Genomic DNA, 111,906 nt, shown 5'->3' on the forward strand with positions numbered 1-111,906 from the left:
GAGCGCGGCGCGGGTCGATCCCTGGAAGCGTTTGCGCCCGGTGATCCATCCGTCGAACTGCGACAGGGCCTTCTGCAACGGCCGCGTCTTGCGCAGGTCGCAGCAGCTGTCGGTGTCGCGCAGGTGCAGCGTGTCGTCGGGGTCTTCCTTCGCCAGCTCCAGAGGATTGGCGCGGATGACGCGCAGGTCCTTCAGGTGCAGGCGTTCGGCCAGTTCCCTCTGATAATCCAGCGTTTCCTGGAAAAGCATCTGCGTGTCGATGAACAGAACCGGCGTTCCGGGGTCGACCATGGACACAAGGTGTAGCAGAACGACCGATTCAGCGCCGAAGGAGGAGACGAGTGCGATACGTCCCGCCTCCGGGTCGCGCAGGGCACCCTCCAGCACCGCCGTCGCGCCGTGGTGGCGGTAGCGATCGTTCAGCGCCCGCACCCGGTCGGCCTGTTCGGGCAGGACCGGGGCGGCGAAATCCATTGCGGCTTCAGGCATGGGCCTCGGCCTTCTCTTTTTTCGCCGCCTTGTCCTCGGGGTAGAGGGCGGCCTTGAAGGGATCGGCACCGACGCGACGGTAGGCCATGAGGAAGGTTTCGTCCTCGTCCTCGCGCAGATCGAGGTAGGCGCGCACGATGCGTTCGATGGCGTCGGTGATTTCGTCGTAAGCGAAGCCGGGGCCGGTGCGTTCGCCAAGCGATGCCTCTTCCGTGCCATCGCCGCCGAGGGTGATCTGGTAATTTTCGACCCCCGCCCTGTCGAGCCCGAGAATACCGATATGGCCGACATGGTGGTGCCCGCAGGCGTTGATGCAGCCCGAGATCTTGAGCTTCAGCGGGCCGATGTCGTGTTCCAGCTTCAGGTCCTCGAACCGCTGCGCGATCTCCTGCGCAACGGGGATCGACCGGGCCGTCGCCAGCGCGCAGTAGTCCATGCCCGGGCAGGCGATGATGTCCGAGATCAGGCCGACATTTGCGGTTGCCAGGTCAGCGGCTTTCAGCGCGGCATGGATCGCTGGCAGGTCGGAGCGGTGGACATGCGGCAGGATGACGTTCTGCTCATGGCTGATGCGCAGTTCGTCATGGCCGTACTTTTCGGCCAGATCGGCCAGCAGCCGCATCTGGTCAGAGGTCGCGTCGCCCGGCGTGTCCCCGTGCTTCTTGAGCGAAACGGTGACGATCGCATAGCCCTCCGCCCGGTGCAGGGCGAGGTTGGTGTCGGCCCAGGCGCGGAACACGGGGTCGGCCTTTCGCGCCTCGTCATAGGCGGTGACAGGGGCGTTGCGGAAGGCGGGCGGGGCGAACTGCGCCTCGATCCCGGCCAGCATCTGCTGATCGACACCGGTGAACAGCGGGCGGATCTCGGCAAATCGCGCCTCGACCTTCTCGCGCATGGTGTCGATCCCGTTTTCGTGCACGGTGATCTTGATGCGGGCCTTGTACTTGTTGTCGCGGCGGCCAAGCGTGTTGTAGACGCTGACGATGGCCTCCATGTAGGGCAGCAGGTCCTCTTTGGGCAGGAAATCCCGGATGACCTTGCCAATCATCGGGGTCCGGCCAAGACCGCCGCCGACAAGTACCTCGTAGCCGGGTTCCCCGGCGGCATTGCGGATCATGCGCACGCCGATGTCATGGGCGCGGGTCACGGCGCGGTCGTTCGGCGACCCGGTGACCGCGAACTTGAACTTGCGCGGCAGGAACTGGAATTCGGGGTGATCGGTGGACCACTGGCGCAGCAGTTCTGCCACGGGGCGCGGATCGGCGATCTCGTCCGCCGCGGCCCCGGCGAAGTGGTCGGCTGTCACGTTGCGGATGGTGTTGCCGGAGGTCTGGATGGCGTGAAGCTCCACCTCCGCCAGCGCGTCGAGAATGTCGGGCACGTCCGGCAGCTTGGGCCAGTTGTACTGGATGTTCTGACGGGTGGTGAAATGGCCGTAGCCCTTGTCCCACTTGTCCGCGATCATCGCCAGCTGCCGCATCTGGGCCGACCGCAGGGTGCCGTAGGGAATGGCGACGCGCAGCATGTAGGCGTGCAGTTGCAGGTAAAGGCCGTTCATCAGGCGCAGCGGGCGGAATTCGTCCTCGGTCAGCGATCCGTCGATGCGGCGGGCGACCTGGGCGCGGAACTGGGCGTTGCGCTCGGCCAGGAAGGCGGTGTCAAAGTCGTTGTAGCGGTACATGTGCGGGCTCCTTGGCGGCTGGCTTGGGGCGGTTGTCCCGGATCAGGTCCGGGACAGGTCTTCGACCTGCTTGCCGTGGAAATAGTTGGAGGGGCCGGTGCGCCGGAAATCCTCGCGGAAGTGGGTGGGTTCCGGGCCGTTGTCGCCGGCGACCATGTCGACCAGGTAGGCGCCGACGATCTCGGACTGGCGGCGGGAGGCGTCGAGCAGCCGGACCTCGGCGATGGCCTCATCGGTGATGAGTTCGGCCTCGGAAAGGTTGCGGGTCCAGCGATCGTCCTCGGTCAGATAGACGACGTCGCCCTCAAGCAGGGCGTTGGCGGTGACGACTTTGGGAGTGAAGGTGCGGGGCATCAGGCCTGCTCCTGTCTTGGCATGGCGGGGTCGGCGGGAAGGCCGGGGATCAGGGTCACATCGGGGCCGGCGGCACGGATGGCCGCGGCAAGGGCATCGCTACAGGGCCGACATGACAGATAGAGGACATGGCGCCCCCCGGCGGCCCGCTGCGCAAGAAGCTGCGGAAGCGGCGGCACGGTCGCGGTGTCGTGCAGTGTCAGGATGTCGGCCTCGCGCCGGGCGAGCTCAAGGACGGCGGGCGCAATGGCGGCGTCATGCACCACCACATCAACCTGATCGAGCGCGCGGCGGGTCTTCATCACGAGCAGGTCGGGATCGTCTGACCCGGTCCAGGCGAGCGTGACGCGCGCCCGCGTCCCCTGCCCCGCGAGATGCCGGTCGAGCAGAGCGGAGAGCGCCGTTTCGGGATTGGTCTGCTCCGCATGGGCTTTCGGGCCGGCGCGGTCAAACCAATCCGCCCAGAAGGCGCGGCGGGCCTCGCCATGCGGGAGCGCCTCGGCGCGGGTGCGGAACGCGGCAGCGGCCCTGGCCAGCGGCCCGGTCGAGGCGGGCAACTGTTCCTCGAGCGCCGCCTTGATCCTGCGGGCCAGCACGGGCGCGGCGCCTTCGGTACCGATGGCGACGGTAACGGGCGCGCGATCCACCATGGCGGGCGTGATGAAGGCAGAGGCCGCGAGGTTGTCGACCACGTTGACCAGAACGCCGGCGGCGCGGGCGAAGGCCTCTGTCCGGGCGTCCATCGCGTCGTCCTCGTCCGCCGCATAAACCAGCGTCGCGCCGGTCAGGTCGCCGGGGCGCAGGGCGCGGCGGATCAGCACCAGACGCCGCTGGCGGGCCCAGGTCTCGATCTCGGGCGCGGGGGCGTCGGCGTAGACCTCGATCCGGGCCGGGGTCTTCATCAGCAGCCGCAACTTGGCCAGCGCCGCAGCCCCGCCGCCCGACAGCAGGACACGGGTGCCCGCCATGGAGAGGAAGATCGGAAAGTGCTGCATCTGGCGGGCCTTCTTGCGCAGGATTGACTTCCCTAGAAGATAGAAAATAATTCCCCCTTGGCACCAGTATGCTGCCCGAATAAGGACAGCGTTCCGGACAGGCGGATCAATCGGGTCGGAATCCCGTGAAGCAAAGGGAAATCGGAATGGCGGACCGGATGGACGAACTCGACCGGAAAATCCTTTTGCAGCTGCAGAAGGACACCACCCCGTCGATCGAGGAAATCGCCCGCTCCGTCGGGTCTTCGAAGACGCCGGTCTGGAACCGGATCCGGAAGATGCGCGAGAAGGGAATCATTACGAGGGAGGTGGCGATCCTCGACGCCGACGCGCTTGGGTTCGAGGCCTGTTTCTTCGTTCTGATCCGCACGTCCGAGCATGACGCCGGGTGGCAGAAAGCCTTCCTGAAGGCGCTGCGCGAACGGGCAGAAGTGCAGGAGGCGCATCGGCTGGCGGGCGACATCGACTACATCCTGAAAGTCCGGGTTCCGAATGCGCGCGCCTATGACGTGTTCTACCAGGCTCTGATCTCGGAGGTGAAAATCCACAACGTGACGGCGCTGCTGTCGATGGAGGAGATCAAGTCGACCACGGCTCTGCCGTTGTAGCCCCCCCGACCGCAGCCAGAAAAGCTGACCCTGTGGCGCGGGGCGGGCGTTGGCGCAATGCGGGGCTATTTCACCGGCACCGGCTCCAGCCGGAGGGGACCGCCCGGTTCCTCGCTTCGCGCAGGAGGGCGGTCGGCGGCGATGGCGCGTGGGTCGCCGGGGCGATGGTCGGGCGTTTCACCGGCCGAAAAGACGGCCGCGCCAAGGGCCCTGCGGATCCGCTCCGCGTCCTCGGGTACGCCGGGCGCGGTCTCTGCCGGGCGGGTCGCGTGTCGCATCGGGGCGGGCAGCAGCGTCGCGGCCAGCACGCCGGCGGCCAGCGTCAGCACCATGAGAACCATCCAGTTGCGATCCATCCCGGTCCTCCTGCCGCCGAGGGTCGCGCCCGATTCCGGACACTGCGGGAGGCTAGCGGATTTTCCGGCGGCAGACGAGCTTTCCCCGATTTGCCGCTTGAAAGAAGGCCTTCCCGGCACTAATTTGCACGCTCACGAAACATTGGCCATAAGAGGACCAGAAACATAGCTCGCAGACCCCACAACGCGCCGCCGACCCGCGACACCGGCCCCCGCGTCAACGACCGAATCCGCGCCCCCGAAATCCGGCTGATCGGCGCGGAAGGCGAAAACCTCGGCGTCGTCACGCCCGAACGGGCCATGGAACTGGCCGACCAGGCCGAGCTCGACCTTGTCGAGATTTCCCCGAACGCGACGCCGCCCGTCTGCAAGATCATGGACTTCGGCAAGTTCAAGTATGAACAGCAGAAGCGCGAATCCGAAGCCCGCAAGAACCAGAAGGTCATCGAGGTGAAGGAGGTGAAGTTCCGCCCCAACACCGACACACATGACTATCAGGTCAAGATGCGCTCGGTCGAGAAATTCCTCGGCAATGGCGACAAGGTGAAGGTCACCCTGCGCTTCCGGGGCCGCGAGATGGCCCACCTGAACCTCGGTCGCGAACTGCTTGAACGGGTGGCGGAAGACATCAAGGAAATAGGCAAGGTCGAGAACATGCCGAAGATGGAAGGCCGTCAGATGATCATGATGATCGGGCCGATGTCGAAGTAAACGGCACGGGCTTGTTCAGCCCCGTCTGACACGAGCCGGCCCCTGGGCCGGCTCTTTGCTTTTGCGGGGATCGGTCCACCTGGAGGGGATCACGTCCGCTGGCGCGTCCTCGGCTGCGGGCGGGTCGGAATCTCCTTGAGCAGCCCGCCGACTCCCATTCCCGCAATGTCGTCGGCGGTCACCGCCACCCCGCAGACCACGCGCGACAGAACCCAGTCGGCCCCGTTCAGAGCGGGGGAGCGGGCGCATCCCGGCAGGCCGATCACCGGCCTTTCGCCAAGTGCACCGATGAACAGCAGGTTGCCCGGGTCCACCGGCATGCCGAAACGGTCCACCCTGCCCCCGGCGTCCCGCAGGGCCTCCGGCGCGACATCGTGCGGGTCTGAGGTGGCGGAACCGGTCAGGATCAGCGTCAGGTCCGCCTGTGACGGAGTGGCAAGCGCCTGCCGGATCGCGTCCTGCCGGTGCGCCACGGTCAGGACCTCCTCCAGCGTCAGGCCAAGCGCGTTCAGGCGGGTGCGGATGGCATCCACGCCCTTCTCCCCGGCCCCGCCGGGTATCTCGGTGACGATCAGCTGGGCCGTTTGCAACACCGGTGGCAGCAGGCGGATCGCGGACGCTCCGCTCAGAAGCGCCTCTGCCTGTTCCACGGCCTCGCCGGGAAGGGCGTAGGCGATGATCTTGACGGTCGCGACCATCCCGCCAGGCGTCATCTGCTGGAAGGGCGGAACAGTGGCGAGGGTGAGCATGGGATCGATGCGGTTCAACGTATCCAGCCGGGCGCGGTCCAACATCACAACCCCCGGACCGCGCGCGATCAGGTTGACGCGGCCGGTGAAGGGGGCCGTGACCTCCAGCCCCGCGTCCGACCCCGGAACCAGCGCGGCGGCAATACGCGCGGCGGCCTCGTCCTCGCCGATGTCGCCGGGCTCCGGGCGGGCGACGATGACCTCGGACAGACCGATGGCGCTGAGCGATGCGACATGCGCCGCGTCCAGCCGCTGCCCCTTGCGCAGGCGGCCCTTCTGCAGGGCGACCGAATGGGCCAGCACAGCGCCCTCCGCTTCCGCCAGCGGGACGGGGCCGAATTTCACCTCAGGCTCCCTTGCGCAGGACGCGGGTGATCTCCGCCATCACGGCAACGGCGATCTCGGACGGGGTGGCGGCGCCGATGTCGAGCCCGACCGGGGCGTGGATGCGGGCGATTTCGTCCTCCGTGAACCCCTTCTGCGACAGCCGCTGGACCCGTTTGGCGTGGGTCCGGGTGGAGCCGAGCGCGCCGATGTAGAAGACGCCTGACCGAAGGCCGATCTCGAGCGCCGGGTCGTCGATCTTGGGGTCGTGAGTCAGCAGGACCAGCGCCGTGCGACTGTCGAGCTTGTCGCTTAACACCTCATCCGGATAGGCGTCCATCACCGTGTCGCCCGGAAAACGCGCCTGTGTCGCGAAGGCCGGGCGCGGGTCCACGATCAGCGGGTCGTAGCCCGCCAGCCGGGCGATCGGCGACAGGGCCTGCGCGATATGGACCGCGCCGACGATGGCCATGCGCAAGGGCGGGTTGTGGATGGCTACGAATGTTGCGCCATCCTCGTCAAAGCCGGAGCGGTCCATGCGGAAACGTTCGGGATAAGCCTCTGCCCCGACGACGCGCCGTTCCCAGGTCTTCGTGTCCACGACATAGGCGACGGGGCGACGGGCGGCGCGCGCGGCGACGAGATCGGCGAGAACCGACTCGGGCAGACCATGTTCCGCTCCAATCGGCTGAAGCTTGATGCTGATGGTGCCGCCACAGGCCAGCCCGACAGCAAAGGCGTCGTCGTCGGACACGCCATAGGTCAGCAGGCGGCTCTCTCCGGTTTCCAGCGCCTCGAAAGCCTCGGTCACCACGGCGCCTTCGACACAACCTCCGGAGACGGAGCCGGCCAGGTCACCATCCCCCGACACAGCGAGAACCGCGCCGACGCGGCGGGGGGCGGAGCCCCAGGTCTCCACCACCGTCGCAAGGGCCGCGCCCTTGCCGGCGCGATGCCATTCCAGCGCCTTTTCGAGTGTGCCGTCCATGCCGGGGTCTCCTTCCTGCGCAGACCCGCGGAAGGGCCGCATGGCCCATATGTCGGGTTTCCGTCCGGCGGGTTCAAGGAAATCTTGACCAGTTTGCCCGAGGATGGAGTCGCGGCCCCGGCTTCACCCTTTCCGGAGCATCTTTCCCCAGAGGGGTCGCGCCTAGGCCGGACAGGACCCCCTGCCCGGCCATTTCGCCGCCCTGCGTGACGCGGGGCGGAGGGGGCGGAAGCCTCCGGCGGGGATATTTTCAAAACCAAAGAAGGGCGGACGACTCCACCCTTCTTTGGTTTTGAAAATATCCCGGGGGAGCCCGCAGGGCGGGGGCAGAGCCCCGATCCGGCGCGAGCCGGACCGGAGCGCTGCGGGTCGGGGTCAGCTGTCGGTCAGCAGATCGGTAATGCGGCGCACGGCGGCGCGGCGGTTCTCGCGTTCCGCGCTGGCGGTCCGGACTTTCAGATCGGCCTCGCCGTAGCCCTGCACCACCATGTTTTCCGGCGGCACGTCGAAGTATTCGCTCAGCGCCAGAGCCACGCTTTCCGCGCGCCGGTCCGACAGGGCGAGGTTGTAGCTGGCGGAGCCGACGGCATCGGTGTGGCCCTCGATCAGAAAGACCTCGCGCGGGTTTGCCTCGATCCGTTCGCGCATCAGGGTGCCGAGCGTGGCAAGGTCCTGCGCTTCCTCGGGGCGGATGACGGCGGAACCGGTTTCGAAGTTGATGCTGTCGACGTCGATTTCAGGCACCAGCTGGCGCACCGCATTGATGTTGCGAACCTGGCTGAGCGAGAAGCGGCGGTCGACCTGTTCGGGCAGGCGCGCTTCGAGCGCGGCGCGCAGTTCGTCTTCCTGCGCCTGCTGGAAGTTGATCGAATTGCGCGACTGCGTGACCTGCGGCAGGGTATTCACGTCGACCTGCTGCGCAACCTGCGTGTCGTCGAACAGGATCACGGCGGAGCCATCCGGCAGGATGCGCGTACGACGCAGCACGGTGCCGTCGGCGGCACGGATCGTTTCGATCTGCACGCCGTTCTCGCGGGTTGCCACGGTGCGGGTGGAGCCGTCGCTGAAGGCATAGGTCTTCACGTCGGTGCCCGGCTGGAACATCAGCGTGTCGTCGTTTTTCAGCACCTTGTAGCTGCCGTCCTGCTGCTGCACGACCACCCGGTCACCGGAGTTGGAGACAACCTGGCTGCCGTTCTTCAGCATGGAGCCGACAGCCAACGCACCAAGGCCGATCAGGGCCGCGCGGCCGAATTCGTCGAGCCCGGATTTCTGCTGCGTCTGTGCAGTCGTGGCTGACTCCGCACCGGCTGTCGTCGCGAATTCCTCCGAGGACGACCGCGCGGTGTCTTCGGTCACGGTTTGCTCGACGACCTCCGCGGCTTCGGCGTCGGCCTCGCTGGCGGTGGCGGCCATGCTGGTGGTCTGCGCCTCGGCCGATGCGGCTTCGGTCGCGGCCTGGCGGGCGGCCTTTTCCTCGGCGCTTTCAGAGCTCAGGGCGTCCAGTTTCTTCTGCAGCTCCTGCACCTGGGCTTCGAGCTGGTTCTGGTCGCCCGTCCCGGCCGCGGGGGCGGTTTCGGCAGTTGCGGTGTCCGGCGTCTGGTTACCCGACACCTCCGCCTCGGTCCGCGCGGAGGCCTCGGCTTCGGTCGTGGGCTGCGTCTCGGGCGCGGCTTCGGTCGTGGCCGCACTTTGCGTATCCGTCGAGGCCTCTGCCTGCGGGGCGGGCGCTTCGGCCTGCGCGTCACCCTGGGCCGTGGTTCCGGCGGTGGCCTCCGGTGCCGGTTTCGGCACGGCAGCTTCGCCCTGTTCGCCGCCCTGCGCGGGGGCCTCGGCAGTGGCTTCGGTGTTGGCTTCGGTGTTGGCCTGCGCGTTGGCTTCGGCTTCGTCCGCGCCGGTCAGTTTCTCGATACCGCCGGTCACTGCGCCGACGGCGCGGCCGAGCATGGACTTGTCTTCTGCCGTGGCTTCGGGTGCGGCAGCTTCGGGCGCAACCTGGGCTTCGGCCTGCGCTTCGGGCGCAGCTTCCTGCTGCACAGGGGCTTCGGCCTCAGCTTCCGCGGTCGCGGTGGTCGCAGCCTCTGCCTGGGCCTTCTGGTCCGCCAGCTGCTTGCGCAGGGTGTCGAGTTCGGCCTCGGTCATGCCGGAAGTGTCGACGTTCAGTTCTGCCTCAAGCTCGGCTGCAGTCTGGGCGAGGGCCATGTGGGGCACGGCGAGGCTGAGGCTCAGCACGATGGCTGTGGTCGATTTCAGGAAATTGGGTGTCATAGTCTTGGTCCTTTCCATGCCGCGAACACGCGGGATTGAAAGGGCAACGCCGGGTCGGGCCGGGAAGTTCAATGTTATCGGATAGCGGCCGCGATTTCATGACCTTAGGGCGGCGATCAGGCGGTCCCTCTCGCCCCTGTCGTCGGGGCGGGAGAGGGCGGCGGCAAGGTCTTCGATCGCGGCGACGGAATGCCCGGCGCGGAAGCTGTCGACATGGGGCAGCATGGCAGCGATGCCGCGGGCCCGGGGCGCGAAGCCGTCCCACCTGAGCAGCGGGTTCAGCCAGATCAGGTGGCGGGCGGAGAGTTGGAGGCGCTGCATTTCGTGTGCGAGCGCGCCCGGATCGCCGCGGTCGAGCCCGTCGGTAATCAGCAGCACCACCGCCCCCTGCCCCATGACCCGACGGGACCAGTCGCGGTTGAAGCTGTGCAGGCAGTCGCCGATGCGGGTGCCGCCTTCCCAGTCCTGCGCCTCCGCCCCGGCAGCGGCGAGGGCCTGATCGACATCGCGGGTGCGCAGGTGGCGGGTGATGTTGGTCAGGCGGGTACCGAAGGTGAAGGCATGGACCTTGGCCCATCCCGCGCCCTTTTCGTTAGCGACGGCGTGCAGGAAATGCAGCACCATGCGGGAATATTGCGACATTGAGCCGGAGATGTCGCAGAGCGTGACCAGCGCGGGCCAGCGGTCGCGCGGCTTCGACCGGACGAGCGTGCGGAGGTCGCCGCCCTGGCGCATGGCTGCGCGCAGGGTGCGGGCGGCGTCGATACGCGCGCCGCGGGGGGAGGCCAGGCGGCGACGGGTCTTCAGCGGCTGCACCGGCAGGGTCAGCTTGGCCAGCATGCGTCTGGCGCGGGCGATCTCTTCGGTCGACATCTGTTCGAAGTCGAGCGAGCGGAGGCGCTCCTCCTCGGACATGGTGAGGGAGGCGTCGATTTCGATCCGGGTCTCTTCCTCGGGCGCCTCACGCTCCGGCGCGGGCTGGTCGGCACCGTCGAGCAGAGCCTCGGCGGCGCGCTTCTCTCCGGCTTCGGCGATGCGCTCTTCCTGCACGCCGCGGATGGCGGGCAGCATCATGGACATCATCTGCTCCATGTAACGCGGGTCGCGCCAGTAGAGCCGGAAGAGTTGAGAAAAGACCTGGCGGTGTTCCGGGCGGGAGACGAAGCAGGCGTGCAGGGTCCAGTAGAAGTCGCGTTTTTCCGTAAACCCCGCGGCCTCGACCGCGCGGATGGCGTCGAGCGTGCGGCCGGGGCCTATGGGCAGGCCGGCCTTGCGCAGGGCGCGGGCGAAATGGGTGATGTTGTCGGCGAGCTTCGGATTGTCCGGCAGGTCGAGGTCGGGATATTCAGGCATCGGCGCGCCGCGGGGGATTTTGCATCCCCCGCACCCCCAGCAGAGTATTTGCCGCAAGATGAAGGGTCATGGGTAGCGCGAGATCTCGATCAGGTTTCCGTCGGGGTCGTTGAAGTAGACCGAGGTGAAGGGACCGCGCGCGCCAGTCTTCTCAACCGGACCTTCGGTAATTGCGACGCCGGCGGCGGATAGGCGGGCGACGGTGTCTTCGGGGGCGAGATCGGTCAACAGGCAGAGGTCGCCGCAGCCGATGGCGGCGTGGTTTCGCGTTTCCTGTCCCAGGGACTGGAGGTTGATCTTCTGATCCCCGCATTGGAGCGCGATGCGGCCCTTTCCGAAGCGGACGATGTCGAGACCGAGCACGCGGTTGTAGAAGACGGCGGCGGTTTCGGGGTCGCGCACGGTCAGAACGAGGTGGTCGATGCCGAGGATCATGCGGGAGCCAGGGTGGCGCGGGCCTCGTCCAACAGGCGCTTGGCTTCCGACCCTTCGAGTTTCGCAATATCGTCCTGGTATTTCAGCACCGCACCTAGCGTATCGGCGATGGTCTGAGGCGAAAGCGAAATGACGTCGAGCGCCAGCAGGCATTTCGCCCAGTCGATCGTTTCGGCCACGCCGGGCTTCTTGAACAGGTCCTCTGTACGCAGGCGCTGGACGAAGGCGACGACTTCGCGGGAGAGCGCGGCGGAGGCTTCGGGGGCGCGGGCGGTCAGGATCTCCATCTCGCGGGCGAAGTCGGGGTAGTCGACCCAGTGGTAGAGGCACCGGCGTTTCAGGGCATCGTGCACCTCGCGCGTGCGGTTGGAGGTGACGATGACGATCGGCGGTTCGGGGGCGTGGATAGTGCCGATTTCGGGGATGGTGACCTGGAAGTCGGACAGCGCCTCCAGCAGGAACGCCTCGAAGGGTTCGTCGGTACGGTCGAGTTCGTCGATCAAGAGGACCGGAGGGCCTTCGGGATGGGGCCGCATGGCCTGCAGGAGCGGGCGTTCGGTCAGGTAGCGGTCAGAGAACAGATCGGTCTGCAGCGCATCGCGGTCGGCACTGCCGGCGGCCTCGGCGGTGCGGATGGCAATCATCTGCGCCGGGAAATTCCATTCGTAGACGGCGGACGCGGCATCCAGCCCCTCGTAGCATTGCAGGCGGATCAGGCGCCGGTTCAGCCCGGCGGCGATGGCCTTGGCGATTTCGGTCTTGCCGGTGCCGGGCTCGCCTTCCAGGAACAGCGGCTTTCCGAGGCGCAGCGCCAGGAACACAACCGTCGAAAGGGCGCGTCCGGCGACATAATTCTGCCGCGAGAGCATGGTCTGGACGGCCTCGATGGAACTGGGCTGGGTCATGTGGTCCTCCGCTCCTGCAGGATCTGCACGGGCGGGCGGCGTGGTCAAGGGCGCGAGATGTTGCGCCCCGGCGCGGCGCGGGGCCGAATGATTGACGAGGGGTGAGGCAAGTGCGAAAGTCCTTGCAACGAAACAAGGATGTTCCGGGCCATCGGCCGACCGGGGCGCAGGCGCGGCCGGGCAGGTCGGGTACAGATGCGAATGACCAGACCACGACGGGCGGGGATGCCGCCATGCGCATAACCGCCGTGACATGTGTGAAGAACGAAGGCCCCTTCCTGATCGAATGGGTCGCGTTCAACCGTGTCATCGGGGTGACAGATTTCCTGTTCTATTCCAACGACTGTTCGGACGGCACCGACCGGCTGCTGGATGCGCTGGCGGCTGCGGGGGTGGTGCAGCACCTGCCGAACCCGGCGCAGGGGCGCAACTACCAGATGGAGGCGCTGAAGGACGCGCGCAATCATCCGGTGGTGAGCGAGGCCGACTGGGTCTGGATCGCCGACGTGGACGAATTCCTGAACATCCATGTGGATGACAACACCCTGCCCGCGCTGATCGCGGCCTGCGGCAACCCGCAGACGATTTCGGTGCATTTCCAGTTCTTCGCCAATGCCGGCGTGACGGCGTTCGAGGACCGGCCCGTGATTGCGCAATTCTCTCGCAGCCACAACCCGGACATCTGGTGCGGTGAGCTGGCAATCGAGGTCAAGAGCCTCGTGCGCAAGGACTTTCCGCTGCAATACTATGGCGCGCACCGGCCGTTCTTCCGGGCCAAGCTGGCGCCGAAGAAGCGACCTGCGTGGACGGACGGATCGGGGCGACCTGTGCCGCACAAGTTCCTCGTCGCCGCCAACGACCGGCGTATCCGCAAGTTTCCGGCGCAGGGTGCGCGGCAGTTCGCGACGCTGAACCATTATGCGCTGCGCTCGCTCGACAGCTATCTCGTCAAGAACGACCGGGGGGACGTGAACCGCGAACACCGGGCCTTTGACGACACCTACTGGCGGGAGCGGAACGACATGTCCTGCGAGGACCTGTCGATCCAGCGCTACCTGCCCTCGCTCGCCGCGGAAACCGCGCGGCTGATGGCCCTGCCGGGAGTTGCCGAGCTTCACGAGGAAGCCTGCGCGCGACACCGGGCGCGACGGGACCAGCTGCTGGAACAGGCGGAGTATCAGGCGATGAGGGCACAGCTGATGAAGGCGGGCACGATGTCCCCGGCGGAGGAGGCGCTGCTGGCGGTGCTTGGCCTGCCGCCCCTGCCCTCTCCGTTTGCGGAGGCGGCGGAATGACTCCGCGCCTGCGCGTCGTGAACCTGGGCCTGCCGAAGTCGGGCACCACCACGCTTGGCCGGGCGCTTGGCCGCGCGGGGCTCAAGACAGTGGACAACCGGGTGCATCACGACATGACCGAGAAGGAAGAGATCAACGGCCTCTTTGTCGGGCATCTGATGTACACGGATTACTACACCTCAGGCGATCCGCTGGCCCAGCTTGAGGAGTTCGACGCGTTTGGCGAAATCTCGGTGCTGCAGGACGGCAATTCCTGCTGGCCGCAGATGGATTTCGGGCTGATCGAGGCGATCCGGACGCACCATCCGGGCGTGAAGTTCGTTGCCAGCTGGCGGGACGCGGCGAAGCTGGCGGAGTCGATGAAGAACTGGAAGAACATGGTCGCGCGGCTCAAGCGGAACGTGGTGCCGGGGCTGCCGACCGGGTTCGGCCGGCCCGAGGGTCAGCGCATCCGCTGGATCGAGGCGCATTACGCCTTTCTCGACCGCATCTTTGCCGGGGACCCGACCTATTTGCGGCTGGACATGGCCGCGCCGGACGCGCCGGCCCAGCTTGGCAGGCACATCGGGCGCGACATCCCGTGGTGGGGTCAGGCGAACCGGAACCGCAAGGCGGGTGTCGCGGGTGACGATGCGGAGCCGACGGACGCCGCATGAAGATCCACCTGCATATCGGGCTGGAAGGCTGCGGCACGATCCGCCTGCAAGAGGTGCTGGCCGAAAAGCGGTCGCAGCTTGAGGGCAAGGGCGTGCTGTTCCCGCGCTCGCCCGGTGCGCGCAACCATACGCGACTGTTCATGGCGGCAAGCGCGCCGGAACAGGTGGATCCGCTGCGGCACAGCCGGGGGTTTGCCGATCCGGCGGCCCAGGCGGCGCTGCGCGATCAGCTGGCGGACGGGCTGGCGAAGGAGGTCGCGAAGGCGAAGCCCGATGTACTGATCCTTTCGGCGGCGCAGTTGGCCTCGGGGCTTGCCACGCGGGCGGAGCTTGAGGGGCTGCGCGATCTGCTGGCCCCGCTTGGCGGCGAGGTCACAGTGACCGCGCATGTGGACGAACCGGCGCGGGTACTGGCGCGGGCCTATGCCGAACAGGTGATGGAGGGGCGCGCGCGCGGGCTGGACCTTGAACTGAAGGCGACGCGGGCGAAGGACTGGTGGCGGGCCTGCCTGTCGGCCACACCGGACCCTGCTCCGGAAAAGGGGTTGTTCCTCAGGACGCAGGCCCCGGCCTTCTGGCTCGACTATCCCGCGCTGGTGGCGCATTGGGACGCTGTTTTCGGTGCCGGATCGACGCGGCTGCGCAGCTATGATCCGCAGGCTTGGGCGCGCGAGGACTTTACGGGTGAGCTGCAGGCCGCCTTCGACATCCGCGACCAGATCGGCAAGGCGCAGCCGTGGGAGCCGCCCGAGGAGCCCTCGGCCGAGTGGCTGGCGCGGGCGCGGCAGATGAACGCGCTTCTGGTGCGGCTGCTGGCGCGCGGAGAGCTGGCGATGCCGCGTCAACTCTGGAAGAAGTTCCTGGACGAGCTGAAGGTGGACGGCCCGCCGGTCGATCCGGCCTCGCTTTTCGCGGTGTCGGCGCATTTCGCGGCGCGAAACCGGGCGCTTTGCGATGCGCATCCGGCGCTCAGCCCCGAACTGATGCATCCGGCCGCACCGGCAGAACCGTGGCGCGAACCGCCGCCCCGCATGGGCTTCCGCGCCTCGCAATACCTTCTCGCCTGGCTCTGGCGGATCGAGCGCGCGACGGCGGAGCAGGCAAAGGCACAACAGGCGCCGGAGTCCGAAGTCGCCCCTGCCCAGGAAGTCGCGGACGGGATCACGCCGGAGGCGCGCAGGGTCATGTCTCCGCAGGCGGTAGAGAAGTTCCGGTCGCTGCAGGGGTCGTCGTTCAAGCCGCACAACCGGATCGGGCGGGTGAACGAGGAAGAGCTGGCCGAAGCCTTCGCCGCAGTCCCGCCACGCGAACTGCCCAAGGGCAGCAGCGGCCGCGTCATCGTGGGCTGCATGAAGAACGAGGCGCCCTACATCGTCGAATGGATCGCCTATCACCGCGCCGTCGGTTTCGACACCTTCCTGATCTACACCAACAACTGCACCGACGGGACGGACGACATCCTCAAGCGGCTCGACGCCATGGGGATCGTGCATCACCGGGACAATGACGGCTGGACGGGGAACTCTCCGCAGCAGTTCGCCCTGGACGCGGCGCTCGAGGAACCGGTGCTGCAACAGGCGGAATGGATCGCGCATATCGACGTGGACGAATTCGTCAACATCCGCTGCGGCAACGGCACACTGGACGATTTCTTTGCGCTGGTCCCGCAGGCGACCAACGTGGCGATGACCTGGCGGCTGTTCGGCCATGGCGGGGTCACGGCGCTGGCCGACCGGCCCGTGATCGAACAGTTCACGCAATGCGCACCGAAATACTGCCCCAAGCCGCATACGGTCTGGGGTTTCAAGACCATGTTCCGCAACATCGGGGCCTATTCCAAGCTGTCCTGCCACCGACCCAACAAGCTGGAAGAGGACCGCGCGGGCGATGTCGTCTGGGTCAACGGCAACGGCATGGTGACGACGAAGGAAATGATCAAGAACGGCTGGCGTAGTTCCAAACGCTCCATCGGATATGATCTGATCCAGTTGAACCACTACGCCCTGCGCTCTGCCGACAGTTACCTGGTGAAACGTCAGCGCGGCCGGGCGCTGCATGTCGATCGCTCCATCGGGCTGAACTACTGGATCCGGATGGACTGGTGCGACCACACCGACGTCACAATCCACCGCAACCTGCCCCGCCTGCGGGCAGAGATGGCGCGGCTGATGGCCGATCCGGAGCTCAAGCGCCTGCATGATGCGGGTTTCGCCTGGCACAGGGCCAAGGCGGAGGAGCTGCACAACACCCCGGAATTCCAGGAGCTTTACGATCAGGCCCTGTCGATCCGGCTGAATGAAACCGAACGCGTCGCCTATGCGCTGGCGCAGGACCTGGAGAGCTGAGCGTGAAATCCGCCTTCCCCGATCATTCCGAACAGTTCCCCGGATCCTCCGACCCGGACCTGCGCGCGCGGCTTGCCAAGGCCGGGCGGCCCAGCCACATCACCAGTTTCGGCGTGACCTTCCCGACCGACCTTCCGCCGATGATCCCGCGCATCCGCCGCGTGCTGGCCGCGAACGAATACGAGGAGAAGGAGACCAAGGCCGCACTGCGTGTCGTGCGGCGCGGCGACAAGGTGGTCGAGCTTGGGGCGGGCATGGGCTACATGTCCTCCATCGTCGCGGTGAACTGCGCGCCGTCAGAGGTGCATGCGTTCGAGGCCAACCCCGGCCTGATCCCCTGCATCCGCCGCGTGCATTCGGAAAACGGCATCGGCAATGCCACGGTGCACCATGCGCTGCTTGGCGATGCGGCGGGGGAAGCGACCTTCTACGTGCGCAAGATCTTTGTCGCCTCCTCCCTCCTGCCCGAGCCCGCGGACGACGTGACCCACACCGCCACCGTGCCCGTCCTGCCCGCGCGCGAGACTATCGCGAAGATCGACCCCGACATCCTGATCTGCGACATCGAGGGGGCGGAGCTGGACGTTCTGCCCATGCTCGACCTGTCGCGGCTCCGCGGGGCGATCGTCGAACTGCATCCGCAGTACATCGGGCTCAAGGGCGTTCAGGTGGTCTTCGACGCGATGAACGCGGCGGGGCTGGTCTACAATCCGAAGCGGTCGATCTCAAAGGTCGTCACCTTCTCCCGGCCCGAGTGAATGCGCTGCCTTGCCGTTCTGACGGTGCGCAACGAGGGCGCCTTCCTGCTGGAATGGCTGGCTCATCACCGCGCCTGCGGATTCACCGATTTCCTCGTCTTCTCAAACGACTGTCAGGACGGCACCGACCGGATGCTCGACAGACTGGAGGAGATGGGTGAGCTGACCCATGTCCGCAATGACGGCCCCTATGATCAGGGCGGAATCCAGTTCACTGCCTACAAGACCGCCGACCAGATGGACATCGTGCAACAGGCCGACTGGATCGCCACGCTCGACGTCGACGAGTTCGTCAACATTCATGCCGGGGACCATACCGTCCCTGCGCTGCTGGCCGCGCTGCCGGAGGCCGACGCGATCACCCTGACGTGGCGGCTGTTCGGCTGCGGCGGCGTCGCGCAATATGTCGACGCGCCGGTGACGCAGGTCTTCACCAGGGCCGCGCCGGCGGTGATGTACTGGCCCTGGCGCTCGGCCATGTTCAAGACGCTCTACCGAAACGACGGAACCTACGGAAAGCTTGGCGTGCACCGCCCCCGCTCTCCCGATCCGGCCCGCGTCGGACAGGCGCGCTGGTTCGATGGCGAGGGGCGGGAACTGGACGACAAGTTCCGCACGCAGCGCATCTTCTCGAACTACGGGCGGTCCAATTATGCGCTCGTGCAGCTGAACCACTACCCGCTTGGCGCGATGGAGAGTTACGTGCTCAAGGCCGACCGGGGGCGCGCGGTGCATTCGGACCACATGCTGGGCGTCGACTACTGGGTGGAGAGGAACTTCGTGCAGGAAGAGGACCGGTCCATCGCCGCCCTCGCCCCGCAGATGAGCGAACGGCTGGCCGCCTACAAGGCCGATACACAGCTTGGCGCACTGCATGACGCCTCCGTGGCATGGCGCAAGACGCGCTTCGACGCGCTGATGCTGCAGGAACCTTTCCGCGCGCTGTTCGGCCGGCTGCTGATGACGCCCCCGACCCGCGCCGTGCCACTGAACGAGGCGCGGTTCCTCGTGCGCTACGCCACCCGCGCCCGCGAGGCAGGGGAGCAGGGCGAAGGCTGAGGCACGCCCCGCGACGGACGTGAAGAACGGACACGGGAAATTGCCCGCTGACGCGGCGGATTGCGGGGATCTTCCGGGCAAAGGTGTTAAGATCCGGCGAAGACTCACCCCGACTCGCGGACCACATGTACAGGGACACCCCATGGACGGCACTTTTCCCCGCAACGACCTCTCCGGACTGGCCAAGCCGGAATGGACCCGGCGCGTGATGGAGCAGGCCGATCTCGAGGGCGCGTCGGACCGGCTTGGCCGGTCGCATTTCGCCGCCTTCATCAAGTCCGGCCCGGTGTTGCTGGTCAGCTTCGAAACCGTGCAGGGGATGCGCGGGCTGACGGACTCCGCGCAGCCGCTTGGATGGCACCTGTCGCGCAAGCTGGGCTGGTCGCACCTTCTGCTGGCCTCGGACGGCGACACCTGGTTCCGGGCGGAGGAGGTCTATGCCTATTTCGACCAGCTGATCGACGAGGGCTTCTTCGAGGAATTCGAAACCGTCCTGTTCTATGGCGCGGGACCCTGCGGCTACGCGGCGGCGGCCTTCTCCGTCGCTGCGCCGGGCAGCACCGTCGTGGCGATCCAGCCGCAGGCCACGCTCGACCCGGATGTCACCGAGTGGGACGACCGCTTCACCCATATGCGGCGCACCGACTTCACCAGCCGCTTCGGTTTCGCACCCGACATGATCGACGCGGCGGCGCAGGTTTTCGTGGTTTACGATCCGCTGGAGTCGCATGACGCGATGCATGCGGCGCTGTTCACCCGGCCGAACGTCACCAAGCTGAGGATGCGCAACATGGGCGAGGCGTTGCAAAGCCACCTGCTGTTCATGAAGCGCCTGTTCCCGATGCTGCACGCCGCAGCCGAGGGGCGACTGACCCCGCAGTATTTCGCGACGCTGTTCCGCGCCCGGCGCAACCACCTGCCCTATCTTCGCCGCCTGCTGACCCGGCTGGAAAACTCGGACCGGCCGGGCCTGACCGCAATGCTCTGCCGCAACGTGACCGCGCGCTACCCGGCACCGCGCTTTGCCCGCAGGCTCAAGGCGCTGGAAAACCCGGAAGAGTAAGCCTGCCCCTTCCCTAAGGGCGCGCAACGGGGTAATCGCGGGGACATGACCCAGAGCCTCACGATCCGCCGCCCCGACGACTGGCACCTGCACCTGCGCGACGGTGCCATGATGCAGGCCGTGCTTCCCGAAACCGCCCGGCATTTTGCCCGCGCCATCGTGATGCCCAACCTCGTGCCGCCGGTGGTGACCGCCGCGCAGGCCGCCGCCTACCGCGACCGGATCCTCTCTGCCCTGCCCGAGGACATGGCCTTCCGGCCGCTGATGACGCTCTACATGACCGAGGACACGGATCCTGCGGATGTTGCTCGCGCCCACGCCGACGGAATCGCCACGGCGGTGAAGCTCTACCCGGCGGGGGCAACGACAAACTCCGCTTCCGGCGTGCGCGACTTCGACAAGGTCCGCGCCGTGCTGGAGAAGATGGCGGAGATCGGCATGCCGCTCTGCATGCACGGAGAGGTCACCACCCACGACGTCGACATCTTCGACCGGGAGGCGGTGTTCATCGAGACGGTTCTCGACCCGCTCCGCCGCGCCACGCCGGGGCTGCGCGTCGTGATGGAGCATATCACCACCGCGCAGGCCGCCGACTACGTCCGCGCGAACGACACCGGCCTCGGCGCCACGATCACCACGCATCACCTGATCATCAACCGCAACCACATCCTCGTCGGCGGGATCAAACCGCACTACTACTGCCTACCCGTCGCCAAGCGGGAGGAGCACCGCAAGGCACTTGTCACCGCCGCCACCTCGGGCGACGCACGTTTCTTCCTGGGCACCGACTCGGCTCCGCATCCGGATCACCTCAAGGAACATGCCTGCGGCTGTGCGGGCTGTTTCACCGCCACCAACACCATGCCCCTGCTTGCCCATGTGTTCGAGGCGGAGGGCGCGCTGGACCGGCTCGAAGCCTTCGCCTCCCTCAACGGCCCCGGTTTCTACGGCCTGCCGGTGAATGACACGACCCTGACGCTCACCAAATCCGATACACCAACAGCCTTCCCCGAGAAGATCGGCAGCGAGGCCGGACCTGTCACCGTTTTCGACCCCGGCTTCCCGGTCTACTGGTCCGTCTGACTTCATCTTGCCCGAAATATCCCCGCCGGAGGCATCGACACCGGCCAACCTGCGAAAGGCCAGATCATGATCCCCTCCAGCTATCCGCCCGCCGACGAAATTGCCCGCCTGAGCGCGGCGATGCTGCTGGACATCGGGGCCGTTCACTTCAACTCCCGCGAGCCCTACATCTACGCCTCCGGTCTGCCGGGGCCGACCTATATCGACTGCCGCAAGCTGATCTCCTATCCGCGCATCCGCTCCACCCTGATGGATTTCCTCACCGCGACGGTCATGCGCAACGCGGGGCTGGAGGCCTTCGACAACATCGCGGGTGGCGAAACGGCAGGCATTCCCTTTGCCGCGCTGGTGGCCGAACGCATGGCCCTGCCAATGACCTATGTGCGCAAGAAGCCCAAGGGCTACGGGCGCAACGCGCGGATCGAGGGGCAGATGACCGAGGGCCAGCGCGTGCTGCTGGTCGAGGATCTGACGACCGACGGGGGCTCCAAGATCTCTTTCGTCGATGCGATCCGCGAGACAGGGGCAAGCTGCGCGCATACGGCGGTCATCTTCTACTATGGCATCTTCCCGGAAACCGAGAAGACGCTCGGCGACCATGGTGTCAGCCTTCACCACCTCTGTACCTGGTGGGACGTTCTGGAGGAAGCGCGACGGCGGCAGGCCTTCGACGCGGAAACGCTTGGGGAGGTCGAATCCTTCCTGCGTGCGCCCCGTGCCTGGCAGGAGGCGCGCAAGGACGCCTGACGATTCGCCCGAAGGTTGGTGCCGCCCGAACGGCCGCTCCGGAAGCGCGCGGGAATTGTTTAACGGCACCTATCCGAATGGAGAGTTTGAGGGATTTTCGGCAGCAGACCGCTTTGCCTCGCGCCGCCAGTCCAATTGGCGCGGAAAGCGGCATCCCGCCGCCAGATCGGGGAAAACGCAGGACATACGCCACCAGATGTGGTAGGGTGGAGGTATACCAGCCTTATCCACAGGTTATACAATTTGCGTCGGAACACACCCGCCGGTATCTCAACTTCTTACCAGGCGGTTAACGGTTCGGCGGACAGACTTGGGGCTGATCGGACAGGGGCCGCCCGGAATGGGGACAGGCAAGGGAACGGGAGTCCGGGTGCGTCGTGAGACGCGCCCCTCTCTCCCGACCAGACAATTCGGGGGCACGCGCAGTCAATGAACGATCTGACCTATTTCAACGCCAGCGGAAAGCCGGCGCCGGATGTGGCACAGGCGGACACCATGCCGCATTCGATCGAGGCGGAGCAGCAGCTTCTGGGTGCGCTGCTGACCAACAACGATGTCTATGACCGCATCGCCAGCCTGATCGGGGCCGAACATTTCTACGAACCCGTGCATGGCCGGATCTTCGAGGTGGCCGCGGCGCGCATCTCGAAAAACGCACTGGCGACGCCGGTGACGCTGAAGGCGTTTCTGGAAGATGACGAGGGGCTGAAGGAACTGGGCGGGCCGGGCTATCTGGCGCGGCTCGCCGGGGCCGCCATCGCCGCCTACGCGGTGCGCGACTATGCCCAGATGATTCACGACCTGGCGATCCGGCGCGAACTGATCCTTCTGGGCCAGGACATCGCCGCCGAAGCGGCGCGGATGGATGTGAAGAACGAACCGAAGGAACAGATCGTCCAGGCGGAGCAAAAGCTATACAAGCTTTCTGAAACCGGGACGTCGGAATCCGGCTTCCAGTCCTTCCTGTCGGCGGTGACAGAGGCGGTGAATGTCGCCAATGCCGCCTACCAACGCGAGGGCGGGCTGGCCGGTGTGTCCACCGGGCTGATCGACATGGACAAGAAACTGGGCGGCCTGCACAAGTCCGACCTTCTGATCCTTGCCGGGCGGCCTTCCATGGGCAAGACCTCACTTGCGACCAACATCGCCTTCAACGTCGCCAAGGCGTACCGGCGCGGGCGGATGCCCGACGGGACCGAGGGCGCGATCGAAGGCGGCGTGGTCGGGTTCTTCTCTCTCGAAATGAGCGCGGAGCAGCTGGCGGCGCGGGTTCTGGCCGAAGCGTCCGAGATTTCGTCCCACAAGATCCGCCAGGGCGACATGACGGAGACGGAGTTCCGCCGCTTTGTCGAGGCCGCGAAGACGCTGGAGGCCTGCCCGCTGTTCATCGACGACACGCCCTCGATCCCGATTGCGCAACTCGCGGCGCGGGCTCGGCGGCTGAAGCGGGTGCACGGGCTCGACCTGCTGATCGTCGACTACCTGCAGCTAGTGCGCGGCACGGCGGAGAACCGGGTGAACGAGATCGCGGAGATCTCCATGGGGCTCAAGGCCATCGCCAAGGAACTGAACATTCCGGTCATCGCCCTGTCGCAGCTGTCGCGTCAGGTGGAAAGCCGCGACGACAAGCGGCCGCAGCTGTCGGACCTGCGGGAATCGGGTTCCATCGAGCAGGACGCGGACTGCGTCATGTTCGTGTTCCGCGAAGAATATTACGTGGAACGGGAAAAGCCCTCGGACGACCGGCTGGACGAGATGGCCACCTGGCAGGACCGCATGGCGGCGCTGCACGGCAAGGCCGAAGTCATCATCGGCAAGCAGCGTCACGGCCCGATCGGCACGGTCGAACTGAGCTTCGAGAGCGAATTTACCCGCTTCGGCAACCTCGTGAAGCCCTGGCAGCAGGGCGGCGGCGAGGGGTATTGAACGCGCGGATCGAACGGATCCGGCCCGAAACGCGTCGTCTGCTGGATCATGTCGCGGCGGAGGTGTTCGACGGGCCGATCCTTCCAGCACGCCTGGATGCGTTGCTCGCGACGGGCACACATGTCCTTCTGGCGGCGATGGAGGGGCCGGTCTGCGTGGGTCAGTGCCTCGGTATGGTGACTCACAATCCGGACGCGGCGCCAGGCCTGTATATCGACAACCTCGGCGTGGCACCGTCGCACCGGCGGCAGGGGATCGGGCGGGCCCTGATCGAAGCGATGCTGGAGCAGGCGCGATCCGAGGGGTGTGACTGGGTCTGGCTCGCCGCCGATCCGGACAGCGACACCGCACTGCCGTTCTACCGGGCACTCGGGTTCACGTTCCAGAGCACTGAGTTCTGCGAGGTTGCTATTTAAGTGGGTGGTGGGCTGAAATCCCACCCTATGTAGATGGCTGCCCCGCCGTGCGGCGGGTTTCAAACCCACCACCGATGCGCCCGCCCTGCCTGCCCGTTCCCGCGCCACATGCCGTTCACAGTCGCGTGCGGTGGCAATCGCGACTCGACAGGTCGCCTGACATGGCGCGACACTGGCACATGCTCCGCATCGCCAGCCTCCTCGGCCTTCTGGCCCTCGCGTCGCCCGCCCTCGCGGAGATGGAGCCCTACGATCCGAATTCCGTCGAGGTGGATGTCGAGCTGCTGCTGCTCGTCGACGTCTCTCGTTCGATGACGCCGAACGAACTGGAGATCCAGCGCCGCGGCTATGCCGAAGCGCTGGTGTCGTCCGAGGTTCTCAAGGCCATCAATTCCGGGATGCTGGGCCATGTTGCGGTGGCTTATGTGGAATGGGCGGGGGTCTATTCGCAGCGCGTGGTGCAGGACTGGGCGATCATCCGGACGCAGGAGGACGCGGATGCTTTTGCCGCCGCGATCTCGGCCCATCTGTCGCCGGGGATGCGGCGGACCTCCATCTCTTCGGCGCTGCGGTCGGGGGCGGCGTATTTCCGTGACAACGGGTTCACGGGGCTGCGTCGGGTCATCGATATCTCGGGCGACGGGCCGAACAACGACGGCGGGCCGGTGCTGGCCGCGCGGGATGACGTGATCGCCGAGGGGATCACGATCAACGGCCTGCCGCTGATGACCCGCGAAGGCATGGGCGGAATGTGGACCATCGAGGCGCTGGACCAGTATTACACCGACTGCGTGGTCGGGGGGCCGGGACATTTCGTGGTGCCTGTGCTCGACTGGTCGGAGTTCGCGGCGGCGGTTCGGAAAAAGCTGGTGCTGGAGATCGCCGGACCGGTGCCGGAACCCGAGCCGGGCCCGATGATCGATCTGGTGCCCGAGGCTCGGGTCGTGCCGGCGCAGGGGACTTCGGACTGTCTGGTCGGTGAGAAGATCTGGGAGCGGTACCGGGACAATTGGGAACCGTAGACCTCATCACAAGAGCGAGCAATGCGAGCGCCGTCCCCCGGGGGGCGCCTCGACCTCAGAACGGACGATCATTGGTGTCGTGGTAGCGGCGACCTCAGCGGTCTGTGCAGATTCCGACGAAGCGCCGCCCGTCGCACCTGAGGTGCGCCGAACTTTCGAACGGAGCCTCGACTCCGGCATGATGCGTGCGGGACCCGCCTGCCTCTCGCGCATCGTCCTCAAAGGTCCGTCTCTCCGCCAATAACCCCCGCGGATGGTTCTGGGATGGCTTTGGGTAGCCAGATGCGCCGTGCATGGGCGGCAGGTATCAGGCCGGTGCCGATGATCAGCGAACCTCCCCTCCCTAGCCTACCGTCCCAATTCCGCTTGCACGCCCCCTGCCCTCCGGTCAAAAGACACCCATGAGTACCGCACGTATGACCGTTGACCTCGATGCGCTTGTTTCCAACTGGCGCTCGCTCGATTCCGCTTCCTCCGACACGACCGAAACCGGCGCCGTCGTGAAGGCCAACGGCTACGGGCTGGGTGTGCAGCCGGTGGTGCGGGCGCTTGCGAAGGCGGGAGTGAAACGCTTCTTCGTCGCCGCGGCGGAAGAAGGCGCGGCAGTGCGCGAGACGCTCGGGCCGAATGTGGAAATCAACGTCTTCTCCGGCCACATGCGGGGCGACACGGACATGATCGGGGATCTGAACCTGATCCCGATGATCAATTCCACCGATCAGCTTCTGCGGCATGTGGAGGCGCTGCCGGGCCACGGGTTCGGCATCCAGCTGGACACCGGCATGAACCGGCTTGGGCTTGAGCCGGAGGAATGGCTGTCGATCCGCGATTTCGCGCTGGACCTCGACCCGACGCTGATCATGTCGCACCTGGCCTGCGCCGACGAACCCGACCATCCGATGAACCTGCACCAGCTGGCCCTGTTCACCGACCTGACCGAAGGGGTCGGCGTGCCGCGTTCGCTGGCGGCTACGGGGGGCATCCTTCTGGGGCCGGAATTCCATTTCGATGTGACCCGCCCCGGCGTCGGCCTCTACGGCGGGCTGCCCTTCGCCGAAGCCTCGCCGGTCGTGCGGCTGGACCTGCCGGTGATCCAGGTGCGCGAGATCGCTGCGGGCGAAACGGTCGGATACGGCAACACCTGGACGGCGGACGAGCCTGCGGTGATCGCCACTGTCGCTGCTGGTTACGCTGACGGGATCCACCGGATCATGGGGCCAAAGACCGTGCTGTTTTCCGGCGACACCCCCTGCCCGGTGCGCGGCCGCATCTCCATGGACATGATCGGGGTCGAGATCACGCATCTGGACGAGGTGCCGCAGGGTCTGACGATCCTTGGCCCGCAGCAGGGTGTGGACGTGCTGGCCGATAATGCCGGGACCATCGGGTACGAGATCCTGACCTCTCTCGGCGGGCGGACGGCGCGCCGGTACAAGGGGGGCTGAGCCCTTGCTGCGTGTCCTGGGCGGCATCGGGGCGCAGGTGCTTGCCATTCTGGCCGCCGTCGGACGGGTGGCCATCTATGCCGGAGACACACTGCGGCATCTGGTGACGCCGCCGTTCTATGGCCGGGAGTTCCTGAACGCGCTGTTGCAGATCGGCTGGCTTTCCCTGCCGGTCGTCGGGCTGACGGCGGTGTTTACCGGGGGCGCGCTGGCCTTGCAGATCTACGCGGGCGGATCGCGCTTCGACGCGGCGGCGGTCGTGCCGCAGATCGTCGCCATCGGCATGGTGCGCGAACTCGGCCCCGTGCTGGTCGGGCTGATGATCGCCGCGCGGGTGACATCCTCCATCGCCGCCGAAATCGCGACGATGAAGGTGACGGAGCAGATCGACGCGCTGGTGACGCTCTCCACCCATCCGATGAAGTACCTCACGGTGCCGCGGGTGTTGGCGGGGCTGGTGACGGTGCCGCTGCTGGTCGGGGTCGGCGACGTGATCGGCATCTTCGGCGGCTATCAGGTGGCGGTCCGGTCGCTTGGCTTCAACGCGGCGACCTACCTCCAGAACACGGTGGATTTCCTTGAACCGCTGGACGTGATCTCTTCGCTGGTGAAGGGCGCGGCCTTTGGCGTAATCGCGACGCTCATGGGCTGCTATTCCGGCATGAACTCGGGACGCGGGGCGCAGGGGGTCGGGGCGGCGACGAAATCCTCGGTCGAGGCGGCGTCGGTGCTGATCCTCGCCGCCAACTTCCTGCTGACGGGGGTGTTCTTCTCGGCATGATCCGCTTCGACGATGTCCACAAGGCCTTCGGGTCCAACCACGTTCTGCGGGGCGTGACGCTGGACGTGCCGAAGGGCGAGTCGATGGTCATCATCGGCGGGTCGGGTACGGGCAAGTCGGTGGCGCTGAAATGCGTGCTGGGGCTTGTGGTGCCGGATTCCGGCGTGATCCTGGTGGACGGGAAACCGGCGGGCGCGGGCGACCGGGAGGCGTTCCTCGCGCGGTTCGGCATGCTGTTCCAGGGGGGCGCGCTGTTTGACTCCCTGCCCGTCTGGCAGAACGTGGCCTTCCGGCTGATGCGCGGGGCGCTGAAGCGTCCGGCGGCAGAAGCGAAGGAGATCGCCATCGAGAAACTCCGCCGCGTCGGGCTGAGCCCCGATGTCGCCGACCGGCTTCCGGCGGAGTTGTCCGGGGGCATGCAGAAACGCGTCGGGCTGGCCCGGGCGATTGCGGCGGAGCCCGAGATCATCTTCTTCGACGAACCGACGACGGGGCTCGACCCCATCATGGCGGGGGTCATCAACGATCTGATCCGCGAGATCGTGGTCGAGATGGGGGCGACGGCGATGACCATCACCCATGACATGAGCTCCGTCCGGGCGATTGCCGACCGGGTGGCGATGCTGCACGGCGGGGTGATCCGCTGGACCGGGCCGGTGGCGGAGATGGACGGGTCGGGCGATCCCTATGTGGATCAGTTCATCCATGGGCGGGCCGAGGGGCCGATTGCGGCGGTGCGGTAGGGACGCTGGTGGTGGGAGGTCCTCCGGTCGAGCCGGAGGATGACCGGCACGCCCGTCGACCGCGCGCGCGTCATCCTCGGGCTTGACCCGAGGATCTCCCGGTCGTCGCGCCGCGCCCCCTCACCCTGACCCTCTCCCCCGGGGGGAGAGGGAAACGGTGCCGGGACCGGGCGGGGTCCGCGTCATCGTGGCCCCCTCCCCGGCCTCCCCCTTCAGGGGAGGGAATCGCGGCAGTGCTGGCGGAGTGGGTCTGCACTCCCCATCTGTCGATGAACCAGACCGGACACAGACATGCGCCTGCCCCTGATCCTCAACCTCTCGCTGCTGATCCTCTTTCCGGTTGCGTGGGCCGCGCCGCTGGTGCGGGCGGGGCTGCTGCCGCTGTTCGGGCTGAAGGAGATCTCCGTCCTCTCCGGCTTCGCCTCCCTCTGGGACAGCGACAAGGCGCTGGCCCTGATCGTCGCGCTTTTCGCGCTGGTCGCTCCGATGGCGAAGACCCTCGCGCTAGCCCTCGTTCAACTGGGACGCGCGCCGACGGGATGGCTCGCCCTGCTCGGCTGGCTTGGCCGGCTGGCGATGGCGGACGTGTTCCTCATCGCGCTCTACGTGACACTGGCCAAGGGGATGGGCGTCGGACGGGTGGAAACGGCCTGGGGCCTGTACCTGTTCACCGGCTGCGTCCTCGCCTCGCTCGGCCTGTCGCTGTGGGAGAAGCGGCGATTGACCGGCGGGGCGGGCTGAGGCACAGATGTAGTATGGCCAAACCCCAGATCTCCTATACCTGCCAGTCCTGTGGTGCCCATTTCACCAAATGGTCCGGTCAGTGCGACTCCTGCGGGGAGTGGAACACGATTGTGGAGGAGGCCCCGCTGTCCCCCGGTCCCGGCAAGGCGCTGAAGGGCGCAAGGGGGCGCAAGCTGGCGCTGACCGACCTGTCGACGAAGGAAGCGCCGCCGCCGCGCAGCGCCTCGGGGATGGAGGAACTGGACCGGGTGCTCGGCGGCGGGCTGGTCCCGGCCTCGGCCATTCTGGTTGGCGGCGATCCCGGGATCGGAAAGTCGACGCTGCTGTTGCAGGCGGCGGCGCGGTTTGCCTCCAACGGGCTGAAAACCTTCTATATATCTGGCGAGGAAGCCTCCGCCCAGGTACGGCTTCGCGCGGCGCGCCTTGGCCTGACGGATGCGCCGGTCCAGCTGGCGACGGAGACCTCGCTTCGCGACATCATGACGACGCTGGACGAGGAGCGGCCCGATCTGGTGGTGATCGATTCGATCCAGACCATGTGGTCGGACAATGTGGAGGCCGCGCCCGGCTCCGTCTCTCAGGTGCGCGCGACGGCGCAGGAGCTGACGACCTTCGCCAAGCGGCGCGGCGCGGCGGTGATCCTGGTGGGGCACGTTACCAAGGAAGGTCAGATCGCCGGCCCGCGCGTGGTCGAGCACATGGTCGACACGGTGCTTTATTTCGAGGGCGAGCGGGGCCACCAGTTCCGCATCCTGCGTTCGGTCAAGAACCGCTTTGGTCCGGCGGATGAAATCGGGGTGTTCGAGATGACCGGCGGCGGGCTGGCCGAGGTCACGAACCCTTCGGCGCTCTTCCTGTCCGAACGCGGCAAGCCCGCGCCGGGATCGGTGGTCTTCGCGGGAATCGAGGGCACGCGGCCGGTGCTGGTCGAATTTCAGGCGCTGGTCGCCCCGACCCCGCACAGCCAGCCGCGCCGGACAGTCGTGGGCTGGGACGGCGGACGGCTGGCGATGATCCTCGCGGTGCTGGAATCGCGCTGCGGCATCCCCTTCACCGGGCTGGACGTCTATCTGAACGTGGCCGGGGGTCTGAAGGTCGGGGAACCGGCGGCGGACCTTGCCGTTGCGGCCGCGATCCTGTCTGCGCGGGAAGACGTGGCGCTTCCCGCCGACTGCGTGGTTTTTGGAGAGATTTCGCTCTCCGGTGCCCTGCGCCCCGTCGGTCAGACGGAAAACAGGTTGAAAGAAGCCGCAAAACTTGGTTTCTCCTCCGCCATAGCTCCGGCGGGCGGCAAGATCTCCGGTCGAGAGGGGATGAGCCTGCGCGAAATGGCCGACTTGACGGCCGTGGTGGGCGAGGTATTCGGCGCGGGATAGCGCTTCGGAAGGACGGGCAGATGGAAGGTTTCACGGTCATCGACGCGGTTGTCGCGGTTGTCGTCGTGCTGTCGGCACTGCTGGCCTATTCGCGCGGCCTCGTGCGCGAGGCGCTGGCCATCGGCGGCTGGATCGCCGCCGGCATCCTCGCCTTCCTCTTCGCGCCGCAGGTGCAGCCGCTCGTGAAGGAGGTGCCGTTCATCGGCCCGTTCATCTCGGACAACTGCGAACTGGCGATGATTACCGCCTTCGCCGCTGTCTTTGCCGTGGTGCTGCTGGTGGCGTCGCTGTTCACGCCGCTGTTCTCCTCGGTCATCCAGCGCTCGGCCATCGGGGGGCTCGACCAGGCGCTCGGCTTCCTGTTCGGGGTCGCACGGGGGCTCTTGCTCGTTGCGATCGCCTTCTTCGTCTACAACACGATCTTCGCGGCACAGCAGACGGCGGTTGTCGACAACTCCCGCTCCGCGCAGGTGTTCGGTCAGCTGACCGGCAAGATCGAACAGGAAAATCCGGAACAGGCGCTTGGCTGGGTCACCCAGCAATACGAGCAGCTGATCGGCACCTGTTCGCAATAATCGGGCAGTCCGATCACGTTTGCTCCGCCCGGCTCAGGGCTTTGTGATCCTTTCGTGACACCGCCCGGTTAACGCCTTATGAGGGTCCGCAGGATGCCTACGGATTCGGAGCACGCCTTGTCCTGCCAGACCCCCTCCTCCCGCCCCGCCGCTGCCGCGGTGCAAAAGGATTTGCCCCAGCTTCCCTGGGATGACGACAAGCTGAAAGAGGAATGCGGGATATTCGGCGTCTTCGGCGTCACGGATGCCGCCAGCTTTGTCGCGCTTGGCCTGCACGCGCTGCAGCACCGCGGGCAGGAGGCCGGCGGGATCGTCTGCCATGACCCCGAACACGGGTTCAACTCCACCCGCCGCTTCGGACTGGTGCGCGACAACTTCACCTCGCAGTCGGTGATCGACGGGCTGCCTGGGCCTATCTCCATCGGGCATGTGCGTTATTCCACCGCAGGATCGAAGGGCGCGACGCAGATCCGCGACGTGCAGCCCTTCTTCGGCGAATTCGCCATGGGCGGGGCGGCGATTGCGCACAACGGCAATATCACCAATGCCGATGCGCTGCGCCGCGAACTGATCGAACGCGGGTCGATCTTCCAGTCCAACTCCGACAGCGAATGCATCATCCACCTGATGGCGCGGTCCCTGCAGAAGGGAATCCCGGAACGGATGGAGGACGCGCTGCGCCGGGTCGAGGGCGCATTTTCCGTCGTTGCGATGACCGACACGCAGCTGATCGGCGTACGCGATCCGCTCGGCGTGCGCCCGCTTGTGCTGGGCAAGGTGGCCGATGGCTGGGCGCTGAGTTCGGAGACCTGCGCGCTCGATATCATCGGCGCGGAATTCGTGCGCGAGATCGAGCCGGGCGAGATGGTCGTCATCACCGAAAAGGGGCTGGAGTCGCGCTTCCCCTTCCGCCGCAAGTCGCCGCGCTTCTGCATCTTCGAACATGTCTATTTCTCCCGTCCCGACTCGCTGATCGGTGGCCGCTCGGTCTACGAAACCCGCCGCCAGATCGGTGTGGAACTGGCCCGCGAAGCGCCGATGGACGCCGACCTCGTCTGCCCGGTGCCCGACAGCGGGACCCCGGCGGCGATCGGCTATTCGCAGGAATCGGGCATTCCCTATGCCATGGGGATCATCCGCAACCAGTACATGGGCCGGACCTTCATCGAACCGACCGAACAGATCCGCAACATGGGCGTGCGGCTGAAGCTGAACGTCAACCGGGCCCTGATCCAGGGCAAGCGGGTGATCCTGGTGGACGACTCCGTGGTGCGGGGCACGACCTCTCGCAAGATCAAGGAGATGATCCTCGACGCCGGCGCGGCCGAGGTGCATTTCCGCATCGCCTCCCCGCCGACGGCCTGGCCCTGTTTCTACGGGGTGGATACGCCGAACCGGGAAAAGCTGCTGGCCGCGACCATGTCCGAGGACGAGATGCGCGACCATCTGGGCGTCGACAGTCTCAAGTTCATCTCGCTGGACGGGCTCTACCGCGCGGTCGGCGCGGTGGAGGGACGCAACGACAAGTGCCCGCAGTATTGCGACGCGTGCTTCTCGGGCGAATATCCGGTGGCGCCCTCGGACATGATCGAAAAGGGTTTCGAACTGAAAGCGGCGGAATAGCGTCCGCAAGAGCCCCGCGCTTCACAGCTTCGGGATCGGCTCGCAGTTGCCATCGTGTTCGGCCGTCCTGAGCACGACCCGGCCGATGCCGTTGCGTCAGCCGGCGCCCTGCTTTCCATTGGCTGCGTCGTGCCTCATTGCCCCTCTTCCGCGCCCCTCGGGGCGTCAGGCAGAAGGACATGGGGCCGGAATGGCAGGAACACCGGGAAAGGTCGCCGAACTGGCGACAGAAGAAAACGCGCTCGACCTCGGCGGGGTCGCGTTGCTTGGCACGATGGTGGACGGGGCGCGGCGGAGCGCTTTGCTGAGGCTCGCCGGCGGGTCGGTGCAGAAGGTCGCGCCGGGGGACCGGATCGGGCTGGTGAAGGTGCAGGCGATCGGCGAAGGCGTGGTCGTCATCAGCGGGTTCGGCGGGACGGAAACGCTGCGGATGCCCGAGGGCTGAGGCCCGCGCGCACGGCTCCATCTTGACGGGTTGCGGCAAAGGCGGCACACCCGCCGCCATGACTGACCAGATTGCCATCATCACCGGCGCGTCGCGGGGCCTCGGGGCCGCGCTCGCCAGGGCGCTCGCGCCGACTCACCACATCGTTGCCGTCGCCCGCACGGTCGGCGCGCTCGAGGAACTGGACGACGCGATCCGCGCGGCCGGAGGGGCGGCGACGCTGGCCCCGATGGACGTCACCAAGGCGGATGCCATGGCGCAGCTGTGCCGGTCGGTGCATGACAGATGGGGCGGCGCCGCGCTCTGGCTGCACACGGCGGTTCATGCCGCACCGCTGTCGCCGGTGGCGCATATCGACAGCCGGGACTGGGCAAAGTCAGTCGAGGTCAACGTCACCGCCATGGGTCACCTGATCCCCTATTTCGCCGCGCTTCTGGGCAACGACGGTCAGGCGGTGTTCTTCGACGACCCGGCCGCGCAGTCCAAGTTCCACGGCGCCTACGGGGCCACAAAGACCGCGCAGATCACCTTGGCACGCACCTTTGCCACCGAGAACACCAAGACCGGGCCGAAGGTGCATGTGCTGACGCCCGCACCGATGCCGACGGCCACCCGCGCGCGGTTCCACCCTGGAGAGGACCGCTCCGCCCTTGCCCACCCCGACGCCGAGGCCGCACGGCTTCTGGCTCTCATCATGTGACATCATGGCAGACGACCCCGCAGGCTACATCGCCGAACAGTCCGAAACACAGGCCAGGGCGCTGAAGGCGCTGCGGAAGTTCCTTGCCGCACGGATCGCCCATGCCGGGATCGCGGTGGAGGAGGTGATGTCCTACGGCATGCCGGGATACCGCATCCTTTCGGGGCGCGGACAGGGGAAGATGCTGCTTGGCTATGCCGGGTGGAAGGGGCATCTGGCGATCTATCCGCATTCGGGATCGGTTCTGGGCAAGATGGCCAAGGAGACGCGCGGGATGAGCCAGACCAAGAGCGCGCTGCACATCGGTGTCGGGACCCTGCCGGACGAGAAGGTCGTGGACCGGATGATCCACCTGCGGCTGGACGAACTGCACTGACCTGAGCGCTGTACGGGGCCTGCGCCATGCGGCTTCCTTTGGTCTCAGCTATCCCTGCACTCCGTCATCCTCGGACTTGATCCGAGGGTCTCCCCGGCAAGAAATCCTCTGATCAAGTCCGAAGATGACGGCGTGCGGGATTGGGGGTCGTTCTGCCCAGTTCTCATGGATACCGCAGTGTGCCGGGCTGGAAGCCCGGCCTGCGCGTCCGGCAACCGTGGCCCGTAGGCCGGACTTCCGGCCCGGCTCGCTCCCCGTACCAATTTCGTCGCCACTTCACCGCACGCAACCTCGCCCCTCGGTGCCTTCCGCAACGCTCTCCGCCTTTCCCCCGCCTTGCCCGTCCGGTCCCCCGGCGCTATGCAGGGAAAAACGGGCAGGACGGGGCGGATCATGCGTATTCTCATCACCAACGACGACGGCATCAACGCGCCCGGCCTGAAGGTGATGGAGGCCATCGCCGCCGACATCGCCGGCCCGGGCGGAGAGGTCTGGATCGTCGCCCCCGCCTTCGAACAGTCGGGCGTGGGGCACATGATTTCCTACACCCATCCCTTCATGATCTCCGAAATGGGCGAGCGCCGGTTTGCGGCCGAAGGATCCCCCGCCGACTGCGTCATGGCGGGGCTGCACGAGGTGCTGGCCGGGAAACAGGTCGACCTGGTGCTTTCAGGGGTGAACCGGGGCAACAACTCTGCCGAGAACGCGCTTTATTCCGGCACGCTTGGCGGCGCGATGGAAGGGGCGTTGCAGGGCATTCCGGCGTTCGCGCTGTCGCAATACCTCGGCCCCGACAACTTCCGCATTCCGGAGGCATTCGACTGCGCCGCGACCCACGGTGCATCTGTCATCCGCAAGGTGCTGGACACGGGGCTGGCGGACGACGCGCCCTACCGGCTGTTCTACAACATCAATTTTCCGCCCTGCCCCGCCGATGCGGTGAAGGGCATGAAGGTCGCGCCGCAGGGCATCCGGCCTGACACGACCTTTTCGGTGGAGCCGCATGAATCCCCCTCCGGCCGCCGCTTCCTGTGGAGCCGGGGCACCGACCAGCGGAAGCCTTCCGCGCCGGGCACGGATGCGGCGGCGAACCTCGACAACTACGTCTCCGTCACGCCGATGCGGGCGGACCTGACGGCGCATGACATGCTGGAGGCCCTCAAGGTCATCGAATGAGCGACGACGCCGACCTCGCCGAACGCAAGATGCAGTTTCTGTTCGCCCTGCGCTCGCGCGGGGTGACGGACCGGCGCACGCTGGCGGCGATGGAGGCCGTGGACCGGGGCGATTTCGTGCGCGGCCTGTTCGCTGAACGCGCGTATGAGGACATGCCGCTGCCGATTGCCTGCGGGCAGACGATCTCCCAGCCCTCCATCGTCGGGCTGATGACGCAGGCACTTGACGTGGACCCGCGCCACCGGGTGCTGGAGGTCGGGACCGGATCGGGTTACCAGGCGGCGGTGCTGGCGCATATGGCGCGGCGCGTCTACACCATCGACCGGCACCAGCGGCTGGTAAAGGACGCGCAGGCGCTGTTCGAACGCATGGGGCTGGGCAACATCACCACCTTCGTCGCCGACGGCAGCCACGGGCTGGCCGATCAGGCGCCGTTTGATCGTATCATCGTGACCGCCGCGGCAGAGGATGCGCCGGGGCCGCTCTTGGCTCAGTTGAAGATTGGCGGTATCATGGTATTGCCCGTCGGACAGTCGGATACGGTGCAGAGCCTGATCCGGGTCAGGCGGGAAGAGACGGGCTACGACTACGAGGAACTTCGCCCGGTGCGTTTCGTGCCGCTGGTGGAGGGGATCGGAAAGGACGACTGAGGCGCCGCGGGCGCCGGACGGGTAGACGAGACCCCGGTCAACGGGGTGCAGCGAGGGATCGACAGATGCAGGACATGGCAGCGAAACGCGGTGCCGGGACGGGCAGCGGCCGGGCGTCTCTGGTGCGGGGGCTTCTTGCGGGCACGGCGGTGCTGGCACTGGCGGCATGCGAAAACGGCATGGACCTAGACCTGCGCGGCGGGCTTGGCGGGTTCTCCACGACCGAGGCGGCGCGCACCGCAACGCTGGACCGGCCGCAGCCGGACGACCGCGGCGTGATCTCCTATCCGAATTACCAGGTGGCCGTCGCGCGGCGGGGCGACACTGTCAGCAGCGTCGCCAGCCGTGTCGGGGTCGCCGCACCCGACCTGGCGTCCTACAACGGACTGCGCGTAGACGACGGGCTGCGCCAGGGCGAGGTTCTGGCGCTGCCGCAGCGGGTGGCCGAACCCTCCCCCGCCACGGGCGCGTCCGGGGTCGGGCCGATCGTGGCACCGGGGGCGGTCGACATCGGCTCCATGGCCGGAGCCGCGATCGACCGCGCCGGCGACCAGCGGGTCGAGGTGACCACCCTGCCCCCCGCCGCCAACCAGCTGCGCGGGCCGGAGCCGGTGCGCCACCAGGTCGTGCGCGGAGAGACCGCCTATACCGTCGCGCGTCTCTACGGTGTGTCGGTCAAGTCGCTGGCGGACTGGAACGGTCTGGACAGCAACTACACCATCCGCGAGGGCCAGTTCCTGCTGATCCCGGTGGCCGAACAGGCGGCCGCCGTTGCCCCCGCAACCACCACCAATCCGCCGGGCGTGGGCACGCCGACCCCGGTGCCGCCCAGCTCCGGCTCTCCGCTTCCGGCAGAGAAGACGGAGCCGGTGAAACCGGCCGCCGCCGCAACCGCCAAGGCGGAGGAGAAACCGACCGTAGCGCCCGACCTCGGCAAGCAGCAGACCGCCGCCCCGAAGACCACCGCGATGGATTACCCCGTTAAGGGCCGCATCATCCGCGAGTACGCCAAGGGCCGGAACGACGGGATCGACATCGCCGCCGATCCCGGCACGGCCGTGCGCGCGGCGCAGGGCGGCACCGTGGCCGCGCTGACGTCGAATTCGGACAACGTGAAGGTGATCGTGGTGCGGCACGAGAACAAGCTGCTGACGGTCTATTCCAACGTCGACCGGATTGCCGTCAAGGAAGGCCAGTCGGTCACCCGCGGTCAGAAGCTGGCGGAGATCCGGTCGGGTGAATCGCCCTACGTGCATTTCGAAGTTCGCAAGGGGCTCGAGGCGACTGATCCCATGGGATACCTGAACTGAGGATATCCGTATGCGGACGTCATCCCCGGACTTGATCCGGAGGTTTCGGTGGCATGGCATCCTCCGGTGAGGCCGAAGGATGACTATGGTACGGGGTGACGGGAGATCCTCCGGTCAAGCCGGAGGATGACGGCTGCGTGGGATGAAGCGTAAGTGTCAGGCGGCTCCGGGTGAGAGCAGCCAGAGCGCGGTGCCACCATTCACGATCAACCCAGCCCCAACCGTACCCCGCAGGAAATGTGCCAAGCCAACGGCCGGCAGCACTGCCAAAAGCATCCCGCGAAAGGTCGATACTCCCGGCAAAGAGACTGTCAGCCGATCCGGACCCCGTGCCGCCCCGCCAGATCGGTAAAGAACTGCCAGGCGACACGGCCCGAGCGGGAGCCACGCGTGGCCTGCCACTCGATCGCCTCGGCCCGGAGCGTTTCGGGATCGACGGCCAGGCCATGGGCGGCGCAGTATCCGTCGATCATGGCGAGGTAGTCGTCCTGGTCGCAGGGGTGGAACCCGAGCCAGAGCCCGAAGCGGTCGGAGAGGGAGACCTTCTCCTCGACCGCCTCGCCGGGATTGATCGCGGTGGAGCGTTCGTTGTCGATCATGTCGCGCGGCATCAGGTGGCGGCGGTTCGACGTGGCGTAGAAAAGCACGTTGTCCGGGCGTCCGGAGATGCCGCCGTCGAGCACGGCCTTCAGGGATTTGTAGTGCTGGTCGTCGTGGCTGAAGGACAGGTCGTCACAGAACAGAAGGAAGCGGTGGTCGGTGGTGCCGAGCAGCTGGAGCAGGCGCTGAACGGTCGGCAGGTCCTCCCGCTGAAGCTCGACGATCTTGAGCGGCAGGCCGCGGGTCAGGATGTCGGCGTGGATCGCCTTGACGAGGCTCGACTTGCCCATCCCCCGCGCGCCCCAGAGCAGGGCGTTGTTGGCCGGGTACCCCTCGGCGAAGCGCAACGTGTTGGCGAGCAGGGTCTCGCGCGACCGGTCGATGCCGACCAGCAGATCCAGCGCCACGCGGGAGACCTTCGCAACGGGTTCCAGCCGCTCCGGGCCGGTGTGCCATATGAAAGCATCCGCAGCATCGAAGTCGGGCGCGGAGAGAGGAGCCGGGGCCATGCGTTCCAGGGCCTCGGCGATGCGGGTCAGGGTCTCTTCTGTCATCCTGTCAGTCTTTGGTGGTGTCTGTGGGCAGGTCGGCCGCGTCGGCCAGATCGGCGTCCGCTTCGTCCTCGTCGTCGTAGTAGCCTTCGGCGCGGAGCTTTTCCTCGCGCTTGGTTTCGACCCGGCGGACGAGGAAAATGGAGATCTCGTAAAGCCCGTAAACCACGGTGAACAGGATCACCTGCGTAATGACATCCGGCGGGGTCACGACGGCGGCCAGCACGAGGATGCCGACGACGGCATACTTGCGCACCGTACGCAGCCCGTCGGACGACACCAGCCCGGCCTTGCCCATGAGGGTCAGAAGGACCGGCAGCTGGAAGCAGAGCCCGAAGGCGACGATGAACTTGATGGTCAGCGACAGGTATTCCTGCGCGGAGCCCTGAAAGGCGATGCCGGCGATGCCGTTGTCGGCGTCACCGTCGCCCAGCACCGACCCCGGCTGCTGGAAGCCAAGGAAGAAGTCGAAGGCCATGGGCGTGACGACGTAATAAGCAAAGGACGCGCCGATGAAAAACATCACCGGGGAGGAGACCAGGAAAGGCAGGAATGCCCCCTTCTCGCTGCGGTAGAGCCCCGGCGCCACGAAACGCCACATCTGGAACGCGATGTAGGGGAAGGACAGGCAGAGCCCGCCAAGCAGCGATATCGAGATCGCGACGAAGAAGCCTTCCTGCAGCTTGATAAGGATCAGGCCGCAGTCCCCGGTCTGGCCACGCGCCGCCATGGCATCGCAGAGCGGCTGCGTCAGGAAATTGAAGATCGGGTTCCACACGGTGAAGCAGATCACCATGCCGATGATGAAGGCGACGGCGGAATGGATCAGCCGGGTGCGCAGTTCGGCCAGATGCTCGATCAGCGGGGCGGAGCTGTCGTCGATCTCGTCCTGGGGCGCGGCGGTCATGCCTTGCCCCCGGTGGATTTGGGCTGTGAGGGTTTGGGCCGGGCCGCCGGACGCGGCTTGGCCGGGACCTTGGCCTTGGCATCCGTCTTGCCATCAGTCTTGGCGGCCGGTTTCGCGGTGGTCTTGGGTGCAGCGGTTTTGGCAGCGGCCGTCTTGGACTTGGCAGCCGGTTTCTTAGCGGCGGGCGTCTTTGCTGCGGCGGTCTTGGCTTCGGCCTTCTGTGCCGGGGTCGCCGCTTCGGCCTTGACCGGTGTGGCAGGATCAGCAGGGGCCTTGGCGGCGGCCTCTTCAGCCGCTTTCGCCGCTGCTTCCGCATCCAGTCGGTTCTGGGCGCGGTCGGCGGTGGCGGCGTGGATCTTCTTGGCGGCCTCGGCGCGTTCGGCGGCCAGCTTGCCGGTGTGGCTGTCCGGGTCCCACTTGGCGAAGTCGGTCGCATCCTTGACCTTGTCCAGCCCGTATTTCGCCGGGTTGGACAGGCCACGCAGGGTTTCGGACGCTTCTTTCACGCCGGCCTGGTCGGCGGCGTCCTCCATTGCGCGGGAAAACTCCCGCGCCATGCCGCGCGCCTTGCCCATGAACCGGCCCATGTTGCGGAAAAGGACCGGCAGGTCCTTTGGGCCGACCACGATCAGGGCGACGACGCCGATGAGCAGCAGCTCGGTCCAGCCCATTCCGAACATGTTGGGGTCAGGCCTTGTCTTTTTCTTCCGGCGTCACGTCGCGCGCGCCTTCGGCATGGGCGTCGTCCAGTTCCTTCTGGCCGTCGGTGACGCCCCGTTTGAACGCGGTGATGCCCTTGCCGACCTCGCCCATGAGCGAGGAGATCTTGCCGCGTCCGAACAGGACCAGCACGACCACGGCGATCAGCAGGAGGCCAGGAAGGCCGATATTGTTGAGCATAGTCTTCTCTCCCCTGGCGCCGGGCTTGTTCGTCCCGCCCGGCTCGAAAGTCCAGACGTATCTAATGGGTCGGGGCCGGAAGGGGAAGGTGCAATCCTTGGATTGTGAGAGAAATTGCCTGTGCGGGAGGAGTCAGCGGCGAAGCGTCGCGGGCGCGGAGACGCCCTCGGTTCGGCGGGGTGTCATCCTCGGACCAGATCCGAGGATCTCCCCGGCCAGAGCTCCTCGGATCTGGTCCGTGGGTGGCGGACAGCCGGGTGACGACTTGGGATCAGCCTATCCTCTACCCCGCCGCCGGAAAGACAAAGCATCTGTCGCGCCGGATCGTCAGCCAGAGCGGCTTGCCCGGTTTCGGCAGGAAAACATTCGGCACCGTCGCCTTGATAAGCGATCCGTCGTGGTCCATCCGGAACTCCACAAGGCTTTCGTTGCCCATGAAGCGCGCACGCACCACGACGCCGCGCGCCGGAGTGCCGTCCTGCACCGTGGCGAGGGGGCCCGAGCCGTTGCGGTCGAAGTCGATCTTCAGATGCTGCGGGCGTATCACGATGTCCACCGCCTGCCCGTCCGCGACACCGGGAGCGAGGAACTGGCCGAAGGGCGTTTCAGTCAGCGCCCCCTGAACGGTTCCGCGTATCACGTTGACATCGCTGAAGAAGGCGACGGCTTCGCGGTCCACCGGGGCATTGTAGATGTTGTAGGGCGCGCCCTGCTGCACGATCTTGCCGTCCCGCATCAGGGCGATGTCGTCGGCCATGCGCATGGCCTCGTCGGGTTCATGGGTCACCAGCAGGACGGCGGTGCCTGAATCCTTGAGCACCGCCAGAGTGGTGTCGCGAATTTCGTCCCGCAGGCGGTTGTCGAGGCCGGAGAAGGGTTCGTCCATCAGCATGATGCGCGGACCCGGTGCCAGGGCCCGGGCCAGGGCGACGCGCTGCTGTTCCCCGCCCGACAACTCATGCGGCCAGGCGTCGATGAAGCGGCGCAGGTTGACACGGTCGAGCATGGTTTCCACCCGCGCCCTCCGCTCCGCCGCCGGGCCGGTCAGTCCGAAGGCGACGTTGTCGGCGACCGACAGGTGCGGAAACAAAGCGAAGTCCTGGAACATCAGACCGATACGGCGGTGTTCGGCGGGGACATGGGTGTGGCTGTCACAGATCACGGCACCGTCGACGAGGATCTCTCCGGCGTCCTGGTTTTCGACCCCGGCAATCATGCGCAGCGTCGTGGATTTGCCACAGCCGGAGGGGCCGAGAAGGCAGGTCACCTGCCCCGGCAGGATCGACAGCGACACGTGATCCACCACCGCGCGGCCCTCGAACCGGCGCGTCAGGTTGCGGATTTCCAGCCTTGGGGTCTGCCCGGTCACGCTCTGCCTTCCTCCCCGAGGGAAACGCTCGGGTTTCGACAGGAGTTATCCCCGGGACGCGCCGGACGCAACCGCGCCGGCGATCAGCAGGTCAGGCGATCAGGTCAAAGGCCGCCTCGGCCCGGATTTCTCCGTTGACCTGAACCAATAGGCGATGCGGGCCGGGATGCAGGCGGAAGGTCGTCGCGTCGCCCTTCAGCGGGTGTCGCTTGGACAGGCGGAGCGGCTTGCCCGGCGGGATTTCGGCCTGCTTCAGCTTGAACACCTTGCGCCCGGGGCGGCCCGACGGGCGGTGGAATTCGATGATGTAGTCGACCAGAACGGGCTGCGCGCCCTCGGCGCGAAGGTCGAGGTCGAAGGTCAGCGCGTCACCAACCGCGACCTTCGCGGCGGCCAGCGTGACATCGACCGCCACCCCTTTGCCGGAGCCGTACCCGAGCAGGGCCAGCGCCTGCGGATCGCCCGCCTTGACGAGGCCGCGGAGGGCATGGCGCGTCATCCAGTCCAGTTCCGCCGGGTCCTGTGCCCCGCCCTGCCACGCCCGAAGGCGGTCAAGCACCGTCGCGGCGTCCTTCTTGGCGATGTCGTTGAGGTGGTTGGCGACGGAGCGGGTGACAAACCGCGTCGGATCGGCGTGCAGGCGGTCCAGCAGCGGCATCGCACGCCCCGGATCGGTGGCGATGCCGACACCCCAGGGCAGCTTGGGCCGCGTGCCTTCGCTGACCAGACGGCGGACGTGATAGCTGGGGTGCCCGGCCCAGTCCGACAGGCGGTCATAGGTCTCGTCCGGCCAGCGGTTCAGGAAATGGCGGATCGCGTATTCCATCGAAAACCGCTGCGTTACCGCCTCGATCAGGTCCAGTGCGCGGTCACGGTGAGCCTCCAGTCCGGCGATCACGGCATAGTCGCCAAGCGGGCAAAAGATGAAGTCGCCGAAATCGTCGTCCCTGAGGGCCGGGTCGAGCGGAGGCGGCAGGGCGGCCTCGATCAGGTCGGCGGCGGCCGGGAAATCGTCGGGCAATGCAGGGCCCAGGCAGTCCGCGATCCAGGCGATGCGCTGCTTCAGCTCGAGTTCGGGGAAGCGGGACAGCACGCGGGATTCAAACCCGGGATCGAAATCCGGATCGGCCGCACGAAAGAGGCCGGCGAGGTAGCCGACCTTTTCCGCGTTAAACAACTGGTCCTTGAGCGAATAGCCCTGTGCCATCGGCCCCGTCTCAGGTGGTGGAGTTGAACGCCCCGCCGTCCAGCAGGATGTTCTGACCGACCATGAACCCGGCATGTGTCGAACACATGAAAGCACAGGTCGCGCCAAATTCCGAGGCAAGCCCGATGCGCCCCGTGGGGTTGGCACCGTCGCGGGCCTTGGTCGCCTGTTCCACCGTGATGCCCTCGCGCTTGGCGGCGGCTTCTGCCAGCGAAACGGCGCGGTCGGTGTCGTGCAGCCCCGGGAGCAGGTTGTTGATCGTCACGCCGTGCTTTGCCACCTGCCGGGCGGTGCCCGCGACATAGCCGGTCAGCCCGGCGCGTGCCGAATTCGACAGGCCAAGCTGCGCGATCGGAGAGCGGACGGAGGCGGAAGTGATATTGACCACCCGGCCCCAGCCCTTTTCGATCATTCCCGGAAGAAGCGCTTTCATCAGCGCGATCGGGGTCAGCATGTTGGCGTCGAGCGCCTTAATGAAATCCTCGCGCTCCCAGTCCGTCCAGAAACCCGGGGGCGGGCCGCCCGCGTTGTTGACAAGAATATCCACCGTTCCGGCGGCGTCGAGCACCTTCGCGCGCCCCTCCTCCGTCGTGATGTCGGCGTCCACGGCGGTCACGTTGACGTTATGGCGGCTGCGGATGTCCTCTGCCGTCTTTTCCAGCGCCTCCGCCCCGCGGGCGTTCAGCACAAGGTCAACGCCGGCCTCGGCCAGCGCCATCGCGCAGCCCCTGCCCAGCCCCTTCGACGACGCGCAGACCACTGCGCGCTTGCCTGCGATACCCAGGTCCATGTACTCTCCCTTCCGGGCCGGGGGGCCCGTTATCTGTCTGTTTGCAATCGGATGTTATCCTGATTGCCTGTGAACACCGCAACAATGACGGCAAATGACCCGGTACCCGCCCGGATGCCGCCACAATCGACGCCTAGACCTCTTTGTGCCGGAGCCATCCGGCGGAGGAAAGGTGCAAAGAGTCATGATATCCGCCATCGCCAAGCCTGCAGCCTCGATCCCGGTGTTCCGCGCCAGGGATCTGACCTGCGTGCACGGCGCGAACGAAGGCGATGAACTGACCTTTGCGGACGAACTGATGCTCGACGATACCTACTGGTTCGCGGACCACGCACGCCAGACCCGGCTCGGGCTGGAAAGCGCGGATAACGGCGACATCTCCATCGGTGAGGACACCGGCGCGGGAACCCCCGGCGCCTCCGTCCACCTCGATTCCTGCCTGACCTTCATGTCGCCCGACGGCACCACCACCGAGATTCTCGTGTTGGTAGAGGTCGACATGTTCGGCGACGCGGCCAATGTCTACGCCCTGCCGCTGGCCCCGCTTGTCGCGCGCACCGACTACACGCTGGTCGGGGTCGATACGGAAACCGCCTCGCGCAAGTTCGCCGAGGTCGCCTGCGTGTCCTTCACCCGCGGCACCCGTATCACGCTGGCCTCGGGGGCACAGAAGACAATCGAATCGCTGAAGGTTGGCGACCGCGTCCTGACCCGCGACAACGGGGTACAGGCGGTGCGCTGGATCGGTCATTCCACCGTGCGCGCCGTCGGGGACTTCGCCCCGATCGTGATCCGCGCCGGCGCTTTGAACAACGACCGCGACCTTGTCGTCAGCCCCGACCACCGGCTGTTCATCTACCAGCGCGAGGACGCCATCGGCGCAGGCCGACGCGAGGTTCTGGTCAAGGCCCGTCATCTGGTAAACGGTGGCTCCGTCGTGCAGCAGGACGGCGGGTTCGTAGAATACTTCCAGCTGCTCTTTGACGGGCATGAAATCATCTATGCCGAAGGAATCGCAGCGGAAACCCTGCTGGTCGACACCCGGACCCGCGCCGCGCTGCCGCCCGAACTCGACGAGGTACTGGCGCGCGCCCTGCCCGGCCACTCCGACCGCGCGCACCTGAACTACGAGGTGCAGCAGACCCTGCTCGACAAGCCCGACGCGGCCGATCTGCTGCGCGCCGCCTCCGGCCGCCCCGGTACGCGCTAGAGGCGCGCCGATTGACGGCTCCGGCCGGCCGTGCCTAACCTCCGGCAGTTCCGGAGGTTCGCGAATGTTCCGTTCCATCTGTCTGCTCTCGCTGCTCGCCCCGCCCGCGCTGGCGGAGGTCATCGTACGTACAGACGCCCCCGCGCCGGTGACCGCCGTGCTTCAGGCGCAGGCCGACGCCAATGGCGAAAGCTTCGAGGGGGCCTATGGCTGGGAACTCGACCTTGAAGGGGACGGTACGACGGAATGGCTGGTGCAGGGCATCTATCCGTTCACCGGCGGCAACTCCTTCTACGTGCGCACCTATCTCTTCGACGGCGCGGACACCGGATTTGGTGCGCATCAGGACATCGGCATGGACCGGTCGCTGAAACGGGTGGAGCGGGAGGGGCGGATGATATCCCTCGTCATCTACGAAATGCTGGCCAACGACGCCCGCTGCTGTCCGAGCGGGGAGAGCGTGCGCCTGCTGGAGATCGGCAACTAGCCCGGCTTGCCGTTTCTTGCCGGGCTGTTATATCCGCGCCATGCTGGACACGCCCACCAACCGCCCCGACCTGCCGCCGGAAATCGCCCGGCGCCGTACCTTCGCGATCATCTCGCATCCCGATGCGGGCAAGACGACGCTGACGGAAAAGTTCCTGCTGTTCGGCGGCGCGATCCAGATGGCCGGACAGGTGCGCGCCAAGGGCGAGGCGCGACGCACGCGGTCCGACTTCATGCAGATGGAGAAGGACCGGGGCATTTCCGTCTCCGCCTCTGCAATGTCCTTCGATTACAAGACGTTCCGGTTCAATCTTGTCGATACGCCCGGCCACTCGGATTTCTCCGAGGACACGTACCGGACCCTCACCGCCGTCGACGCCGCCGTGATGGTGATCGACGGGGCCAAGGGGGTGGAGAGCCAGACCCGGAAACTGTTCGAAGTCTGCCGCCTGCGCGACCTGCCGATCCTGACATTCTGCAACAAGATGGACCGGGAAAGTCGGGATACTTTCGACATTATTGACGAAATACAGGAAAACCTTGCGATCGACGTGACTCCGGCCTCCTGGCCAATCGGTGTCGGGTCGGATTTCATTGGCTGCTACGACATCCTGCGCGACCGGCTGGAGCTGATGGACCGGAAGGACCGCAACCGTGTGTCCGAAACGGTAGAGATCAATGGCCTGGACGATCCGAAGCTGGCGGAGCACGTTCCAGCCGCGCTGCTCGACAAGCTGCGTGAGGAGCTGGAGATGGCGAAGGAGCTGCTGCCCACGCTCGACCCGCAGGCGGTACTCGAAGGGCATATGACGCCGATCTGGTTCGGCTCTGCCATCAACTCCTTCGGGGTCAAGGAACTGATGGAGGGTATCTCGAAATACGGGCCCGAGCCGCAGGTGCAGTCGGCCGAACCGCGGCAGATCTCTCCGGAAGAAACCAAGGTTTCCGGCTTTGTTTTCAAGGTACAAGCCAACATGGACCCGAAACACCGGGACCGCGTGGCATTCGTCCGCCTCGCCTCCGGACACTTTGAGCGCGGGATGAAATTGACGCATGTGCGCAGCAAGAAGCCCATGGCGATTTCCAACCCCGTGCTGTTCCTCGCCGCCGACCGTGAACTGGCCGAGGAAGCCTGGGCCGGTGACATCATCGGCATCCCGAACCACGGCCAGCTGCGCATCGGCGACACGCTGACGGAGGGCGAGGCGCTGCGCGTGACCGGCATTCCGTCCTTCGCGCCTGAGCTGCTGCAATCGGTGCGTGCGGGGGACCCGATGAAGGCGAAGCACCTCGAGAAAGCGCTGATGCAGTTCGCGGAGGAAGGCGCGGCCAAGGTCTTCAAGCCCTCCTTCGGCTCCGGCTTTATCGTCGGCGTCGTTGGTGCGCTGCAGTTCGAGGTTCTCGGCAGCCGGATCGAGCTGGAATACGGCCTGCCGGTGCGGTTCGAGACGTCGCAGTTTACCTCTGCGAGATGGGTAAAGGGAGAGCGGCAAGCTGTTGATAAGTTTGTGAATGCAAACAAACAGCATATCGCCACCGATCATGACGGCGACGTCGTTTACCTGACGCGTCTGCAATGGGACATCGACCGCGTCGAAAGAGATTACCCGGACGTGAAGCTGACCGCGACCAAGGAAATGATGGTCTGACGGGGCTGCGGCTCTCTTGCCAGACCTGCGTGATGCGGCCAGTCTGCGGGGATGGTTCATATCGTAACGTCAAATTCCTACCTGCCCGGGAAACCTGTGGATAACAATAGGTACCGTCCGGGAGTCAGGGGCTTGGAACTTGACGTTGACGTCAGGGGACTGTGCCTCGCATGACGACCTGGGGGATTGTCAGCACGATCAAGGCGCCCCTGCGCGCAGTGCTCGACTTTGCCGCGTGGCACCTCGAACTCGGCGCGCATCGCCTTTACCTGCATCTCGACGAACCGGATGACGCGACCTTTGCGGTGCTCAAGTCCCATCCCCGGATCCGCCCTGTGGTCACGGACGACGCCTATTGGATCAAATCCGGCCGCCCCCGTCCCCGCAAGCACCAGCCGCGCCAGACCTACAACGCCTCTCTCACCTATGCGAAGCGGGCGGATGTCGATTGGTTGGGGCATCTGGATGCCGATGAATTCCTTGTGCTTTCCGGTCGTCTTTCCGACCATCTTGCGGTGCTGCCAAGCGGTTGCCACGTCGCGCGCATCCGCCCGATGGAGGCGCTGGCCGACGCGAAGGGTCCCCTTTTGCCGTTCAAGACGCTGGTGCTGAATCGGGCGGAGCGGCGCAGACTCGCGCAAGAGGTCTGGCCGACCTATGGCCCCTATCTCAACGGCGGATTCCTGAGCCATGTGGCGGGGAAGATATTCGTTCGCACCGGCCTGCGGGACGCCGACTTCCGGATACACAATTTCTACACCGGAGGTGTGGAGAACCCGGGGGCGGAGGAACTCGACACGGTTAACCTCGCGCATCTGCACGCAAAGTCCTGGGAACAATGGCTCGCAAGCTACCGATATCGCCACGAAAACGGGTCCTACCGTGCGGAGCTGAAACCGGAGCGGCCGCGCGACAAGGGCGGATTAACGCTTAACGAGCTGTTCGCCACGATCGAGGCGGAGGGGGGCGAAACGGCGCTGATGACGTTCTTCGATGAGGTCTGTGCAGCAACACCCGATCACCTTTCGCGCCTGTCTCGCGCGGAGCTGCTGCGCGAGGTTTCCCTGCCGCTCGATGCCGTAAGGGAAAAACACTTTCCCGGATTTGTCTGACACTTAAGCCGTTACAGATTTGACGAAACAGGATTTTTCCGTTATCTCCGCGTCAGTTGGGCCAGTCTGATCACTCTCAGTGCCATCCGGGCAACCGGCCCTCCCTGCTGCGCGGGCCAAGACGTGTCCGCAACTGACGGATACGCATGACAAAATTTACCGATCTGAACCTGGACCCGAAGGTCCTGAAAGCCATTTCCGAGGCCGGCTACGAATCGCCCACGCCGATCCAGGCCGGGGCGATCCCCCCCGCGCTGGAGGGCCGCGACGTCCTGGGCATCGCCCAGACCGGCACCGGCAAGACGGCGAGTTTCACGCTGCCGATGATCACGCTGCTGGCCAAGGGCCGGGCGCGGGCACGGATGCCACGGAGCCTCGTGCTCTGCCCGACGCGGGAACTGGCGGCACAAGTTGCCGAGAACTTCGACACTTACACGAAGCACTTGAAGCTTACCAAAGCGTTGCTGATTGGTGGGGTGTCGTTCAAGGAACAGGACCAACTCATCGACCGTGGGGTCGACGTCCTGATCGCGACGCCGGGTCGCCTGCTTGACCATTTCGAACGGGGCAAGCTTCTGCTGACCGGCGTGCAGATCATGGTGGTGGACGAAGCCGACCGCATGCTGGACATGGGCTTTATCCCTGATATCGAACGCATTTTCTCTCTCACCCCGTTTACGCGCCAGACGCTGTTCTTTTCGGCCACCATGGCGCCGGAGATCGAGCGGATTACCAATACCTTCCTTTCCGCCCCTGCCCGCATCGAAGTGGCACGGCAGGCGACGACCTCCGAGACGATCGAGCAGGGCGTGGTCATGTTCAAGGGCTCCCGCAAGGATCGCGAGGGGACGGAGAAGCGTAAACTGCTGCGCGATCTGATCGAGGCAGAGGGCGCCGACTGCCGCAACGCGATCATCTTCTGCAACCGCAAGACCGATGTGGACGTGACCGCGACCTCGCTGAAGAAATACGGCTATGACGCCGCGCCGATCCATGGGGATCTTGACCAGTCGCAACGGATGAAGACGCTCGAGGGCTTTCGTGACGGCACACTGCGTTTCCTCGTCGCGTCAGACGTGGCGGCGCGCGGGCTCGATATTCCGAACGTGAGCCACGTGTTCAACTTCGACGTGCCATCCCATGCCGAGGACTATGTGCACCGGATCGGCCGCACCGGGCGGGCCGGACGCAAGGGCAAGACGATCATGATCTGCGTGCCCCGCGACGAGAAGAACCTCGCCGATATCGAGGCGCTGGTCGAAAAGGCGATCCCCCGGATGGATCTGCCTGACGGTTACGGCGCTTCTCCGGAAGCCGCTGAAACAGCGGAGGAAAAGCCGGCGCGTTCCCGTAGCCGGTCGCGGAGCCGGTCGCGCGGGGAGGAACGGAAGACGGAAGAGACCGTCGCCGAACCCGAAGTCGCAGCAGAATCCCCGGTGGAAGAGGAACGCCCCGCACGCCGGGAGCGGAATCAGGACCGTGAGCGGGACAACCGCCGCCGCGATCGCAAAGACGACAACAAGGTCGTGGGCATGGGCGATCACATGCCCAGCTTCATCGCGCTGAGCTTCGAGGAACGCCGCGCGGGCTGAAACGCGTCAGTTAAGGATGATAACGCCCCGGAGTCCGGGGCGTTTTTCTTTTGGCAGGACTGGTGATCGAGAAATAAATCTTGGGGTTCAGGTCAGCCGGCTGACCACCACCGTGACCTCGGGCTTCTTGCCGATCTCGTCCTGCGCAGACTGACGGACGACACGGCGCAGGGCCTCTTCGATCTTCTCGTCGTCAGACAGCGTCTTCTGTCCCGCGCGGTTCAGGAACTGGCTCAGGTCTTCCTCCAGCACCTCCTGGAGCGCGGCACGGGAGCGTCCGACCTCGGGCAGGCCCATGATGTCGCACCACGGGTCTCCGAGCGGTTCGTCCTCTTCGTCCAGCACGACGGTCACGGTGACATGGCCGTTCAGGGCCATCCGGATGCGGTCGCGGACGATGCCGTCCAACGCACCGATCTGCACCGATCCGTCGAGGTAAGTCCTTCCGGTTTCGACATATTCCACGACTTCCGGCGCATTGCCCGACAGCGAAACCATGGTTCCGTTGACTGCCAGCACGCCCCTGCGCCGCTTTTCTTCGGCCAGCTTGGTGTGCTCACGCAGGTGGCGGTGTTCGCCGTGCATCGGAACGACGATCTGCGGGTTCACGATGTCATGCATCCGCTCGAGGTCCGGGCGGTTGGCGTGACCCGAAACGTGGTAGAGGCCATCGTTGTCGTCCACCACGTCCACGCCCATCTCGGAGAAGGAGTTGATGATGTGGATCACGCCCTTCTCGTTGCCCGGGATCGTCTTGGAGGAGAAGAGGAAGGTGTCCCCCTCCTTCATCGACAGCCCCATATGCTTGCCCCGCGCCAATTGGGCGGAGGCCGCGCGGCGTTCGCCCTGGCTGCCGGTCACGATCAGCATGAGGTTTTCACGCGGAATGTCCTTGGCGTCCTCGGGCGGGACGACGGGCGGGAAACTGGAGAGCACGCCGGTCTTGATCGACGCCTCGATCATCCGACGCATGGCCCGACCAAGCAGGACGATGGAGCGCCCCGCCGCCTCGCCCGCATCGGCGAGGGTCTTCACGCGTGCGACGTTCGACGCAAAGGTCGTAGCCACGAACATGCCGGAGGACTGGTTTACCAGGCGCGTGATCTCGGGCCCGACGACGGCCTCGGACCGGCCGGGGTGTTTCGAGAAGACGTTGGTGGAATCGCAGACCAGCGCGCGCACACCGGGGGCGGCGACCTCGCGCCAGAGGTCTTCGTCAAACGCCTCGCCGACCAGCGGGGTGGCGTCGAGCTTGAAGTCGCCGGTGTGGATCACCCGGCCTTCGGGGCTGTCGATGACCAGTGCGGAACTTTCCGGAATCGAATGGGAAATCGGCAGAAAGCCTACGCGGAACGGTCCGGCCATGACCTGTTCGGTCCAGGGCGAGACGACCGTGACCGCGCTGTCTCCGACCCCGTATTCCGCCAGCTTGCCGCGTGCGATATTGGCGGTGAACGCGCGGGCATAGACCTTGGGCATCCCGAGCCGTTCGTAGAGGTGACCGATCGCGCCGACGTGGTCCTCGTGGGCGTGAGTGATGAAGACCGCTTCCAGCTGTTCTTTCCGCTCCTCCAGCCAGGAGATGTCGGCGAAGATCAGGTCGACGCCGGGCGTCGTGTCCATGTCCGGAAAGGCGACACCGATGTCGACGAGGATCAGCCTCTCCTCCCCTGGCTTCCCATATCCGTAGACATAGGCGTTCATGCCGATTTCCCCGGCACCGCCGAGGGGGAGATAGATCAGCCGGTCTGTGGTCATACGTTGCCCTGCTCTCGGTTGTAATCGTAAATGATCCTGAGCCCGTGGATTGTCAGGAATTCATCAAATTCATCGTAGAGCGTATCGCCCTGCGCGAAGAGCGGTGCAAGGCCTCCGGTCGAAATAACCTTCATCGGGCGGTCATATTCGCCTTTGATCCGCGCGGTGATTTCCCGGACCAGCCCGACATAGCCCCAGAAGACCCCGGCCTGCATGCAGGCGACGGTGTTGGTGCCGATGACCTTCTGCGGCTTGGTCACGTCGACATGGGGCAGTGCGGCGGCGGCCTCGTGCAGGGCCTGGAGCGACAGGTTCACGCCGGGCGCGATGACCCCGCCGACATAGGCGCCGTCATCGGCCACCACGTCGAAGGTGGTGGCGGTGCCGAAGTCGACCACGATCAGGTTACCGCCGTAGCGGTCGAAGCCGCCGACTGCGTTGACCAGCCGGTCGGGGCCGACAACGGTGCCTTCGTCCACGCGAGGGGCGCGGGGCAGCAGGCATTCGGGCTTGCCGACAACCAGCGGGCGGCAGTTGAAATACCGGTCGGCCAGGACGCGCAGGTTGAAGACGACGCGCGGCACGGTGGTGGAGATGATGACCGCGTCGATGTCCAGCGGGATCCGGTGGTGCTCGAGCAGGGTGGAGAGCCAGACATAGTACTGGTCCGCGGTGCGCTGATGTTCGGTTGAGGTCCGCAGGGTGCAGAGGAACTTCTCTCCGTCATGGATGGAGAAGACGGTGTTGGTATTGCCGCAGTCGATGGCGAGGAGCATGTTGGCCTCCCTCAGGGGTCAGGTCTGGAAATAGATGTCGGCGGCGGCGATGGCCTGCCGGCCCTTGTCGGTGGTCAGGATCAACTGGCCGGTGTCGTCGAGCGTGTCGAAGGTGCCTGTCGTCTCGCTCGTCCCGGTGCGGGCGGTGATCGTCTGGCCAAGGTGCGCGGCGCGGTTCAGCCATTCGGTCCGGATCGGGGCGAAGCCGTAGGTGGTCAGTTGGGTTTCATATCGCGCGAAGGCGGGGGCGAGCAGGTCGAGGAAATCTTCGGGCGCCGGGCTGGCCCCGGCTTCGGTCAGGGCGACGGGGCGGAGGGCGCGCTCCTCTACTTCTCCGGGTGCGGGGGCGCTGGCGAGGTTCACGCCAATGCCGATGGAGGCGCCGGCCACCCTGCCCCCTATCTGGAGCGTTTCCAGCAGGATACCGGCCAGCTTGCCGCCGTTCAGCAGCACGTCGTTCGGCCACTTGAGGCTCAGCCCCTCCGTCCGGCCCGTGGCGGCCACCACCGCGTCATAGAGCGCGAGCGCAGTGGTGAAGCTGCGCAGGGCGATCCGGTCAGGGGTGTCGTCGGTCGGCAGGACCAGCGTCGCGGCGAAATTGCCCGGCGGCATGGACCACGCCCGGCCACGGCGGCCCCGCGCGGCGGTCTGGTGCAGGGCGAGGATCCAGAGCGGACGGGTGACACCCCCGGCGAAGCGGCGCTGCGCCTCGCTCAGGGTGCTGTCGGTTTCCGCCAGGATGATCTTGTCATGACCGGCGGGCCAGGACGGACCCGCGTCCATGGATCAGTTCACCAAAGACGCCGCTGCCGCCTGCGCCATGCCGTCCACGCCGAACAGGTTCACGATGCCCAGCACCATGACGGCGGCAGAGCCCATGAGCAGCGCCCAGAGCACCGGGGATTTGCCGGAGTCGACCTGCGCGCCCTCGGCCCCGAAGTACATGAAGAAGACGATGCGCAGGTAGTAATAGGCCCCGATGGCCGATGCGACGGCCGACAGCGCGACCAGCCAGACCAGCTCGGCGGCGACACCGGCCTGCCAGACGCCCAGTTTCGCGAAGAAGCCCAGCATCGGCGGCACCCCGGCGAGTGAGAAGAGCAGCACCAGCATCGCCAACGCGCGCGCCGGTTCGGCACGGGCGTAGAGGTTGAGCGAGGCGATGTCGGTCACCGGCTCTCCGTCTCGCTGCATCGAAAGGATGAAGGCGAAGGTGCCGACGTTCATCGTGACGTAGATGGCGAGGTAGGTCAGCATGGCCGACACGCCCTGTTCGGTGCCCGACGCGAGACCGATCAGCGCGTAGCCCATGTGCGCGATCGAGGAATAGGCCATCAGCCGCTTGATGTTGGTCTGGCCGATCGCCGCAATGGCGCCAAGGAACATCGACAGGACCGAGAGGAGCGCCACGATCTGCTGCCAGTCACCCGCGATGCCGCCGAATGCGTCGTACATCACGCGGGCAAACATCCCCATGGCCGCGACCTTGGGGGCGGTGGCGAAGAAGGCGGTGATCGGGGTCGGTGCGCCCTCATAGACGTCCGGGGTCCACATATGGAAGGGAACGGCCGAGACCTTGAACGCCAGGCCCGCGAGCATGAAGACGACGCCAAGCAGCAGGCCGAGCGGCGCCGGGCCCTCCCCGGAGGCCGCGATGATGCCGGAGAACAGCGTCGTGCCGGTGAAGCCGTAGACCAGCGACGCACCGTAGAGCAGCATGCCCGAGGACAGCGCACCCAGGACGAAGTACTTCAGCCCGGCCTCGGTGGAGCGCACGGAGTCGCGGCGCAGGGAGGCGACGACGTAGAGCGCGAGCGACTGGAGTTCGAGCCCCATGTAAAGCGTCATCAGGTCCCCGGCAGAGACCATGACCATCATGCCGACCGCCGACAGGGCGACCAGAACCGGGTATTCGAAGCGCAGGATGCCGCGCCGCTCCATGTACTCCTGCCCCATGACCAGCACGGCGGCGGCGGAGACCAGCAGCGTGACCTTGGCGAAGCGGGCGAAGGCGTCATCGACGAACATGCCGCCGAAGGCCGGGGTGGTCCCCTCTCCGGTCGAGGCGATCCATAGGGCGAGCAGTGCCATGACCGCCGCGGTGACCCAGGTCAGCATCGGGGCCAGCTTGTCCTTGCCGGTATAGACCGCGCCGACCAGCGCCAGCATGGCAAAGACGGACAGCAGGATTTCCGGGAGGATGGTGTTCAGATCGGCCGACATCGGCGGTCCCCCTTAGTGCGACGCGGCGGCGACCTGCGGATCGCCCAGGCGGTCCGCGGCGGCCAGCGCCGTATTGTGATCGGCGATCAGCGCCTCGACAGAGGGGCCGGTCACGTCGGTAACGAGGCTCGGGTAGACGCCGAGCAGCAGGGTCATGACGACGAGCGGGGCGAAGATCCACTTCTCGCGCGCGGTCATGTCGGTGATGGCCTTCAGGCTCTCCTTGATGAGATCGCCCATGACCACCCGCCGGTAGAGGTAGAGCGCATAGGCCGCCGACAGGATCACGCCCGAGGTCGCGACAAGCGCCACCCAGGTGTTGACCTGGAAGATGCCCATGAGCGTCAGGAATTCCCCGACAAACCCGGAGGTTCCCGGCAGGCCGACGTTCGCCATGGTGAAGAGCATGAACAGCATCGCATAGGCGGGCATCCGGTTCACGAGGCCGCCGTAGGCGTCGATCTCGCGCGTGTGCATCCGGTCGTAGATCACCCCGACGCAGAGGAAGAGCGCGCCAGAGATGAACCCGTGGGAGATCATCTGGAAGATCGCCCCGTCCACGCCCTGCTGGTTCATCGCGAAGATCCCCATGGTCACGTAGCCCATGTGGGCGACGGAGGAATAGGCGATCAGCTTCTTCATGTCCTCCTGCACCAGCGCGACGAGGGAGGTGTAGACGATGGCGATGGCCGACATCCACAGCACCAGCGGCGTCATCACGTCCGAGCCCACGGGGAACATCGGCAGAGAGAAACGCAGGAAGCCGTAGCCGCCCATCTTCAGCAGGATCGCCGCCAGCACCACGGACCCGGCAGTCGGGGCCTGAACGTGCGCGTCCGGCAACCAGGTGTGCACCGGCCACATCGGCATCTTCACCGCGAAGGAGGCGAAGAAGGCGATGAACATCAGCGTCTGCATCCCGCCGATGATCTGCACGCCGAGGATCGAGAAGGTCTCGGACGCGAAGTCATGCGCCATCAGGGTCGGGATGTCGGTGGTGCCCGCGTCGGCATACATGGCGACCATGGCCACCAGCATCAGGACGGAGCCGAGGAAGGTGTAGAGGAAGAACTTGAACGATGCGTAGATGCGGTTCGCGCCGCCCCAGATGCCGATGATGAGGAACATCGGGATCAGCCCGGCCTCGAAGAACAGGTAGAAGAGCACGAGGTCCAGCGCCATGAACACGCCGAGCATCAGCGTCTCGAGCAGCAGGAAGGCGATCATGTATTCCTTGACCCGCGTCTCCACGCCCCAGGACGCGGCGATGGTCAGCGGCATCATGAAGGTGGTCAGCAGCACGAAAAGGACAGAGACCCCGTCGACCCCCATCTTGTACTTCAGCCCCATGAGCCAGTCGCGTTCCTCGACGAACTGGAAGCCGGTGTTGCCGGAGTCGAAGCCCGTCAGGATGAACAGCGAGACGAGGAAGGTCAGCGTCGTCGCGATCAGCGCCACCCACTTTGCATTGCGCTGGCCTGCGGCGTCCTCCCCCCTCAGGAAGATGGCGAGGATCAGGGCCGCAATCGCCGGAAGGAAGGTGACGATCGAGAGAAGGTTGCTCATTATTCCGCCCCTCCGGTCATCGTCATCCAGGTGACGAGCACCGCGATGCCGATCACCATGGCAAATGCGTAGGTGAAGATGTAGCCGGACTGGGCCTTGCCCGCGAGCCGGGTGAAGAAGGGGATGATCCCCATGGCCAGCCCGTTGATGCCGCCGTCGATGGTGCCCTGATCGCCGCGTTTCCAGAGGTTGCGGCCGATCCAGAAGGCCGGGCGGACGAAGATGAAATCGTAGATCTCGTCAAAGTACCACTTGTTCAGGAGGAACAGGTACAACGGCCGGTTCGCCTCGGCCACGCGGGCGGGCATGGCGGGGTTGAGGATGTAGAACCAGAGCGCGGTGACGAAACCGATCAGCATCGCGACGAAGGGGGACACCTTGACCCAGGTCGGGGCATGGTGTGCCTCGTCCATCACGTGGTTTTCCGGGGCCATGAAGATCGCGCCCTGCGGGGCCATCCCGGTATGCGCGTCGCCGTGTGCCGTGGCCGTGCCATGAAAGGCCGCTGCGCCGGCATCGCTGCCGTGGCTGCCGTCGGTCACGGTATCCTCCATCAGCGCTTCGACCGCGCCGTGTCCATCGCCTTCGGCCGCCGCTTCGGTTGCCGCGACGACGCCTTCGCCGTGGTCGCCGTCCGCCGCCTCGTGGTGCGCCGGGATGCCGAAGAAGGCATTGACGCGGTTGTGGTCTCCGAAGAATGACCCGTACCAGATCATTCCGGCAAACACCGCTCCAAGTGCCAGCACGCCAAGCGGGATCAGCATGACGGGCGGGCTTTCATGGGCGTGGTCGTGGGTGTGCTTGTCGCCTCGCGCCTCCCCGTAGAAGGTCAGGAAGATCAGCCGCCAGGAGTAGAAGGAGGTGAACAGCGCCGCGATTACCAGCATCCAGAAGCCGTAGCCGCCCATGGTGCCGGCCCATGCGGATTCGATGATCGCGTCCTTGGACAGGAACCCGGCAAAGCCGATATGGGTCAGCGGGATGCCGACGCCGGTGATGGCCAGCGTGCCGATCATCATGGCCCAGAAGGTCATGGGGATCTTCTTCCGAAGGCCGCCGTAGTTCCGCATATCCTGTTCGTGGTGCATGGCGTGGATCACCGACCCGGCGCCGAGGAACAGCATCGCCTTGAAGAAGGCGTGCGTGAACAGGTGGAACATGGCCGCCGAATAGACCCCGACCCCGGCGGCGACGAACATGTAGCCAAGCTGGGAACAGGTGGAATAGGCGATCACGCGCTTGATGTCGTTCTGGACGAGACCGACGGTCGCCGCGAAGAAGGCGGTGGAGGCACCGATGAAGACGATGATGGACTTCGCATCCGGCGCATATTCGACCAGCGGGGACATGCGGCAGATCATGAAGACCCCCGCCGTCACCATGGTCGCCGCGTGGATCAGCGCCGACACAGGGGTCGGGCCTTCCATCGCGTCCGGAAGCCAGGTGTGCAGCAGCAGTTGCGCCGACTTGCCCATGGCCCCTATGAAAAGCAGCAGCACCAGGATCTCGGTCGCGTCGAAGGACCACGACAGGAACTGCAGGTTCATGCCCGCCAGCCGCGACGCATCTGCGAAGATGTCGTCCAGAATGATGCTGTCGGTCATGTAGTAGAGCCCGAAGATGCCGAGCGCGAAGCCGAAGTCGCCGACCCGGTTGACCACGAAGGCCTTCATGGCGGCGGCGTTGGCCGAGGGCTTGCGGTAGTAGAAGCCGATCAGCAGGTAGGAGGCGACGCCCACCCCTTCCCAGCCGAAGAACATCTGGACGAGGTTGTCCGAGGTCACCAGCATCAGCATGGCGAAAGTGAAGAACGACAGGTAGGCGAAGAAGCGGGCGCGGTAGCTCTCCTCTCCCTCCTTGAAGTTGTCGTCATGGGCCATGTAGCCGAAGCTGTAGAGGTGGACGAGCGCGGAGACCGTCGTGACCACGATCAGCATGGTCGAGGTCAGCCGGTCCAGCCGGATCCCCCAGGAGGTCGAGAGCGACCCGGATTCGATCCAGCGCAGCAGTTCGATGTGCTGTACGGTGTCCGGGGTGGTGAGGAATGTCACCCAGCTCAGGAAGCAGGACAGGAACAGCAGCCCGGTCGTGACCCACTGTGCCCCGCGGATTGAGATGAGACGCCAGCCGAAGCCCGCGATGATCGCGCCGAGCAGAGGTCCGAAGAGAATGATCTGGAGCATCGGTTCAGCCTTTCTTCACGGGTCGGCCCGTTGCATTGGTCTTGGCTCTTTCCGCGCCGGCGCTGTCAGGGTGGAACAGCGCGCAGCCGCAGAAGGGGTTGTAGCGGTTGCGTGACTTCATCTGCGCAATCCGTCCCGCGACATCCGTCGTCGTCTCGTAGCCATGGGAGGCCGCACGGGACTGCAGGCGGGGCACGGTGTCGGTCTTGCGCAGCTGCAGTTTGCCGCGCGGCGCATAGAGGTCCTTGATCTCGCGGTTGTTCGATCCGCCGAAGCTGACCGGCGGATTGCCCTCCGGCGCCTCGATCATCAGGGTTTCCGTCGTGTTGCAGTCGACGACCATCAGGGTCTGGTAGATGCCGCAGGCCTGGTAGACCGTGACGACCTGGCCGAGCAGCCCGTTGCCGATGGCCTGCGCACGCGACGCGGAAATCGTCTGGCCGGGAAATTCGTCCGCATCGGTAAAGCTGCAGTCGGCCGCGACCCGGATAGGGCCGTCCCGCCACTTCGGGTCGTACAGCGGGGCATCGCAGGCCTGCGCGGGCGCGGCCAATGCCGCCGCGGCCAGCATGGGGGCCATCAGGGGCGCATATGTCTGCGCGTGCCGCATCCTCAGCCCTTCATCACGTTGACGTCTTCGACCGCGATGGTGCCGCGGTTGCGGAAGAAGCAGACGAGGATGGCGAGACCGATCGCAGCCTCCGCGGCGGCGACGGTCAGCACGAAGAGGGTGAAGACCTGTCCCGCCAGATCCCCGAGGAAAGAGGAGAAAGCGACCAGGTTGATGTTCACCGCGAGAAGCATCAGCTCGATGCTCATCAGCAGGATGATGATGTTCTTCCGGTTCAGGAAAAGCCCGAAGATGCCGATGACGAAAAGCGTCGCCGCCACCGTCAGATAGTGTTCGATCCCGATCATCCCATGTCCCTCCGGGCGTTGCCCGTCTGTCTTCGTCTCGTCGGCCTTTGCGGCCTTGGTGTCCGTCGGCCGTGGCGGCCAATCGGTCTGTTCAGCCCAGGGGGCCCTTGCGTCGCAGCAGACCAATCCGGGTCAGCTGGTATTCCGTCCATCCGCGCGTGCGTTCCGGCAGCAGCGTCAGGATCTGCCGGATTGCCCAGGCCCCGGCGATGATCTTCACCACCCAGAAGGCGCCATAGGCAACCAGTCCGGCGGGCGAGAAGAGAAAGGCGAAAAAGTCGCTCATGCCCCGCCCCTACCCGAAGATGCCGATCAGGCCCGCGGTCACGACGCCCGCGGTGAGGATCAGCGGCGACACGACCCCCCGGAACCCCATGCGGCGTTCGACCATCATGGCGGCGGGAATGACCCCGCTGATGGAGACTGCGATCCAGCTTGCTATCGGCATCACAGCCCCTGCCCCGGCTTGACGTCCTTCAGTTCCATCGCCTTGGCCGGGTCGCGCCACATCTGGGCAAGCACGTTTTGTCGCTTGACGTCGGTGCGGTGGCGCAGGGTCAGCACGATGGCCCCGATCATCGCAACCAGCAGGACAAGGCCCGCCAGCTGGAACAGCAGGAAGTAACGGTCGTAGATCAGCAGGCCGAGCCCGCCGGTATTGGTCCCCTCGGGCATGACCGCAAGGCGGTTGCCCTCGGCCATTTCCGACGCCTCCCAGGACCCGTAGGCGAGGCCGAACTGCATCAGCAGGATCACCCCGATCAGCAGGGCCAGCGGCATGTACTTCGCCATTTCGGCCTTCAGCGCGGAGAAGTCGATGTCGAGCATCATCACCACGAAGAGGAACAGCACCGCCACCGCGCCGACGTAGACGATGATGAGCAGCATCGCGACGAATTCCGCCCCAAGCAGGACAAACAGCCCGGCGGAGGAGAGGAAGGCCAGGATCAGCCAGAGCACCGAATGCACCGGGTTGCGGCTGACCACGGTGAAGAGCCCGCCCACGAGGGTCGAGACGGCGAACAGGTAGAAGGCCAGGGCTGTGACGGTCATTCCTCTTCTTCTCCTTTGGACGCGGCGTCGTGATCCTTCATCACGTCGTTCGCGATTTCTCCGGCGCGGGTCATGGCCGGGATACCGGCAAACATTGACATCTGCGCGATGCATTCGCCGATTTCCTGCTTTTTCGCGCCCGCTTCCAGCAGGTGGCGGACGGTCATGCGGATCTGCGCCTCGGCCTGCGCGCCCTGCATGGTCAGCCCGGCAAGGGTCAGGAACAGGCGGGTCTTAGCATCCAGCCCGTCCTTGTTGACCGCGTTGCCAAAGGCCATTTCCATCCACTCCTTGGGCATCGTCGGCCAGAGGCTGTCGAACCCCTTGGGCGTGAAGGTTTCCAGCGCGGGGTTCATGGCTTTCACCATCTCCTGCGCCTGCGCCATCATCAGTTCGAACGGAGTCTTTGCGTCGCTCATGCGGCGTACCCTCCGCTCTGCCGGGTTCCTTCCAGGATGCTGACGACGTAGAAGGCCTGCCCCTCGACGCCGGAGGGCATCAGCGACACCAGACCCTGAACCGCGCCGTGGTCGCCGATCGCCGGAATGCCGACCGCTTCGTTGTCGCCGACCGGAACGGTTTCGAAATAGCGGGCAAGTAAGGTCAAAGCCTCTTGCGCCCAGTCAGCGGGGACACGGCCATGGAGTGCAAGCTCGTACCTTTGGCCTTCCCTGCTTCGTGCGCGCTCGGTCCGGTCGCAGAGTTCGGTGGTGACAAAGCTCTGCCCGTCCACCGTCTCGACCATCGAAACGGGACCGCCGGCATCGTAGCCGACGATGCCCATGGTCGTCACAGGTTTCAGACGGCCCAGGCGCAGCTGGAATTCGCGGAACATCTCGGGCCGCACGACCTCCGGCACCGGTTCGGCCAGGGCCGCGCCGGGATCCGGAAGCTTCGGGCCCGGTCCGCCGGTGAGGCGGGATATCCAGCCGGAAAGGCTCATCGGTAGGGTGCGTCCAGTTCGAGGTTGCGGGCGATCTCGGCTTCCCATCTCTCGCCGTTGGCGAGCAGCTTGGCCTTGTCGTAGAAAAGTTCCTCGCGCGTTTCGGTCGCGAATTCGAAGTTCGGCCCCTCGACGATGGCATCGACCGGGCAGGCCTCCTGACAGAAGCCGCAGTAGATGCACTTGGTCATGTCGATGTCGTAGCGCGTGGTGCGGCGGGAGCCGTCCTCGCGCGGTTCGGCGTCGATGGTGATGGCCTGCGCGGGGCAGATCGCCTCGCAAAGCTTGCAGGCGATGCAGCGCTCTTCCCCGTTCGGATAGCGGCGCAGGGCGTGCTCACCGCGGAAGCGCGGGGAGAGCGGGCCCTTTTCGTGCGGATAGTTCACGGTAGCCTTGGGCTTGAAGAAGTACTTCATGCCCATCTTGAACCCCTGCCAGACATCCATCAGCAGGAAGTACTTCGCGGCGCGGGTATAGTCGATCTGGGTCATATCAGCCTCCGATCATCCAGCGGGCATACGCCCCGCCGAAGAGTTCGAATTTCGCAAGGAAGGCAACGATCACCACCCAGACGAGCGACAGCGGCAGGAACACCTTCCAGCCGATCCGCATCAGCTGGTCGTAGCGGTAGCGCGGCACCACGGCCTTTGTCAGGGCGAAGACGAAGAACACGACGACGATCTTCAGCAGGAACCACAGGAACCCGTCTGGCAGGCCCGGGATCGGGGACAGCCAGCCGCCGAAGAACAGCAGCGCGGTCAGGGCGCACATCAGCACGATGGCAAAATATTCGCCGATCATGAACAGCAGGAAGGGGGTGGAGGAGTATTCCACCTGATAGCCCGCGACGAGTTCGGATTCCGCTTCCGGCAGGTCGAAGGGCGGGCGGTTGGTTTCCGCCATGGCCGAGATCAGGAAGAGGAAGAGCATCGGGAAATGCGGCAGCCAGTACCAGGAGAAGATGCCGAAGCGTCCGTCCTGCGCCATGACGATGTCGCCGAAGTTCATCGAGCCGGTGGTGATGATCACCCCGATGATGATGAGGCCGAGCGAGACCTCGTAGGAGATCATCTGCGCGGCGGACCGCAGCGAACCAAGGAACGGGTATTTGGAGTTCGACGCCCAGCCCCCCATGATCACGCCATAGACCTCGAGCGAGGAGATCGCCATGACGTAGAGGATCGCCACGTTGATGTCCGACACGACCCAGGTCGGGTTGAACGGGATCACCGCCCAGGCGATCAGGGCCAGCGTGAAGGACAGCATCGGGGCGAGGAAGAAGACGAACTTGTCCGCGCCTGCCGGTACGATGACCTCTTTGGTGATGTACTTGCCGAAGTCGGCGAAGGACTGGAGCAGACCGAAGGCCCCGACCACGTTCGGCCCCTTGCGCAGCTGCACGGCGGCCCAGATCTTGCGGTCGGCGTAAAGCAGGAATGCCAGCGCGATCAAGAGCGGGACCACCAGCAGCAGGACCTGACCGAGTGTCAGGAGCAGGATGCCTAGGGGGTGAGTGGTAAAGAAGTCAGCCATTGGTCCTCACACCGTGGGTATTCCGTTGATCTTGCAGTTCTCCACCGTCACTTCGGCGTCGATCGTGCGAAATCCGGCGGGGATGGCCGCCGAGATGGTATAAATCGCATCTGCCTGCCAGAGGCCAGAGACTTCGGCAGTTTTTGTGCGCAAATGCCGCGCGAATCCAAAGCCCCGGATCAGCGTGTACTGCGCCGCGGCGCATTCGGCATAGTCGGTCACGTCATCAGGCGAGGTCGCGCCGCGCATCTTGACGTGAAAGGCGACCAGATCGTTGTCCAGCAGCCGTGTCTCGATGCCCTCGTAACTTGCCGTGGCCGGAGGGGCGGTGCGCAGCGGCGCGGCGCGCGTGACCTCCTGTCCCGCGGTGCAGGCGGCCAGCAGGCCCGCCGTTGTTATGAGGGCGAAACGGATCACTCAGCCGCGACCTTCGGAGCGTTGCGGGCCGCCACGTTGGCGGAGAGTTCCGCCATGATGGAGGAGGCGCGGGCGATCGGGTTGGTCAGGTAGTGATCCTTCACCGCCGGGGCGAAGGTCGCGTCGCCGAGGCTCGCGGCAGGCATCGGTGTCCAGTCGTTTTCCGCGACCTTGTCGATGCCCTTGAGGTGCGGAACAGCCTTGATGAGCGCGGTGCGCAGCTGCGCGAGGCTGTCGTAGGGCAGCGCCTCTCCGGTCTCGGCGGACAGGGCGCGCAGGATGGCCCAGTTCTCCTTCGCCTCGCCAGGGGCGAAACCGGCGCGCAGGGCAAGCTGCGGGCGACCCTCGGTGTTCACGAACAGGCCGTTTTCTTCGGTATAGGCGGCACCCGGCAGGATGATGTCGGCGCGATGCGCGCCGCGGTCGCCGTGGCTGCCCTGGTAGATCACCGTCGCGCCGGCGGCGATTTCGACCTCGTCGGCGCCGAGGTTGTAGATGACCTCTGCCCCTTCGATGGCGGCCTTCATCCCGCCCTCGGTCACGGCGCCTACATCCATCGCGCCGACGCGGGAGGCGGCGGTGTGCAGCACCAGCAGCTTGGCCTGACGGGCGGCGGCGATTTCCATGGCGGCGGCCAGAACGGCCTCGCCGTCGGCTTCGCGGATGGCGCCCTGCCCGACGATGACCACGCCGCGTTCGCCTTCGCCGACAGGTTCCGATTTCGCAACCTTGACGTGCTCGGACAGAGCCTTGCGGTCGCTGCCGAAGTGGTGGGTGTCATAGGTCAGGTCAGCCGCCTCGCCGATCACCCCGACAGTTGCGCCGTTCAGCCAGGCCTTGCGGATGCGGGCGTTCAGCACGGGCGCTTCGGCGCGGGGATTGGTGCCGATCAGCAGGATGCCGTTGGCGGCGTCGATATCCTCGATCCGTGCGGTGCCGACATAGGCGGAGCGATTGCCAATTGGCAATTTCGCGCCGTCAGTGCGGCATTCGACAGTGCCGCCAAGGCCTTCGACCAGCTGTTTCAGCGCAAAGGCGGCTTCCACGGGGGCGAGATCGCCGATCAGGCCCGCAACCTTCTTGCCCTTCATCGCCTCGGCAGCCTTGCCCAGAGCTTCCGGCCAGGTGGCGGGGCGCAGCTTGCCGTTCTCACGAACGTAAGGTTTATCAAGCCGTTGGCGGCGTAGGCCGTCCCAGACGAAACGGGTCTTGTCGGAGATCCACTCCTCGTTCACGCCGTCATGGTTGCGGGGCAGGATGCGCATGACCTCGCGACCCTTGGTGTCCACGCGAATGTTGGAGCCGAGCGCGTCCATCACATCGATGGTTTCCGTCTTGGTCAGTTCCCAGGGACGCGCGGTGAAGGCATAGGGCTTGGAGACCAGCGCACCGACCGGGCAGAGGTCGATGATGTTGCCCTGCAGTTCGGAATCGAGCGTCTGGTTGAGGTAGGAGGTGATCTCCGCATCCTCGCCGCGCCCGGTCTGGCCCATCTGGGTGATGCCCGCGACCTCGGTCGTGAAACGCACGCAGCGGGTGCATGAGATGCAGCGCGTCATGTGGGTTTCGACCAGCGGACCGAGGTTCAGGTCATCGGACGCCCGCTTGGGTTCGCGGTAGCGCGAGAAGTCGACGCCATAGGCCATCGCCTGGTCCTGCAGGTCGCATTCCCCGCCCTGATCGCAGATCGGGCAGTCGAGCGGGTGGTTGATGAGCAGGAACTCCATCACCCCCTCGCGGGCCTTCTTCACCATCGGGCTGTTGGTCTTGATGACCGGCGGCGCGCCCTCGGGGCCGGGGCGCAGGTCGCGCACCTGCATGGCGCAGGAGGCGGCGGGCTTCGGCGGGCCGCCGACGACCTCCACCAGGCACATGCGGCAGTTGCCGGCGATGGAGAGCCGTTCGTGATAGCAGAAGCGCGGCACCTCGATCCCCGCCTGTTCGCAGGCCTGGATCAGGGTGAGCTTGGGATCGACCTCGATCTCCTGATCGTCGATGATGATCTTGCGCAGGTCAGACATGGTCTCTCGCTCTTCGTCGCTCTGCCGGGGGTCCGGCGCTTGTCTCGGGCCCCGGCGCGTGGCGCGCACCGGGGCTGAATTGGTCTACTTCAGGAAGGATCCGATCTGGCTGGAGGCGGCCATTTCCATCCGTCCCAGCTTGCACAGGTCTTCCTTCTTCTTCGGATCCAGCCCCTTGTCACGCATGTAGGCTTCGCCCCTCGCGCGCATCCGGGCCTTTTCCGCGTCGCTCTTGCGGTAGGCGTCGATCTCGGCCTCGGTATAGCCCATGGACTTCGCCTGCCCGGCGAGGTCCCAGAGAAAGGCCAGCCCCTTCACGGTGCGCGGCCTGATGTCGTTGCAATTGTCGCTGATCTCGATCGCCATCGCGACGGCGAACATCTGGTTGTCAATCGCGGCGACCTCGCGCAGCGGCGTCTTGGCGGCGCTGGCGGTCGCGGTCAGGGACAGGATCAGGCCAAGCAGGGTGGCGGTGGTCTTCAGGCGCATGCGGGTCTCCCGTTCTTGCGGCGCGGGCGGGCCACGGCGGCCTGCCCATCTGCGCCGCAGATGGGTCCGGAGGGGCTTGTCATGCAATAACATGCCTCCGCAATCGGTTGATATGAGGCAAATCCGCTCATTCCGACGCGCTCCGGGCTGCGAACAGGGTTACCATCCGGCACACTCCCCCCGCACGACGAGATCGCCGTTCACCAGCGGCAGCAGCGCGTCCTCGGTATCGAGGTCCGTCGCCAGGGTATGATCGGACCGTCCGAACTGGCGGATGCAGTATTCGTTGGCGCGGTGACGGGCGGCTTCGCGGGCTCCGGCGAGGCTCTTGCCGGCGTCGTTGACCTGCACGGCGAACTGCGCGCGGTCTGCCTTGTCGCCCGATGCCTTGGACCGGAACACCTGCCCGTCGAACACCATGCGCTGCCCCCAGAGCCGCTGCTTGCCGGGCCCCCGATTGCAGGCCGACAGCACGGTAAGCGCGACAAGGGCAAGGATCAGGGCGCGAGTCATGCCGCATCTCCGAAGTCATGGGCGGCACGGGCCGCGATGTGGGTTCGGGCAAACGTCGTCACGGGAACACTCAAAGGCAGACTCACTGGCACACCCCCAGAAGCGTCCAGGCGCCCTTGTAGAGATAGCCGGTGCCCTTGTGGTCGTTCGGCTTGGTGCCCGGCAGGTTGCGGGCCAGCGCCGTGGCTTTGGCGGTGGTCCAGCCGGGGCGGTCGACACAGCCCTGATTGGCGGCGGCGACGGCCAGCGGATGATCCGCGCGGGTCATCGGCGTGCCGTCGGCGCGGGAGATCTGGATGGCCGGGATGCCGCCCTCCTCCATCGTGAAGGGCACGGAATCGTTCGGGCCGAAGACCCAGGCATCGGCCTCACGCCCCGGAGGCGCGGCGAGCGGCAGGAAGGTCGCGTTGTAGGACGTCCCCTGCACCGCCACCAGCGTGTTGCCGCCAACCCGGTTGACCCAGCTGTCCCGGACGGAACTGGGCGAACAGGCGGACAGCAGCGCCAGCGCGGTCAGGATATGCGCGAAACGGATCAAGGCTTACTCCGCCGCCAGAACGGCCGTGCCGCCCCGCTTGATCTTGATGCGGTCCTCGATCACGTCGCGGAAGTTTCGGATCAGGCCCTGGATCGGCCAGGCGGCCGCGTCGCCGAGGGCGCAGATCGTGTGGCCTTCGACCTGCTTGGTAACGTCGAAGAGCATGTCGATTTCCTCGACCGCGGCCTCGCCTTTCACCAGGCGTTCCATCACCCGCATCATCCAGCCGGTGCCTTCGCGGCAGGGGGTGCACTGGCCGCAGCTCTCGTGCTTGTAGAACTTCGCCAGCCGCCAGATCGCCTTGATGATGTCGGTCTGCTTGTCCATCACGATCACCGCCGCCGTACCGAGGCCGGAGCCCAGTTCGCCGCGCAGGTAGTCGAAGTCCATGATGGCGTCCTTCATCTTTTCCCCGCGCACGCAGGGGACTGAGGAACCGCCGGGGATCACGGCCAGCAGGTTGTCCCAGCCGCCGCGGATGCCGCCGCAATGCTTTTCGATCAGCTCTTCGAACGTGATCGACATGGCCTCTTCCACCACGCAGGGGTTGTTGACGTGGCCTGAGACCGCGAACAGCTTGGTGCCCGCGTTGTTCGCCCGCCCGAAGGAGGAGAACCACTCAGGCCCGCGCCGCAGGATCGTGGGGGCGACGGCGATGGATTCGACATTGTTCACCGTGGTCGGGCAGCCGTAAAGGCCAGCGCCGGCCGGGAACGGCGGCTTCATCCGGGGCATGCCCTTGCGGCCTTCGAGCGATTCCAGCAGGGCGGTTTCCTCACCGCAGATATAGGCCCCTGCCCCGTGGTGCAGGTAGAGGTCGAAGTCCCAGCCCGACTTGGCGGCATTCGGGCCCAGAAGACCGGCGTCGTAGCATTCGTCGATGGCGGCCTGCAGGGCCTCGCGCTCGCGGATATATTCGCCGCGGATGTAGATGTAGCAGGCGTGGGCATTCATCGCGAAGGACGCGATCAGGCAGCCTTCGATCAGCGTGTGCGGATCGTGGCGCATGATCTCCCGGTCCTTGCAGGTGCCGGGTTCGGATTCGTCGGCGTTGACCACCAGATAGGCGGGGCGGCCGTCACTTTCCTTGGGCATGAAGGACCACTTGAGCCCCGTCGGAAAGCCCGCGCCGCCGCGGCCGCGCAGACCGGAGGCCTTCATCTGCTCCACGATCCAGTCGCGGCCCTTGGCGATGATACCGGCCGTGCCGTCCCAGTGACCACGGGCCTGCGCGCCCTTCAGCGTGCGGTCGTGCATCCCGTAGATGTTGGTGAAGATGCGGTCCTGATCCTTGAGCATGCTCTACCCTTCTTGGTCCCGGCTCTGCTGACGCGCGCGCCAGACCTGCGTGGCTACGACCAGCGCCCAGACAAAGGCGGCGATGGCCATGAAATCAATGAGGAAGGCGTAACGCAGCGGCATGTCCAGCGCGGAGCGCAGGGCCTGCCCGCCGATCCAGAGCACCATGGCCCCGGCAACGACAAGCGCCAGCATCCGGCCCTTCCTCGCGATTGCGTCGTCCTGTTTCGTCATCCCCGGTCTCAGTCAACGTTCCTCAGTACACGCCGCCCTTGTCGACGCGCTTGGAAAACTCCGTATCGCCGCCAGTGGCCAGCGTGGCAGCCTGGTCGATCCAGCTGTCGCGGGTCGCGCGGCCCTTGAACCCCTTCAGGTTCTGGTCGACCCAGGCGATTTCATCCGCGCTCCACCCGGCGATCTGGTCGAAATGGTAAAAGCCCATCTCGTTCAGCATGATCTCCAGCTTCGGCCCGACGCCCTTGATCTTCTTGAGGTCGTCGGCCCCGCCGTCCCGCGGCGCCGTCAGGCCGGAAGGGCGGGTGCCCTCGCCCGCATCGGCCCCGGCGAGGGGGGCGGCGACGTTGGCAGTGTTGGTGGCGTTTTCGTCGGCAATCGGCGCGGCGGGTTCGGTGACGGTTTCCGTCGCAGGTGCCGCCGGGGCCGGCGCCACAGCGACCGGTTCGGCGGCGGGCGCGTCGGTGGCGGCGGTGCCGGTCACCGGGGCCGCTGCAGGCGCAGGGGCTGCGGTTGCCGCACCGGCGTTGGCCGGGCGATCGGCTTCGGCTGTTGCGGGCGTCGTGGCGGCGGCACCTGCCATGGGCGCGGCGACCGGCGCGGGGCTCGCACCCGGTGCGGGGGCGGCAGGCGGTGCGGCGACAGCATCGGGCGACTGCGACGATCCGGCGGGGGCGGAGGCAGACAGGTCATCCGCCTTGCAGACATAGGTGACCAGCAGCCAGCCCAGCACAACAGCCGCGACCGCACCGATCACGAAGCCCCAGAAGCCTCCGATGATGCCCAGCCACAGGATCAGCCCCGCTATTGCAGCGGCGATCCAGCAGAACAGCTTGCAGTTCCCGGTCATGGTCCTTGTCCCCCTAAACGTCGGTCATCACTTGTAAACGTCGCCTTTTTCCACGCGACTTGCAAATTCGGTCATCCCGCCACCGGCGAGGATCTTTGCCTGGTCGATCCAGTTGTCACGGCTGGCGCGGCCCTTGAAGCCGTTCAGATGCTGGTCGATCCACGCCAGTTCGTCCCCGCCCCACATCGCGATCTGCGCGAAATGGTAGATGCCGAGGTCGTGGCACATCTCTTCCAGCGCCGGGCCGATCCCCTTGATGAGCTTCAGGTTGTCGGGCTGGTCGTCCAGCGCGCCTTTCAGGGCGCGGGGCTGGGTGCCTTCACCCGTCGACGCGGTGACGGAAGCCGGGCCTTCGGCTGCCCTGACGGCCTGCGCCATAGCGTCGTCAGAGGGTTTTTCGGCATAGCCGCCCTTGGACTTGCGGGCAGGTTTCGCGGCGGGTTTCGCCGCCTTCGGCGATACAGGATCATCGGTGCCGTCGGCCCCTGCCCCGGCGGGTTCGTCCTTGGAGCGCGGCTTCGCATCGGAGGTCGCCCTGGCCTCCTGCACCGACACGCCGGTCTTGTCGGCGGGCTCACCCTTCGCGGGTTTCGGTTCGGTGGCCTTGGCCTTCTTCGCCGCAACCGCCTCGCTCACCTTGGAGGAACCGGAGGCGCCGGATTTCGACGGCTTGCCCTTGTTCTGCCACGGGGTGAGCAACGGCACCTCGGTCCCGTCGATGCGCTTCACCGTGTCGCCGATGTCGGTCGCCAGCGCGACGGAGGCGTTGTACTGCGTCCGGCCGCTGTCATATTCCGTCAGCGAGGTCAGGCCCTTGAGCGGTTCGGCGGCATAGCGGCCGTTCTGCGGGCCGGGCACAGGGACCTCGCCCTTGCCAAGCTGGGTCAGGATCTCGCGCAGACGGTCGGCGGTGAGGTCCTCGTAATAATCCTTGCCGATCTGGGCCATGGGCGCGTTGGCGCAGGCGCCGAGGCATTCGACCTCTTCCCAGGAGAACTTGCCGTCTTCGGAGAGCGCATGCGCCTTGGGCGCGATCATCTCCTGGCAGACGCCGATCAGGTCCTCTGCCCCGCAGATCATGCAGGAGGTGGTGCCGCAGATCTGGATATGCGCGACCGAGCCGACCGGCTGCAGTTGGAACATGAAGTAGAACGTTGCGACTTCGAGAGCGCGGATATAGGCCATGTCCAGCATCGCCGCGATATGTTCGATCGCGGGGCGGGTCAGCCAGCCTTCCTGTTCCTGCGCACGCCACAGCAGCGGGATGATGGCCGAGGCCTGACGCCCCTCGGGATACTTGGTGATCTGCGCTTCGGCCCAGGTCTGGTTGGCGGGCGTGAAGGCAAAGCTTTCGGGTTGCTCTTTGTGCAGTCGGCGCAGCATCAGGCACAGGCCCCCGTCTTGAGTTGCACGGAGCCGTCCTCAAGCTTCACGGCCTGCTTGTTGGCCAGCTTGTATGTTGTCATCTCCAGCACCTGTTCGCGGGTCATGCCGGTCTGGATCTCGATCGGCAGGTAATCCTTCTCGCTGCGCAGGTTGCACCCGACGGAGGCGACGGCGGCGTCATAGGCGGTGACCGCGTCGGCGGGCGCGCCCTGGGGCGGCATGGCGCAGGCGCTCAGCGCGGCAAGGGCCACGGCTGCGGTTAGGATGTTCGACGCACGCTTCATCGGCGCTTTCTCCAGTTTCCGTCCGGCGGTCGGTCCGCCGGGTCTTGATTTCAACAGCCGGCGAGACCGACCAGAGTGACATGCCCGCCCGCGTCGTTCGACCTGACCTTGCCCTCGGTAAAGAGCTGGAGCAGGTCGTAATCCCCGGCGCGTTCGGTGCCGCCGTGATCGGCATAGATCCGGTCCCACTGGGCGGCGGAGACGGTGCATCCGCTTTCGGCCACGGTCTTGACCGTGCCGTGAAGCGCGCTCGACTTCGGCTGCTTCGACAGCCAGTCGGCCTGCGCGATGCCCGGCACGATCAGGAGGGCTGCGGTCAACAGGCTTCTCACCGGTCGATTTCCCCGAACACGATGTCGAGCGTGCCGATGATCGCGGCGACGTCGGCCAACTGGTGGCCGCTGGCGATGTGATCGATGGCGGCAAGGTGCGGATAACCCGGCGCGCGCAGCTTGGCGCGGTAGGGTTTGTTGGAGCCGTCCGAAACGATGTAGACGCCGAATTCACCCTTGGGGGCCTCAACACAGGCATAGACCTGACCGGCGGGCACCTTAAAGCCCTCGGTATAAAGCTTGAAGTGGTGGATCAGCGCCTCCATCGAGGTCTTCATCTCACCGCGTTTCGGCGGGGTAATCTTGCCACGGGCAAGGATATCCCCCTGCCCTTCCGGCGCGCGCAATTTCTCAAGGCATTGCAGGATGATGGCGGTCGACTGGCGCATCTCCTCCACGCGGCAGAGGTAACGGTCGTAGCAGTCGCCGTTCTTGCCCACGGGGATCTGGAAGTCGAACTCGTCGTAGCATTCGTAGGGCTGGGCACGGCGCAGGTCCCATGCGAAGCCCGATCCGCGCACCATCACGCCCGAGAAGCCGTAGTTCTGGATGTCTTCCTCGGTCACGATGCCGATGTCGACGTTGCGCTGCTTGAAGATGCGGTTTTCCGTCAGCAGGTTGCCCAGGTCATCGATGAAGGACAGGAAGCGGCCGGTCCATTCCTCGATATCGTCAAGCAGCTTGGGCGTCAGGTCCTGATGCACGCCGCCGGGGCGGAAATAGGCCGCGTGAAGCCGCGCGCCGCAGGCCCGTTCGTAGAAGATCATCAGTTCTTCGCGATGCTCGAACCCCCAGAGCGGAGGGGTCAGCGCGCCGACGTCCATCGCCTGCGTTGTGACGTTCATCAGGTGGTTCAGGATGCGCCCGATTTCCGAAAAGAGCACCCGGATCAGCGAGGCGCGGCGCGGCACGGGCGTGCCGGTCAGCTTTTCGATGGCGAGACACCAGGCATGTTCCTGGTTCATCGGCGCCACGTAATCGAGCCGGTCGAGATAAGGCAGATTCTGGAGGTAGGTCCGGCTCTCCATCAGCTTTTCGGTGCCGCGGTGGAGCAGGCCGACATGGGGGTCGCAGCGCTCCACCACCTCGCCGTCAAGCTCCAGCACCAGGCGGAGCACGCCGTGCGCCGCAGGGTGCTGCGGGCCGAAGTTGATGTTGAAGTTGCGGATCTTCTGCTCGCCCGTCTGGGCGTCGCCGAACTGGTTCGTGCCGTCCATCATTTCTGGGCTTCCTTCTTCTCATCCCCCGGAAGCACGTATTTCGCGCCTTCCCAGGGGGACATGAAATCGAACTGGCGGTATTCCTGCACCAGCTTCACGGGTTCGTAGACGACGCGCTTGGCGGCCTCGTCATAGCGGACCTCGGTGTATCCGGTGGTCGGGAAATCCTTGCGCAGCGGGTAGCCCCGGAAGCCGTAGTCGGTCAGCAGGCGGCGCAGGTCGGGGTGGCCCGAGAAGATGATGCCGAACATGTCGAACACCTCCCGCTCGAACCAGTTCGCGCTCGGGTGGACGTCGGTGATGGTGGGGACCAGTTCGTCCTCGCGGACCGAGACGCGCAGGCGGATGCGCTGGTTCTGGTACATCGACAGGAAGTGGTAGATCACGTCGAACCGCTTGGCCCGGTCGGGATAGTCCACCGCCGTGATGTCGACGAGGGTGGAGAAGCGGCAGGCGGAGTCGGTGCGCAGGAATTCGACGAAGGCAGAGATGTTGGCGGGGGTGACATCCACCGTCAGCTCTCCGAGCGTGATCTCGTAGCCCAGTACGCAGTCCGGTCGTTTCAGTTCGATATGGGCGCCAAGTTCGTCCATGTGCCGTTACCTCGTGATCGTGCCGGTGCGGCGGATTTTCCGGGCGAGCTGCATGATACCATACAGCAGCGCCTCGGCCGTCGGGGGGCAGCCGGGGACGTAGATGTCGACCGGGACGATCCGGTCGCAGCCACGGACCACGGAATAGCTGTAGTGATAGTAGCCGCCGCCGTTGGCGCAGGAGCCCATGGAGATCACGTAGCGCGGTTCCGGCATCTGGTCGTAGACCTTGCGCAGCGCGGGGGCCATCTTGTTGGTCAGCGTGCCGGCGACGATCATCACGTCGGACTGGCGCGGGGAGGCGCGCGGTGCGATCCCGAAGCGTTCGGCGTCGTAGCGCGGCATGGAGGTGTGCATCATCTCCACCGCGCAGCAGGCGAGCCCGAAGGTCATCCAGTGAAGCGAGCCGGTGCGCGCCCAGTTGATGAGATCTTCGGTCGAGGTCAGCAGGAAGCCCTTGTCCTGGAGTTCGCGGTTCAGGGCCTGCGTCGCATGTTCCTTGTCGCCGCCTGCGGTGTTCGCGCCATAGGGCGCCAGCGCGGAGGGGCCGGACTTGATGCGGTCGGACTGGAGCCCGTCACCCTGCACCTCGGTCACGCGCGGCTGATCGTTCACTGCCATTCCAGCGCCCCTTTCTTCCATTCGTAGGCGAAGCCGATCGTCAGCACCGCAAGGAAGACCATCATCGACCAGAAGCCGACCATGGAGATGTCCTTGAAGGCCACCGCCCAGGGGAAGAGCATCGCGATTTCCAGGTCGAAGATGATGAACAGGATCGAGACGAGGTAGAAGCGCACGTCGAACTTCATCCGGGCATCGTCGAAGGCGTTGAACCCGCATTCATAGGCCGACACCTTCTCCGGGTCCGGGTTGCGGACCGCGATGACGAGGGCGGCGACGATGAAAACAAGGCCCAGTCCGATACCGACGGCAAGGAAAACGAGGATGGGAAGGTATTCCCTGAGCATCACTTCCACGCGGGTGGCTCCTTTCCAGTGGGCGGGACAGGCCGCGGGCGGCGCTGTCACAGGCTGTGAGCGGTTTACTCTCCGCCCATGTCAGGGTCAACCGAAGGCAGACAATTTCACCATTCCCGATGCTGCGGATGCGCGTTTGCGGCCCGGTGGCTTCCTCGTTTAGATTCAAGGGGGTAAACGAAGCGTTACCCAAGTGAAAGACTCAGGAATTACCGCGCTGCAGCATCCGTGCCGCAGGGGTCAGGACTGCCACGACGGCTTGGCCTTGTCGAAGAAGGCGGCGATGCCCTCGGGGGCCTCCGTGCCCTCCCAGCAGGCGGCCAGTTCGCCGATGGAATGGCGGATGATCTCCTCCGTGATCGGCGGTCCGAGATGGCGCAGCAAGGCCTTGGCGCGGGCCACGGCAGCGGGCGCGGTCTGAAGATAGGGGGCGACCTCGGCCTCCACCGCCGCGTCCAGGTCGTCGGGATCCACGGCGCGGGACAGCAGGCCCAACTCCACCGCCTCAGGGCCCTTGAAGGGGCGGCCGGACATGAAGACGCGGCGGGCGTTGGCCTCTCCCATCCTTGCCGCGACGTAAGGGCCGATAGTGGCGGGGATCAGGCCAAGCCGGGTCTCCGTCAGGGCCATGGTGACGGCGGTCGTGCCGATGGCGGAATCGCAGACGGCGGCCATGCCGACCCCGCCGCCGAAGGCATTGCCCTGTACCCGGCCGATCAGCGGCTTGGGCATCAGGTTCAGCGCCTGAAGCATGTAGGCCAGCGCCCCCGCCTGCTCCATCCGCGCGGCGGGCGTCGCGTCGAACTGATCCCGCATCCAGCCAAGATCGCCGCCGGCGCAGAAGCTGCGCCCTTTTGCCGCGAGGATGACGACGCGCACCGCCGGGTCCGAGCCGAGCGCTTCGGCGGCGGCGTGAATCTCTCCGATCATCCGCGCGTTCAGCGCGTTGTGCTTGTCCGACCGGTCGAGCCAGAGCGTCGCGACACCACGGTCATCGGTTTCGATCGAAACGGTTTCGTAGGTCATGGGGTGTCCTTTCCGGTTGGAAGACGGGTATGGGCGGCTCGTCTGCAGCGCATGTTTCAGTGGCGAGGCCGGTGCCGGGCTGAAGCCCGGCCTGCGGCGAAATCCTCCGTCCGGACCCGCGGGCCGGGCTTCAGCCCGGCGCTCCCCGCATCGCCCGTGCCATTGCGCTGGCCTCGACCAGCACCTCCCGGTCCAGCCCGGTCTCGAGTCCAAGCGACACCAGCCGATCATGCACCGCCTCCGTCGCCACGTTCCCGGCGGCCCCCGGCGCGTAGGGGCATCCGCCCAGACCGCCGACCGCCGCGTCGAAGACCTTGATGCCAAGGGCGATCGAGGCCTCGATATTGTCCAGCGCCCGGCCCGAGGTGTCGTGATAGTGACCGGCCAGCCGCCCGGCGGGAACCTCCTCCAGCACCGCCTCCAACATGGCGGTGATGCTCTCGGGCGTGGCCTGGCCGATGGTGTCGCCAAGCGAGATCTCGTAGCACCCCATGTCCCGGAGCGCCGCCGCCACCCGTGCCACCGCCCCCGGAGGCGTCCGCCCGTCATAGGGGCAGTCGGTCACGCAGGAGATATAGCCGCGCACCGGCAGCCCCTCCTGCATCGCGGCCTCGGCCACCGGGGCAAAGCGTTCCAGGCTTTCCGCGATGGACGCGTTGATATTGGCCCTGGAGAACCCTTCGGAGGCGGAGCCAAAGATCGCCACCTCGTCCGCGCCCGCCTTCACGGCATCCTCGAACCCGCGCATGTTCGGGGTCAGCGCGGCAAAGCGCACGCCCCTGGGCCGCGCGATGCCGGCCAGAACCTCTCCCGAACCGGCCATCTGCGGGACCCATTTCGGGCTGACAAAGCTGGCACATTCGATCCGGCGGAACCCGGCGCGCGACAGGGTGTCGGTCAGCGCGATCTTCTCCGACACCGGTATGTCGCGCTTTTCGTTCTGCAGGCCGTCGCGGGGTCCGACCTCGAATATCTCCACGTAGTCGGCCACTCAGCCCTCCCATGCCGGGTAGAAGTCCCTGTCGTAAATCCCCTGCCCCGGCTCAGGAATGGACTGACGGAAGGCGTCGCGCGCGGTGATCCGGTCATACCATTTCCGCGTCTCGGGAAAGTCGTCGAGCGTGGCGAAGAAACGGGACAGGTAGACCGCCTGGCCAACCGCGATGTCGGCGGCGGAGAAGCCCGAGGTCAACAGGTGGTCGCGGTTCTCCACCGGCGTGGAAAGACGCCCCTCGATCGCGGCGTAGCATTTCTTCAGCCGCGCGGCCTCCAGCTTCATCACGACGGGCGAGCGCATGGAATCGTCGCGCAGGGCGATGTGCTGCTGCGTGAGCGCGGCGGAATGCTGGGTGATCGTTTCGGCAAAGTGCAGCCAGACCAGCCAGTCGGGGCGGTCCGGATCGCCGGGCAGACGACCCAGCCCCCTCTGCGGGAAGCGTTCGCAGAGGATTTCGAGGATCGCGCCGGATTCGAAATAGGTCTCTCCGTCCATCTCGACCGAGGGCACGCGCCCGGCCGGGGACACCGACAGATATTCCGGCGATCTCAGCGACTTGTCGAAGGCGTGGGGCACGACGGTGAAGGGTTCGCCCAGTTCGTGCAGCAGCCAGAGCACGCGCATCGACCGGGTCTGGTGACAGTGGTGCAGGACGATCATGCGCCGACCTCGTAGAAATCCCTGGCGGGCAGGTTCGACGGGCCGTCCAGCGCCTTGGCGGCCCTGTGCCCGGGCCGCGCCGCCATGCGGTCGAGATAGGCGAGGATGTTCGGAAAGCGGTCGAACCGGACATAGCGCTGCGACGAGGTCAGCGTGAAGCCCATCATCGTGTCCGCGGCAGAAAACCCGCCCGCCAGCATGTAATCCTGCCGGCCAAGCAGCGCCTCGATCGGGGCGATGGCGCCCTGCAGGCGGCGGGCATCCAGCTTGCAGACGGTGTCGGACCGGTCCTCGGGATTGCGCAGGAAGATCCACTGCAGGTTCAGCCCGCCGATCAGGTGCCCGATGGTTTCGGCGTAGTGCATCATTTCCAGGAAAGGGATCCGCTCCGGATGCCCCGGCGCCCGCCCGAATCCGAATTCGGGCCGCGTCTCGCATAGGTATTCGGTGATCGCGCCGCTCTCGTAGATCACCTCTCCGTCGATCTCCAGCGCCGGGATCCGGCCCGCAGGGGACTTGGCCAGGAAGTCCGGGTGGCGGAGAGACCCGTCCTGGATCGCGTAGGTCCTGATCTCGGGCGTGATGCCCATTTCCTGAAGCAGCCAGAGAATGCGGAAGGACCGCGCTCCTGGTACATGGTGAAGTATTGTCGTCATTCCTCGTCCTCCAGGCGGATCAGTGGCGCACCGGCCTCCACCTGGGCACCTTCCTCCACCAGAACCTCGGCCACAACCCCGTCACGTGGGGCGAGCAGGGCATGTTCCATCTTCATCGCCTCCAGCACCGCCAGGCGCATGCCCGCCGTGACCTCCTGCCCGGCTTTTGCGCTCAGGACCTTCACCAGTCCGGGCATGGGCGCCTCGATCAGGTTGCCCCCTGCCCCGGCGGCGGCGGCGCGGTCGATCGGGTCAACAAGGTCAAAGGCCTGCCCGTAGCCCGCGAAGACCGTGATCCGGTTGCCGGTCCGATGGTGGGCGGGCGCGGCGCGATCGTTCAGCCGCCAGACCGTGTCAAAGACGGCCACGACCGTTTCGCCCGAGGGCAGCGTGATCTCGTGCCGCCGCCCGGAGTGGGAGGCGACGCGGATCGCAATCTCCGCCCCGTCGCGGGTCAGAACCAGCCGGCGCACCTGCACCCCCCAGAGGCTGAAGCCCGTGAGCGCGTCCGGAACGCCGTCCAGCCCAAGCGCCACCATCGCGGCCCAGGCCACAACCTCCGCCGCCGGCTCGGGTGCGGCGGCCAGCGTGTCGATGTCGCGGCCGATCAGTCCGGTATCCACATCGCCCGCGCCAAAGCCCGGATGACCGGCCAGCGCCCCGAGGAAGGCAAGGTTCGTCACCGTCCCCGCCACCTGCGTCGCATCCAGCGCGGCGGAGAGCTTCTTCAGCGCGATCTCCCGCGTCGCCCCGTGGGTGATGATCTTGGCGACCATCGGGTCATAGAACGGGCTGATGACGTCGCCGGAGCGCACGCCGGTATCCGCCCGCGCGCCCTCCGGGAAAGCCAGGTGAGACAGGCGTCCCGTGGCGGGCAGGAAGCCGGCGGGCACATCTTCGGCATAGAGCCGCGCCTCGAAGGCATGGCCGGTGATGGTCAGGTCCTCCTGCCGCGCGGGCAACGGCTCCCCGGAGGCAACACGCAGCTGCCATTCCACCAGATCGACGCCTGTGATCGCCTCCGTCACCGGGTGTTCGACCTGCAGGCGGGTGTTCATCTCCATGAACCAGAAGCCGTCCGGCCGCAGGCCTTGCGATCCGTCGACGATGAACTCGATCGTGCCCGCCCCGCTGTAACCGATGGCCTCCGCCGCCCGGACCGCCGCCGCGCCCATGGCGGCGCGCATCTCTTCTGTCATGCCGGGTGCCGGGGCTTCCTCGATCACCTTCTGGTGGCGGCGCTGCAGCGAACAGTCCCGTTCGAACAGGTGCACGGCGCGGGTGCCGTCGCCAAAGACCTGCACCTCGATATGGCGCGGCTTCTCGACGAATTTCTCCACCAGCACGTCCGGGTTGCCGAAAGCGGTCTTCGCCTCCCCCCGCGCACTTGCCAGCGCATCGGCGAAATCGCCGGGCCGCTCCACCAGCCGCATCCCCTTGCCGCCACCACCGGCGACGGCCTTGATAAGAACGGGATAACCGATCTCCTCCGCCGCCTTCACCAGCACCGCATCCGACTGGTCCGACCCGTGATAGCCCGGCACCACCGGCACCCCGGCCTTCTCCATCAGCGCCTTGGCCGCGTCCTTCAGGCCCATGGCCCGGATCGCCTTCGCGCTTGGTCCGATGAAGGTCAGACCGGCGGCCTCCACCGCCTCCACGAAACCGGGATTTTCGGACAGGAAGCCGTAGCCGGGATGAATGCCCTGTGCGCCCGTCTCCTTCGCGGCGGCGATGATGACATCGCCCTTCAGATAGCTCTCCGCCGGGGCGGAGCCGCCGATATGCACCGCCTCGTCCGCCAGCGCGACATGGCGCGCACCCGCGTCGGCATCGGAATAGACGGCCACCGTCTTCACGCCCATGGCGCGGGCGCTTTCGATCACGCGGCAGGCGATCTCGCCCCGGTTGGCGATCAGTATCTTGTCGAACATGGGGTCCTCCCTCGTGTCGGCGCGGTCATTGGTTCATCTTGCCGCAAATATCCTGGGGGTCCGGGGGTGAAACCCCCGGCACCGGTCACATCCGGAACACGCCGAACTTCGTTTCCTCGACCGGCGCGTTCAGCGCGGCGGACAGGCTCAGCGCCAGGACCTCGCGCGTGCGGCGCGGATCGACGATGCCGTCGTCCCAGAGCCGGGCAGAGGCATAGAGCGGGTGCGACTGGCGCTCGAACATCTCGATTGTGGGGCGCTTGAACTCCGCCTCCTCCTCCGTCGACCACGATCCGCCGGAGCGTTCGATCCCGTCGCGCTTGACTGTCGCCAGAACGCCCGCCGCCTGCTCGCCGCCCATGACGGAGATGCGGGAATTCGGCCAGGTCCAGAGGAACCGCGGCTGGTAGGCCCGCCCGGCCATGCCGTAGTTGCCCGCCCCGAAAGAGCCGCCGACCAGCATGGTGATCTTGGGCACCTTCGTCGTCGCCACCGCCGTCACCAGTTTGGCGCCATGGCGTGCGATGCCCTCGTTCTCGTACTTCCGTCCGACCATGAAGCCGGTGATATTCTGCAGGAAAACCAGTGGGATATTGCGCTGAGAGCAGAGCTCCACGAAATGCGCGCCCTTCTGCGCGGCCTCTGAGAAAAGCACGCCATTGTTGGCGATGATCCCGACCGGCAGACCCATGACATGGGCGAAGCCGGTGACCAGCGTCTCGCCGAACCGCGGCTTGAATTCGTCAAAGCGGGATCCGTCGACCACGCGGGCGATGACCTCGCGGATGTCGTAGGGGGTGCGCAGGTCGGCGGGAACGACGCCGATGATCTCTTCCGGGTCATAGGCGGGCGGGTCGGTGTCGCGCAGGCCGGGCTTGGGTCCGGCAGCGCCCAGGGACCCCACGGCCCGCCGCGCCAGTGCCAGCGCATGCGCGTCGTCCTCTGCCAGGTAGTCAGCCACGCCGGACAGGCGCGTATGTACGTCACCACCGCCAAGGTCCTCTGCCGAAACGATTTCCCCGGTCGCGGCCTTCACCAGCGGGGGCCCGGCGAGGAAGATCGTGCCCTGTTCCTTAACGATGATCGTCACGTCCGACATGGCGGGCACATAGGCCCCCCCGGCGGTGCAGGAACCCATGACCACGGCGATCTGGGGAATGCCCTTCGCGCTCATGTTCGCCTGATTGTAGAAGATGCGGCCGAAGTGGTCGCGGTCGGGGAAGACCTCATCCTGGTTGGGCAGGTTCGCGCCGCCGGAGTCGACGAGGTAGAGGCAGGGGAGATGGTTCTCCTCCGCGATCTCCTGCGCGCGCAGGTGTTTCTTGACCGTCATCGGGTAATAGGTGCCGCCCTTCACGGTGGCGTCGTTGCAGACCACCATGACCTCGCGTCCCATGACGCGACCGATACCGGTGATGAGTCCGGCGCAGGGGGCGGCATCGTCATACATGTCGTGCGCGGCGGTCGCCGACAGTTCAAGGAAAGGTGAGCCCGGGTCCAGCAGCCCCGCAACCCGTTCCCGCGGCAGCATTTTCCCGCGCGAGACGTGACGGTCGCGCGCCTTGTCGCCGCCCCCCGCCGCTGCGGCCTCGGCTGCGGCGCGGATGGTGTCGAGCGCGGCCAGATGGCCGTCGCGGTTCCGGTGGAAGTCTTCCGACGTGGCAATGGCTTGCGAGACGAGTTTCATGCGCGGGTCTCCTCAATTGCGCGGGCCTTCAGTTCCTTGCGGATCACCTTGCCAGTGACGGTCATCGGCAGGGCGTCGACAAAGCTGACCTCGCGCGGGTAATTGTGGCCGGACAGGCGGGATTTGACATAGTTAACAATGTCTTGCTCCGTGTCGCGCGATGGATCAACGCCTTGCTTCAACACGATGTAGGCCTTGACGATTTCGGTTCTTAACGGGTCCGGCTTGCCGACGACTCCGGCGGTTGCGACGGCGGGGTGGGTAAGCAGGCAGTCCTCCACCTCTCCCGGTCCGATGCGATATCCGGCAGAGGTGATGACGTCATCCTCCCGCCCGACGAAGCGGAGGAAGCCGTCCTCGATCACGCCGCGGTCGCCGGTCAGCATCCAGTCGCCGCGGAATTTTTGCGCCGTGGCTTCGGGTTTTTCCCAATATTCCAGCATCATGGAGGCAGAGCCGCGTTTTACTGCGACGTCGCCTTCACCCTCGCAGGGTTCGCCGTCTGCGTCGATCACCGCGACCTCATGGCCCGGTGCGGGACGGCCCGCGCAGCCCGGGCGCGCATCGAAAAGTGCGGCGCAGGACGACACGGTCATGTTGCATTCGGTCTGGCCGTAGAATTCGTTGATCGTGACGCCAAGCGCCTCGCGGCCCCAGGCCAGCATCTCGGCCCCAAGCGGTTCGCCGCCGGACGCGACGGAGCGCAGACCGGGGATCACGGCCCCTTCGGCCCTGAGCATGCGCAGCGCGGTCGGAGGGAAGAAAACGTTGCGAATTCCGCAAGTTGCGATCAGATCCCGGCAGGCGGCGACGGAGAACTTCGGCATCCGCGCCGCCACAACGGGCACGCCAAGCGCCAGCCCCGGCATCAGGACGTCGAACAACCCGCCGATCCAGGCCCAGTCGGCCGGCGTCCACAGCACGTCGCCCGGCTGGCCGAGGAAATCGTGGGACAGCTCCACTCCGGGCAGATGGCCGGTCAGGACGCGGTGCGCGTGCAGCGCGCCCTTTGGCTTGCCCGTGGTGCCGGAGGTGTAGATCAGCACGGCGGGGTCAGAACTGACCAGATTGACGGATCCGGTCATCTGGTCAGGAACGCCGTTCTCGGGCACCAGGGACGGCGAGCCGATGGCGGAGAGCATCGTCGCCCCCTCGGCGTCCGCGACCGACAGGATCAGGCCGGAGTCGCCGACGCGGGATTTCAGCGCCTCCTCCCGGAACAGCTTGAACAGGGGGACGGAGATCGCGCCGAGTTTCCAGATCGCGATATGGGCGGCCGCGCACCACGGGTCCTGCGATCGGAGCACACCGACCCGGTCGCCCTTCTTCACGCCCCGGTCGGCCAGCGCGGTGGCAAGCGACTCCGCCATCGCGCGGAGAGCGGCGTAGGAGACGTCGCGGCGCACCGGGCTGGTCATGTCGATGATCGCGGTGCGGGCAGGTTCGCGCGCGGCCCAGTCGTCACAGACCTGGGTCGCCATGTTGAGGCGATCCGGGATGTCCCAGGTGAAGGTGTCCGGGAAGGGCTGCATGAGGGGTTTCATGACGCCAGCATCCCGATGGTGCGGCAGGCGGGTGAGGGGCCGGCGGCAACGCCCGCCCCCCGGTCGCAGACGAACCGGAAAGACCGGTCGGCCGGAATCAGACGCGGCGGCGACGCCGTGCCAGGCCGATCCCGCCCAGGGCTCCGGCCAGCAGCAGCGAGGCCGCGGGCAGCGGCACGGCGCCATCCGGCGTGGTGACCAGCGCGGTCACGTAACCGGCGTTGTTGCCGTAGTCCCGGTCGAAGATGAAAAGCAGCAGTTCCCCTGGCGTCGCAGCCGTGAAGGTGCCGCCGGCCGCAACCTTGAAGTAGTCGGCGCTGCCGGCGATCTTGCCGACCAGCGTCCCGAACAGCAGGGTTCCGGGAATCCCGGCCAGGGTGTCGGCCCCGTAGGCAGAGGTCCCCTCCGGACCGAAGAAGAAGGCGCTTTCCAGCGACCATGAGCCGGAGGCCGTGATGGAAAACTCCTCCCCTGCGGTCAGGAAGATGCCGGTGCTGCCGCCAAAGGCGCTGGCGGCTGCCCCGGTGCCATTGGTGCTGTCCTCCCGGGCAAAGACGTCGATTGTCACGGTTCCCGCCTGAGCGGCGCCGCTCAGGCAGAGGGCGGTGAGCGCGCCCGTCAGAAGTCCTTTCAACATAATTTTCTCCAGAAAAACACGCATCTCCCGTGGGAATGCGCGATTCCAAATTATCATGGGATAATTCGAAAACAATCCGGATCATCAGCGGTTGCCCATGCTGGCCATCAGTTCCCGCCCGATCAGCATGCGGCGGATTTCCGAGGTGCCGGCGCCGATCTCCATCAGCTTGGCATCGCGGAAGATGCGGCCGACGGGATTGTCGTTGAGGTACCCCGCCCCGCCGAGCGCCTGTACAGCCTGATGCGCCACGACCATCGCCTCTTCGGAGGCGTAGAGCACGCAGGCGGCGGCATCCTGGCGGGTGACCTGACCGCGGTCGCAGGCCTTCGCAACCTCGTAGACGTAGGCGCGGGCGGAATTCATCTTGGTGTACATGTCGGCAATCTTCCCCTGCATCAGCTGGAAGTTCCCGATCGGCTGACCGAACTGCTTGCGTTCGGCCATGTAGGGCATGACCTCGTCCAGGCAGGCGGCCATGATGCCGGTGCCGATGCCCGAGAGCACGACGCGTTCGTAGTCGAGACCGGACATGAGGACAGCGACGCCCCTGCCCTCCTCTCCCAGCACGTTCTCGAAGGGGACCTCGACATCCTCGAACACCAGTTCGGCGGTGTTGGATCCGCGCATGCCGAGCTTGTCGAAATGCGGCGAGGTGGAGAAACCCGTCATGGATTTCTCGATGATGAAGGCGGTGATGCCCTTCGATCCGGCCTCCGGGTCGGTCTTGGCGTAGACGACCAGCGTGTCGGCGTCGGGCCCGTTGGTGATCCAGTACTTGTTGCCGTTCAGCCGGTAGTGATCGTTGCGCTTTTCCGCGCGCAGCTTCATCGACACAACGTCGGACCCGGCAGAGGGTTCGGACATGGCGAGCGCGCCGACATGGTCACCCGAAACGAGGCCGGGGAGGTATTTCGCCTTCTGCTCGTCGGTCCCGTTCAGCTTGATCTGGTTGACGCAGAGGTTGGAATGCGCGCCGTAGGAAAGCGAGACGGAGGCCGAGGCGCGGGCGATCTCCTCGACCACGATGACATGGGCAAGGTAGGACATGCCGACGCCGCCGAACTCCTCGGGCACGGTGATGCCAAGCAGACCGAGGTCGCCCATCTCTTTCCAGAGCGCATGCGGGAAGGTGTTGGTGCGGTCGATCTCTGCCGCCTGCGGCTTGATCCGCTCCTGCGCGAAGCGGTGGACCATGTCGCGCAGGGCGTTCACGTCCTCCCCCAGATCGAAGGTCATGGATGCGGTGAACATGCGGTCTCCTCCCCGTTTATTGAACACCCGTTCATATCTCAATCACAACCCGCTGCGCTGGTCAACAGGCGGGAACCGCCGGGCGGGGGTGAGGCGTTGGATCGACAAGGGGCCGGCGGACGGCCCGCATTGAAAGGAGACAACCATGAAAGATCATGTCAACGACCTCACCGGGACCTTCTGGGACCGCGCCGAGGACCTGAAGACGGTCATGCTCGAGATCGACGGTCGCGCGGTGCCGATGTCGCCCTATGCCGACAAGGACGAACGGGTGATCTGGTTCATCACCGCCGAGGGAACGGAGGCCTACGAGGCCGCCAAGGGATCGGGCCGCGTGCGGCTGATCGTGTCGGACATGAAGGCGAAGCTTTTCGCGGATGTGCACGGCAGCCTGACGGCGGCGGACAATCCGGACAAGCTGGACGAGCTGTGGTCGCCGGTCGCGGCGGCGTGGTTCGAGGACGGGCGCGAGGACGATGACGTCCGCCTGCTGGCCTTCCGTCCGGTGGAAGCAGAAGTCTGGGCCACGGACGGTGCGGCCGGGTTCCTGTACGAGATCGCCAAGGCGAACCTGACGGAGGAGAAGCCGGACATGGGCGACCATGGCCGGGTGACGTTCTGATCCGCAGAGTTTCAGATGAGGGTGACGCGCAGTCGCCTCGCGGCGGCCCTCTCCCCCATTGGGGAGAGGGTTTTGTTTTGCGCGGGGGGAGGTGTGGACCCCCTCCCCGGCCCTCCCCCTGTCCGGGGGAGGGGGTGGCGTTGTGCGGGGATGCGGGGCGTCATCCTCGGGCTTGATCCGGGGAGCTTTGGTCACGGGGCGAGTGGGGCGTCACGGAGATCCTCCGGTCATGCCTGAGGATGACGACAGGCGACAAAGGATGACGAAAAGCAGTGGCCGGTTTAGGCCCCTGCCCCGCCGGCCTGCCAGACCGCGCCGACCTCGGCCCGGATGATGCGGGCGAGCATCGCGCAGTCGTCGAGCGAGAACGTCAGGGGCAGGCGCATGTCGACGATGGCCTTCAGGATGCGGTCGGATTTCGGGAGCCGGTCGGACGGGGCATAGCGCCAGCTGTCGTATCGTGAGGTGAACCCCGTGGGCTCCGCCCCGCCGAACCATTTGAGCTCCACCCCGCGGGCGGCGCAGCGGCGCAGCACCTCATTCACCGCGCGGTCCGACCAGTCGAGCAGCAGGACCTGGATGGAGGAGCCGACATAATGCTCCTGCTCGGGCCGTTCGATCACCGTCAGGCCCGGCGTGCCGCGCAGCCCGGCCTCGACGACCCGGTAGCGGTCGTTCCAGCGGGCGCACTGGTCCTTCAGGCGGCGCAGCTGCGGGCGGAGGATCGCGGCGCGCAGGTTGTCCATGCGGCCCGAGACGTTCGGGGTGCCGTATTTCACCTTTTCAAACACCTCCGGTCCCGGAGCGGCGAGGTGGCGGCCATAGAGCATGTAGCTGCCCGACAGGATCACCGCGCGGGCCATGAGGTCGGGATCGCGGGTGGTCAGGAAACCGCCCTCGCCAGAGTTCATGTGCTTGTAGGTCTGGGTCGAATAGCAGGCGGCGATGCCGTGATTGCCTGAGTTGATGCCGTTCCAGGCGCCACCCATGGTGTGCGCGCAGTCCTCGATCACGCGGATGCCGGCGGCGTCGCAGATTTCCATCAGCCGGTCCATGTCGCAGATATGCCCGCGCATGTGGCTGAGCAGCAGGACGGACGCGTTGCCCTGCCCCGCAAGTTCCGCAAGGTGGTCGAGGTCGATGACGAGGTCTTCGGTCACGCCGACATAGACAGGCACCGCACCGAGCGAGGCGATGGCGCCAGGGACGGGGGCGAGCGTGAAGGCATTGGTCAGGACCGGATCGCCGGGCCCGACGCCAACCGCACGCAGCGCGGTGGCAATGGCGGAACCGCCGGAGGAGGTGGCGAGCGCGAAAGGAACGTCCATGGCAGCGGCGAATTCCTGTTCGAGCAGGGAGACCTCGGCGGTTTCGCCCTCCACCACGTTATAGCGGTGCAGGCGGCCGGAACGGAGGACCCGCAGGGCGGCCTCGATCGCGTCCTCGGGGATCGGTTCCTGCTGCGTGAACGCGCCTTTGAACGTTTCGGACATGCGCGCCTCCTCCCGGTTGCCGGCTCTACCCGACAGTGGCGGGACCGGGCGGTGGCGTCAATGTGGTGCTCCGCGCCCGGACGGAGAGGAACAGCAGGAGCGCGGCGGCGAAGATCACGGAGGCCACGAAGAACGGTGCGCCGGGGGATGGCGACGCGGCCTCCGGACGGACGAACCAGCCGAAGATCTGGGTGAAGAAGATCGCGGCCAGCAGCATCGCGACATTGGCGAGGCTTGAGATGCCGCCCTGCAGTTCGCCCTGCGCGTCATCGGGAACCTCTTTCGTCATCAGGGCGGTCAGGCAGGGATGGACGAGGCCTTCGAAGGCGACCACCACCAGCAGGACAAGCACCGTCGCGGTGGTTCCGGCTAGGCCGAAGCCGATTGCGCCGACTGTGGCGGTCAGCAGGCCCGCGATGACGACACGGGGTTCGCCGAACCAGCGCACCAGCGGACCGGAGAAAACGCCCTCGATCAGAGCGGCGAGGATGCCGAATAGCGCGAGGGTCAGGCCGATGGTGAGTTCGGTCCAGCCGAAGGCGGCGATGCCCCAGAAGGTCCAGAGGGTCGGGTAGATGCTGCCTGCGAAGAGATAGAGCGACATGACGAGCGTCAGCGGCAGGACCGTCGGATAGCCCCGGAAGACCTTGAGCACACCGAAGGGATTGGCGCGGCGCCAGTCGAACCGGCGGCGCTTTTCCTCGGGCAGGGATTCGGGCAGCAGGAACCAGCCGAGCACGAAGTTCGCCCCCGCCAGCACGGCGGCGGCCCAGAATGGCACGCGGGGCCCGAATTCGCCAAGCATGCCGCCGACCGCCGGGCCGATCACGAAGCCCATGCCGAAGGCCGCGCCGATCAGCCCGAAGGCGCGGGCGCGCTGGTCGGGCGCGGTGACGTCGGTCAGGTAGGCGGTCGCGATGACATGCGACGCGCCGCAGAGCCCGGCGATGATCCGCCCGAGGAAGAGCAGCCACAGCGTCGGCGCCAGGGCGGAGAAGACGTAATCCACCGCCAGACCGCCGATGGCGAGCAGCAGCAGCGGGCGGCGGCCGAAGCGGTCGGACAGGTTGCCGATCAGAGGGCCAAAGAGGAACTGGGCAAGGGAATAGGCGGCAAACATCCAGCCGCCGATCTCGCTCGCCCGGCCAAGGTCGACGTGGCCGACATCCTGCAGGAGCGCGGGCATCACGGGCCAGATCAGGCCGACGCCGATCATGTCGATCAGCACGGTGACATAGATGAAGACGGTCGCGGAACGGGTCGCGCCCTGGGGGGCGGTACTGGTCATGGAAAACTCCTTCGCAGCCGGTTAGGGGGCCGGTTGCGAGGGGTCAAGCGAATGTTTGGTGACGGATCAGGACCAGAGGCGGGCGACGGTCGCAGGCAGATCGTCGTAGCGGTGCAGCAGCGCCTCGGGGGCGAGCGCGGCCATGTCCTCTCCGGACGGGCCGAAGGTGACAAGGACGGAGGGCATCCCGGCGGCGCGCGCGGTGATGCGGTCGGTGTCGCTGTCGCCGATCAGGCAGGCGCGGGCGGGGTCGCCGTTTGCGCGGCGCACGGCCTCGCGCAGGGGTTCGGGATCGGGCTTGCGCACCGGCAGCGTGTCGGCCCCGATCAGCGAGGCGAATTCGGAGATCACGCCGAGTTCGGTCAGCAGGACGCGGGCGAGGCCTTCGGGCTTGTTGGTGCAGATGGCGACGGTGTGGCCGTCGGACTTCAGGGCGGCGATGGCCTCCATCGCGCCTGGATAGAGGCGGGTATGCACGGCGATGGCGCCGGCGTAGGCGTCAAGCAGGCTGGGGTAGAGCCGGTCCACCTCCCTCTCGTCCACCTCGGCGATCCGGCCGAGGCCAAGCCGCAGCATCGCCCGCCCGCCGCGCAGCGCGGTGCCGGCGTCGGCCTCTGTCAGGCAAGCACCCGGGCCGTAGGCGGCGAGGCAGGCATTGGCGGCGGCCAGAAGGTCCCCGCTGGTATCGGCAAGCGTGCCGTCGAGGTCGAAAACGATGGTTGCCGGGGTCGCCATGGGGGGCCTTTCGATTGTAACGGGCCGAAACCCAAGTTGATCTGGCCCGCCCTTGCGAAACAGCGTCATCCGGATAAAACGGGCCGCAGCGAAAAACAATGCAGAGGCATGGCACATGAGCATGGCACTCGTCATTCTGGCGGCGGGGCAAGGGACGCGGATGAACTCCGACCTGCCCAAGGTGCTGCATCCGATCGGCGGCGCGCCGATGCTGGTGCATGCGATCCGCTCGGGCGAGGTGCTGGAGCCTGCGCGCATCGTCGTGGTGACCGGCCACGGCGGCGAGGCAGTGGCGCGTGCGGCGGTGGACTATCAGCCGGGCGTGGAGATCGTGGTCCAGGAAGACCGGCTTGGCACGGCGCATGCGGTGGCACAGGCGAAGGGCGCTCTGGCGGGGTTCGACGGCGATGTGATCGTGCTTTACGGCGACACGCCCTTCATCCGGCCCGAGACGCTGGAACGGATGCAGGCGGCGCGGGCGGTGCATGACGTCGTCGTGCTGGGGTTCGAGGCGGCGGATCCGGGGCGATATGGCCGGCTCGTGATGGCGGGCGAGACGCTGGAACGGATCGTCGAATTCAAGGATGCCACGGATGAGGAGCGGTCCATAACGCTTTGCAATTCGGGCGTGGTCGCGGCGAAGGCCTCCGTCCTGTTCGACCTGATCGACGGGGTGGGCAACGATAATGCCGCGGGCGAATACTATCTGACCGACATCGTGGGGCTGGCGCGGGAACGCGGGTTGTCGGCCGGGGCGGTGACCTGCGCGGAGGCGGAGACACTTGGCATCAATTCCCGCGCGGAACTGGCTGGTGCGGAACGGCTTTTCCAGGAACGCATGCGGGCGGAGGCGCTGGAGGACGGGGTCACGCTGGTGGCGCCCGAGACGGTGTTCTTCGCCTTCGACACGGTGGTGGGCCGCGACACGGTGGTGGAGCCGAACGTGGTCTTCGGCCCGGGCGCGAGCGTGGAGTCCGAGGCGCAAATCCGGGCGTTCTCGCACCTCGAGGGCTGCCATGTCAGCCGCGGCGCGGTGGTCGGACCCTATGCCCGCCTGCGTCCCGGCGCGGAACTGGCCGAAGACGTAAGGGTCGGAAACTTCGTGGAAATCAAGGCGTCACGGGTGGATCGCGGGGCCAAGATCAACCATCTCACCTATGTCGGCGACGCCGAGGTCGGTGAGGATGCCAACATCGGCGCGGGCACGGTCACCTGCAACTACGACGGCGTCATGAAGCACACGACCCGGATCGGTGCGCGGGCCTTCATCGGGTCCTCCACCATGCTGGTTGCGCCGGTGTCCGTCGGGGATGACGCAATGACCGGGTCCGGGTCCGTCATCACGCAGGACGTGGAACCGGGCGCGCTGGCCATCGGGAGGGCGCGTCAGGTGACGAAGCCGGGGCTGGCGCGAAAACTGTTCGAAATGCTGAAGGCGCAGAAACAGAAAAAAGATCAAGGGGCGCAGTAAATGTGTGGAATTATCGGGTACCTGGGCAGCCATGAGGCCGCCCCCTTCCTTGTCGAAGCCCTCAAACGGCTGGAATACCGCGGCTATGACAGCGCCGGGATTGCCACGGTGCATGACGGTGTGCTGGACCGCCGCCGCGCGGTCGGCAAGCTGGTGAACCTGTCGGATCTGCTGGTGCACGAACCGCTCGCCGGGAAATCGGGGATCGGACACACAAGGTGGGCGACGCATGGCGAACCCTCCACCCGCAACGCCCATCCCCACAAGGCCGGGCCGGTCGCCGTGGTGCACAACGGGATCATCGAGAACTACCGCGAATTCCGCGCCGAACTGCGGGACCTGGGCGTCATGCCGGCGACGGAGACCGACTCCGAGACGATCGCCCTGATGGTGGAGCACTACATGTCGCGCGGCGACTGCCCGCGCGACGCGGTGGAACGGACCGTCAAGCGGCTGGAGGGGGCCTTCGCGCTCGCCTTCCTGTTCGAGGGCGAGGAGGATCTGATGATCGCCGCCCGCAAGGGCTCTCCGCTCGCCATCGGGCACGGGGACGGCGAGAACTATGTCGGGTCGGACGCAATTGCGCTGGCCCCGCTGACGGACCGGATCACCTATCTCGAAGAAGGTGACATGGCGGTGGTCACACGCACCTCGGTCGAGATCCGCGATGCCTCGGGCGCGCTGGCGAAACGGGAGATGAAGCAGATCAAGACCGATGCGACGCGGGTCGACAAGGCCGGGCACAAGCATTTCATGGCCAAGGAGATCGCGGAGCAGCCGCAGGTGATTTCCGAGGCCATCGGTCATTACTTCGGCGCGGGGCAGAGCGAGATCAGGTTCCCTTCGGACCAGGTTGATTTCACCGGGGTTTCGCGGATGGTCCTGGTGGCCTGCGGGACGGCCTTCTACGCCTGCCTGACCGCGAAATACTGGATCGAAAAGCTTGCCGGGATCCCGGTCGAGGTCGATGTGGCGTCGGAATTCCGGTACAGGGAGCCGCCGGTCGGCCCGGGTACGCTGGCGCTGTTCGTCAGCCAGTCGGGCGAGACGGCGGACACGCTCGCCGCGCTGCGCTACTGCAAGGGCAAGGCCGACCGGATCGTTTCGGTCGTGAACGTCACCGAAAGCTCCATCGCGCGGGAGAGCGACGTGGCGCTGCCGATCCTTGCGGGGACAGAGATCGGCGTGGCCTCGACCAAGGCGTTCTCCTGCCAGCTGCTGGTGCTGTTCGTCACCGCGATGGAGGCGGCGCGGCAGCGGGGGCTGCTGAGCGCGGACCGGCAGGCGGACCTGGTGTCGGCAATGCGCGGCCTGCCTGCACGCATCAACCTCGCGCTCGACGCGGAGCCGGTGATCGAGGCGGTCGCGCAGGAACTGGCGGAGGCGCGGGACGTGCTCTTCCTAGGGCGGGGGCAGATGTATCCCCTGGCGCTGGAAGGGGCGCTGAAGCTGAAGGAAATCAGCTATATCCACGCGGAGGCCTATGCCAGCGGGGAACTGAAACACGGGCCGATCGCGCTGATCGACCAGAACGTGCCGGTGGTGGTGCTGGCCCCGCGGGACGCGCTGTTCGAGAAGAGCATCTCCAACATGCAGGAGGTCATGGCGCGGGCGGGCAAGGTGCTGCTGGTGTCGGATCGTGCCGGTCTGGGCGTTGCCGGTGAGGGGCTGTGGCGCAGTATCGAGATGCCGGGGGTGGAGGACCTGCTGGCCCCGATCCTCTATGCCATTCCGGCGCAGCTTCTGGCCTATCACACCGCCGTGGCCAAGGGCACGGACGTGGACCAGCCGAGAAACCTGGCGAAGTCGGTGACGGTGGAGTGACCCCGGAGGCGGTCATCGCGGACCTGACGGCGGGGGCCGATCCCGGCAAGGCAGCGGAGATGGCCCGCTACCACAAGGCGGAACGGGTCTATCTGGGCGTCGCCAACCCGGTGCTGAACGACGTGGCCAAGGGGTTGCGGCAGGGGCTGGATGTGCCGGAGCGGGTTGCGCTGGCGCGGGGTCTCTGGGACAGCGACATTCACGAGGCGCGGGTCGTTGCGGCGAAGATGCTGGTGCAGGCGCGCATCCGGGAGGACGCGGCGGTCTGGGACCTGATCTGTTCCTGGGTGCCGCAGTTCGATGGCTGGGCTGTGGCGGATCACGTCTGCGAGGCCGGCAACCGCCGGATCATGGCGGACCTGACACGGCTGGACGTGGTGGAGGAGTGGACCACCTCAGGGCATCTTTGGACGAAACGGGCGGCGCTGGTTATGACCCTGCCGCTGACCAAGTCGAACCACCCGTCGCCGGAGGAACGCCGCGCGCGGGAGCGGGTTCTGGGCTGGGCGGCGGAATACGTCGCGGACCCGGAGTGGTTCATCCAGAAGGCCGTGGCCTGGTGGCTGCGTGACCTCTCCAAGCATGACGGGGCGCGGGTGCGCGATTTTCTGGCTGAACATGGGGCCGCGATGAAGGGGTTCGCGCGCAAGGAAGCGGCGAAATACCTTTAGCGGCTGACGGTGACCTCGGGCAGCGCGGTCAGCGGCGCGCCGAGCGCCTGCATCAGTTGCAGGGAGGCACGGGATCCGGCTGTCGCGGGTCCATCCAGCGGGATCAGGTCGGCGGTAACGGTCCTTCCCTGATAGGCGACCGAGCCGGGCGCGCGGGCCTTTACCAGCGGCGTGCGCAGCCAGAGACCGGGTTCTGACGCATCGAGCGAGGCGACGGTGGTGCCAAGCGTGCCGGTCGCGGGTGCCGTCGCGGCTGCGGTTGGAGCGGCGGCGGGTGCCGGGAGTTCTCCCGGCCGGTCGGGCGGGCGGATCGCGGCGGGTTGTGCCACGGGTCCGGTCGGCGTGGCCTCCGGCAGGCCGGCGGGGCGTTTGAGCCCGGCGCAGGCGGACAGGAGGATCAGGGCGGTGACGGCAAGGAGTCTCATGCCGCCGATCATGGAGGGTATCGCGACAAGGTCAATGCATGGCGGCGTCACCGCGCGTTCGGCGGGCGGAACCAAGTCCCCGCCCCTTCCGCCCTTGCCGCGCCCCTTTCCCCGGCTTAAGTTCCGACCATGACGGCCCCGCTCATCGATCCTTTCGCGCGCGCGATCACCTATCTCCGTGTTTCGGTCACGGACCGCTGCGATTTCCGCTGCGTCTACTGCATGGCCGAGAACATGACCTTCCTGCCGAAGAAGGAGCTGCTGACGCTGGAGGAACTGGACCGCATGTGTTCGGCCTTCGTGCGGCTCGGGGTCGAGAAGCTGCGGATCACCGGCGGGGAGCCGCTGGTGCGGCGCGATATCCTGACCTTCTTCCGGTCGATGTCGCGGCATCTCGACTCGGGCGCGCTGAAGGAACTGACGCTGACCACCAACGGGTCACAGCTGGAACGGTTCGCGGGAGATCTTTACGCGGCCGGGGTACGGCGGGTGAACGTATCGCTCGACACCCTGGACGAGGCCAAGTTCGCGCGGGTGACGAGATGGGGCCGCCTTCCGCAGGTGCTGCGCGGGATCGACAAGGCACTGGCGGTTGGCCTGAAGGTGAAGCTGAACGCGGTCGCGCTGAAGGGATTCAACGAGGACGAGCTGTTTACCCTGGCCGAATTCTGCGCCGACCGGGGCATGGACCTGACCTGGATCGAGGTGATGCCAATGGGCGACCTCGGCAACGAGGACCGGATCGGGCAGTATTGGTCGCTGAACGACCTGCGCGCCACCCTCGCGACGCGGTACAGGTTGACTGATCTGCCGGAACGGACAGGCGGCCCCGCACGCTACGTGCGGGTTGAGGAGACCGGGCAGAAGATCGGTTTCATCACGCCGCTCACGCACAATTTCTGCGAAAGCTGCAACCGGGTGCGGGTGACCTGCACCGGCGAGATTTACATGTGCCTCGGTCAGGAGGATGTCGCCGACCTGCGCGCGCCGCTCCGGTCGTCGGAGAGCGACGGGCCCCTGGAGAACGCGATCCGCGCCGCGATCGGGCGTAAGCCCAAGGGTCACGATTTCGATTATTCGCGCCAGCGGGCCGATGGCCAGGTGTCGCGCCACATGAGTCACACGGGCGGCTGATGCAGCCGCAAGGCACTGTCTTCTACCACTTCTACCGGATGGTGGCCGCGCTTGCCGCGCCGGTCATCTGGCTGCGGGTGTCGCGCAAGCTGGCCCGCGCCGGGGTGCCGGCCGCCCGGCAGCGCGAACGGCTTGGCCATGCCACCCTGCCCCGGCCGGAGGGGCGGCTGTTCTGGTTCCATGCCGCCAGCGTCGGGGAAAGTCTGTCGGTCCTCGCGCTCGCCCGGCGGATGATGGAGCGCGAACCGGGGGCCGAGGTTCTCATCACCTCGGGCACCGCGTCCTCGGCGGAGATACTCGACAAGCGGATGCCTGCGGGCTGCCGCCACCAGTTCGCCCCGCTCGACCGGCGGGATGCGCTGTCGCGGTTCCTCGGCCACTGGCGACCCGACGCGGCGATCTTCGTGGAAAGCGAACTCTGGCCGCAGATGCTGGTCGCGACGCATCGGGCGGGGGTGCCGCTGGCGCTGCTGAACGCCCGCATGTCGGCCGCGACGCTGAAGAACTGGGGCCGGTTCGATGCGACGGCGCGCTTCCTTCTGGGGCTGTTCACGCTGATCCGGACGCAGGATCAGCGCACGCTCGACGGGATGCTGGCGCTTGGCGCGGATCCGGACCGAGTGGCGCGGGGGCCGAACCTCAAGGCGATGTCCGATCCGCTGCCGGTGGACGAACGCGCCTACATGGAGATGGAGGACGCGGTGTCCGGCCTGCTCTGGGTTGCGGCCTCGACCCATCCGGGAGAGGAGGCGCAGGTGATCGAGGCGCATCTGAAGCTGCGCGAGACGGTCCGCGACGCCCGGCTGATCCTCGTGCCGCGCCATCCCGAACGGGCGGAGGAGGTCGCCGCGCTGGTCCGCGCACAGGGGCTGAGCGTGGTGCGCCGGTCGGTGCAGCGCGATCCGGACGGGGCGGACGTCTACATCGCCGACACCCTGGGCGAGATGGGGCTGTGGTATCAGCTGGCGCCGGTCGTCTTCCTCGGCGGGTCGCTCGGCCGTGCCGGAGGGCACAACCCGTTCGAACCGGCACAGATGAACTGCGCGCTGATCTCGGGACGGAAGGTGGCGAACTTTGCCGATGTCTATGCGGCCTTTGCCGAAGCCGGGGCGGTGCGCATGGTCAAGAACGCAAGGGAACTGGCCGAGGCGGTCGCCGTTCTGCTGACCGATCCGGAGGAACAGCAGGCGCAGAAGAGCGTCGCCGCCTCGCTCGCCCGTTCGCGGCTCTCGGAGCTCGACGACCTTGCGGACCTGCTGCTGACCGGGCTGGCGGAGGACGCCGCATGACCCGGCCCGACATCAGCCGTCCGGACATAAACGGGATCGACGTGATCGCGCCGAATTTCAAGCGGCGCCTTTCGGGCGTGACCTCGACCGTGGTGCGGCTGGTGCCGCTGCAGGCGCGGCAGATCGCCATTGCCGCCGCCGCCCCCGCCCTGCCGGAGGAGGTGCCGCAGGTCCCGCTTGCCTCGCTCCTCACCATGTCCCGGCGGGGGCCGTCCGGCGCGCGCGTCTGGCACGCACGGCGCAACGTGGAAATGATCGCGGGGCTGGCGCTGAAGCACCTGCTGCGCAAGCGGCTGCGGCTGATGTTCACCTCCGCCTCGCAGCGCGAGCACACCGGGCTGACGAAATGGCTGATCCGGCGGATGGAGGCGGTGGTCGCGACCTCTGCCCGGACCGCCGCCTATCTGGAACGGGACGCGGTGGTGATCCTGCATGGCATCGACACGGATCAGTTCTCTCCGTCCGAGGACCGCGCGGCGCTGCGCCGCCGTCTCGGGCTGCCGGAGGGGGCGGTGATCGCGGGCTGCTACGGGCGGATACGGGCGCAGAAGGGCACCGATGTCTTTGTCGAGGCGCTGCTTCACCGGATGGATCGCGACCCGGACCTCGTCGGCGTGGTCATGGGCCGCGCGACGGAGAAACATCAGGGGTTCGAGCGGGAGCTGAAGGCGCGGATCGCCGCGCGGGGCCATGCGGACCGGCTGCTGTTCAAGCCCGAGGTCCCGGTCTGGGAGATGGCCGACTGGTACCGCGCGCTCGACCTCTACATCGCGCCGCAGAGATGGGAGGGCTTCGGCCTTACTCCGCTGGAGGCCATGTCCTGCGGCGTGCCGGTTCTCGCCACCCGCGTCGGCGCATTCGAGGAACTGGTGAGCGACGGCGAAACCGGGGCGCTGGTTGCGCCGGATGACATTCCGGGGATGACCCGGGCCGCCGATGCGCTGCTGTCCGACCGCGCGGCCCTCGCCGCCCTGGGCCGGAAGGCGCGGGCACAGGCCCTGTCACGCTTCCGGATCGAGGACGAGGCCGCGGCCCTGGTCGCGATCTACCGGAACCTGCTCGCAAAAGGGTGACCGGCCCCGGCTCTTTGGTTTCGCAAATATCCTGGGGGGCGGCGCGCAGCGCCGGGGGGCAAAGCCCCCCTGCCCGACCCCGCCGGGATCAGGCCGCGGGCATGCGCCGTTCCGCCAGTCCGGCCCACCAGGAACAACCGGCGGGGATCGCCTCGTCGTTGAAGTTGTATTCCGGCGTGTGGACGTTGGCGCTGTCTCCGTTGCCGACGAGGATGTAGGCGCCGGGTCGTTCCTCCAGCATGTAGGCAAAGTCCTCTCCGCCCATGGTCAGGTCGGCGAGCTCGCAGGCGCCCGAGACTTCCGTCGCGACGGAGGCGGCGAATTCGGTCTGTTCCTCGGAATTCACCATGGCGGGGTAGCCGGGGATCCAGCGTATGTCGGCCGTGGCACCGAAGGCCGTGCAGGTGGAGGTCGCGATGGCCTTGAGCCGGGTTTCGGCGAGGGCGCGGGTCTCCTTCGACATGGTGCGGATGGTGCCCTTGATGGTCACCGCGTCGGGGATGACGTTGAAGGCCTTGGACGAGCTTTCGATGGAGCAGACGGAGATCACGATCTGTTCGATCGGGTCCACGTTGCGCGAGGCGACGGACTGCAGCGCGGTGACGAGGGAAGAGGTCGTCACGATCGGATCGACGGTCTTGTTGGGCTGGGCCGCGTGGCCGCCCTTGCCGACGATGCGAATCTCGAACTGGTCGGTGGAGGCGAAGAAGCCGCCGGGGCGGATCGCGAACTGCCCCGTGGGGATGCCGGGCCAGTTGTGCATGCCGTAGACCTCCTGGATACCGAAGCGGTCCATCATGCCGTCCTGGCACATCTCCTTGCCGCCGCCGCCGCCTTCCTCTGCGGGCTGGAAGATCACCACGACCGTACCGTCGAAATTCCGCGTCTCCGCCAGATACTTGGCCGCGCCGAGAAGCATCGCGGTGTGGCCGTCATGGCCGCAGGCATGCATCGCACCGGGGGTTTTTGACGCATAGTCGAGGCCGGTGCTTTCCAGGATCGGCAAGGCGTCCATGTCGGCGCGCAGGCCGATCACCTTGCCAGAAGCGGTGGATTTGCCCTTGATCACGCCAACGACCCCGGTGCGGCCGATGCCGGTGGCGACCTCGTCACAGCCGAAGGCCTTCAGCTTGTCCTCCACCACCTTTGCGGTGCGGACGGTGTCGAACAGGATCTCGGGGTTCTCGTGGATGTCCTGCCGCCATTCGGTGATCTCAGGCAGCAGTTCGGCAAAGCGGTTCTTGACCGGCATCTTGATCGTCCTTCTTTTCGCCGGATCAGACCGGCAGGTATTCCATTCGCCGGATCACGCCGGCAGGCGCTTTTCGACAAGCTCCGCGAACCAGCTGCAACCGGCGGGGATGGCATCGTCGTTGAAATCGTATTCGGGGTGGTGGACCGGAGCGGTGTCACCGTTGCCGAGGAAGATGTAGGCGCCAGGGCGTTCCTCCAACATGAAGGAAAAATCCTCTCCGGCCATGATCGGCGGGGTGGCGCGGTCGACATGGCCCGAGACGGCCTCGGCAATGTCGGCGGCGAATTCGGTCTGCTCCGGGGCGTTCATGGTAACGACGCCGATGTTCTTCACCGTGACCTCCGCCTTCGCGTCGAAAGCCTCGGCGGTGGCGGTCGCGATCTCTTTCAGACGGCGTTCGGTCAGGCTGCGCATGTCGGGGTCGAGCGTGCGGAAGGTGCCCATCATGTGCACGGCGTTCGGGATGATGTTGAACGCCTCCGTATCCGGTTTCACCACGCAGACCGACACCACGACCGATTTCACCGGGTCGGCGTTGCGCGAGGCGATGCTTTGCAGGGCCAGGATGATCTGGGCGGAGACCACCACCGGGTCCACCGTGCCATGGGGCTGTGCCGCGTGTCCGCCGCGCCCCGTCACTGTGATGGAGAATTCGTCGGCCGAAGCCAGCAGCGCCCCCGGGCGGATGGCGAAGTGACCGGCGGGAAGGCCGGGCATGTTGTGCAGGCCGTAGACCTCGTCGATATTCCAGCGGTCCATGAGCCCGTCGTCGCACATCGCCTTGGCCCCTGCCCCGCCCTCTTCGGCCGGCTGAAAGATCAGGACGACGGTACCGGAGAAACGGCGGGTTTCGGCGAGGTACTTCGCCGCGCCAAGCAGGATGGAGGTATGGCCGTCGTGGCCGCAGGCATGCATCGCGCCGGGGGTTTTCGACGCATGCGGCAGGCCGGTCCTTTCCGTCATCGGCAGCGCATCCATGTCGGCGCGCAGGCCGAGGGTGCGGGCGGGACCGGTGCCGGTGCCCTTGATGACCGCGACGACGCCGGTGCGGCCGATGCCCTCCACCACCTCGTCACAGCCAAATGCGCGCAGCTTTTCGGCGACAACCCCGGCGGTGCGGTGCACCTCGTACAGGATTTCCGGGTTCTCGTGGAAATCGTGCCGCCAAGCGGTGATCTCGGGCAGCATCTCTGCGAAGCGGTTCTTCACGGGCATGTGTCAGGCCTTCAGATGGTCCAGCAGGCGGCGCATGAAGTCGTGGCCCGCCTCGAACTGGCTGATTTCGATGTATTCGTCGGGCTGGTGCGCCTGCTGGATGTCGCCGGGGCCGCAGACGACGGCGTCGAAACCGTGTTCCTGGAAATACCCGGCCTCCGTCCCGTAGCTGACGACGTGGGAAGCGTTGTCGCCGGTGATCTGGCGCACGAGCGTTTCCGCCACGCCGCCGGGTTCGGCCATGAGACCGGGTCCGGCGAAGCGTTCCGTGACCTCGATCCGGGCGGTCGGCTGGATCGCCTGCATGCCCGCCTCGATCTCTGCGATCTTGTCGAAGATGCGTTTCTTCCATGCCTCGCGGTCGTCGCCCGGGACGACGCGGATGGTGAAGACGAATTCGCAGTCCTTGGCGGTGATGTTGTGGGCGGTGCCGCCCTCGATCATGCCGACGTGCAGGTTGGACCAGGGCGGGTCGAAGGCGGCCGCATGGGCGGGGGGCGTGGCGGCGGCGCTCTGTTCGTTGACCTCGTTCGCCCACTGGATCAGGCGGGCGGCCTCCATGATGGCGGAGACGCCGCGATAGGCCAGGGAGGAATGGATTTCGAAGCCGTGGAAATGCACGTCCCAAGCCATGCCGCCCTTGTGACCGGTGACCGCCTGCATGGTGGTGGGTTCGCCGATGATGGCGGCGGCGGCGCGGGGGAAGTGGGGCACGGCATCGCGCAGCAGCGGGTCGGCCCCGATCAGCCCGACCTCCTCGTCATAGGTGAGGGCAAGCTGCAGGGGGCGCGCGGTGCCGGCGGCCTGCGCCTCTGCCACTGCCCAGATGGCGAGCGCGTCAAAGCCCTTCATGTCGCAGCAGCCGCGCCCGTAGTAGCGCCCGTCCTTCTCGGTCACGGTGAAGGGGTCGGAGTGCCAGTCCTGACCGTCCACGGGCACCACGTCGGTATGGCCCGACAGGATGATCCCGCCCTCCTCCATCGGCCCGGCATGGGCCCAGAGCCCGGCCTTGGGTTCAGAGGCGTGGAGGTGGCGGTAAGTCTTCACCCCGTGGCTGTCGAGGTAATCCTGCACCCAGTCGATCAGGGGCAGGTTGCTATCGCGGGACACCGTGGGGAAGCTGACGAGCTTCTCCATGATCTCGTAGGGCGTCAGTCTTGCGGGCATGTCAGTAGCCGGAGTCGGTCGTCAGGATATAGTGGTCGTCGCCGACCTGCTGGTATTCGGAGGGCTGCGCCGTGTAGTCGAGCCCGTGGATCGGCGAAGGGATGGGCTTGAAGTTCAGTTCATGTTCCAGCTTGCGCCGGTCGGGGTCGGCGATCGGCACGGCCTTCATCAGGGCCTGGGTATAGGGGTGGCGGGGGTCTTCGAACACCGCCTGGCGCGAGCCGATCTCGACGATGCGGCCAAGGTACATGACCCCGACGCGGTGGCTGACCCGTTCCACGACGGCCATGTCGTGAGAGATGAACAGAAAGGACAGGCCAAGTTCGGACTGAAGCTCCATCATCAGGTTGAGCACCTGCGCCTGCACGGACACGTCGAGCGCCGAAACAGCCTCGTCCGCCACGATCAGCTTGGGGTTAAGGGCAAGCGCGCGGGCGATGGCGACGCGCTGGCGCTGGCCGCCGGAAAGTTCGTGCGGATAGCGGCGCATGAAGGAGCGCGGCAGGTGCACGCGGTCGAACAGCATGGCGATGCGGTCCTCCATCTCCTTCCCGCGCACGGTGGCGTAGTTCCACATCGGTTCGGCCACCTGATCGCGCAGCATCATCTGCGGGTTCAGGGAGGCGAAGGGATCCTGGAAGATCATCTGCATGTCGGCGCGCGCGCGCCGCAGGTCGCGCTGGTTCAGCGCCATGATGTCCTTGCCATCCAGCCGGACCTCGCCGGACATGGGTTCGACCAGACGCAGGATCGACCGCCCGGCAGAGGACTTGCCGCAGCCCGACTCACCGACGAGGGACAGGGTCTGACCCTTGTTGATCGAGAAGGAGATATCCTCCACCGCGTGGACCTGCGCGACGGTGCGGCGGAAGAAGCCGCCCTTTACCGGGAAACGGGTCGTAAGGTTCTTCACCTCCAGCAGCAGCTGGTCGGTGCCCGGGATCGGTTTCACCGCGCCCGAATCGACGCCAAGCAGCTTCATCGGCTCCGGCGCGGATTTTCCCTTCATTTCCCCTAGCTTGGGAACCGCGGCCAGAAGCGCCTTGGTGTAGTCGTGGGTCGGATTGCTGAATATTTCAGCGACCGGGCCTTCCTCCACCTTGTTGCCGCGGAACATGACGACCACCCGGTCGGCCATCTGCGCAACCACGGCCATGTCATGGGTGATGAACATCACCGCGGTGCCGGTTTCGCGCTTGAGACGGTTCATCAGGGCGAGAATCTCGGCCTGAATGGTGACGTCGAGCGCGGTCGTGGGTTCGTCGGCAATCAGCAGGCGCGGCTTGCAGGCGAGCGCCATGGCGATCACCACGCGCTGCCGCATGCCGCCGGAAAGTTCGTGTGGGTACTGCTTCATCCGCCGCTCGGGCTCGGGGATGCGGACTTCGCGCAGGAGTTCGACGGCGCGCTTGTTCGCGGCCTCCTTGTCGAGATCCATGTGCAGGCGCAGACCCTCGGTCAGCTGGCGTCCGATGGTGAACACGGGGTTCAGGGCGGTCATCGGCTCCTGAAAGATCATGCCGATCTCGTTGCCGCGGATCGTGCGCATAAGGCTTTGATCCGCTGCGGCAATATCCATCTCTCCGCCCTTGGAGCGATCGAAGAACAGGTGCCCGCCGGCGATCCTGCCGCCGCCGAATTCCACCAGCCGCATCAGCGAGAGGGAGGAGACCGACTTGCCCGACCCGGATTCGCCCACGATGCAGACGGTTTCGCCGGGGTTGATGGAGAAGGAGACATCGTCGACGCCAAAGACCTCTCCGTCCTTGGTCTGGAAGGAGACGCGAAGGTTCTCGATCCTTGCAATTGGGGCTTTGCCGGCAGTGTCCGGGCTTGGGCTGTGATCGAGCATCGGGGGGCCACGTCCTTGGGATGACGCCCCGACGCTAGCGAGGGTTTGCCCGAATTGTCAAACGGGCGACTAAGCTTACCCCGGGTCCACCTGTCAGCAGGCTTGCATTTTGCGCGAACAGGGGGTTCGATGCCCGCATGCGCAGGGATGCGCGGCGGCCCCGGCCGCCCGGCCGGGCTGATGTCCGGACCACCCTGCGACAGTCGCCGTACCGCCGACAGAAGCGGTGAGGCAAGTCCAACAATGGAGTGTATAATGAAGCTCAAATCCCTTTTGCTTGGCGCCGTTGCGCTTACCGCACTGGCGCCCGCCGCCATTGCGGAACGCGGGTCGGATGGCCACGTCAACGTGATCTACTGGCAGGCGCCGTCGATCCTGAACCCCTACCTGTCCTCCGGGACCAAGGACATCGAATCCTCCTCGCTGGTCATCGAACCGCTTGGCCGTTTCGACCAGGACGGCAACATGGTGCCGTATCTCGCAGAAGAAATTCCGACGCTTGAGAACGGCGGCGTGTCCGAAGACCTGAAGACCATCACCTGGAAGCTGAAGGAAGGCCTGCTGTGGTCCGACGGCACGCCGGTCACCTCGGCCGACGTCAAGTTCACCGCCGACTACTGCATGCATCCAGAGGGCGGCTGCGCGCAGCTGGCCAAGTTCGAGGGCATCGCTTCGGTTGAAACACCGGACGACCTGACCATCGTGGTCAACTTCTCCGAACCCAAGCCGAACCCGTACAACGCCTTCATGGGCGGCCAGTCCCCGATCATCCAGGCGGCGCAGTTCGCCGAATGCCTGGGCGCGAAGGCCCCGGAATGCACCTCGGCCAACTTCGGCCCGATCGGCACCGGCCCCTTCGTCGTGGATGATTTCCGTCCGAACGACGTGATCTCGCTCTCGGCCAACCCGAATTACCGCGATCCGGCCAAACCGGCCTTCGCCACCATGACCTTCAAAGGCGGCGGCGATGCGGCGGCGGCGGGTCGTGCGGTCCTGGAAACCGGCGAGTTCGACTATGCCTGGAACCTGCAGCTGGCACCGGAAGTCATCGCGGAGATGGCGAAGGGCGGCAAGGGCACCCCGGTTTCGGCCTTCGGCACGCTGGTCGAGCGGATCGAGATGAACATGACCAACCCGTCCCCGGATCTGCCGGAAGGCGAACGGTCGACGGCGGCGCATCCGCATCCCATCCTGTCGGACGTCAATGTGCGCAAGGCGCTGTCCATGGCGATCGACCGCAGCCTGCTGGTGGAAATCGGCTATGGTCAGGCGGGTCGTCCGACCTGCAACCTGGTGCCGGCACCGGAAATCTATGCCTCGCCCAACCAGGACTGCATGACGCAGGACATCGAAGGCGCGAAGGCGCTGCTTGAAGAAGCGGGCTGGACTGTGGGCGCCGACGGCATCCGCGAGAAGGACGGCATGAAGTTCAAGCTGCTCTACCAGACCTCGACCAACGCCGTGCGTCAGGACTTCCAGGCGCTGATCAAGCAGTGGTGGTCCGAAATCGGTGTCGAGACCGAACTGCGCAACGTTGCCGGTTCCGTCTTCTTCGGCGGCGACCCGGGTTCGCCGGATACCTTCCAGAAGTTCTACGCGGATGTCGAGATGTACGCGAACAACTTCGACGGCACCGATCCGGAGACCTACCTGGCGCAGTACACCTGCGGTAAGGCTCCGAAGCCGTCCAGCCAGTGGCAGGGTGAGAACATCAACCGTTACTGCGACGAAGAGTACGATGCGCTCGTGGCAGAGCTTGGCAAGACCGGTGAGATCGAGAAGCGTGCCGAGATCGCGATCAAGCTGAACGAGATGCTGACCAAGGAAAGCTACACCATCGTTCCGCTGGTCGACCGTGGCCGGGTTTCCGCGCATTCCAACACGCTTGGCGGCGTGGTCCTGAACACCTGGGACTCGGAACTGTGGAACGCAGCCGACTGGTACCGGATCAAGTAAACGCCTGATCCTTGCGCCCCCGTGCCTTTGCGCGGGGGCGTTTTGCATTTTCCGGACCGCTATTTGCAAAGCCTTCCCCTATGGTGAGTTTGCAAAGGACCGTTCCCAATATGGATCCCGATGGTGTTTCTCAGGACCCTCCCCCCCTACCCGCATGAGGCCGGCCGATGCTGACCTTCACGATCCGCCGGCTGGTGCTGGCCGTTCCCACCCTTCTGTTCATCTCGCTCGTGATCTTCGGCCTGCTGCAGCTGGCGCCGGGCGATCCGATGGCGCAGGTGCCCCTGACCGTGCCCCCCGAGGTGAAGGAAAAGATGCGTCAGGCGCTTGGCCTCGGCGATGCCTGGTACATCCAGTACTGGAAATGGATCGTCCAGTTCTTCTGGGTCGAACCCAAGGTCCTGGTGGACTGGATCTTCGGCACCTCCTTTTCAGAAGGGCAGCTGCGCGTCCTGTCCTGGCAGACCCGCTCTCCGGTCATGGACATCGTGATCCAGCGGCTTCCGCAGACGCTCTGGGTCGTGGGCACGGCCTATCTGGTCGCGGTGCTGATCGCGCTGCCGATCGGGGTCTACTCGGCTTATCGCCAGTATTCCATCTTCGACAACGTCGGCACCTTCGTGTCGATGATCGGCTTCTCCGTCCCGCCGTTCTTCTCGGGCGTGCTGATGATCGTGATCTTCGCGGTGAACCTCGGCTGGTTCCCTTCGATCTACGACACCACCCACAAGGTCAACGACTGGCAGAGCTTCATGGTGCAGATCAACCAGATGATCCTGCCGGTGATGGTGCTGGCGCTGCAGATCACGGCGCAGATCGCGCGGTTCATGCGCGCCTCCATGCTCGACAACCTCAACCAGGACTACGTGCGCACGGCGCGGGCCAAGGGGCTGGGCGAAAAGACCGTGGTGCTGAGCCATGTGCTGCGGAATTCCATGATCCCCGTCGTGACGGTGATCGCACTTGGCATCCCGCAGATCTTCGGCGGGGCGATCATCACCGAGCAGGTGTTCAAGGTGAACGGGATCGGCCAGCTGCTGATCACCGCGATCCAGGCCAACGACCTGCCGATGGTGCAGACGCTCACCTTCATCTTTGCCGTGCTGATCGTGGTCTTCAACCTGATCGCCGACGTGCTTTACGGCATTCTCGACCCGCGGATCCGCTATGACTGACGATACCAAGATCGAACCGGGACCGGGCGGCACGCAGGCCGCCAACGTCCTCACCGCCCCTGCCCCGACGCGGCCGCCACGCAGCCAGTGGGCCGAGGTCTGGAGCCAGTTCCGCCACCACAAGGGCGCCATGGCGGGCGGGATCGTCTTCCTGCTGATCGTCCTGGTGGTCTTTGTCGGGCCCTACTTCTGGCCGATCGACGCGACCTTCATCGACATCCGGGCGCGCAACAAGGGGCCGAGCCTGACCCATCCCTTCGGCACCGACCAGCTTGGCCGGGACATGCTGGCACGGATGATGGCGGGCGGGCAGGTGTCCATGTCGGTCGGCATCACGGCGATGCTGCTTGCGCTGTTCCTCGGGTCGCTGGTCGGGGTGCTGGCCGGTTATTTCCGCGCGCTCGACAACCTGCTGATGCGGACGACGGACCTGTTCCTCGCGCTGCCGCTGCTGCCGCTGCTGCTGGTCATGGTGCTGCTGTTCCGCGAACCGCTGAACGCCGCCTTCGGCCCCGAGACAGGGATCTTCATCCTGATCGTGGTCGCCATCGGCGTGACCTCCTGGATGCCGACGGCGCGGATCGTGCGCGGAGACGTGCTGGCGCTGAAGGAGCGGGAATTCGTGCTCGCCGCGCGCTCCATCGGGACGACCAATGGCAAGATGGTGCTGCGGCATATCCTGCCGAACGTGATCTCTCCGATCGTGGTGTCGGCGACACTGGGAATTGCCAACGCGATCATCACCGAGAGCGCCCTGTCCTTCCTCGGCCTCGGCTTCCCGCCGGACTTCCCGACCTGGGGACGGCTGCTGAACGATGCGGTGGACTACATGCAGCAGAACCCGGAACGGGTGATCCTGCCCGGCGTGGCGATCTCGTTGACAGTGCTGTCGATCAACTACCTCGGCGACGGGCTGCGCGATGCGCTGGACCCACGCATCCGGGGACGCTGACGGCCAAAGGCCCCGCCTGCCCTTACGTCACTGACGCAAGCGGGGCACACATTCTTCGACAACTGCGGGTATTCCGGCACCGTTGTTAACGGTCTGGTTGCACTTTTCTGGCAAACAGGGGATATATTCAAGAAAAACAATAGTCCCAACGACAACTTTCACCATGAGACGGAGCAGTCCACGTGATCGGAACCCTCATCCAGGGCATCCTGGAAACCCGCCCCAACTTCATTGCGGCTGCGGCCGGGGTGTGCACCCTGACCGCGGCCACGCTGCTGCTTCTGATGCGCAATCTCGACATCGCGTCGCATCAGCAGCGCCTGTTCGCCGCCGTCTGGCTGGCCGTGGTGGCCGGTGTCGGCGTCTGGACCACGCATTTCGTCGCCATGATCGGCTATCGTCCGGATGCGGCGCTGACCTATGACCTGACGATCACGCTGATCTCCATCGCGGTCGGCGTGCTGGCGATCGGCCTGCCGGTTGCGGCCACCGTCTTCTTCGACGCGCCGATGATCCGCGCGGGCCTGGGCGTCATCGCCGGGCTCGGCGTCGGGGCGATGCACATGACCGGCATGTCCGCGCTGATGAACTGCCTGCCGACCTACGATCCCTTCGTGCTGATCTTCGGCCTGCTGCTTGGTGCCGGCGCGTTCTCCTGGGCGCTGAGCCTTGAGGGCCCGGGCGCAGGCATCCAGATGCAGAAGGCGCTCGGCATCATCGTCGGGGTCTGCGGCCTGCACTTTGTGGCGATGGCCAGCACGTCGCTCGACTTCGTCGAAGGTGCGGTCGCGGGGATCGGCGGGTCCTTCCTGTCGATCATGGTGGCCATCGTGGCCTTCGGCGTCTTCACCGTCGCGGTGCTGATGACCTTCAACCACCGCCGGACCCTGGCACAGCTGCGTCACGGCTGAACGGCGCGCCGTCTCAGCTCAGCAGCTCCAGCAGACCGGTTTCCGCCCTGGACAGACCGCGCCGCGCCTCTGGCAGCGGCGCGGCTTCGTTTCCGGCCAGGTCGATGACCGCCGGGTGCACGTAGGAGGTCCGCGCGATGGCTGGCGTATTCGCCAGCGCCGCAGCTGCCGCTTCGGTCATGGAGCGGATGGTCGCCCCCTCCCCCTCTCTCCGGTGACAGTCGTAGGCGGCAAGGCTACCGGCCCAGGTCCGGAAGGTCTTGGCGGTGAAGCCCTCCTCCCCGCCGATTTCCGCGAGATAGTTGTTGAGCGAGGTGGAGGTGACCCGGCGGAGATCTCCCTCCGGACCGATCCAGGTGAACAGCTCCGCCCCCGGCAGGTCCCGCGCGGCCTGCAGCGCCCGCATCAGCCGCTTGGACCGGATGCGCCGCCGGACCTTCTGGCCGCCCTTCGCGGTCCAGCTCAGGTCCAGCCCGGCGTCGCGCAGGCGCAGGTGACGGCGCTGCAAAGTGGTGGCACCGTAGGTTCCGTTCTCCGCCGCGTAGACATCGTTGCCAACCCGCATTGCGGTCTCGTCGATCAGCAGCAGGGCGGCGGCGAGGGCAAAACGTTCGTCGCCGGCCTCCCGGTTGTTCAGATCGCGCGAGATCCGGCCGCGGATCCGGGGCAGCGCCTCTCCGAAGGCGGGCAAAGCGGCGAACTTCTCCGCCGCCTTCGCCGCCGACCAGTCGGGGTGATAGCGGTACTGCTTGCGGGCACGGGCGTCGTAGCCGGTGGCCATCAGGTGCCCGTTGTCGAGCGGCGTCATCCAGACCCGGTCATAGGCGGGTGGCACCGCCATCGCCTCAAGACGGGTGCGTTCCGCGCCGCGGGCGATAGTAGTGCCGTCCGGCGCGCGATAGGTGAAGCCGCGTCCGTGACGGCGGCGGGTGATGCCGGGCCGGTCGTCGGGGTAATAGACCAGCGCCATGGTTCAGGCGCGCTCCACCTCGGAGCGGAGCTTGAGCACCTTGGTGCCGTCCTCCTGCCGGATGAGAAGGGCGGGGTCGTCCTTCGTGCCGTGGCGGGTGACCTCGCTCCCCTTGATCCTGCGGGTGAGCGTATCGGTGACGGTATCCTCGACCTTGCCGGTAGCGGTGCCATCGCCCCAGTCCCAGCTCACTTCGGTTCCCTTGCGGATCATCTGCCGCCCTCCTGACGTGGTGCCAGACAAACCGGGGCCGCGGCGCATTGGTTCCCGCCTCTTTGGTCTCGCAAATATCCAAGGCGGAGCAGGCCCGCCGGGCGTGGTCGGGGCAGAGCCCCTGCGGCGCATGACAAAGGGCGGCCCGCAAGCCGCCCTTCGCATGTCTTTCAAGGGGGGGGGTCAGCCCAGCTTGTTCAGGAGCGCCCCGACCGAGTCCTTGGCGTCGCCGTAGTACATCCGCGTGTTGTCCTTGTAGAACAGCGGGTTCTCGATCCCCGAGTACCCCGTGCCCTGCCCCCGCTTGGAAACGAAGACCTGCTTGGCCTTCCAGACCTCCAGCACCGGCATGCCCGCGATCGGAGAGTTCGGGTCGTCCTGCGCCGCCGGGTTCACGATGTCGTTGGAGCCGATGACGATGACGACGTCCGTGTCGGGGAAGTCCTCGTTGATCTCGTCCATCTCCAGCACGATATCGTAGGGCACCTTGGCCTCGGCCAGCAGCACGTTCATGTGGCCCGGCAGACGTCCGGCGACGGGGTGGATGGCGAAGCGCACCTCTTTCCCCTTGCCGCGCAGCTTGCGGGTCAGTTCCGCGACGTTCTGCTGCGCCTGCGCGACCGCCATGCCGTAGCCGGGGACGATGATGACGCTGTCGGCTTCTTCCAGCGCGGAGGCGACGCCGTCGACGTCGATCGCCACCTGTTCGCCCTCGACCTCCATCGCCGGACCGGCAGAGCCGCCGAAGCCGCCGAGGATGACCGAGACGAAGCTGCGGTTCATCGCCTTGCACATGATGTAGGACAGGATCGCACCCGAAGAACCGACCAGCGCGCCGACCACGATCAGCAGGTCGTTGCCGAGCGAGAAGCCGATGGCCGCCGCAGCCCAGCCCGAATAGCTGTTGAGCATGGACACCACGACCGGCATGTCCGCCCCGCCAATCCCCATGATGAGGTGGTAGCCGATGAAGAGCGCGGCCAGCGTCATCAGGAACAGCGGGAAGAAGCCGCCGGTGTTGGCGTACCAGAGCAGGCAGATGACCGAGAGGCCCGCAGCCGCCGCGTTCAGGATATGGCCGCCGGGCAGTTTCTTCGCCTGCGAGGTGACCTTGCCCGCCAGCTTTCCGTAGGCGATGACCGAGCCGGTGAAGGTCACGGCCCCGATGAAGACGCCGAGGAACAGTTCGACCTTCAGGATGCCGATCTCTACGGGCGTCTTGTGGGCGACGAGGGCGGCGAAGCCCTTGAGCGCCTCGCGCGCCTCGGCCTCCATGCCGGAAACGCGGGCGAGTTCGATATGCGCGTTATAGCCCACGAAGACGGCCGCCAGACCGACGAGGGAGTGCATCGCGGCAACCAGTTGCGGCATCTCGGTCATCTGAACGCGCATGGCGACCATGTAGCCGATAGCCCCGCCTGCCGCGATCAGGATCAGCGACAGTAGCCAGAGGCCCGAGCCGGGGCCGATCAGCGTGGCGAAGACCGCCAGCGCCATGCCTGCGATGCCGTACCAGACGGCGCGCTTGGCGCTTTCCTGGCCCGACAGCCCGCCAAGCGACAGGATGAAGAGAACGGCGGCGACGACATAGGCCGCGGTGGTGAATCCGAAGTCCATAATCCCGGCCTCCTTACGATTTCTGGAACATGGCGAGCATGCGCCGGGTGACGAGGAAGCCGCCGAAGATGTTGATCCCGGCCATGAAGACCGACAGTGCGGCCAGCAGGATCACGAGGAAGCTGCCCGATCCGATCTGCATCAGCGCGCCGAGGATGATGATCGACGAAATCGCGTTGGTGACGGCCATCAGCGGCGTGTGCAGGGAATGCGACACGTTCCAGATCACCTGGAAGCCGATGAAGACCGACAGCACGAAGACGATGAAGTGCTGCATGAAGGACGCGGGGGCAACCAGACCGATGGCCAGCAGGATCACCGCGCCGACGGCCAGCATCGTGACCTGGCTGCGGGTCTGCTTCTTGAAGGCGGCGACTTCGTTCGCGCGCTTCTCCTCCGCCGTCAGTTCCCTTGCCTTCTCCTTTGGCTTCTGGGCCGCGATGGCGGCGACCTTCGGCGGCGGGGGCGGCCAGGTGATCTCTCCTTTATGGGTCACGGTGGCGCCCCGGATCACGTCGTCTTCCATGTTGTGATTGACCACGCCGTCCTTTTCGGGCGTGAGGTCGGTCATCATGTGACGGATGTTGGTGGCGTAGAGGCTGGAGGACTGGGCGGCCATGCGGCTCGGGAAATCCGTGTAGCCGATGATCGTGACGCCGTTGTCGGTCACGACCTTTTCGTCCATCACCGTCCCTTCGACGTTGCCGCCGCGTTCAGCCGCGAGGTCGACAATCACCGATCCGGGCTTCATCGCCTTGACCATATCCTCGAGCCAGAGCTTCGGCGCGGGGCGGTTCGGGATGAGGGCCGTGGTGATGACAATGTCCATCTCGGGCGCGAGTTCGCGGAACTTTGCCAGCTGCGCCTCGCGGAATTCGGGGCTGGATACGGAGGCGTATCCGCCGGTCGCCGCGCCATCCTGCTGCGCCTCCTCGAAGTCGAGGTAGACGAATTCGGCGCCCATGGATTCGACCTGTTCGGCCACTTCCGGGCGCACGTCGAAGGCGTAGGTGATCGCGCCGAGGCTTGTCGAGGTCCCGATGGCCGCCAGACCGGCGACGCCCGCGCCGACGATGAGGACCTTGGCCGGGGGCACCTTGCCCGCCGCCGTGACCTGACCGGTGAAGAAGCGGCCGAAGTTGTTCCCGGCCTCGATCACCGCGCGGTAGCCGGCGATGTTGGCCATGGACGACAGCGCGTCCATCTTTTGCGCGCGGCTGATGCGAGGCACCATCTCCATCGCGATGACGGTGGCGCCCTTGGCCTTCGCCTGCTCCATCCCGGTTTCATTGCCCGCCGGGTTGAAGAAGGAGATCAGGGTCTTGTCGGCGGTGAGGCGCTTCAGCTCTGTCTCGTTCGGCTGGCGGACCTTGGCGATGATGTCGGCCTCTTTCCAGAGCGCGGCGGCGGTCTTGACCACCGTGACCCCGGCGGCCTCGTACAGCGCGTCGGCAAACCCGGCGGCGGTGCCCGCCCCGGATTCGATGAGGCACTCATGGCCGAGCTTCTGAAGCTGCGCGGCGGAGTCCGGCGTCATCGCGACGCGGTTCTCGCCTTCGAACACTTCCTTGGGCGTTCCGATCTTCACCTGTGTCGTCCCCCTTTTGAACAACGGGTCTTGCCGGAATATTCCGACAGTCTGAGCCTGTGATCGCGCAACAATCTTGCGCGGACATCCCGAGCCGTTTGCCCGTTCTGCACCGCAGAGTCAAATCCCGCGTGATCCTCGGTGCCGACAGTACGGAGGCGGCGGTATCCGAACAACCGGATTCCTGCGCTTTGCAAGGCAGTTGCCCCTGTTAGCGCCAGCAGACGGTGCGGCCTTGCGCTTTGGAGGGCGGCCCCTATGGTCTGCGGAAGGAATTTCCGCAGGATGGAGGAGCGCGGTCATGATGCTTTCGGGAAAACACGCCATCGTCACCGGGGGCGGGACGGGGATCGGCCTTGCGATTGCGCGGGCTCTGGTGTCCGAGGGGGCGCAGGTCACCATCACCGGTCGCCGCATGGAGGTTCTGGAACAGGTGGCGGAGCCAGGCATGTTCCCGATGGTCATGGACGTGACCGACGAATCCCAGATCGTCGGCGTGACGGCCGAGGCGGTCGCGGCGCGCGGTCCGATCCAGATATGCGTGGCCAACGCGGGGATCGCGGAGGGGAAGAAGCTGCACAAGACCTCGTCGGAGTTCTGGCGCAAGATCATGTCGACCAACCTCGACGGATGCTTCTACACGGTGCGCGAGAGCCTCAAATCGATGATGACGACGGACTGGGGCCGGGTGATCGCCGTGTCGTCCATCGCCGGGGTGCGCGGATCGGCGGGGGCCGGTGCCTACGCGGCCTCCAAGCACGGGGTGATCGGCATGATCCGGTCGTTCGCAGAGGATTTCCTCGGCGAGCCCTATACGTTCAATTCGATCTGCCCGGGCTATGTGGACACGCCGATCGTGACGCGGAACACCGACTCCATCTCTCAGCGTGCGGGGGTGAGCGAGCAGGAAGCGCGGGACATGATGATCAACCTCAACCGACACAAGCGCCTGATCACGCCCGAGGAAATCGGTGCCGCGGCGCTGTGGCTATGCAATCCGCTGTCGGAAAGCACGAACGGGACGGAGGTCCTGATCGGTGGCGGGCAGGTGTGAGGACGGTTTATCGGCTCGCGCCGCGTCATCCTCGGGCTTGACCCGGGGATCTCCCCGACCAGCGCGCATCCGGATGGGTCGGCGGTGAATGATGGCGACAGATGGCAAGAGATCCTCGGGTCAGGCCCGAGGATGACGGGACTCAGGGGAGCCCGGCCTGCCCTCAGCCCCTGAGCGCGCGCCCCATCAGATCCGCATAGACCGCCAGCCGGGCGACGTAGTCGTCATAGCCCGTTGCGCTGGCCTTCTGTCCGTATTGCCCGGCGATGATCGCGGTCGCGGCTGCCGCCGCGCCGCCCTCGGGCAGGCGAACCCGCCCGGCGGCGGCCTCACGCCGCAGCCACTCGGTCCAGACGCCGTGCATACGTGCGTCACCTTCGGCGACCAGCGCGGCAATCTCGCCGGTCTTGATCTGCAACATCTCCTCTCCGTGCGGGCTGTCGAGCAGGAAGCGCGCCATGTCCCCGGCGGTGGAGAAGCAGCCGAGGCGGATCGCCTCCTCAAGCGTCGCACCGGAGGACAGGGCGGTTGCCAGATCCTCAACCGCCTTGG

113 protein-coding genes (2 of these 113 cut by a window edge) are annotated in these 111,906 nt (G+C 66.2%); 43 read left to right on the top strand and 70 right to left on the bottom strand.

Features of this window, described 5'->3' with window-relative positions; genetic code table 11:
* The 4 genes in view from IEV87_RS09275 to IEV87_RS09290 are tightly spaced (at most 42 nt apart) and all read right to left on the bottom strand, a layout consistent with a single transcriptional unit that may run on beyond the window.
* On the bottom strand, positions 1 to 489 hold the 5' portion of the coding sequence (locus tag IEV87_RS09275) for a phosphoadenylyl-sulfate reductase (RefSeq protein WP_229737505.1). Its footprint begins 270 nt before the window's first position; the window shows 489 of its 759 coding nt (coding positions 1–489); it begins with the start codon at positions 487 to 489; its stop codon lies off the left edge, out of view.
* Complete coding sequence (locus tag IEV87_RS09280) at positions 482 to 2,170, bottom strand: nitrite/sulfite reductase (protein ID WP_188477358.1); 1,689 nt, start codon at positions 2,168 to 2,170, stop codon at positions 482 to 484. Before IEV87_RS09280 ends, IEV87_RS09275 begins: the two co-directional genes overlap by 8 nt.
* Positions 2,171 to 2,212: 42 nt before the next feature.
* The gene (locus IEV87_RS09285) at positions 2,213 to 2,524 is read right to left on the bottom strand and encodes a DUF2849 domain-containing protein (protein ID WP_188477359.1); all 312 of its coding nucleotides are present in this window, start codon (positions 2,522 to 2,524) and stop codon (positions 2,213 to 2,215) included.
* The gene (locus IEV87_RS09290) at positions 2,524 to 3,519 is read right to left on the bottom strand and encodes a siroheme synthase (protein ID WP_188477360.1); all 996 of its coding nucleotides are present in this window, start codon (positions 3,517 to 3,519) and stop codon (positions 2,524 to 2,526) included. The genes IEV87_RS09285 and IEV87_RS09290 overlap by 1 nt, the downstream gene beginning before the upstream one ends.
* A 146-nt stretch (positions 3,520 to 3,665) precedes the next feature.
* Between IEV87_RS09290 and IEV87_RS09295 the strand changes: the two genes are divergently transcribed.
* Complete coding sequence (locus IEV87_RS09295; RefSeq protein ID WP_188477361.1) at positions 3,666 to 4,127, top strand: Lrp/AsnC family transcriptional regulator; 462 nt, start codon at positions 3,666 to 3,668, stop codon at positions 4,125 to 4,127.
* Between the two features lie 65 nt (positions 4,128 to 4,192).
* Here IEV87_RS09295 and IEV87_RS09300 read toward each other — a convergent pair whose 3' ends face one another.
* Complete coding sequence (locus IEV87_RS09300) at positions 4,193 to 4,483, bottom strand: hypothetical protein (RefSeq protein WP_188477362.1); 291 nt, start codon at positions 4,481 to 4,483, stop codon at positions 4,193 to 4,195.
* A 165-nt stretch (positions 4,484 to 4,648) separates the two neighbouring features.
* Here IEV87_RS09300 and infC point away from each other — a divergent pair, with 165 nt between their 5' ends.
* On the top strand, positions 4,649 to 5,194 hold the full coding sequence (gene infC / locus IEV87_RS09305; RefSeq protein WP_188478390.1) for a translation initiation factor IF-3: 546 nt from the start codon (positions 4,649 to 4,651) through the stop codon (positions 5,192 to 5,194).
* An 89-nt stretch (positions 5,195 to 5,283) separates the two neighbouring features.
* On the opposite strand, the gene IEV87_RS09310 is transcribed toward infC, so the two are convergent.
* The 6 genes from IEV87_RS09310 to IEV87_RS09335 all read right to left on the bottom strand — a co-directional run bounded on the left by IEV87_RS09310 (position 5,284) and on the right by IEV87_RS09335 (position 12,216).
* Positions 5,284 to 6,288, bottom strand: coding sequence for a molybdopterin-binding protein (locus IEV87_RS09310; protein ID WP_188477363.1), 1,005 nt, complete (start codon positions 6,286 to 6,288; stop codon positions 5,284 to 5,286).
* A gap of 1 nt (position 6,289) precedes the next feature.
* A complete protein-coding gene (locus IEV87_RS09315) occupies positions 6,290 to 7,255 on the bottom strand; it encodes an XdhC family protein (RefSeq protein WP_188477364.1) in 966 nt (321 codons plus the stop codon).
* Between the two features lie 375 nt (positions 7,256 to 7,630).
* The gene (locus IEV87_RS09320) at positions 7,631 to 9,523 is read right to left on the bottom strand and encodes an OmpA family protein (RefSeq protein WP_188477365.1); all 1,893 of its coding nucleotides are present in this window, start codon (positions 9,521 to 9,523) and stop codon (positions 7,631 to 7,633) included.
* 96 nt (positions 9,524 to 9,619) lie between these two features.
* Complete coding sequence (locus IEV87_RS09325; RefSeq protein ID WP_188477366.1) at positions 9,620 to 10,876, bottom strand: vWA domain-containing protein; 1,257 nt, start codon at positions 10,874 to 10,876, stop codon at positions 9,620 to 9,622.
* Positions 10,877 to 10,942: 66 nt separating this feature from the next.
* The gene (locus IEV87_RS09330) at positions 10,943 to 11,311 is read right to left on the bottom strand and encodes a VOC family protein (protein WP_188477368.1); all 369 of its coding nucleotides are present in this window, start codon (positions 11,309 to 11,311) and stop codon (positions 10,943 to 10,945) included.
* The gene (locus IEV87_RS09335; protein WP_188477370.1) at positions 11,308 to 12,216 is read right to left on the bottom strand and encodes an AAA family ATPase; all 909 of its coding nucleotides are present in this window, start codon (positions 12,214 to 12,216) and stop codon (positions 11,308 to 11,310) included. Before IEV87_RS09335 ends, IEV87_RS09330 begins: the two co-directional genes overlap by 4 nt.
* Positions 12,217 to 12,449: 233 nt before the next feature.
* Between IEV87_RS09335 and IEV87_RS09340 the strand changes: the two genes are divergently transcribed.
* From IEV87_RS09340 to IEV87_RS09455, 24 genes are all read left to right on the top strand, one after another.
* On the top strand, positions 12,450 to 13,511 hold the full coding sequence (locus tag IEV87_RS09340) for a glycosyltransferase family 2 protein (protein WP_188477372.1): 1,062 nt from the start codon (positions 12,450 to 12,452) through the stop codon (positions 13,509 to 13,511).
* Positions 13,508 to 14,167, top strand: coding sequence for a sulfotransferase (locus IEV87_RS09345; RefSeq protein ID WP_188477374.1), 660 nt, complete (start codon positions 13,508 to 13,510; stop codon positions 14,165 to 14,167). The genes IEV87_RS09340 and IEV87_RS09345 overlap by 4 nt, the downstream gene beginning before the upstream one ends.
* Positions 14,164 to 16,512 (top strand): glycosyltransferase family 2 protein, encoded by a 2,349-nt coding sequence (locus IEV87_RS09350; RefSeq protein ID WP_188477376.1) that lies wholly within the window; start codon positions 14,164 to 14,166, stop codon positions 16,510 to 16,512. Before IEV87_RS09345 ends, IEV87_RS09350 begins: the two co-directional genes overlap by 4 nt.
* A 2-nt stretch (positions 16,513 to 16,514) precedes the next feature.
* Positions 16,515 to 17,270: an FkbM family methyltransferase gene (locus IEV87_RS09355; protein WP_229737506.1), complete on the top strand. Its 756-nt coding sequence runs from the start codon at positions 16,515 to 16,517 to the stop codon at positions 17,268 to 17,270.
* Positions 17,271 to 18,329 carry a glycosyltransferase family 2 protein gene (locus IEV87_RS09360; RefSeq protein WP_188477378.1) on the top strand — a complete coding sequence of 353 codons (1,059 nt, stop codon included), beginning with the start codon at positions 17,271 to 17,273 and terminating at the stop codon, positions 18,327 to 18,329.
* Between the two features lie 142 nt (positions 18,330 to 18,471).
* Complete coding sequence (locus IEV87_RS09365; protein ID WP_188477380.1) at positions 18,472 to 19,392, top strand: phosphoadenosine phosphosulfate reductase; 921 nt, start codon at positions 18,472 to 18,474, stop codon at positions 19,390 to 19,392.
* A gap of 45 nt (positions 19,393 to 19,437) precedes the next feature.
* Entirely contained in the window at positions 19,438 to 20,475 is a 1,038-nt protein-coding gene (pyrC, locus tag IEV87_RS09370; RefSeq protein WP_188477382.1) for a dihydroorotase, read from the top strand.
* Positions 20,476 to 20,541: 66 nt separating this feature from the next.
* Positions 20,542 to 21,222, top strand: coding sequence for an orotate phosphoribosyltransferase (locus tag IEV87_RS09375; RefSeq protein ID WP_188477384.1), 681 nt, complete (start codon positions 20,542 to 20,544; stop codon positions 21,220 to 21,222).
* Positions 21,223 to 21,651: 429 nt separating this feature from the next.
* Positions 21,652 to 23,148: a replicative DNA helicase gene (locus IEV87_RS09380; protein WP_188477386.1), complete on the top strand. Its 1,497-nt coding sequence runs from the start codon at positions 21,652 to 21,654 to the stop codon at positions 23,146 to 23,148.
* Positions 23,145 to 23,564 carry a GNAT family N-acetyltransferase gene (locus tag IEV87_RS09385; RefSeq protein ID WP_188477388.1) on the top strand — a complete coding sequence of 140 codons (420 nt, stop codon included), beginning with the start codon at positions 23,145 to 23,147 and terminating at the stop codon, positions 23,562 to 23,564. Before IEV87_RS09380 ends, IEV87_RS09385 begins: the two co-directional genes overlap by 4 nt.
* Before the next feature lie 161 nt (positions 23,565 to 23,725).
* The gene (locus IEV87_RS09390; RefSeq protein WP_229737507.1) at positions 23,726 to 24,586 is read left to right on the top strand and encodes a DUF1194 domain-containing protein; all 861 of its coding nucleotides are present in this window, start codon (positions 23,726 to 23,728) and stop codon (positions 24,584 to 24,586) included.
* 401 nt (positions 24,587 to 24,987) lie between these two features.
* Complete coding sequence (gene alr / locus IEV87_RS09395) at positions 24,988 to 26,031, top strand: alanine racemase (protein ID WP_188477390.1); 1,044 nt, start codon at positions 24,988 to 24,990, stop codon at positions 26,029 to 26,031.
* A gap of 4 nt (positions 26,032 to 26,035) precedes the next feature.
* Complete coding sequence (locus IEV87_RS09400) at positions 26,036 to 26,812, top strand: MlaE family ABC transporter permease (protein WP_188477392.1); 777 nt, start codon at positions 26,036 to 26,038, stop codon at positions 26,810 to 26,812.
* On the top strand, positions 26,809 to 27,555 hold the full coding sequence (locus tag IEV87_RS09405) for an ABC transporter ATP-binding protein (protein WP_188477394.1): 747 nt from the start codon (positions 26,809 to 26,811) through the stop codon (positions 27,553 to 27,555). The genes IEV87_RS09400 and IEV87_RS09405 overlap by 4 nt, the downstream gene beginning before the upstream one ends.
* Positions 27,556 to 27,846: 291 nt before the next feature.
* Positions 27,847 to 28,296 (top strand): paraquat-inducible protein A, encoded by a 450-nt coding sequence (locus IEV87_RS09410; RefSeq protein WP_188477396.1) that lies wholly within the window; start codon positions 27,847 to 27,849, stop codon positions 28,294 to 28,296.
* Positions 28,297 to 28,310: 14 nt separating this feature from the next.
* Positions 28,311 to 29,675 (top strand): DNA repair protein RadA, encoded by a 1,365-nt coding sequence (gene radA, locus IEV87_RS09415; protein ID WP_188477398.1) that lies wholly within the window; start codon positions 28,311 to 28,313, stop codon positions 29,673 to 29,675.
* Positions 29,676 to 29,695: 20 nt separating this feature from the next.
* Positions 29,696 to 30,250, top strand: a complete 555-nt coding sequence (locus IEV87_RS09420) for a CvpA family protein (RefSeq protein ID WP_188477400.1) — start codon at positions 29,696 to 29,698, stop codon at positions 30,248 to 30,250.
* Between the two features lie 93 nt (positions 30,251 to 30,343).
* A complete protein-coding gene (purF, locus tag IEV87_RS09425) occupies positions 30,344 to 31,873 on the top strand; it encodes an amidophosphoribosyltransferase (RefSeq protein ID WP_188477402.1) in 1,530 nt (509 codons plus the stop codon).
* 190 nt (positions 31,874 to 32,063) lie between these two features.
* On the top strand, positions 32,064 to 32,318 hold the full coding sequence (locus IEV87_RS09430) for a pilus assembly protein PilZ (RefSeq protein ID WP_188477404.1): 255 nt from the start codon (positions 32,064 to 32,066) through the stop codon (positions 32,316 to 32,318).
* A gap of 58 nt (positions 32,319 to 32,376) precedes the next feature.
* Positions 32,377 to 33,018, top strand: coding sequence for an SDR family NAD(P)-dependent oxidoreductase (locus IEV87_RS09435; RefSeq protein ID WP_188477406.1), 642 nt, complete (start codon positions 32,377 to 32,379; stop codon positions 33,016 to 33,018).
* 4 nt (positions 33,019 to 33,022) lie between these two features.
* Positions 33,023 to 33,394, top strand: a complete 372-nt coding sequence (locus IEV87_RS09440; protein ID WP_188477408.1) for a DUF1801 domain-containing protein — start codon at positions 33,023 to 33,025, stop codon at positions 33,392 to 33,394.
* Between the two features lie 393 nt (positions 33,395 to 33,787).
* Positions 33,788 to 34,570 (top strand): 5'/3'-nucleotidase SurE, encoded by a 783-nt coding sequence (gene surE, locus IEV87_RS09445; protein ID WP_188477409.1) that lies wholly within the window; start codon positions 33,788 to 33,790, stop codon positions 34,568 to 34,570.
* On the top strand, positions 34,567 to 35,220 hold the full coding sequence (locus IEV87_RS09450) for a protein-L-isoaspartate(D-aspartate) O-methyltransferase (protein ID WP_188477411.1): 654 nt from the start codon (positions 34,567 to 34,569) through the stop codon (positions 35,218 to 35,220). Before surE ends, IEV87_RS09450 begins: the two co-directional genes overlap by 4 nt.
* Positions 35,221 to 35,294: 74 nt before the next feature.
* A complete protein-coding gene (locus tag IEV87_RS09455) occupies positions 35,295 to 36,530 on the top strand; it encodes a peptidoglycan DD-metalloendopeptidase family protein (protein WP_188478393.1) in 1,236 nt (411 codons plus the stop codon).
* A gap of 311 nt (positions 36,531 to 36,841) precedes the next feature.
* On the opposite strand, the gene IEV87_RS09460 is transcribed toward IEV87_RS09455, so the two are convergent.
* The 7 genes from IEV87_RS09460 to IEV87_RS09490 all read right to left on the bottom strand — a co-directional run bounded on the left by IEV87_RS09460 (position 36,842) and on the right by IEV87_RS09490 (position 42,854).
* Positions 36,842 to 37,684: an ATP-binding protein gene (locus tag IEV87_RS09460; RefSeq protein WP_188477413.1), complete on the bottom strand. Its 843-nt coding sequence runs from the start codon at positions 37,682 to 37,684 to the stop codon at positions 36,842 to 36,844.
* 4 nt (positions 37,685 to 37,688) lie between these two features.
* Positions 37,689 to 38,588 (bottom strand): twin-arginine translocase subunit TatC, encoded by a 900-nt coding sequence (gene tatC / locus IEV87_RS09465; protein WP_188477415.1) that lies wholly within the window; start codon positions 38,586 to 38,588, stop codon positions 37,689 to 37,691.
* Positions 38,585 to 39,259 (bottom strand): Sec-independent protein translocase protein TatB, encoded by a 675-nt coding sequence (gene tatB / locus IEV87_RS09470; protein ID WP_229737510.1) that lies wholly within the window; start codon positions 39,257 to 39,259, stop codon positions 38,585 to 38,587. The genes tatC and tatB overlap by 4 nt, the downstream gene beginning before the upstream one ends.
* Before the next feature lie 16 nt (positions 39,260 to 39,275).
* Positions 39,276 to 39,488, bottom strand: coding sequence for a twin-arginine translocase TatA/TatE family subunit (locus IEV87_RS09475; protein ID WP_188477417.1), 213 nt, complete (start codon positions 39,486 to 39,488; stop codon positions 39,276 to 39,278).
* 283 nt (positions 39,489 to 39,771) lie between these two features.
* Positions 39,772 to 40,857 (bottom strand): ABC transporter ATP-binding protein, encoded by a 1,086-nt coding sequence (locus tag IEV87_RS09480; protein ID WP_188477418.1) that lies wholly within the window; start codon positions 40,855 to 40,857, stop codon positions 39,772 to 39,774.
* Between the two features lie 91 nt (positions 40,858 to 40,948).
* On the bottom strand, positions 40,949 to 42,064 hold the full coding sequence (locus IEV87_RS09485; RefSeq protein ID WP_188477419.1) for a hypothetical protein: 1,116 nt from the start codon (positions 42,062 to 42,064) through the stop codon (positions 40,949 to 40,951).
* A 10-nt stretch (positions 42,065 to 42,074) separates the two neighbouring features.
* Positions 42,075 to 42,854 (bottom strand): SDR family oxidoreductase, encoded by a 780-nt coding sequence (locus tag IEV87_RS09490; RefSeq protein WP_188477420.1) that lies wholly within the window; start codon positions 42,852 to 42,854, stop codon positions 42,075 to 42,077.
* Positions 42,855 to 43,038: 184 nt separating this feature from the next.
* Between IEV87_RS09490 and IEV87_RS09495 the strand changes: the two genes are divergently transcribed.
* The 5 genes from IEV87_RS09495 to IEV87_RS09515 all read left to right on the top strand — a co-directional run bounded on the left by IEV87_RS09495 (position 43,039) and on the right by IEV87_RS09515 (position 48,903).
* On the top strand, positions 43,039 to 44,064 hold the full coding sequence (locus IEV87_RS09495) for a Hint domain-containing protein (RefSeq protein WP_188477421.1): 1,026 nt from the start codon (positions 43,039 to 43,041) through the stop codon (positions 44,062 to 44,064).
* Positions 44,065 to 44,128: 64 nt separating this feature from the next.
* The gene (locus IEV87_RS09500) at positions 44,129 to 44,551 is read left to right on the top strand and encodes a hypothetical protein (RefSeq protein ID WP_188477423.1); all 423 of its coding nucleotides are present in this window, start codon (positions 44,129 to 44,131) and stop codon (positions 44,549 to 44,551) included.
* Positions 44,552 to 44,591: 40 nt separating this feature from the next.
* Positions 44,592 to 46,199, top strand: a complete 1,608-nt coding sequence (locus IEV87_RS09505; RefSeq protein ID WP_188477425.1) for a peptide chain release factor 3 — start codon at positions 44,592 to 44,594, stop codon at positions 46,197 to 46,199.
* Positions 46,200 to 46,369: 170 nt separating this feature from the next.
* Positions 46,370 to 47,311 carry a glycosyltransferase family 2 protein gene (locus IEV87_RS09510; protein ID WP_188477427.1) on the top strand — a complete coding sequence of 314 codons (942 nt, stop codon included), beginning with the start codon at positions 46,370 to 46,372 and terminating at the stop codon, positions 47,309 to 47,311.
* A gap of 146 nt (positions 47,312 to 47,457) precedes the next feature.
* Positions 47,458 to 48,903, top strand: coding sequence for a DEAD/DEAH box helicase (locus IEV87_RS09515; protein ID WP_188477428.1), 1,446 nt, complete (start codon positions 47,458 to 47,460; stop codon positions 48,901 to 48,903).
* Positions 48,904 to 48,990: 87 nt separating this feature from the next.
* Here IEV87_RS09515 and IEV87_RS09520 read toward each other — a convergent pair whose 3' ends face one another.
* The 39 genes from IEV87_RS09520 to IEV87_RS09710 form a co-directional block, all read right to left on the bottom strand.
* A complete protein-coding gene (locus tag IEV87_RS09520) occupies positions 48,991 to 50,661 on the bottom strand; it encodes a ribonuclease J (RefSeq protein WP_188477430.1) in 1,671 nt (556 codons plus the stop codon).
* Positions 50,658 to 51,437: a type III pantothenate kinase gene (locus IEV87_RS09525; RefSeq protein WP_188477432.1), complete on the bottom strand. Its 780-nt coding sequence runs from the start codon at positions 51,435 to 51,437 to the stop codon at positions 50,658 to 50,660. The genes IEV87_RS09520 and IEV87_RS09525 overlap by 4 nt, the downstream gene beginning before the upstream one ends.
* An 18-nt stretch (positions 51,438 to 51,455) precedes the next feature.
* A complete protein-coding gene (locus tag IEV87_RS09530; protein WP_188477434.1) occupies positions 51,456 to 52,220 on the bottom strand; it encodes a biotin--[acetyl-CoA-carboxylase] ligase in 765 nt (254 codons plus the stop codon).
* 3 nt (positions 52,221 to 52,223) lie between these two features.
* A complete protein-coding gene (nuoN, locus tag IEV87_RS09535) occupies positions 52,224 to 53,660 on the bottom strand; it encodes an NADH-quinone oxidoreductase subunit NuoN (protein WP_188477436.1) in 1,437 nt (478 codons plus the stop codon).
* A 12-nt stretch (positions 53,661 to 53,672) separates the two neighbouring features.
* Complete coding sequence (locus IEV87_RS09540) at positions 53,673 to 55,226, bottom strand: NADH-quinone oxidoreductase subunit M (protein WP_188477438.1); 1,554 nt, start codon at positions 55,224 to 55,226, stop codon at positions 53,673 to 53,675.
* The gene (gene nuoL, locus IEV87_RS09545; RefSeq protein ID WP_188477440.1) at positions 55,226 to 57,409 is read right to left on the bottom strand and encodes an NADH-quinone oxidoreductase subunit L; all 2,184 of its coding nucleotides are present in this window, start codon (positions 57,407 to 57,409) and stop codon (positions 55,226 to 55,228) included. The genes IEV87_RS09540 and nuoL overlap by 1 nt, the downstream gene beginning before the upstream one ends.
* 4 nt (positions 57,410 to 57,413) lie before the next feature.
* The gene (locus tag IEV87_RS09550; protein ID WP_188477442.1) at positions 57,414 to 57,989 is read right to left on the bottom strand and encodes a hypothetical protein; all 576 of its coding nucleotides are present in this window, start codon (positions 57,987 to 57,989) and stop codon (positions 57,414 to 57,416) included.
* Between the two features lie 32 nt (positions 57,990 to 58,021).
* Positions 58,022 to 58,327, bottom strand: coding sequence for an NADH-quinone oxidoreductase subunit NuoK (gene nuoK / locus IEV87_RS09555; protein ID WP_188477444.1), 306 nt, complete (start codon positions 58,325 to 58,327; stop codon positions 58,022 to 58,024).
* A gap of 91 nt (positions 58,328 to 58,418) precedes the next feature.
* A complete protein-coding gene (locus IEV87_RS09560) occupies positions 58,419 to 58,613 on the bottom strand; it encodes a hypothetical protein (RefSeq protein ID WP_188477446.1) in 195 nt (64 codons plus the stop codon).
* Between the two features lie 9 nt (positions 58,614 to 58,622).
* Positions 58,623 to 58,775, bottom strand: coding sequence for a hypothetical protein (locus IEV87_RS09565; RefSeq protein ID WP_188477448.1), 153 nt, complete (start codon positions 58,773 to 58,775; stop codon positions 58,623 to 58,625).
* Complete coding sequence (locus IEV87_RS09570) at positions 58,775 to 59,380, bottom strand: NADH-quinone oxidoreductase subunit J (RefSeq protein WP_188477450.1); 606 nt, start codon at positions 59,378 to 59,380, stop codon at positions 58,775 to 58,777. The genes IEV87_RS09565 and IEV87_RS09570 overlap by 1 nt, the downstream gene beginning before the upstream one ends.
* Complete coding sequence (locus tag IEV87_RS09575) at positions 59,377 to 59,799, bottom strand: carboxymuconolactone decarboxylase family protein (RefSeq protein WP_188477452.1); 423 nt, start codon at positions 59,797 to 59,799, stop codon at positions 59,377 to 59,379. Before IEV87_RS09575 ends, IEV87_RS09570 begins: the two co-directional genes overlap by 4 nt.
* A complete protein-coding gene (locus IEV87_RS09580) occupies positions 59,796 to 60,323 on the bottom strand; it encodes a hypothetical protein (protein WP_188477454.1) in 528 nt (175 codons plus the stop codon). The genes IEV87_RS09575 and IEV87_RS09580 overlap by 4 nt, the downstream gene beginning before the upstream one ends.
* Positions 60,320 to 60,814 (bottom strand): NADH-quinone oxidoreductase subunit NuoI, encoded by a 495-nt coding sequence (gene nuoI / locus IEV87_RS09585; protein WP_188477455.1) that lies wholly within the window; start codon positions 60,812 to 60,814, stop codon positions 60,320 to 60,322. The genes IEV87_RS09580 and nuoI overlap by 4 nt, the downstream gene beginning before the upstream one ends.
* A gap of 1 nt (position 60,815) precedes the next feature.
* Positions 60,816 to 61,856, bottom strand: coding sequence for an NADH-quinone oxidoreductase subunit NuoH (gene nuoH, locus IEV87_RS09590; RefSeq protein WP_188477457.1), 1,041 nt, complete (start codon positions 61,854 to 61,856; stop codon positions 60,816 to 60,818).
* A gap of 6 nt (positions 61,857 to 61,862) precedes the next feature.
* Positions 61,863 to 62,273, bottom strand: a complete 411-nt coding sequence (locus tag IEV87_RS09595) for a hypothetical protein (RefSeq protein ID WP_188477458.1) — start codon at positions 62,271 to 62,273, stop codon at positions 61,863 to 61,865.
* Positions 62,270 to 64,294: an NADH-quinone oxidoreductase subunit NuoG gene (gene nuoG, locus IEV87_RS09600; protein WP_188477461.1), complete on the bottom strand. Its 2,025-nt coding sequence runs from the start codon at positions 64,292 to 64,294 to the stop codon at positions 62,270 to 62,272. The genes IEV87_RS09595 and nuoG overlap by 4 nt, the downstream gene beginning before the upstream one ends.
* A gap of 84 nt (positions 64,295 to 64,378) precedes the next feature.
* A complete protein-coding gene (locus IEV87_RS09605) occupies positions 64,379 to 64,783 on the bottom strand; it encodes a DUF5333 domain-containing protein (protein WP_188477463.1) in 405 nt (134 codons plus the stop codon).
* A 159-nt stretch (positions 64,784 to 64,942) separates the two neighbouring features.
* Positions 64,943 to 65,296, bottom strand: a complete 354-nt coding sequence (locus IEV87_RS09610) for a hypothetical protein (RefSeq protein WP_188477465.1) — start codon at positions 65,294 to 65,296, stop codon at positions 64,943 to 64,945.
* 82 nt (positions 65,297 to 65,378) lie between these two features.
* A complete protein-coding gene (locus tag IEV87_RS09615) occupies positions 65,379 to 65,834 on the bottom strand; it encodes a hypothetical protein (RefSeq protein WP_188477467.1) in 456 nt (151 codons plus the stop codon).
* A 3-nt stretch (positions 65,835 to 65,837) separates the two neighbouring features.
* Positions 65,838 to 67,133 carry an NADH-quinone oxidoreductase subunit NuoF gene (nuoF, locus tag IEV87_RS09620; protein ID WP_188477469.1) on the bottom strand — a complete coding sequence of 432 codons (1,296 nt, stop codon included), beginning with the start codon at positions 67,131 to 67,133 and terminating at the stop codon, positions 65,838 to 65,840.
* Positions 67,134 to 67,136: 3 nt separating this feature from the next.
* A complete protein-coding gene (locus IEV87_RS09625; protein ID WP_188477471.1) occupies positions 67,137 to 67,367 on the bottom strand; it encodes a DUF5337 domain-containing protein in 231 nt (76 codons plus the stop codon).
* 22 nt (positions 67,368 to 67,389) lie between these two features.
* The gene (locus IEV87_RS09630; RefSeq protein ID WP_188477473.1) at positions 67,390 to 68,217 is read right to left on the bottom strand and encodes an endonuclease; all 828 of its coding nucleotides are present in this window, start codon (positions 68,215 to 68,217) and stop codon (positions 67,390 to 67,392) included.
* A 27-nt stretch (positions 68,218 to 68,244) separates the two neighbouring features.
* On the bottom strand, positions 68,245 to 69,600 hold the full coding sequence (locus IEV87_RS09635; RefSeq protein WP_188477475.1) for an NADH-quinone oxidoreductase subunit E: 1,356 nt from the start codon (positions 69,598 to 69,600) through the stop codon (positions 68,245 to 68,247).
* Entirely contained in the window at positions 69,600 to 69,887 is a 288-nt protein-coding gene (locus tag IEV87_RS09640; RefSeq protein ID WP_188477477.1) for a hypothetical protein, read from the bottom strand. The genes IEV87_RS09635 and IEV87_RS09640 overlap by 1 nt, the downstream gene beginning before the upstream one ends.
* A gap of 50 nt (positions 69,888 to 69,937) precedes the next feature.
* On the bottom strand, positions 69,938 to 70,207 hold the full coding sequence (locus tag IEV87_RS09645) for a hypothetical protein (RefSeq protein WP_188477479.1): 270 nt from the start codon (positions 70,205 to 70,207) through the stop codon (positions 69,938 to 69,940).
* A gap of 8 nt (positions 70,208 to 70,215) precedes the next feature.
* Positions 70,216 to 71,439 carry an NADH-quinone oxidoreductase subunit D gene (locus IEV87_RS09650; RefSeq protein WP_188477480.1) on the bottom strand — a complete coding sequence of 408 codons (1,224 nt, stop codon included), beginning with the start codon at positions 71,437 to 71,439 and terminating at the stop codon, positions 70,216 to 70,218.
* Positions 71,436 to 72,032 (bottom strand): NADH-quinone oxidoreductase subunit C, encoded by a 597-nt coding sequence (locus IEV87_RS09655; RefSeq protein WP_188477481.1) that lies wholly within the window; start codon positions 72,030 to 72,032, stop codon positions 71,436 to 71,438. The genes IEV87_RS09650 and IEV87_RS09655 overlap by 4 nt, the downstream gene beginning before the upstream one ends.
* A gap of 6 nt (positions 72,033 to 72,038) precedes the next feature.
* Positions 72,039 to 72,569 (bottom strand): NuoB/complex I 20 kDa subunit family protein, encoded by a 531-nt coding sequence (locus tag IEV87_RS09660; protein WP_188478394.1) that lies wholly within the window; start codon positions 72,567 to 72,569, stop codon positions 72,039 to 72,041.
* 74 nt (positions 72,570 to 72,643) lie between these two features.
* On the bottom strand, positions 72,644 to 73,009 hold the full coding sequence (locus tag IEV87_RS09665; protein ID WP_188477482.1) for an NADH-quinone oxidoreductase subunit A: 366 nt from the start codon (positions 73,007 to 73,009) through the stop codon (positions 72,644 to 72,646).
* Between the two features lie 240 nt (positions 73,010 to 73,249).
* Entirely contained in the window at positions 73,250 to 74,035 is a 786-nt protein-coding gene (locus IEV87_RS09670) for a crotonase/enoyl-CoA hydratase family protein (protein WP_188477483.1), read from the bottom strand.
* Positions 74,036 to 74,165: 130 nt separating this feature from the next.
* The gene (locus IEV87_RS09675; protein WP_188477484.1) at positions 74,166 to 75,026 is read right to left on the bottom strand and encodes a hydroxymethylglutaryl-CoA lyase; all 861 of its coding nucleotides are present in this window, start codon (positions 75,024 to 75,026) and stop codon (positions 74,166 to 74,168) included.
* Positions 75,027 to 75,692 (bottom strand): glutathione S-transferase family protein, encoded by a 666-nt coding sequence (locus IEV87_RS09680; protein WP_188477485.1) that lies wholly within the window; start codon positions 75,690 to 75,692, stop codon positions 75,027 to 75,029. It lies immediately after the preceding gene.
* Positions 75,689 to 76,348 carry a glutathione S-transferase family protein gene (locus IEV87_RS09685; protein WP_188477486.1) on the bottom strand — a complete coding sequence of 220 codons (660 nt, stop codon included), beginning with the start codon at positions 76,346 to 76,348 and terminating at the stop codon, positions 75,689 to 75,691. Before IEV87_RS09685 ends, IEV87_RS09680 begins: the two co-directional genes overlap by 4 nt.
* The gene (locus IEV87_RS09690; RefSeq protein WP_188477487.1) at positions 76,345 to 78,282 is read right to left on the bottom strand and encodes an acetyl/propionyl/methylcrotonyl-CoA carboxylase subunit alpha; all 1,938 of its coding nucleotides are present in this window, start codon (positions 78,280 to 78,282) and stop codon (positions 76,345 to 76,347) included. The genes IEV87_RS09685 and IEV87_RS09690 overlap by 4 nt, the downstream gene beginning before the upstream one ends.
* 85 nt (positions 78,283 to 78,367) lie before the next feature.
* Positions 78,368 to 79,969, bottom strand: a complete 1,602-nt coding sequence (locus tag IEV87_RS09695; protein WP_188477488.1) for a carboxyl transferase domain-containing protein — start codon at positions 79,967 to 79,969, stop codon at positions 78,368 to 78,370.
* Positions 79,966 to 81,513 carry an AMP-binding protein gene (locus IEV87_RS09700; RefSeq protein WP_188477489.1) on the bottom strand — a complete coding sequence of 516 codons (1,548 nt, stop codon included), beginning with the start codon at positions 81,511 to 81,513 and terminating at the stop codon, positions 79,966 to 79,968. Before IEV87_RS09700 ends, IEV87_RS09695 begins: the two co-directional genes overlap by 4 nt.
* A gap of 97 nt (positions 81,514 to 81,610) precedes the next feature.
* Complete coding sequence (locus tag IEV87_RS09705; protein WP_229737511.1) at positions 81,611 to 82,150, bottom strand: VPLPA-CTERM sorting domain-containing protein; 540 nt, start codon at positions 82,148 to 82,150, stop codon at positions 81,611 to 81,613.
* Between the two features lie 84 nt (positions 82,151 to 82,234).
* Complete coding sequence (locus IEV87_RS09710; protein WP_188477491.1) at positions 82,235 to 83,404, bottom strand: isovaleryl-CoA dehydrogenase; 1,170 nt, start codon at positions 83,402 to 83,404, stop codon at positions 82,235 to 82,237.
* A gap of 145 nt (positions 83,405 to 83,549) precedes the next feature.
* Here IEV87_RS09710 and IEV87_RS09715 point away from each other — a divergent pair, with 145 nt between their 5' ends.
* The gene (locus IEV87_RS09715) at positions 83,550 to 84,026 is read left to right on the top strand and encodes a pyridoxamine 5'-phosphate oxidase family protein (protein WP_188477492.1); all 477 of its coding nucleotides are present in this window, start codon (positions 83,550 to 83,552) and stop codon (positions 84,024 to 84,026) included.
* Between the two features lie 281 nt (positions 84,027 to 84,307).
* Here IEV87_RS09715 and IEV87_RS09720 read toward each other — a convergent pair whose 3' ends face one another.
* From IEV87_RS09720 to IEV87_RS09730, 3 genes are all read right to left on the bottom strand, one after another.
* Positions 84,308 to 85,519 (bottom strand): DegT/DnrJ/EryC1/StrS family aminotransferase, encoded by a 1,212-nt coding sequence (locus tag IEV87_RS09720; protein WP_188477493.1) that lies wholly within the window; start codon positions 85,517 to 85,519, stop codon positions 84,308 to 84,310.
* A 25-nt stretch (positions 85,520 to 85,544) separates the two neighbouring features.
* On the bottom strand, positions 85,545 to 86,807 hold the full coding sequence (locus tag IEV87_RS09725) for a TCR/Tet family MFS transporter (RefSeq protein ID WP_188477494.1): 1,263 nt from the start codon (positions 86,805 to 86,807) through the stop codon (positions 85,545 to 85,547).
* Positions 86,808 to 86,873: 66 nt separating this feature from the next.
* Entirely contained in the window at positions 86,874 to 87,542 is a 669-nt protein-coding gene (locus tag IEV87_RS09730; protein ID WP_188477495.1) for an HAD-IA family hydrolase, read from the bottom strand.
* A gap of 115 nt (positions 87,543 to 87,657) precedes the next feature.
* Between IEV87_RS09730 and glmU the strand changes: the two genes are divergently transcribed.
* From glmU to IEV87_RS09745, 3 genes are read left to right on the top strand one after another with little or no spacing between them, the layout of a single operon-like run.
* The gene (glmU, locus tag IEV87_RS09735) at positions 87,658 to 89,013 is read left to right on the top strand and encodes a bifunctional UDP-N-acetylglucosamine diphosphorylase/glucosamine-1-phosphate N-acetyltransferase GlmU (RefSeq protein WP_188477496.1); all 1,356 of its coding nucleotides are present in this window, start codon (positions 87,658 to 87,660) and stop codon (positions 89,011 to 89,013) included.
* On the top strand, positions 89,014 to 90,837 hold the full coding sequence (gene glmS / locus IEV87_RS09740) for a glutamine--fructose-6-phosphate transaminase (isomerizing) (RefSeq protein WP_188477497.1): 1,824 nt from the start codon (positions 89,014 to 89,016) through the stop codon (positions 90,835 to 90,837).
* Complete coding sequence (locus tag IEV87_RS09745; RefSeq protein ID WP_188477498.1) at positions 90,834 to 91,508, top strand: DNA alkylation repair protein; 675 nt, start codon at positions 90,834 to 90,836, stop codon at positions 91,506 to 91,508. Before glmS ends, IEV87_RS09745 begins: the two co-directional genes overlap by 4 nt.
* Here the strand turns inward: IEV87_RS09745 and IEV87_RS09750 are convergent.
* On the bottom strand, positions 91,505 to 91,933 hold the full coding sequence (locus IEV87_RS09750) for a hypothetical protein (RefSeq protein ID WP_229737512.1): 429 nt from the start codon (positions 91,931 to 91,933) through the stop codon (positions 91,505 to 91,507). The two genes, IEV87_RS09745 and IEV87_RS09750, sit on opposite strands and share 4 nt — an antisense overlap.
* Positions 91,934 to 92,062: 129 nt before the next feature.
* Between IEV87_RS09750 and moaA the strand changes: the two genes are divergently transcribed.
* The 3 genes from moaA to IEV87_RS09765 are packed head-to-tail and all read left to right on the top strand — an operon-like array spanning position 92,063 to position 95,429.
* A complete protein-coding gene (gene moaA, locus IEV87_RS09755; protein ID WP_188477500.1) occupies positions 92,063 to 93,067 on the top strand; it encodes a GTP 3',8-cyclase MoaA in 1,005 nt (334 codons plus the stop codon).
* The gene (locus IEV87_RS09760; RefSeq protein WP_188477501.1) at positions 93,067 to 94,356 is read left to right on the top strand and encodes a 3-deoxy-D-manno-octulosonic acid transferase; all 1,290 of its coding nucleotides are present in this window, start codon (positions 93,067 to 93,069) and stop codon (positions 94,354 to 94,356) included. The genes moaA and IEV87_RS09760 overlap by 1 nt, the downstream gene beginning before the upstream one ends.
* Positions 94,353 to 95,429, top strand: coding sequence for a glycosyltransferase family 4 protein (locus IEV87_RS09765; RefSeq protein ID WP_188477502.1), 1,077 nt, complete (start codon positions 94,353 to 94,355; stop codon positions 95,427 to 95,429). The genes IEV87_RS09760 and IEV87_RS09765 overlap by 4 nt, the downstream gene beginning before the upstream one ends.
* Positions 95,430 to 95,517: 88 nt before the next feature.
* Here IEV87_RS09765 and IEV87_RS09770 read toward each other — a convergent pair whose 3' ends face one another.
* The 4 genes from IEV87_RS09770 to IEV87_RS09785 are packed head-to-tail and all read right to left on the bottom strand — an operon-like array spanning position 95,518 to position 100,918.
* A complete protein-coding gene (locus IEV87_RS09770) occupies positions 95,518 to 96,681 on the bottom strand; it encodes a M20 aminoacylase family protein (RefSeq protein ID WP_188477503.1) in 1,164 nt (387 codons plus the stop codon).
* Between the two features lie 54 nt (positions 96,682 to 96,735).
* On the bottom strand, positions 96,736 to 97,899 hold the full coding sequence (locus tag IEV87_RS09775; protein ID WP_188477504.1) for a M20 aminoacylase family protein: 1,164 nt from the start codon (positions 97,897 to 97,899) through the stop codon (positions 96,736 to 96,738).
* 3 nt (positions 97,900 to 97,902) lie between these two features.
* Positions 97,903 to 99,066 carry an acetylornithine deacetylase gene (gene argE, locus IEV87_RS09780; RefSeq protein WP_188477505.1) on the bottom strand — a complete coding sequence of 388 codons (1,164 nt, stop codon included), beginning with the start codon at positions 99,064 to 99,066 and terminating at the stop codon, positions 97,903 to 97,905.
* Position 99,067: 1 nt separating this feature from the next.
* Positions 99,068 to 100,918, bottom strand: a complete 1,851-nt coding sequence (locus tag IEV87_RS09785; protein WP_188477506.1) for an ABC transporter ATP-binding protein — start codon at positions 100,916 to 100,918, stop codon at positions 99,068 to 99,070.
* A gap of 255 nt (positions 100,919 to 101,173) precedes the next feature.
* On the opposite strand from IEV87_RS09785, the gene IEV87_RS09790 reads away from it, so the two are divergent.
* From IEV87_RS09790 to IEV87_RS09805, 4 genes are all read left to right on the top strand, one after another.
* Positions 101,174 to 102,874 carry a peptide ABC transporter substrate-binding protein gene (locus IEV87_RS09790; RefSeq protein ID WP_188477507.1) on the top strand — a complete coding sequence of 567 codons (1,701 nt, stop codon included), beginning with the start codon at positions 101,174 to 101,176 and terminating at the stop codon, positions 102,872 to 102,874.
* A 167-nt stretch (positions 102,875 to 103,041) separates the two neighbouring features.
* On the top strand, positions 103,042 to 104,049 hold the full coding sequence (locus IEV87_RS09795) for an ABC transporter permease (protein WP_188477508.1): 1,008 nt from the start codon (positions 103,042 to 103,044) through the stop codon (positions 104,047 to 104,049).
* Positions 104,042 to 105,001, top strand: coding sequence for an ABC transporter permease (locus tag IEV87_RS09800; RefSeq protein ID WP_188477509.1), 960 nt, complete (start codon positions 104,042 to 104,044; stop codon positions 104,999 to 105,001). Before IEV87_RS09795 ends, IEV87_RS09800 begins: the two co-directional genes overlap by 8 nt.
* Before the next feature lie 182 nt (positions 105,002 to 105,183).
* Complete coding sequence (locus IEV87_RS09805) at positions 105,184 to 105,912, top strand: MHYT domain-containing protein (RefSeq protein ID WP_188477510.1); 729 nt, start codon at positions 105,184 to 105,186, stop codon at positions 105,910 to 105,912.
* Positions 105,913 to 105,925: 13 nt separating this feature from the next.
* Here the strand turns inward: IEV87_RS09805 and IEV87_RS09810 are convergent, their stop codons facing one another.
* The 4 genes from IEV87_RS09810 to IEV87_RS09825 all read right to left on the bottom strand — a co-directional run bounded on the left by IEV87_RS09810 (position 105,926) and on the right by IEV87_RS09825 (position 110,300).
* On the bottom strand, positions 105,926 to 106,882 hold the full coding sequence (locus IEV87_RS09810; protein WP_188477511.1) for a DNA topoisomerase IB: 957 nt from the start codon (positions 106,880 to 106,882) through the stop codon (positions 105,926 to 105,928).
* Between the two features lie 3 nt (positions 106,883 to 106,885).
* Positions 106,886 to 107,095, bottom strand: a complete 210-nt coding sequence (locus tag IEV87_RS09815; RefSeq protein WP_188477512.1) for a DUF2945 domain-containing protein — start codon at positions 107,093 to 107,095, stop codon at positions 106,886 to 106,888.
* A gap of 183 nt (positions 107,096 to 107,278) precedes the next feature.
* The gene (locus IEV87_RS09820; protein ID WP_188477513.1) at positions 107,279 to 108,712 is read right to left on the bottom strand and encodes an NAD(P)(+) transhydrogenase (Re/Si-specific) subunit beta; all 1,434 of its coding nucleotides are present in this window, start codon (positions 108,710 to 108,712) and stop codon (positions 107,279 to 107,281) included.
* A 13-nt stretch (positions 108,713 to 108,725) separates the two neighbouring features.
* Entirely contained in the window at positions 108,726 to 110,300 is a 1,575-nt protein-coding gene (locus tag IEV87_RS09825) for a Re/Si-specific NAD(P)(+) transhydrogenase subunit alpha (RefSeq protein WP_188477514.1), read from the bottom strand.
* A 301-nt stretch (positions 110,301 to 110,601) separates the two neighbouring features.
* Between IEV87_RS09825 and IEV87_RS09830 the strand changes: the two genes are divergently transcribed.
* Entirely contained in the window at positions 110,602 to 111,354 is a 753-nt protein-coding gene (locus IEV87_RS09830; protein WP_188477515.1) for an SDR family NAD(P)-dependent oxidoreductase, read from the top strand.
* Between the two features lie 163 nt (positions 111,355 to 111,517).
* Here the strand turns inward: IEV87_RS09830 and IEV87_RS09835 are convergent, their stop codons facing one another.
* Positions 111,518 to 111,906: the 3' portion of a TetR/AcrR family transcriptional regulator gene (locus IEV87_RS09835; RefSeq protein ID WP_188477516.1), read on the bottom strand. It continues 202 nt past the right edge of the window; the window shows 389 of its 591 coding nt (coding positions 203–591); its start codon lies off the right edge, out of view; it ends in the stop codon at positions 111,518 to 111,520.

The organism is Primorskyibacter flagellatus, assembly GCF_014638275.1.
Taxonomy (GTDB): Bacteria; Pseudomonadota; Alphaproteobacteria; order Rhodobacterales; family Rhodobacteraceae; genus Pseudooceanicola; species Pseudooceanicola flagellatus_A.

Bases quoted from the DNA above. Each gene is read 5' to 3' on its own strand.
- IEV87_RS09280 (WP_188477358.1), bottom strand. From the start codon at position 2,170: ATGTACCGCTACAACGACTTTGACACCGCCTTCCTGGCCGAGCGCAAC.
- IEV87_RS09285 (WP_188477359.1), bottom strand. From the start codon at position 2,524: ATGCCCCGCACCTTCACTCCCAAAGTCGTCACCGCCAACGCCCTGCTT.
- IEV87_RS09290 (WP_188477360.1), bottom strand. From the start codon at position 3,519: ATGCAGCACTTTCCGATCTTCCTCTCCATGGCGGGCACCCGTGTCCTG.
- IEV87_RS09295 (WP_188477361.1), top strand. From the start codon at position 3,666: ATGGCGGACCGGATGGACGAACTCGACCGGAAAATCCTTTTGCAGCTG.
- IEV87_RS09300 (WP_188477362.1), bottom strand. From the start codon at position 4,483: ATGGATCGCAACTGGATGGTTCTCATGGTGCTGACGCTGGCCGCCGGC.
- IEV87_RS09315 (WP_188477364.1), bottom strand. From the start codon at position 7,255: ATGGACGGCACACTCGAAAAGGCGCTGGAATGGCATCGCGCCGGCAAG.
- IEV87_RS09320 (WP_188477365.1), bottom strand. From the start codon at position 9,523: ATGACACCCAATTTCCTGAAATCGACCACAGCCATCGTGCTGAGCCTC.
- IEV87_RS09325 (WP_188477366.1), bottom strand. From the start codon at position 10,876: ATGCCTGAATATCCCGACCTCGACCTGCCGGACAATCCGAAGCTCGCC.
- IEV87_RS09330 (WP_188477368.1), bottom strand. From the start codon at position 11,311: ATGATCCTCGGCATCGACCACCTCGTTCTGACCGTGCGCGACCCCGAA.
- IEV87_RS09335 (WP_188477370.1), bottom strand. From the start codon at position 12,216: ATGACCCAGCCCAGTTCCATCGAGGCCGTCCAGACCATGCTCTCGCGG.
- IEV87_RS09340 (WP_188477372.1), top strand. From the start codon at position 12,450: ATGCGCATAACCGCCGTGACATGTGTGAAGAACGAAGGCCCCTTCCTG.
- IEV87_RS09345 (WP_188477374.1), top strand. From the start codon at position 13,508: ATGACTCCGCGCCTGCGCGTCGTGAACCTGGGCCTGCCGAAGTCGGGC.
- IEV87_RS09350 (WP_188477376.1), top strand. From the start codon at position 14,164: ATGAAGATCCACCTGCATATCGGGCTGGAAGGCTGCGGCACGATCCGC.
- IEV87_RS09360 (WP_188477378.1), top strand. From the start codon at position 17,271: ATGCGCTGCCTTGCCGTTCTGACGGTGCGCAACGAGGGCGCCTTCCTG.
- IEV87_RS09365 (WP_188477380.1), top strand. From the start codon at position 18,472: ATGGACGGCACTTTTCCCCGCAACGACCTCTCCGGACTGGCCAAGCCG.
- pyrC (WP_188477382.1), top strand. From the start codon at position 19,438: ATGACCCAGAGCCTCACGATCCGCCGCCCCGACGACTGGCACCTGCAC.
- IEV87_RS09375 (WP_188477384.1), top strand. From the start codon at position 20,542: ATGATCCCCTCCAGCTATCCGCCCGCCGACGAAATTGCCCGCCTGAGC.
- IEV87_RS09380 (WP_188477386.1), top strand. From the start codon at position 21,652: ATGAACGATCTGACCTATTTCAACGCCAGCGGAAAGCCGGCGCCGGAT.
- IEV87_RS09390 (WP_229737507.1), top strand. From the start codon at position 23,726: ATGGCGCGACACTGGCACATGCTCCGCATCGCCAGCCTCCTCGGCCTT.
- alr (WP_188477390.1), top strand. From the start codon at position 24,988: ATGAGTACCGCACGTATGACCGTTGACCTCGATGCGCTTGTTTCCAAC.
- IEV87_RS09405 (WP_188477394.1), top strand. From the start codon at position 26,809: ATGATCCGCTTCGACGATGTCCACAAGGCCTTCGGGTCCAACCACGTT.
- IEV87_RS09410 (WP_188477396.1), top strand. From the start codon at position 27,847: ATGCGCCTGCCCCTGATCCTCAACCTCTCGCTGCTGATCCTCTTTCCG.
- radA (WP_188477398.1), top strand. From the start codon at position 28,311: ATGGCCAAACCCCAGATCTCCTATACCTGCCAGTCCTGTGGTGCCCAT.
- IEV87_RS09420 (WP_188477400.1), top strand. From the start codon at position 29,696: ATGGAAGGTTTCACGGTCATCGACGCGGTTGTCGCGGTTGTCGTCGTG.
- purF (WP_188477402.1), top strand. From the start codon at position 30,344: ATGCCTACGGATTCGGAGCACGCCTTGTCCTGCCAGACCCCCTCCTCC.
- IEV87_RS09430 (WP_188477404.1), top strand. From the start codon at position 32,064: ATGGCAGGAACACCGGGAAAGGTCGCCGAACTGGCGACAGAAGAAAAC.
- IEV87_RS09435 (WP_188477406.1), top strand. From the start codon at position 32,377: ATGACTGACCAGATTGCCATCATCACCGGCGCGTCGCGGGGCCTCGGG.
- IEV87_RS09440 (WP_188477408.1), top strand. From the start codon at position 33,023: ATGGCAGACGACCCCGCAGGCTACATCGCCGAACAGTCCGAAACACAG.
- surE (WP_188477409.1), top strand. From the start codon at position 33,788: ATGCGTATTCTCATCACCAACGACGACGGCATCAACGCGCCCGGCCTG.
- IEV87_RS09450 (WP_188477411.1), top strand. From the start codon at position 34,567: ATGAGCGACGACGCCGACCTCGCCGAACGCAAGATGCAGTTTCTGTTC.
- IEV87_RS09455 (WP_188478393.1), top strand. From the start codon at position 35,295: ATGGCAGCGAAACGCGGTGCCGGGACGGGCAGCGGCCGGGCGTCTCTG.
- IEV87_RS09460 (WP_188477413.1), bottom strand. From the start codon at position 37,684: ATGACAGAAGAGACCCTGACCCGCATCGCCGAGGCCCTGGAACGCATG.
- tatC (WP_188477415.1), bottom strand. From the start codon at position 38,588: ATGACCGCCGCGCCCCAGGACGAGATCGACGACAGCTCCGCCCCGCTG.
- tatB (WP_229737510.1), bottom strand. From the start codon at position 39,259: ATGGGCTGGACCGAGCTGCTGCTCATCGGCGTCGTCGCCCTGATCGTG.
- IEV87_RS09475 (WP_188477417.1), bottom strand. From the start codon at position 39,488: ATGCTCAACAATATCGGCCTTCCTGGCCTCCTGCTGATCGCCGTGGTC.
- IEV87_RS09485 (WP_188477419.1), bottom strand. From the start codon at position 42,064: ATGGCACAGGGCTATTCGCTCAAGGACCAGTTGTTTAACGCGGAAAAG.
- IEV87_RS09490 (WP_188477420.1), bottom strand. From the start codon at position 42,854: ATGGACCTGGGTATCGCAGGCAAGCGCGCAGTGGTCTGCGCGTCGTCG.
- IEV87_RS09495 (WP_188477421.1), top strand. From the start codon at position 43,039: ATGATATCCGCCATCGCCAAGCCTGCAGCCTCGATCCCGGTGTTCCGC.
- IEV87_RS09500 (WP_188477423.1), top strand. From the start codon at position 44,129: ATGTTCCGTTCCATCTGTCTGCTCTCGCTGCTCGCCCCGCCCGCGCTG.
- IEV87_RS09505 (WP_188477425.1), top strand. From the start codon at position 44,592: ATGCTGGACACGCCCACCAACCGCCCCGACCTGCCGCCGGAAATCGCC.
- IEV87_RS09510 (WP_188477427.1), top strand. From the start codon at position 46,370: ATGACGACCTGGGGGATTGTCAGCACGATCAAGGCGCCCCTGCGCGCA.
- IEV87_RS09515 (WP_188477428.1), top strand. From the start codon at position 47,458: ATGACAAAATTTACCGATCTGAACCTGGACCCGAAGGTCCTGAAAGCC.
- IEV87_RS09520 (WP_188477430.1), bottom strand. From the start codon at position 50,661: ATGACCACAGACCGGCTGATCTATCTCCCCCTCGGCGGTGCCGGGGAA.
- IEV87_RS09525 (WP_188477432.1), bottom strand. From the start codon at position 51,437: ATGCTCCTCGCCATCGACTGCGGCAATACCAACACCGTCTTCTCCATC.
- IEV87_RS09530 (WP_188477434.1), bottom strand. From the start codon at position 52,220: ATGGACGCGGGTCCGTCCTGGCCCGCCGGTCATGACAAGATCATCCTG.
- nuoN (WP_188477436.1), bottom strand. From the start codon at position 53,660: ATGTCGGCCGATCTGAACACCATCCTCCCGGAAATCCTGCTGTCCGTC.
- IEV87_RS09540 (WP_188477438.1), bottom strand. From the start codon at position 55,226: ATGAGCAACCTTCTCTCGATCGTCACCTTCCTTCCGGCGATTGCGGCC.
- nuoL (WP_188477440.1), bottom strand. From the start codon at position 57,409: ATGCTCCAGATCATTCTCTTCGGACCTCTGCTCGGCGCGATCATCGCG.
- IEV87_RS09550 (WP_188477442.1), bottom strand. From the start codon at position 57,989: ATGGCCCCCATGCTGGCCGCGGCGGCATTGGCCGCGCCCGCGCAGGCC.
- nuoK (WP_188477444.1), bottom strand. From the start codon at position 58,327: ATGATCGGGATCGAACACTATCTGACGGTGGCGGCGACGCTTTTCGTC.
- IEV87_RS09560 (WP_188477446.1), bottom strand. From the start codon at position 58,613: ATGAGCGACTTTTTCGCCTTTCTCTTCTCGCCCGCCGGACTGGTTGCC.
- IEV87_RS09565 (WP_188477448.1), bottom strand. From the start codon at position 58,775: ATGCCGATAGCAAGCTGGATCGCAGTCTCCATCAGCGGGGTCATTCCC.
- IEV87_RS09570 (WP_188477450.1), bottom strand. From the start codon at position 59,380: ATGACCGTCACAGCCCTGGCCTTCTACCTGTTCGCCGTCTCGACCCTC.
- IEV87_RS09575 (WP_188477452.1), bottom strand. From the start codon at position 59,799: ATGAGCGACGCAAAGACTCCGTTCGAACTGATGATGGCGCAGGCGCAG.
- IEV87_RS09580 (WP_188477454.1), bottom strand. From the start codon at position 60,323: ATGAGCCTTTCCGGCTGGATATCCCGCCTCACCGGCGGACCGGGCCCG.
- nuoI (WP_188477455.1), bottom strand. From the start codon at position 60,814: ATGACCCAGATCGACTATACCCGCGCCGCGAAGTACTTCCTGCTGATG.
- nuoH (WP_188477457.1), bottom strand. From the start codon at position 61,856: ATGGCTGACTTCTTTACCACTCACCCCCTAGGCATCCTGCTCCTGACA.
- nuoG (WP_188477461.1), bottom strand. From the start codon at position 64,294: ATGTCTGACCTGCGCAAGATCATCATCGACGATCAGGAGATCGAGGTC.
- IEV87_RS09605 (WP_188477463.1), bottom strand. From the start codon at position 64,783: ATGCGCCTGAAGACCACCGCCACCCTGCTTGGCCTGATCCTGTCCCTG.
- IEV87_RS09610 (WP_188477465.1), bottom strand. From the start codon at position 65,296: ATGACTCGCGCCCTGATCCTTGCCCTTGTCGCGCTTACCGTGCTGTCG.
- nuoF (WP_188477469.1), bottom strand. From the start codon at position 67,133: ATGCTCAAGGATCAGGACCGCATCTTCACCAACATCTACGGGATGCAC.
- IEV87_RS09625 (WP_188477471.1), bottom strand. From the start codon at position 67,367: ATGACGAAACAGGACGACGCAATCGCGAGGAAGGGCCGGATGCTGGCG.
- IEV87_RS09630 (WP_188477473.1), bottom strand. From the start codon at position 68,217: ATGACCGGGAACTGCAAGCTGTTCTGCTGGATCGCCGCTGCAATAGCG.
- IEV87_RS09635 (WP_188477475.1), bottom strand. From the start codon at position 69,600: ATGCTGCGCCGACTGCACAAAGAGCAACCCGAAAGCTTTGCCTTCACG.
- IEV87_RS09640 (WP_188477477.1), bottom strand. From the start codon at position 69,887: ATGAAGCGTGCGTCGAACATCCTAACCGCAGCCGTGGCCCTTGCCGCG.
- IEV87_RS09650 (WP_188477480.1), bottom strand. From the start codon at position 71,439: ATGATGGACGGCACGAACCAGTTCGGCGACGCCCAGACGGGCGAGCAG.
- IEV87_RS09655 (WP_188477481.1), bottom strand. From the start codon at position 72,032: ATGGACGAACTTGGCGCCCATATCGAACTGAAACGACCGGACTGCGTA.
- IEV87_RS09670 (WP_188477483.1), bottom strand. From the start codon at position 74,035: ATGACCTACGAAACCGTTTCGATCGAAACCGATGACCGTGGTGTCGCG.
- IEV87_RS09680 (WP_188477485.1), bottom strand. From the start codon at position 75,692: ATGATCGTCCTGCACCACTGTCACCAGACCCGGTCGATGCGCGTGCTC.
- IEV87_RS09685 (WP_188477486.1), bottom strand. From the start codon at position 76,348: ATGACGACAATACTTCACCATGTACCAGGAGCGCGGTCCTTCCGCATT.
- IEV87_RS09690 (WP_188477487.1), bottom strand. From the start codon at position 78,282: ATGTTCGACAAGATACTGATCGCCAACCGGGGCGAGATCGCCTGCCGC.
- IEV87_RS09695 (WP_188477488.1), bottom strand. From the start codon at position 79,969: ATGAAACTCGTCTCGCAAGCCATTGCCACGTCGGAAGACTTCCACCGG.
- IEV87_RS09700 (WP_188477489.1), bottom strand. From the start codon at position 81,513: ATGAAACCCCTCATGCAGCCCTTCCCGGACACCTTCACCTGGGACATC.
- IEV87_RS09705 (WP_229737511.1), bottom strand. From the start codon at position 82,150: ATGTTGAAAGGACTTCTGACGGGCGCGCTCACCGCCCTCTGCCTGAGC.
- IEV87_RS09710 (WP_188477491.1), bottom strand. From the start codon at position 83,404: ATGTTCACCGCATCCATGACCTTCGATCTGGGGGAGGACGTGAACGCC.
- IEV87_RS09715 (WP_188477492.1), top strand. From the start codon at position 83,550: ATGAAAGATCATGTCAACGACCTCACCGGGACCTTCTGGGACCGCGCC.
- IEV87_RS09720 (WP_188477493.1), bottom strand. From the start codon at position 85,519: ATGTCCGAAACGTTCAAAGGCGCGTTCACGCAGCAGGAACCGATCCCC.
- IEV87_RS09725 (WP_188477494.1), bottom strand. From the start codon at position 86,807: ATGACCAGTACCGCCCCCCAGGGCGCGACCCGTTCCGCGACCGTCTTC.
- IEV87_RS09730 (WP_188477495.1), bottom strand. From the start codon at position 87,542: ATGGCGACCCCGGCAACCATCGTTTTCGACCTCGACGGCACGCTTGCC.
- glmU (WP_188477496.1), top strand. From the start codon at position 87,658: ATGAGCATGGCACTCGTCATTCTGGCGGCGGGGCAAGGGACGCGGATG.
- glmS (WP_188477497.1), top strand. From the start codon at position 89,014: ATGTGTGGAATTATCGGGTACCTGGGCAGCCATGAGGCCGCCCCCTTC.
- IEV87_RS09750 (WP_229737512.1), bottom strand. From the start codon at position 91,933: ATGAGACTCCTTGCCGTCACCGCCCTGATCCTCCTGTCCGCCTGCGCC.
- moaA (WP_188477500.1), top strand. From the start codon at position 92,063: ATGACGGCCCCGCTCATCGATCCTTTCGCGCGCGCGATCACCTATCTC.
- IEV87_RS09760 (WP_188477501.1), top strand. From the start codon at position 93,067: ATGCAGCCGCAAGGCACTGTCTTCTACCACTTCTACCGGATGGTGGCC.
- IEV87_RS09765 (WP_188477502.1), top strand. From the start codon at position 94,353: ATGACCCGGCCCGACATCAGCCGTCCGGACATAAACGGGATCGACGTG.
- IEV87_RS09770 (WP_188477503.1), bottom strand. From the start codon at position 96,681: ATGCCGGTCAAGAACCGCTTTGCCGAACTGCTGCCTGAGATCACCGAA.
- IEV87_RS09775 (WP_188477504.1), bottom strand. From the start codon at position 97,899: ATGCCCGTGAAGAACCGCTTCGCAGAGATGCTGCCCGAGATCACCGCT.
- argE (WP_188477505.1), bottom strand. From the start codon at position 99,066: ATGCCCGCAAGACTGACGCCCTACGAGATCATGGAGAAGCTCGTCAGC.
- IEV87_RS09785 (WP_188477506.1), bottom strand. From the start codon at position 100,918: ATGCTCGATCACAGCCCAAGCCCGGACACTGCCGGCAAAGCCCCAATT.
- IEV87_RS09790 (WP_188477507.1), top strand. From the start codon at position 101,174: ATGAAGCTCAAATCCCTTTTGCTTGGCGCCGTTGCGCTTACCGCACTG.
- IEV87_RS09795 (WP_188477508.1), top strand. From the start codon at position 103,042: ATGCTGACCTTCACGATCCGCCGGCTGGTGCTGGCCGTTCCCACCCTT.
- IEV87_RS09800 (WP_188477509.1), top strand. From the start codon at position 104,042: ATGACTGACGATACCAAGATCGAACCGGGACCGGGCGGCACGCAGGCC.
- IEV87_RS09810 (WP_188477511.1), bottom strand. From the start codon at position 106,882: ATGGCGCTGGTCTATTACCCCGACGACCGGCCCGGCATCACCCGCCGC.
- IEV87_RS09815 (WP_188477512.1), bottom strand. From the start codon at position 107,095: ATGATCCGCAAGGGAACCGAAGTGAGCTGGGACTGGGGCGATGGCACC.
- IEV87_RS09820 (WP_188477513.1), bottom strand. From the start codon at position 108,712: ATGGACTTCGGATTCACCACCGCGGCCTATGTCGTCGCCGCCGTTCTC.
- IEV87_RS09830 (WP_188477515.1), top strand. From the start codon at position 110,602: ATGATGCTTTCGGGAAAACACGCCATCGTCACCGGGGGCGGGACGGGG.